We start from the raw sequence: 111,383 nt of genomic DNA on the forward strand, positions 1-111,383 counted from the left end.
ACACCAAAGTCTTTTAAAATTAGTATTTTCAAGGGGTTATAAAATAGGTATTATTTTACCCCACGATTAAGCCCCTTTACCCCTGCCCCGCCTCGCCCGCTATACTGAATAAGCAAGTCGACTCAAGGAGCGTGAATACTATGGAGTGGCAACAAACCATCACTGACTACGGCGCATCCTGGCAAGAGACGGACCCGGATAAACGCCTTGTGCTTTTGACAAAGTGCTTTGCTGAAAACGGCCGCTATGTCGACCCGACCGCCGAAGTGAATGGCCGCGCGAACCTGTGCGATCATATTGGCGACGTTTTACAAAGTTCTGGTGGACGTGTTGAACTGACAAGCGAACCGTCCAACCATCACGATGTTGTCCATTTCACTTGGCACATGATTGATCCAGAAGGCGGTATCCTTGTGTCTGGTCACGATTTCATTCGTTTGGATGCCGAGGGAAAGATCGCCTATTTGGCCGGCTTCTTTGGTGATCCAGTGCCGCTGCATTGAGCAATCAAACACTGATCTGTTCCGGCGGATTGTCCAGCAGACGCCGCAACCTGTGCATCGCATCCTCAAACCGCTCAAGTGACACATGCCCGTTCATGGCTATACGAACCGCATTTGGGGCCCGTCCGTCCCGCAGGGCGAACTCATCGGCAGACCGGAGCTGTATCCCCTCTCGTTCAGCCGCACGGCTGAAGGCTGCGGCGCGCCAACCCGAAGGCAAGTTCAGCCACACAAAAGGCACATCCGGCGCCCAGTTTAAATCGAACCCACCCAAAGCGTTCACTGCAACGCGAACATATTCGCCCATTCGAACCCGCACGTCCCTTGCAATCCGCGGCGTACGAGGATCAGACAACAGCAACCTGGTCAATTCCGCCAACGGCTGCGCCAAACCAAAGTACCCGTATTCCGCCGAACGCCGCAGGTCCACGCTCCGCTCGCGCGGCGCAATGGCAAACCCAACGCGCAGCGCAGGCGTCAGAGTTTTCGAAATCGAAGACACATGCCATCCCCTTTCAGGTGCCAAAGCACGAAAGCTGGGTTCACGAGCGTCGCCCATGCGATAGCAATCATCTTCGATGATCTGAAGGTCAAAACGCCGGGCCACTTCGACAATTTCTTTCCGACGTTCAAGCGGTGTGTGCGCGCCCGTTGGGTTCTGCACTTCGGGCGAAACGCAGATAGCTTGTGCTGGTGTCTGGCGCAGGACATGTTCCATTGCGGACGGATCGACGCCCCACTTATCCATTTTCACGCCAACCACATCAGCGCGCATCAATTCTCCGGCCCGACGGAACCCTGCATAGGAAAGGTCTTCGACCAAAACGACCGGCTTTGGCCCCCGCAGGATTGTTTGAAACACAAGGCACAATCCATTTTGCCCCCCATGAGTCAGCACAATATCATCATGGGACAATGCACCCAAAGGCAGGTCGGAAAGCCACTCCACCACGGCTTGCCGCATGGGCTGATAGGCGTCGCGGGTCGGGTAGTTCAAAAACAGGCCTGGATCAGCCTGGGCCACTTTTTGCAGGCACTCCCGGATTAGCGAGACCTGCCCAACATCCGCCAATCGTGGGCTGAACAGACTGACATTGGCGTTGTACTTGTTGTCTTGCAAATGTAGCTGGCGGGCCCAGACGTCGTCCAGAATTGGCGATTTGGGCGGGGCGACAAATGTACCACGTCCGACCTCGGCGTGTAACAATCCTTCATCCGTAAGAATCGTATAAGCCCGCGCGACTGTGCCAGGCGTGATTTGTAACCGGTACGCCAATTCACGCACTGGGGGTAGCTTTGTTCCGACCTCCAGCAACTTGTTATCAATCGCTTTTCTGATTGTATCAGCGACCAGAGTATATTTCGGCCCCTTGGATTTTGGCAGCGATTCCGGCCAAATTGTATCCATTACAATTCTTCCTTTGATTTTGACACAATCCTGAATGTATCAAACACATATACCGAACACTTTAACTTTGTGTCAATACAATTTGAAAGGATACCCCGATGACACGTTCGATGCACAACCCCGCCCTCTTGCTGCTGAACGACAGCCCTCGGCTGCCGCTGATCGCCGCGCTGGCCGTGCGGTTTGCGGCGACGGTCACGAAATGGGAACGTCAACGCCGTAGCCGGCTCAATCTGTCCAAGCTGGATGACAGGCTTTTGAAAGACGTCGGTCTGACAAGATATCAGGCACGTCAGGAATTCACCCGCCCATTCTGGCAGGGTTGAGTTTTCCCCAGTCCCTTGACGGGACCTCTTCCTGGCCGGGCTTAGCCCGGCCTTTTTTATCCGAAGGCAGCCGCGGCCGATCCCTCGGGTGGCAGTGAATATGTCATTGTGGCGCGCGCGACGGGCTTCTCCGACCCTTCGGAAAACATCAGCACATCCCCAACGGCCAGGTTACGGCCCAATTTCAACAATCGGCACCGGGCAATCATATCCTTGCCACCTTCGGGTTTTCGCAGAAAATCCAAGGAGCTGTTCGTGGTAACGGCCAGAGATTGCCGCCCTTTGCGCGCGAGAATCATCGCATAAACGCTGACATCGGCCAGCCCGAACATGGATGGCCCTGAAACTGTACCGCCAGGACGCAGATGGCGATCTTCGACAACCAAACGCATCTCGATCGAGTCCTCATCCAGCTTTTCCACGACGAAATCCCGATGTACCTGTGGGAAGATTTGCCGCAGGTATTCCATCAGGTCTTCCCGGCTCATGGCCAATGACATGCTTCCCCTCCTCAGTTTGCCGACCTAGAGTTGGCCCAACATCGCAACGGAGGGCAAGATGGCAATTTTGGAACGTAACGACACAGGTGCAGTCGCCACACTGACAATGAATGCGCCCGATCGTCTGAACGCCCTGAGCGACGAGATGCTGGCTGCCCTGCAATCCGAGTTCGACAGCCTGCGCGACGACAGCGCGATTCGGGCGGTTATCCTGCGCGGTGAAGGCAAAGCGTTCTGTGCGGGTCATGATCTGAAACAGATGACAGCCGGACGTCAGGCCGAGGACGGTGGAAAAGCCTATTTCAAGGACCTTTTTGCCAGATGCACCCAGATGATGCTGTCAATCCGGTCCCTGCCCCAACCAGTTATCGCACAGGTCCACGGTATCGCCACCGCTGCAGGATGCCAGCTGGTTGCCACCTGCGATCTGGCCGTCGCAGCCGAAGGTACGCGGTTTGGGGTGAACGGTGTGAATATCGGTTTGTTCTGCTCGACACCGATGGTTGCCCTCAGCCGGAACATCCCGCGCAAGCGCGCGTTCGAGATGCTGACGACTGGCGACTTTATCTCGGCCGAAACCGCAGCCGAGCAGGGTTTGATCAATCGCGTCGTGCCCGAAATGCTGTTGGAGCATGAAACCGTGTCGCTTGCCGATCAGCTTGCGGCCAAATTGGGTTCGGCTGTGAAAATCGGCAAACAGGCCTTTTACAAGCAGCTGGAAATGCCTCTTGAGCAGGCCTATGACTATACCGGAGACGTAATGGCGCAGAATATGCTACATCGCGATACCGAAGAAGGCATATCCGCATTTATCGAAAAAAGGCCGCCGAACTGGCACCAATAAAGCGATTATTGTCAACAATTTTTACGATTGTTCGTAATTTTGCACTTCCCAAAAGGGCGACACTGTGGCAATGCTGGGACAGGGCTATGGCTCTTGATACACTTTTTGGGTCGCCGTGGGCGGAAGGTCCCTCCAAGCTGGTTTCTCTCACCGGCGTCGACATTCCCGCAGCGGCGACCCCAAAATTCCCTTAAATTCTTAATCTAAGCGGCCTGTGTTGCGTTGCACGGTTCACTGTCCTATGTGGCAGCGCATGACACAAAAACTGCATATCGTGGGCGGCGGCATGGCCGGGTCCGAGGCCGCCTGGCAAGCGGCAGAAATGGGCGTAGATGTGGTGATCCACGAAATGCGACCCAAAGTTGGCACTTTTGCGCACCAAACCGGCAATCTGGCCGAGATGGTGTGTTCGAACTCTTTTCGCTCAGACGATGATGAACAGAACGCTGTTGGCTTGCTGCATTGGGAAATGCGCGCCGCGAACGGCCTGATCATGACAACGGCGGACGCGCACCGGTTGCCCGCAGGTGGTGCGTTGGCCGTGGACCGCGATCCTTTTGCCGAGGCGGTAACCGCCAAACTGCAGTCCCATCCGCGTATTGAGGTTACAGGGGAAGAGATCACCGCTCTGCCCGATGATGGCCACTGGATCTTTGCCACCGGCCCTCTGACATCGGCAACACTGGGCGAATCCATCCGCACCGAAACAGGTGCCGAGTCGCTGGCCTTTTTCGACGCCATCGCCCCGATCGTCTATGCCGACAGCATCGATATGAGCAAAGCCTGGATGCAATCGCGCTATGACAAAGGCGAAACCGAGGAAGAGCGCACCGCCTATCTGAACTGTCCGATGGACCGCGATCAGTATGAGGCCTTTATCGACGCCCTGCTGGCCGCTGACAAAACCGAGTTTCACGAAGGCGAAACGGCGGGGTATTTCGATGGCTGTCTGCCGATCGAGGTGATGTCAGAACGCGGGCGCGAAACACTGCGCCATGGCCCGATGAAGCCGGTCGGTCTGACCAATCCCCATCAGCCAGACGTCAAACCGCATGCGGTGGTGCAATTGCGCCGCGACAATGCGCTTGGCACGCTGTTCAATATCGTCGGCTTTCAAACCAAAATGAAATACGGCGCGCAGACCGAAGTGTTTCGGATGATCCCCGGTTTGGAAAACGCCAGCTTTGCGCGGTTGGGGGGCATTCACCGCAATACGTTTATTAACTCTCCTACATTGCTGGATGCGCAGATGCGGTTGAAATCGAAACCGAATATCCGCTTTGCCGGGCAGATTACCGGGGTTGAGGGCTATGTCGAAAGCGCGGCGATGGGGCTTTTGGCCGGTCGTCTGGCTGCAGCAGAGATCCAGGGTCGCACCCTACCCGAGGTCCCGCAGGACAGCGCCATGGGCGCTCTGATCCACCATATTACCGGCGGGGCCGAGGCGAAAACCTTCCAACCCATGAACGTCAATTTCGGCCTGTTCCGGCCTGTCGACGGGTTAAAGGGCGGTCGGCGTGGCCGCAAGGATCGCTACAAGGCCTATACGGACCGCGCCAAGGCCGAGTGGACCAACTGGCTGGAGCAGTGTTGACTGGACGCTATTGGCACATGCAGCGTAGTATCAGTTTATGAGCGATAAGTACCTCAAAGACGTCTATAATCTGGACACCCCGCAAGAGACGCATGCGCACTATCAGAAATGGGCGTCGTCCTACGATGCCGAAGTTGGCGCGCATGGCTATGCGACCCCTGGACGGGTGGCCGAGGCGTTATGGTCAAAACTGCCCGAGCCGCAAACGCCTGTCTTGGACTATGGGTGTGGCACCGGATTGTCCGGTGTAGCCTTGCGTGCGGCGGGTTTCGAAGTGATTGACGGCGTTGATCCAACCCCGAAGATGCTAGAGGGCGCTCTGGCCAAAGGGGTCTACCGAAATCTTTCAACCTTTGAGATCACCAATCCCGATCCTTTGGATCAAGGAGCCTACAAGGCGATCACCGCAATCGGTGTCATCGGGGTCGGCGCAGCACCTCCTGAGGTTTTTGATATGTTGATGCGTGCACTTCCCGAAGGTGGTCTGCTTGGCTTTTCCTTTAATGATCATGCGCTTGAGAACGTCTCTTACACCTCGCGTTTGAATGATTGGCTTGATATGGGGGCTGCTCGGTTGCTGTTTCGGGAATACGGCCCTCACCTCCCAGGAATGGACCTTAAGTCGGACGTATATATCGTTGAAAAAGCGTGATATTTAAAACTCGATTTGCCCCATCTCCAACTGGTCCGTTACATCTGGGGCATGCTTATTCGGCAATGCTGGCCCATGATATTGCCGCTTCTGAAAGGGGCCAATTCCTGCTGAGGATCGAGGACATAGACCGGTCTCGATCACGGTCACATTGGGAAGACCAAATTTATGACGACCTGCGGTGGCTTGGGCTGAACTGGCCTGAACCTGTCATGCGTCAGTCCGACCGGTTGGCGGAGTATGACAAAGCGCTGGACGACCTGTGGGCGCGCGGCCTGCTTTACCCCTGCATCTGCAATCGAAAAGACATCGCCGCTGCGGCCAGTGCCCCACAAGAAGGTGCGCCGCTGCACGGTCCAGACGGGATCATTTACCCCGGAACGTGCCGTGATAAACGTCGAGACACGCCGCGTCCCACGGACACTCCTTTGAGATTGGATATGGCCAAGTCTGCCCGCAAGCTTTCGGGCTCGGACCAACCCGATGCAAAAGTCGGCGCTTTTAACGAATCTGGCGCGGGACCAAATGGAGAGACGGGCATCATCCCGTTTTCTTTGGGCGAGCTTACAGACACAATCGGCGACGTTGTTCTGTCGCGGCGCGATATGGGAACGTCTTATCACTTGTCAGTGGTCTTGGACGACGCCGCACAGGGTGTTACACACGTTGTACGCGGCCAGGACCTGTTCGAAGCGACCCGTATTCATGTTGTGCTGCAAGCCTTGCTGGGTTTACCGACACCGCAGTATTTACATCACCGGTTGATCCGCGACGATGTAGGAAAACGTCTGGCCAAGCGTGACGATGCGCGGGCGATCTCAAAATACCGGGCCGAGGGGGCGTCGCCAGCAGAAATCCGGGCGATGATCGGACTGTGATCCCTTCACTCCATGGGTGACATCAGCTCGACCTCGTCGCCGTCTCGTACCGCGGTATAGAAACAGGTCCGGCGATTTGTATGGCACGCAGCGCCGGTTTGGCGCACTAGAACCAGCAAACAATCGCGGTCGCAATCAAAGCGGAAATCCACCAATTCCTGCACATGGCCCGAGGTTTCGCCCTTGATCCAGAACGACTGACGCGACCGCGACCAATAAGTGACGCGCCCAGTTTCCAACGTCTTCTCAATGGCTTGAACATTCATCCAGGCCATCATCAACACCTCGCCCGAGCTAGCATCCTGGGCGATAGCAGGGATCAGCCCGGCCTCATTAAACTTCAGCGAGGACGGATCAAACGCGACGGTGGCAGACATGAGAAAAACCTTTTGCATCCCGGTAGATGCTCACTATGTATGGGGAACAGACAACGAGGGAAAGCCATGTCCGGCGAGAACGACCTGATAAAGCTCTATTCCGGCCGCATTCTGGCGCTGGCTGCTGACATTCCGCATCTGGACCGGCTTGAGAATCCTGATGCCACGGTGAAAAAACGCTCACCACTGTGCGGGTCGACGGTGACCGTGGATGTGAAGATGCAGGACGGCAAGATCTCGGAGTTCGGACAGGACGTCAAAGCCTGCGCCTTGGGCCAAGCTTCAGCCTCGGTCGTGGGCAGCGCCATCATCGGGGCGACACGGGCTCAGGTGGAAACTGCGCGCGATCAATTGGCCGCCATGTTGAAGAAAGACGGGCCCGCACCTGATGCACCTTTTGATGGGCTCGAAGTTTTGATCCCTGCGCGGGACTACAAGAACCGCCACGCATCGATCCTGTTGGCCCTCGAGGCCACCGCCGAAGCGATGCGGCAAGCTGAACAGGCAAATTGCGCATAACATTGGAATTTTTGCGGGCAATCCGGTTTAATCACCCCGCATGATGTCGGGGGGATTGGATTGGAAAAATTACTTGAGCACTTTGTTACGCTTTGGGTCGTAATTGATCCGATCGGCACAATCCCTGTTTTCATAGCAGTCACTGCGGGCTTGACTGCAGCGGCTCGCCGTAAAACCGCTCTGCTCGCCGCGTTGGTCAGCGCCGGTGTGCTTCTGTTCTTTCTGATTTTCGGCCAATTGCTGATCGAGGCTCTGGATATCGGATTGAATTCATTTCAGGTCGCAGGTGGTATCATCTTGTTCCTTTTCGCGCTGACGATGATCTTTGGCGAAAGCAAACAAGTCGTCGAACAGCATGAAGCCGAAGAGGAAATGGAAATTTCCGCCAACAAACCTAATCCGGCGATTTTCCCGTTGGCAGTGCCATCCCTGGCGTCACCCGGTGCTATGCTGGCAATTGTCATTCTGACCGACAATAACCGTTACAGCGCCGCGGATCAGGGTATTACGGCGCTGGTCATGCTGTCCGTTATTATGATTTCGTTTGTTCTGATGCTGCTGGCGGACCCGATAATCCGGGTCATCCGTTCTTCGGGTGCTGCGATTATCAGCCGGGTGATGGGCATGATCTTGGCTTCGGTCGCAGTGAATTCCGTTCTGTCGGCGCTTCTTGAGATCCTGAAAACCGGGCAGTTATAAAAAAACCGCCGCACCTTCCGGGCGGAAAGGGCGGCGGCAGGTTATGCGTGTCTCGCGTGGGGTCCGGATAGCCGCGCGGGGCCGAGGCTGGCCCCTCAAGGGAAATGGGACAGGCAGGTCACCCTTGACTGAAATGGGGATGACAGCGCGGTATGATCGGCACGAGATCGCAGGCAGAAAGGCTTAGAACGCTCCGGGCAGGTGTAGGGCAACCATCAGCATGACCACCAAAGACACGGCCCCCACAGCATCCTGCAAAATCGTCGATTGCGAGCGGCTTAGGGCGGTCTTGATCTGGGTCAGCATGGTCTCACCTCCGGTCGAGATTTAATCCTTTGTTGACCTTTTGTTCTCATATTTTGATGAGTCGGTAAAGAACTTTTTGAGAACATTTGTGAACTTACTAGAACATAATTCCTAACCCACTGAAATCAAACGGATTGCCTGATCCTGTTTCATAAGCCAAAGCAGAACACGTGCCGCCTGCCCCCGGTCAGATTTCAATTGGGGATCAGCAGACAGCAACGCACGGGCATCAGTTTGCGCTGTTGCCATCAACCCAGCCTGACGTTCCAGATCCGCAATCCGGAATTTCGGCAACCCGGATTGCGCTGTCCCGATCAAATCACCCGCGCCCCGCATCTGTAGATCAGTTTCCGAAATGCGAAACCCGTCTTCGGTTTCACGCAGCACTTCTAATCGTTTGCGCCCTCCTTCACTGAGCGGAGGCTGATACATCAGCAGGCAGGTTGAATCCGCCTCGCCTCGCCCAACACGGCCGCGCAACTGATGTAGTTGCGCCAGCCCGAAAATCTCGGCCCGTTCAATAACCATGATCGAAGCGTTGGGCACGTTGACCCCAACCTCGATCACGGTCGTGGCGACAAGTACCTTGGTTTGCCCGTCCTGAAAGGCCTTCATGGCGGCATCTTTATCGACCGATGGCATCTGGCCATGCACCAACCCGACCACTCCTTCGCCCAGAATGGCGCGCAAGCGTTTGAAACGCTCTTCGGCCGCCGTCAGGTCCGAGACTTCGGATTCGTCGACCAACGGACAGACCCAGTAACACTGACGTCCTTCATCAATCGCACGGCGTAGGTGCGAAACGACTTCGTCCATACGATCTGTGCTGATGATGGCCGTCTTGATGGGTTTTCGTCCGGGCGGCTTTTCATCCAGCACCGACACGTCCATATCGCCATATTGCGCAAGCGCCAAACTGCGAGGGATCGGGGTGGCCGTCATCACCAGAACATCCGCGCCCTGCCCTTTTTCCGACAGCTCCATTCGTTGTCGAACACCAAACCGGTGCTGCTCATCGACAATCGCCAGCCGGAGCGCCCTGAATTCAACATCGCTTTGAAAAACCGCGTGGGTTCCGACCAAGATTTGAATATCGCCGTTTTTCAACGCCGCTAGTTTTGCCCGCCGTTCCGCGCCCTTATCCCGGCCAGTGAGGATTTCCAGCACGACCCCGGCCTCTTCGGCCAATGGGCGCAATCCCTCCAGATGTTGCCGGGCCAATATTTCAGTCGGCGCCATCATGACGCCCTGACCTTTGGCCTCGACCGCGATGAGCAAGGCCATAAAGGCCACCAATGTCTTGCCGGCACCCACGTCGCCCTGCAACAACCGGTTCATACGCGCGTCCGAGGCCATATCGCCCCCGATGTCGTCAATGGCCCGCAGCTGCGCTTTGGTAGGTTGGTATGGTAAGCTAGCAAGGACCTTGGCCTGCAAAGCCCCCGTTCCGACACTGACCAGTCCCCGCGCTTTCCGCTCTCGCTGACGGGCCAAGGCCAACGTCAACTGATGCGCAAACAGTTCATCATAGGCCAGACGTTCCCGTGCCGGAGCATGAGCAGCCACATCATCTGCGCCTTGCGGGTTATGCGCAGCTGTAATTGCAGTGGCCCAGGTTGACCACCCTTGCTTAGCCACCAGGGCGGGATCGATCCATTCAGCCAAATCCGGGGCCCGCGCCAGCGCGCTGCTGGCAGCCTTATAGGCCGTTTTCTGTGTGATCCCCTGTGTCAGGTGATACACCGGTTCGAAATCCGGAATATCCTGCGCCTCTTGCACAGGCAGCATGTGATCCGGGTGGACCATTTGCGCCATGCCATCGAACAGTTCGAGCTTGCCCGAGATTACCCGTCGGGAACCTTCCGGCAAAATACGCTTCAGGTAGTCACCGCGCGCGTGAAAGAACACCAACTGGAAATCTGCCTGGCTGTCCTCGACATGCACCCGATAAGCTCCGCCCTTGTTGCGGGCGGGCCGGTGCGTACCAACAGTCACTTTAACTGTCAGAGTGGTCGGCAGGTCAACACCCTGAATCGTATCGCGCCGACGGCGGTCAATGACGGCATATGGCAGGCTGAACAGCACATCGCGCGGCGACTCCGTCCCCGCTTGGGTCAAGACCTGAGCCGTCTTCGGCCCGACCCCATCCAACGTTTCCAACCCTGCAAACAGCGGAAATAGGCTTTCTGGGCGCCCGCTCATGCGGTTCCGATCAGCTGCAACCAGCCATCTTCATCTAATGTTTCAATACCCAGTTCGGCGGCTTTCTTTGCTTTGGAGCCGGCACCGGGACCGGCCACCAGAATGTCGGTTTTCTTGCTGACCGATCCCGAGACTTTAGCCCCCAATGCCTCGGCGCGGGCCTTGGCCTCGGCGCGGGTCATCTTTTCCAGCGTGCCCGTGAAGACAACCGTTTTGCCCGCGACCGGACTGCCGGCTGTGTCGGGGCGTTTCGCCTCTTGTATGTCCAACTGTGCGACCAGCGCATCAATGCTGGCGCGCTCGGCCTTTTGTGCGAAAGCTGAAATGAGGGCGCGGGCCATAACCTCACCGACGCCATCCACGCCCAACAAGTCGTCCCATTCGGGACCTTCGAACCCTTTCGCGGCGGTAATGGCGCGTTCAAAGTCATCCCAGTTTCCATAATGTGTTGCGATCAGGTTCGACGCGGCCTCACCCAAATGGCGGATGCCCAGTGCAAACAGTAGTCGACCAAAGGGGATTTGTCGTTTCTCGTCGATGGCCTCCCACAGATTACCCGCACTTTGCGCCCCCCAGCCTTTGCGATTGGCCAGTTTGTTCAGGTTTGCCGCATCGCGTGTCTGCAGGGTGAAAATTTCGACCGGCGTTCTGACTGGCAGATCCGGGTCATCGTAAAACATCTCGATCTGCTTGGCGCCCAAACCTTCGATATCAAAGGCCTTCCGAGAGACGAAGTGCTTCAGCTTTTCAACGGCCTGTGCGGGACAAATTACACCCCCAATACAGCGGCGCACCGCGTCGCCTTCTTCGCGGACCGCGTCGCTGTTGCATTGGGGACAGGTCTTGGGGAACTGAAACGGCTCTGCCCCTTCGGGTCGTTTCGAGATATCGACGTCGGCCAGTTTCGGGATCACATCACCGGCACGGTAAACCTGCACCCAATCACCGACCCGAATATCCTTGCCGTCGCGGATAGTACCACCTTTGGCGTCACGGCCCGCGATATAATCTTCGTTGTGCAAGGTGGCATTCGATACGACCACACCGCCCACCGTGACCGGATGCAACCGGGCAACCGGGCTGAGCGCTCCGGTGCGGCCAACCTGAATGTCGATCGCTTCAAGTCGGGTCCAGGCCAGTTCTGCAGGAAACTTGTGCGCAATCGCCCAGCGGGGGGTTGTGGATCGGAACCCCAGACGCCCCTGCAAGGACAGATCGTTCACTTTGTAGACGACGCCGTCGATATCATAACCCAAGGTGGATCGCTGGGCCTCGATTTCGCGGTAATGTGCCAGCATCTGATCCGTCGTTTCACACATCTGGGTCAGGGAATTGGTGGCAAAACCAAGACCGCGCAGCCGGTCGATTGCCTTCATTTGGGTTTCTGCCAACGGTTCAGACAACTCGCCCCAGGCATAGGCAAAAAACCGCAACGGACGGGATCGCGTGACGGACGAATCCAATTGCCGCAAGGAACCCGCTGCTGCGTTTCGTGGGTTGGCGAAAGGTTTTTCTCCTGCCTCGTCCTGCCGCGCGTTCAGCTTTTCGAAGTCTTCATGCGACATGTAGACCTCGCCCCGAACTTCCAAAACGTCCGGCGCATTTTCTAAGGTTTGGGGAATATCTGAAATCGTCCGAGCATTTGCCGTGACATTTTCACCAACTTCGCCATCCCCGCGGGTGGCCGCCTGAATGAGTTTGCCCTTCTCATACCGCAAGGAAAGCGACAGACCGTCAATCTTAGGTTCAGCCGTGTAAGACAAAGGTTTAGATGCTTCTAGCCCGAGGTATTTTCGGATCGAGCGGTCAAAATCCTGCACGTCTTCGTCATCAAACGCATTGCCAAGTGACATCATGCGAACGGCATGGGTGACTTTCGAAAAACCGTCAGACGGGCGAGCGCCGACTTGATCCGAGGGGCTGTCGGCGCGCTTTAAATGCGGAAACCGCGTTTCGATTTCAGCATTTCGATGCTTGAGCGCATCATAATCGGCGTCCGAAATCTCGGGGGCGTCTTCGCCGTGATATAGCGTGTTTGCCCGCGCCAACTGTTCAGCCAATTGCGCCAATTCAACGCGCGCGGCCTCTTCAGTCAGGTCAGATACCGGAATCAATTTGCTCATGGCCTCGCCCTGTCACCTAGTCTTGGACCTCAGTGATAGGGCGAGCTCATGGTCAGGTCCAGACGTGCTGTTCAGTGAGTGTGGACGGTCGCCCCGGACCACGGACGACCATGTTCAAATCAGGCCCCAACTGCCATCCGCGTTTCGTCAACACTGTTGCTTTGCGGATCACGCAGGACATAGCCCCTGCCCCAAACTGTCTCGATGTAATTTTCACCATTGGTGGCGTTGCTGAGTTTCTTACGCAGCTTGCAGATGAAAACGTCAATGATTTTCAGCTCGGGCTCGTCCATGCCGCCATAGAGATGGTTCAGGAACATCTCTTTGGTCAGCGTGGTGCCCTTGCGTAGGCTCAGCAGCTCAAGCATCTGATATTCCTTACCGGTCAGATGAACCGCCTTGCCTTCCACTTCGACCGTTTTGGCATCAAGGTTCACCGCAACGCGACCGGTCTGGATGATGGATTGCGAATGCCCTTTTGAGCGGCGGATGATGGCATGGATTCGGGCCACCAACTCCTCTCGATGGAAGGGCTTGGTCATATAATCGTCGGCACCGAACCCAAAACCTTTGATTTTGCTTTCCGTGTCGTCTGCGCCTGACAGGATCAGGATCGGTGTTTCCACCCGAGCGATGCGCAGTTGCCGCAGGACTTCATGACCATTCATGTCCGGCAAATTCAGGTCCAGCAGGATCAGATCATAGTCATAAAGCTTTGCAAGATCGATACCTTCCTCACCCAGATCCGTTGCATAGACGTTAAGGTTTGCGTGCGTCAGCATCAATTCAATGCTTTTGGACGTAGTCGGATCATCCTCGACAAGAAGTATACGCATTTACTGCTCCAATTCGGGTCAATTTACCAATTCAAAATGAGCCTGCTCAAAAATGGTTAATCTGACGTTACCGTTGAATCATTTATTCCTTTTCATCCATAGGTTGTCGATATTTTTTTAACGCGGTCACCTTTAAAGCGTCCGTGCCGTGTTCTGCGACGGCCGTAACCCATGCGTTAAACTCCTCATCACTGAGGCCGTATCGCTTTTTGGCGTCTGACAGTGTGATCAGCCCATAAACCACCCCCCGTACGACGATTGCCTTGCGCGATGCGACCCATCGTGTCGTATCTTTTGGCGGCAGATCGGCGCGCGATAAAACCGTTCCATCCGGCAGGGTTATGGATCTTGGACCCTCAACTTTGTGCAAAAACATTTTATGACCCTCTTCGTGCTGCGACAAAGCTGACACCACCCTACTTAATGCAGAGTGAAACCGCCCCTTGAGAGTGTGTAGAATTTTCCTATATTCTGCCGGTCTTTCTTAACCCGCACTGGAATCACTATGGCCCTCGCTGCCGAGACCCAACTCAATTCGCTTGGCTTTGCCAAATCGCCCTCGGAAACGCGGGTGGTTGTTGCCATGTCTGGCGGTGTAGACAGTTCCGTAGTCGCCGCCCATCTGGCAGATCAGGGCTATGACGTGGTCGGCGTGACGTTGCAGCTTTACGATCACGGCGCGGCGTTGGCCAAAAAAGGTGCCTGCTGTGCCGGGATCGATATCCATGACGCACGCCGTGTGGCCGAGGAACGTGGTTTTCCGCACTATGTTCTGGATTACGAGAATATTTTCAAAGACGCGGTGATCGACGAGTTTGCCGACAGCTATCTGGCCGGAGCAACGCCTGTGCCCTGCATCCGCTGCAACGAACGGGTGAAGTTCAAGGACCTGCTGGAAACGGCCAAGGACCTTGAGGCCGACTGTATGGCCACCGGCCACTATATCCAGCGCAAGATGGGCCCGAGGGGGCCGGAATTGCACAGTGCCGAGGACGCGAACCGGGACCAATCCTATTTCCTGTTCTCGACCACGCCAGAGCAGTTGGATTTCCTGCGCTTCCCTCTGGGTCACCTGCCCTCGAAGGACGCCACCCGCGAGATGGCCGCGCAATACGGGCTGGCCGTGGCGGACAAGCCGGACAGTCAAGACATCTGCTTTGTGCCCAACGGCAATTATGCCAGCGTCATCGAAAAACTGCGCCCCGGTGCGGCAGAACCCGGTGAGATCGTGCATGCCGACGGGCGCGTGTTGGCGCAGCATAACGGCGTGATCCACTATACCATCGGACAACGCCGCGGTCTGGGCATCGGTGGCCTTAGCGAGCCGTTATACGTCGTGAAACTGGACGTGGACGCGAAGCAAGTCGTTGTCGGCCCCAAAGAAATGTTGGCCACTCGCACCATTCCGGTGCGTGAAATCAACTGGCTGGGGGATGAGCCCTTCACCTCTCGCGGTGAATGGAATGTTCTGGTCAAGGTCCGCTCGACCCGCCCCCCGCGCGAGGCGATCATAAGACCTTTGTCCGATACCACGGCAGAGGTTGAGCTGTTGACGCCCGAAGAAGGCGTCTCGCCTGGTCAAGCATGCGTGTTCTACGCGTCGGAAGGCAGCCGTATCTTTGGCGGTGGCTGGATCTGGCGCGGGTATTAAATCGCGTCCGTCCAAGAGTTACTAAGGATATAGAGCCCGGCGCAAATCATCACATAAGGAACCAACCGTTCCAATCGCCGGGCCAATGTACCGCTCATGAACGGTGCTTTTGCCCCTAACAGCGCAACAGTAGCCAGACCAAGTGCCGCCAACACGGCCCCGATAACACCAGCCGTTCTGAACGTGGGGGCCGAGTCGGCCAGCAGAGGCGCAAGGACCGCAAACGTATCCATCGACAGGCTGATGAACAACAGCGTGACCATGATCACCGACGCCCCGGTATCCAGATTTGCGTGCGTTTCACTCTCGGTTCCCCGCCTTTGCCGGATCAAGGCTAAGATGCCCAGACCCAAAGGTATCAGCCCCAGATACCCAGCCCAATGCGGCACCACATCTTCGACCCCCAGCGCCAGCAAAAGCGCTGCGCTGATCACAACCCCCTGCGCAAGCAAAAAGCCAAAGACTGCGCGTTTGGCCCCCGACACCATCGACAGCGCCAGCAGCGCCGCCAGATTGTCCAGATTGGTCAGAATCTGAGCCATAAAGGCAGACAGGCCGAACAGTACGAAATCCAGCATTACGGAGTCATCCGATCAAGAACGGCTCGGGCGGCCCTCAAACCGGGGGCCTCACCACCGCGCCCCAGACGTTCCATCGTGAGGGTCATGGCATCGCGCTGTGCATCGGGTGCAGCCGTGACCTGTTTCAACGCTTCTGCAATCTGTTCAGGTTGGCAATCATCCAGCAAACACTCGGGGACCGTTCGGGTCTCGGACACCAGATTGACGAGCGTTACAGTATCCAGCTTAACCATCCGCTCGGCGATCAGGGTGGTCAGCCAGTTCAGATTATAGGCTATCACCATAGGCGTCGATTGCGCGGCCAGTTCCAACGAAACCGTCCCCGAAGCGGCCAGCGACAACTCTGCCGCCGCAAACGCGGCCCGTTTCTGTGCTTGTGCCTGATCCGAAGGCATCTTACGCGGATCGACGACGACAGGGTTTCCGGGCCAGCTCTGCATATGCTCGGTGACGGTATCCACCATATGCGCAACCGCGGGCACCACAATGCGTGTGTCCGGCCTGTCGTTCAGATAAAGGCGCAGCGCCTCACCAAAGATCGAAGCCAGACGCTCAATCTCACCCCCGCGCGAGCCAGGAAGCGCCAGAATGATCGGCGCGTCGCCCAGATCGTAGGTCGCGCGAAAATCCTGGATATCCTGATCCGTAGAAATCGGTTCGCTGGCCACCGGATGGCCAACGAAATCGCACTCCATCCCCGCGCGTTCCATATAGGGTGGCTCGAACGGCAACAGTGCCAGAACGTGGTCGATTACCTTGGCCATCTTGTCCGCGCGCCCCGGGCGCCACGCCCAGACACTGGGGGCGACGTAATGCACCGTTCTGATATCGCTCTGCGCTTTTACCTGCTTGGCGACGCGCAGAGAAAAATCCGGGCTGTCAATGGTGATCAAGACATCGGGCTGCGTATCCAGAACGGCCTGAGCTGTCTCGGCAATCCGACGTTTCAGGTGGAAGAACTTGGGCAAAACCTCAACCAGCCCCATCACCGACAGTTCGGCCATTGGAAAGCGGCTGTCCAAACCCTGCGCCTGCATCAGCGGTCCGCCAACGCCATCGAACTGGATATCGGGTACAAGGCTGCGCAACCCTTCCATCAAGGCGCCGCCCAAACGGTCGCCCGAAGGTTCACCGGCGACCAGGAAGACTCGCATCAGATCGCCCGCTCACGCACATACAGAAACAGGCCCAGTCGGTTACATTCGTCGATGACCCGATCCTGCTGCAACACGATCACACCACCTTTTTCGATGACAATACCGGCCAGCCCGGCGGCCACCGCACCAGAAACGGTTCCCGGGCCAATGGTCGGCAAATCAGCGCGTCGATCCTGATCGGGTTTTGGTGCCTTGAACAAAACGCCCCCCCCTGCATCCGGTCGTTGGGTCAGGGATTGCAGCATCCAATCTGTGCCAAAGATGCTTTCGACTGCAAGCGCCTGCCCTTTGGACACCGCACAAGCCTGACCGATATCCGCAGTCCCCAAGGCCCGCAGAATACCAGCTGCCCTGTCTGCATCGGACAGATCAGCCTCGGATGGCTGCGTTTCGGTAAGGCACCCGAGTTCCGGCAGTAACGCCGGGGCAATTTGGTGCGCGGCACGAACAGTCAGCCCGGTATCTTCAAATATGCCGATCACGGCGCGCAATGCCCCATCATCCCCGGACATCATCGCCTGCTGTAACACCGGAACCAGAGGCATCGTGGCCGCATCGATGCGCGATGGATCAATGGCAGGACGACGCACCGCGCCAGCCATGCAAATCTGGGTCACACCGCGCGCCTTCAAATCCGCAAGGAAGCTTCCCAACTGTTCTAACGGAAAGACGATATCCGCAGTCAAAGTGTCCGGTGTGAACCCTTCCATCGCACAAATCAGAGGGCGATCGGAAAGTTGGTCAACCACTTCGCCCGGCAATGCGCCTGTTCCAGCAATCAATGCCAGCATCGACCTATTTCCTCGGCGTCAGGAACGAGCGATCGGATTGCCCGGTCACGAAATCCACGATCCGCTGCACATATTCGCTTTCGTTGTCTGCACCCACCCGGTGCGCACGCTCCATGAAAGTACCATCGCCGGTCGACAATTCGCGGAAGGCTGCGCGCAGGGCCGAGATATCCTCACGCGAGACGCCACGCCGTTTCAGGCCAACCAGGTTCAGCCCGTCCAACTCGCCCCGAGGCGCCTGAACCAGGCCGTAGGGGATCACATCATTGGCCACCATGGTCAGCGCGCCGATGATTGCACCACGGCCTACGCGAACCCACTGATGCAGGCCGGAAATCCCGCCCACAATCACGTCATCCTCGATGACACAGTGGCCCGCCGCACCGGCATGGTTCACCATGATTACACGGTTGCCGATCTGAACGTCATGCGCCACGTGCACACCCGCCATCAGCAAACAATCGTCGCCGATCCGGGTGACACCGCCGCCGCCTTCAGTTCCGGTATTCACCGTCACATGCTCGCGAATGCGGTTGCGTTTGCCAATCTCGAGCCGCGTATCTTCGCCCCCGAACTTCAGGTCCTGAGGAATTTCTCCGATCACCGAGAAATTGAAGATCACGGTCTCATCACCGATCTGGGTATCACCGGTGACGACAACATGTGATTTCAATTCGACCCGGTCGCCCAGTTTGACCTGACTGCCGACAAAACAGAACGGCCCGATTGTGCAGCCTTCACCGATCTGCGCACCGTCTTCGATGATTGCGCTTGGGTGAATGCCGCTCATGTTGTCTTTTCCATGTCCCAGTCGACATAGGCCGAAAATTCGGCTTCGGCTGCGACTTCGCCATCAACCGTTGCCCGGCCGCTGAACTTGAAGATCTTGCCACCCTTCTTACCGCGCACGGTTTCCACATGCATTTCGAGCACATCGCCAGGGATCACTTTGCGGCGGAATTTGCACTTATCGATGTTCATGAAGTAGATCAGCAGTTCGCTGTCGATCACGTCCATACCGACGCCCAGCATCACGCCTGCAGTTTGTGCCATCGCCTCGACAATGGTCACGCCGGGCATGATCGGCGTTCCGGGAAAGTGGCCCTGAAAATGCGGCTCGTTCATGGTGACATTCTTGATGCCAACAGCCGACTGATAGCCCGAGATATCAACCACCTTGTCGACCAGCAGAAACGGATAGCGATGCGGCAAGATCCGTTGGATCAACTGGATATCGGCGCTTTTGGTTTCCGTGCTCATGGTGTCGCAGTCCCATTCTGGATTTCTGTTTGCGGCGTGGTTAGCAATACCGCGCCCTAAGGGCAAGCAAACCTATTCACTGGCCCCATTTTCAGCGGCGCTGCCGTCGCCGATCGCCGCATTGATCCGCGCAATGGCGGCATCGGTGATATCGGTTCGATCCGAGCTGAGGAAAACACTGGATCGCTCGATGATTATCGAAGCGCCGGATTCTCGCAGCAGGTCGATCAAAACCGGCCGCGCAAGTTCCAGAAACGTCTGTCGAGCCTCTTCACTACGCCGTGCCAGTACGTCCAATTTTGCGCGCTGTCCTTCCCGATGCGATTGAACTTTTTCGTCAAAAGCATCAGCCAGAGGGCGGAATTCTTCGGCCGTCATGGTCGCGCGCTGTTCCGTCAGAACTTTTTCCTCTTGACTCAGCTCGGCCACGATCCGTTCGTTTTCTTCCCCTAAAAGAACGCCTTCGGCCTCGATCTCTCGAAGGACACGCTGACCAAAGGCAGATTCAGCGAACAAACGCTCGCTGGACAACGTCACCACGCTGCTTTGCGGAACCCCCAATTGCTGAGCCACCGCAGGTCCCGAATAGACAAGGGTCAGAAAAACGCACAGGGCCCGTAAAGGGCCCTGCAGATTCATGAACACAGTTTTCAACATTCAGGGTCAGAACCGGGCCTGAACCGTCAGGTCAAAGTTCTGCTCTTTGTCAAAGTCTTCCTTTTTCAACGCTTTCGAGAAGTTGAAACGCAGCGGACCAAACGGCGTTTCCCACAGAACCGACACACCAATTACGTGGCGGATCGCGCCGTCTTCGCCGACGATGTCAGCACCGGCCGTGTTGACGTCGTTAAGGTTGTACAGGTTGCCAAAGTCGTAGAACACTCCGCCGCGCAGACCGAATTCTTCAGGCAATCCCAGCGGAAAGTCCGATTCCAAACGTGCAACCCAATAGTAGTTGCCCCCGATTGCGTCATCCTGCCCGTTGGACAAGTCGCGCGGACCAAGACCCGCGGGCTCAAACCCGCGGAAGATGCTGGGCCCCAAAACAAAGCGGTCGATAGTGCGGCTGAAATCATCACCTCTCCAGTGCAGCGCACCAACCTCCATCGACGCACGCAGAACAACTTCCTCGTTCCAAACCCGTGTTTGGGCGACACCACGGGCCGTCGTCTTGAAGTATTCGTTATCTCCACCCAATCCTGCGGCATCGATACCGGCCTCAAACAGGACGCCTGCATTTGGGTTCAGGCCTCCGATCCGGCTGTCATAAACGTATGACACACCAAGAGAGCTGGTCGTGCGCTCACCCTGATCGATTTCCGAAGAAATGACCGCGCCGTTAACCTCATCACCTTGCTGGGTCATTTCGCTGTTCTGCCATCCATAGCGCAGACGCAGGGATGACAACTCGCCAATCGCATAGCTCAACTGAGGCCGGAAGAAGAGCGTTTCGGTGTCATAGCTGGCAAAGCTTGAATTGGTCGTCGACAGGCCCAATCCCAGGTCAAACCGAAGTTTGCGCCCCAACAGATAAGGTTCCGAGAAGTTCAACGTGTACTGTTCGGCATCCTGTGCAGTCGACAAGTTGACGCCAATTGTTTGCCCGCGCCCCAGAAAGTTAGACTCCTGAAGCCCAATCGCGACCCCAAAACCATCAGACACCGAGTAGCTACCACCCAAGCTCAGCGAGCCTGTCGGTTGCTCCTCGACATCAACATCCACAATCACTTGGCTGGGTGAGGATCCTTCGCGCGGCTCGACATCGGCCGCGGCAAAGAAGCCCAAGGCCCGGATACGTTCAGCGGCCTGACGGATCTCACGCGGGTTAAAGGGGTCGCCCTCCACAGTGTCAAACTGACGACGGATCACACGGTCAAGCGTGGTTGTGTTGCCTTCGATATCGATCCGTTCGACAAATATCCTTGGGCCTTTGGTCAGAACAAACTGCACATCCAGCGTCAGGTCGCGCGCATTGCGCGTCACGCGCGGTTCAACGCGCAGGAAATCGACGCCCTGCTTGATGCCCAGACGTTCCATCCGCGCAATCGAGTTTTCGATCAGCATCGGAGTATAAGTCACTCCCGGTCGAATTTTCAGCGCATCCTGATACGGAGCAGGATCCACGCCCGGAATTTCGCTGACAGTGCTGATCTGCCCAAATGAGAATCTTTGACCTTCGGTGATATTCATCACTAGGAAGAAAGCGTCGCGCTCGCGAGTGAATTCCACATTTGCGCTGTTCACGCGGAAATCGACATAGCCGCGGGACAGGTAGAAATCCCGAATGACCTGTTTGTCGAATTCGATCCGGTCAGCAATGAATGTGTCGCTGCTGACAAACGTCCGCAGGATATTCGCCTGTTTCGATTCCAGAACCCTACGCAGGCGCCGATCAGAATAAGCTCGGTTGCCGACAAAACTAACACGCTCGACTTCGATAGTGGTCCCTTCTGCGACTTCGAATACCAGATCGACACGGTTGTCACTGCGGCGAATGATACGGGGAATGACCGTTGCAGACACGCGCCCCTGAGACGAATAGATCTCGGCGATGAGGTCAGCGTCAGCCTCTGCGACTTGCGGTGTAAAGACGCGGCGTGGCTCTGACGAGATCGCTTCAAGCAGCACGTCATCTTTTACGCGGCTGTTACCTTCAACGCTGATCTGGTTGATTGTCGGATATTCTTCAACTTCGATCACCAGCGTGCTGCCACGCGGCGTCAATTCGACTGTCTCAAAAACACCACTGTCAAGCAAACGCTGATAGGCATCGTTCAATTCACCCGCTGTGACCGACTGGCCCGGCTCGATTCCTGTGCGTTCAATAATGGTCGAGGTTTCGATACGTCTGTTGCCTTCGACATCGAACGAATTAATGACGAAATTTTGCGCCCACGCGGCCTGCGGCAAAGGTACAAAACCTACCAATGTAAGAAGGAATATTAACGTTAGTGACCGCCACAAAATCTTGTTTTTCGGCTTCTGCCCACCGCAGGATGTGCCCGCGCCTCGCCTATCAGTCATATTTTTCACTACCCAATATTTTTGGACTTTAAAGCTGATTAGCGAGAATATTTAGCCTTGTCAAAAGACCAAAACAGAAAGCGGCCCGTGGGCCGCCTTGTGTAGTTTCAATAACAGGTCTTAAGAATCACATAGTGATCAAATAGGCCCAACCGCCCATTGCCACGGCAGTCACACCGAAGAACAGCAATGTATCCCAGTTCAACACGAACAGGCACCCAAAGCTTTTGGCGGATTTACGCAGGGCCTTTGTCATAACTACCTCTGGCACGGTTCAATTACCGGTCATCAACCTAAGCTGGAATTGAGGCGGAATTGGGGCATTTTCTTGCGATCGATGCCACAATCAGCAGAACAAATCGTTCGTAACCGAAAAGACCATAAGCCCCAGGATCAACGATACACCAACCCCCATCAGCACGCGCAGCACACCGTCGCTGGGTGGTTTGCCTGCAATGGCTTCATACGCGTAGAAAACCAGATGGCCCCCATCCAATGCCGGAATGGGAAACAGGTTCAGCAAGCCTACGGCAGTCGACAGAACGGCAATAAAGAAAATGAAATTCTGGGCACCCTGGCTGGCCATCGCACCCGAAGTTTCCGCAATGCCGATAGGACCGGAAATGTTGCAGGTACTGATCGCCCCCGTCACCATATGCCAGACGCCCGACAGAGAGCCGTCGACGATGCGAATGGTCTGTTGCACACCGCCGGAAAGCGATGCCAGAAGGCCCGCAGGTTCCGTCGCAGGTTCCAAAGCCATTCCACCCACAATGCCAATACGCCAATGGGTTACAAAGCCACCTTCGGGCTGCGGCTCATCCGTGCGACGTGGGGCCAGGGCAAATTCAAGCTCGGCCCCGTCCCGCCAAACGTTCAGCAACAAAACCTTACCGTCCGACCCCTCTACATGTTCTTTGAGCTGCTCAAAGGCAAAGATTGGATCGCCGTTGACGGCTGTAATGACGTCGCCGGACTTCAGATCGATATCCATGGCTGCACTGCGCGGAACAACCTGTTGGATCAGCGCTGGGAACAACCAGGGGCCGGATACATCCAGTGTCTGCCCATCGCGGATCACCGTGTAATCCAATTCCGGTTCAACCGGGAGTGCATCCGTAAAATCAGACCAAGCCCCCTGCTGATCAAAATCAGGAACGGGAAGACCCGCTATGGCGACGATTTCATCACCGTCCTGCAATTCCTGAGCTGTTCCAGGCAACGAACGCAATTCGCCGACTGTCAAAGGTTCGCGCGTAACGCCCTGAGACATAAAGATCAGGCCAAACACCACAATGGACATCACAAAGTTGAACACGGGCCCAGCGGCAACAGTAGCTGCCCGCGCCCACAACGGCGCGCCGTGCATGGTGCGGCGCAGTTCTTCGGGGGTTTGCTCGGTAATTTCCTGCATCGCGCCTTCGTCCTTGCCGGATGCGGCGTTGGCATCCCCCAGGAATTTGACATACCCACCGAAAGGCAAGGCTGCGATCTGCCAACGGGTTCCGCGTTTGTCGATACGGCTCCACAATACCGGGCCAAACCCGACCGAGAACACCTCGGCATGGATGCCGGACCAACGCCCAACGATATAATGGCCGTATTCATGTACCGCGACGATGACGGACAGGGCGATCACAAAGGCAACGATGGTATAAAGCAAGTTGCCGAATTGAGGGATCAGAGAGAGTACGTCCAAGTTTCTATCCTGCTTTCTGCATCACGGCTTCTTCTGCCCACTTACGTGCCAGATGGTCCGTTTGCAGTACGTTATCAAGGGTTAAAGAGGCATCAAGAAGGCCGTCTGACGACTCAAATCTGTCCAAAACACTTTCAACGATCTGGGCCATCTCGGGAAAACTGACCCGGCGTGCGATGAACAGGTCCAGAGCCCGCTCTTTCGCGGCGTTGAACACCGCACCTGACAGACCGCCGCGCTGCATCACGTTACGAGCTAGGCGCAGCGCCGGATAGCGGGCCTCATCCGGGTCCTGAAAGCGCAACTGACCCAGTTTCGCCAGGTTCAGACGTTCGACCGGTAGCTCACGCCGATCCGGCCAGTGCAGCGCATAGCCGATTGCATGGCGCATATCCGGTGCGCCCATATGCGCCATGACCGCGCCATCGTTGAACCCAACCAGCGAATGCACGATGGATTCAGGGTGCACCAGCACTTCGATCTGATTCGGAGAAACACCAAAGAATTCCCATGTTTCAATCACTTCCAACGCCTTATTGAACATCGAAGCGCTGTCTATAGTGATCCGCTGCCCCATATCCCAATTCGGATGGCTCGAGGCTTGCTCGACCGTGGCATTGACCAGATCGCTCAACGGCCAATCGCGGAACGCGCCGCCGCTGGCGGTGATAATGATCCGCTCAACGGCATCCATTTCCTCGCCCACCAGCGCCTGGAACACGGCAGAGTGTTCGCTGTCCACCGGCAATAGTCGGGCATTGTGTTTTCGCGCCGTTTCCAGCACCAACGGTCCCGCACAAACCAGCGTTTCCTTGTTTGCCAGGGCCAGCGTCGCACCTTGTTTCAGTGCCTCAAGACCCGGTAGCAATCCGGCTGCACCGACGATGGCCGACATGACCCAATCCGCGGGCCTGGCTGCCGCTTCGGTCAACGCGGCCCGCCCGGCCGCAGCTTCGACACCGCTGCCGGATAGTGCAGCGCGCAGGTCCTCAAGCCGATCCTCATGCGCGGTCACGGCCAGATCAGCCTTCAGTCGGCGTGCATCGTCGGCCAGCTTTTCGATATTTGCCCCGCCGGTCAGTGCCACCACGTCATAGGCCGATGGGTTCCGGTCAATCAGGTCGATTGTGTTCTGCCCGACCGATCCGGTCGCGCCGAAAATGGAAACTCTGCGCATTACATGCCCCCGGGGGAGTAAATCAAACCCGCGATCAGAACGAACAAGGCCGCCCCCATCATCCCGTCAAATCGGTCGAGAAACCCGCCATGTCCCGGGATCAGGTTCGAGCTGTCCTTGACCTCGAACTTCCGTTTGGTCGCACTTTCGACGATATCTCCGGCCTGACTGGCCATCGAGGCCAAAACCGAGATCACAACAAACATGAACCCAAATCCCGCATAGATCGCAAAAACGGCCCCCACGATGGCTGCTGCGGCCCAGCCTCCGGCAGTGCCCGACCATGTTTTCTTGGGGCTGACCTTGGGCCAGAATTTAGGGCCACCAAAGGTTTTGCCAACAAAATACCCGGCCACATCCGTCGCCACGACCACCGAGATCAGCCAAACCATCCAGCCAAAGCCCATCGTCTCGCGGATCGAGATGAAGCCCAGACCAGATGCGGCAATCCAGACGGCGAACAGCGCATAGATCATTTTCGAACGACCGACCTGCCCTGCCCCGACCAATGCCGGAGCCAGCAGAACCGGAAGCTTAAAAAGCGGCGGCACATGATAGCTGATCAAAACGACCACTCCGGTCAGAATACCAAGCTGAACGCGCACGCCGACCTTGTCCGGGTCGATCATCCGCACCAGCTCCCAGGTCATCAAACCGCAGGCAATTGCGATGAATGCTTCGAACCAAAGGCCGCCCAACCAAACCTCGACCGAGCCGATGGCAATCAAAACGGCGGCGGACAGAACCCGGGCGCTTAGGTCAGACCATCGGCCGTCGCTCATACTCGCACTGCCCCAAACCGGCGCTCGCGAGAGCCAAAGTTGCGGCACAGCCGTTCAAGCTCGGCCGCGGTGAAATCCGGCCAGAGCGTGTCGATGAATTCATATTCGGAATAAGCCGATTGCCATAGTAGGAAATTCGATATCCGCGCTTCACCACTGGTCCGGATAACCAGATCGGGATCGGGAAGAACGTGCGTGTCCAGATACTTGGGCAGAGTTTCTTCATCAACATCTTCGGGGCGCAACCGTCCTTCGGCTACGTCCAAAGCGAGGCGCCTGGTGGCCCGCGCAACCTCATCCCGACCGCCGTAATTCAAGGCGACTGTCAGGTGAACCAGATCGTTATTTTTGGTTTCTTCCTCCAGCGCGTCCATCAGGGCAATCAGTTTGGCGTCCAATCGAACGCGATCCCCAATGAACCGAACCCGGACACCATTCTCCTTCAGAGTCCGGGTTTCTTTGATAATGTAGCGCCGAAACAGGCTCATCAGCCCGGCAACCTCGGCCTGCGTGCGTTTCCAATTCTCGGTGGAAAAGGCAAAAACCGTCAGGTATTTGATTCCAAGTTCCGGGCAGGCCTCAACCACCTCGCGCACGCGCCGCGCCCCGGCGTGGTGTCCGAACAGCCTTGGCCGACCACGCGCCTGCGCCCAGCGACCATTTCCGTCCATGATAATAGCGACATGGCGCGGCCCAAGCGCGGGCGAAGTATGAGGGGTGTTGAGCATTCCCTGTCTCAGACCTGCATGATCTCGGCCTGCTTGGTCTCAAGCGCGGCGTCTACAGATTTGATCATCTCATCGGTCAGGTCCTGAACCTCGGATTCCCAGAATTTCTGATCATCCTCGGACATACCGTCCGCCTTGGCTTTTTTGACTTGATCCATCCCGTCGCGGCGCACATTCCGGATCGAGACACGGGCGTGTTCAGCATATTGCCCGGCAACTTTGCCCAATTCGCGGCGGCGTTCTTCGTTCAGTTCCGGGATTGGCAGCATGATGATCGTGCCGTTCAGCTGCGGATTGATCCCCAGCCCACTTTCGCGGATCGCCTTTTCGACTTTACCCACCAGCCCCTTGTCCCAAACATTGACTGTCACCATGCGCGGTTCGGGTACATTCACCGTCCCAACCTGATTGATCGGAGTCATCGAGCCATAGGCATCTACCATCACCGGCTCTAGCATCGAGGCCGACGCCCGCCCGGTCCGAAGCGAGGCGAATTCGGTTCTGAGGTTGGCCATGGCGCCATCCATGCGCCGTTTCAGATCATCGGTATCTAGTTCGAAATCGTCAGACATGCTGCTCACTCCCCGTATTCAGGTGCTGTTTGCATGGCTTCTAAGCCATCGCAATTGGGATGTATAGCAATGATGATGTGGAAATGCGCCAATGACCAGAGGTGTCTTCAGCATTTTTTCGGTTGTTTAAATACCAAACAGACCGGACGACATCCTAGTCGACCGGTCTGAAGGAAGCTTTTCCGATCAGGCGTTTACGTCAACGACGACGCGACCTTTGACCTGACCTTTCAGAATATCAGCGCCCAGTTGCGGCAGATCGTTAAGGGTTGCTGGCTGAACCATCGCTTCCAGCTTGTCCATCGGCAGATCGGTGGCGATACGCCGCCACGCCCGGACGCGATTTTCATAAGGCTGCATCACGCTGTCGATACCCAGCAGATTTACGCCGCGCAGAAGGAAGGGAATGACCGTCGCAGGCAAAGCAGCACCACCCGCCAACCCCACAGCCGCGACCGAGGCACCGTATTTCATCTGCCCCAGGACGCGCGCCAGCATCTCTCCTCCGACCGCATCAACGCAGCCAGCCCAGCTTTCGCTTTCCAGGGGCCGTTTGGTGGTTTCGTTCAGCTCTTCCCGCGGGACGATTGTGCTGGCCCCCAGGGATTTCAGATAATCCCCCGCTTCTGGCCGACCGGTAACTGCTGCCACTTCATAGCCAAGATTGGACAGAATGGCCGTGGCCACCGATCCGACACCGCCTGCGGCCCCGGTCACCAGAACTGGCCCGTGATCGGGTGTCATCCCGTGATCTTCAAGCGCCATAACGGCCAGCATCGCGGTAAACCCGGCCGTGCCCACGGCCATCGCCTGGCGCGCATCCAAGCCATCGGGCAAGGGCACCAGCCAATCGGCCAGCGCATTGGCTTTCTGCGAATACCCGCCCCAGTGCGCCTCACCCACGCGCCAGCCGGTCAAAACCACCTTGTCACCTGGCTTAAAGCGGTCATCTGATGACGCTTCGACTGTCCCGGCATAGTCAATGCCCGGTACATGTGGGTAGTTTCGCACCAGCCCGCCGCCTTTTGGCGACGTGCACAAACCATCCTTGTAATTCACTGTCGAATACTCGACCGCCACGGTCACGTCGCCATTTGGCAAATCATCCAGAGACAACTGCTTGACCGAGGGGCTGGCCAGACCGCTTTCGTCATCCTTTTCCATCACCAATGCATTGAACATCCAACATTCCTTTCGTTTTTCCAAAGCCAGCCTTTGTACTTCACCTGGCCAAAATACCTCGGGGGAGTCGCACAGCGACGGGGGCAGAGCCCCCAATCCACCTTTAAATCCAGAACCTTTCCTGCACTGTTGCGCGGCGCATTCCGTCTGGCGTTTCAACCTCGATAACAGTCCCTGCGTCCCAGTGGCTCAACCGCAGCATGCCGATAGAAACATTCGTCCCGAAATCCGGGGACCACGCGGCCGATGTCACCTGCCCCACACGCCTTCCACCTGAGAACACAGACCACGGCCGGTCGCAGGGCGGCACTGCGTCGCCCTCAATCGCAATTGGACGAATCTGCTGCACCGGCCCTTCCTTGGCCACACGCAACAATGCATCCCGACCGATACACCCAATCGCGGTATGAGTGTTACAGAACTTGCCCAAACCACATTCGTGCGGCGTGTTGTCGTCGGTCATGTCATTGCCATAAGACAGCAAACCACCTTCGATCCGCTCGATCAGGTTGGGACAACCCGCCCGCGCCTGCAGGTCCTCACCCGCCGCAAAAAGGGCGTTCCACAATGGCATGCCTATTTCAGTGCCTTCGACATAGATCTCGAACCCACCCTGTTTCGAATAGCCCGACCGAGCAACGGCCAGGTCACGCCCTTCGAATTCGAACATATCGAACTTGAAAAACCGGATATCCCGCACGCGATCGCCGAACACACGCGCCATCAGGTCATCCGCCTTGGGCCCCTGAACCGCCAAGGGCGACACGTCGGGTTCATCCACCAGAACATCCAGCCGATACCCGTTGGCGACCCCTTTGACCCAAAAAAGCAAGTCACTGTCCGCAATGGAAATCCACCAACGATCATCGGACAATTTCACCGCCACAGGATCATTTAGCATCCCACCGGTTTCATCGACGATGGGCACGTAATAACACTGCCCTGGCAACATCCCCCGCAGATCGCGCGGCGTCAGCATTTGCATCAAACGACCCGCGTCCGGGCCGCGCAGTTCAACCTGCCGTTCACAGGAAACATCCCAGACCTGAACGTGGGCTTTCAGATGCCTGTAGTCTGCCTCGACGCTTTCGAAAACTGTGGGCAATAGCATGCGGTTATATACCGTAAACGCTTTGACACCCGCTGCCTCGACACCGTCTGAGAAGGGCGTGCGCCGCAACCGGCGGGATAAGGAAATCTGCGGCATTCAAACCTCCGTGGGCATAAACACCAAATCGCTGACAGGTGCGGCTGATCCAGTCTCGGTCAGCATTTGATGCAATTGCCCGCGATGATGGGTCTGGTGGTTGAACATATGGATGACGCATTGCGCGTAAGGCAATGTAACGTCAGCTTCTTTTGCCGCCGAGAACCATGTGAATTCACCGGTCAGTAGGTCCTCTTCCAGCGATCCAGCCCAATTGGAAATGCGGGCATCAACTGTTTTGCACAGCGGCAGCCACTCGGCCAGATCAGCGCACAAAGACACACTTTCGGGAATGCCGCCACCTGGACCATCGCCCTGATCAAAGCGCGAAATCCAAATCCAGTTACCCCACAAAAGATGGTTAGCAGTCCCCATGATCGAGCCAAAAAAAGCGCCTCGATCTTTCGCTAGCTCCTCGGGCGTCAGATCTTGAAGAAAAGCGGATAACTGGCTGTTCTGCCAGTGATTATACCGCGCCATTTCCTGCGCATAGGCCCCGGTGATCATTATTTTGGTCCATGCCAGTCAATGGGGCAAATCTCGGCTGATTTACCACCGAAATCCCAGACGCGGCCATAGTCACGCACCTTGGATTTGGTGCCGCGCGCCACGATGATGTCCGGCCCCATCCAGTATTTCGAATTCGAAACCATCACCGGATGCTCGGGATCTTTACCCGCCAGCATCTCAATCTCGCCCTGAATCTTTCGACCGATCACGATGCGGCGTTTGTTACCATCGCGTTCAATTTGGACTGGTGCACGCTCAGCACCGATGATCTCGCTAACGAGCATGGTGAACAGACCGGTGGTCCCGCCCGCCTGTCCGCTAAAGATTTGCAGCAGACCGTTATAGGCCTTACCGCTAGCGCGTTCATCGACGTAGGCCGCAACTTTCCACTGGCCCTCACCCATGCGACCGGGGATATCAACCAGCAGACCAACGTTCAAACCCGACAGGTCCTCGCCCTCGTAATGGCCTTCGTCGATGATGACCCCCATCCAAGCGTGGCAATGCCCTTCGGTCGGAGGATGCGCCCCAAGCGATACTACGCAGGGGCAAAACACATCGCACGAGCAGTTCAGGATCAATTCGCCTTTGATTGCCCATTCCGTCGGGCTCATCTCGCGCCGCTTGGGATTGGGCATACGGCTATCAATGCGCTGGCTGATCGGCAGCCTGTCGGCTTCAGATTTTCTGTTTTTAGCCATATACTTATCCTCCGAAAATAAAGGGATAGATCAGCAGGAGAATTCCCCCTGCAACAAGAACAAACCCCATTGGCCGTGTCACTGCGTGTCCGATCTGAGGCAATTTTTCCAATACCATGAACAGCGTCGCAAGACCCATCCAAAGCAAACTCATAACACCACCAACGAACCCCAGCGCCATAAAGCCCCAACAGCAGCCGACGCAGAAGGCACCCAGCCCAAAACCCATGCGCAGGCCGCCAGAGAAACCGGTTTTCCAGTGGCCCAAAAAATAAGTCATCGGCGCGTGACACACACCGTGACAGACTTCCTTAGCTTTAGTGAACTGAAAAGCCCCAACTGCGATCATCAAACCACCGGCAACAACGCCCGATTTGGCAATTCCCAGCATGTCAACGACGCCACCGAACAGCAAAATCAGCTGAACCCCCGTGATCAGCGCCGCGAACCCGACCCAGACGATGAAATACCCCGCCAGAACGCCCAGCCAACCAGCACGCGTGCCGTCGGCGCTGTGGATCAGGTCGTCATAGCTGCGCAAGGTCGGCACTAGGGTCGGCAGCATCATTGCGGCCATCATGATGGCCCACATCCAGAACAACGGACCGAATTCGGCCATCGGCATGTACATATCCATGCGAGGGTCCATGGCGGCCATCGCCTGCCCCATTGGGCCTGGGCGCCCGATCCAGTCCAGATCCATGCCGCGGCTCATGGTGAACATCATCCACCACGCCCACAGGATCAGACCGTAAAAACCCAGCCATAAACCGCTGCGTAGAACTGCGCGACTCATGCGTCCCTCCCGACTCAGTCCTTGCATTTCAAATGTCAGACTTTTAAATGTCAGACAAATAAAATCTCACCAACGGTCCCCGGAATATGAAAATCGACCCTCGAAAACCCGCCGATTTGTCAGCGCAAATCGCGCAGGCCATTCGTGATGCCATCATCTCGGGTGAATTGATCGTGGACGAGCGTTTGCCATCCGAGGCTGAACTGTCTGACCAGTTTCAGGTCTCACGGCCTACTGTACGCGAGGCCTTGAAGCGGCTAGCTGCACAATCCCTGATCCGGACGCAGCGTGGCGCCAGCGGGGGTGCTTTTGTCAACCGGATCAGTTTTGAGGACGCGTATTCGCAGCAAATCACAACCTCAACACTGTTGTTGTCGATGAATGCGGTCAGTTTTGATACTGCCTGCGAGGCCCGATTTGCGCTGGAACGCGCCTGCGCGTCATTGTCTGCGCAACGCCGTACTTCGGATCAACTGGCCACTATGCGGGCCGAGATTTTCCGTCAGGCACAGCCTGGGCTTTCGGATGAGGCCTTTTGCGCATCAGACGTTGCGTTTCACCGGGCCCTGGTCGATGGGGCAGACAACCCGGTGCTTTCCTATCAGTTGGCCGGAGCTGTCGAAGCCATGCAGCCCCTGATGAACATGATCACCTTCACCGCCAGATCGCGTGAGGAAATCATCGCGTTGCACAATCAGATTGCCGATGCGCTGGAACAAAGGGATGCGGCAAAGGTGGATGCAAAACTAGTTGAGCTAGAAGAATACACCCGTAAGCTGGCCCAGGATGTCGCCCAGCAACATCGTAAACCTGCGTGATGAGGGACAGATGACAACAGCGTTGAACGTAATTGCCGCCCTTCTGACCATAGGTTTTGGCCTCTTCGGATTTCTGGCGCCCGCGTTCACCGCAGCTTCGCTGGATTTGACACCAACCGACAGCAACATGGGGCTTAGCGAGATGCGTGCATCAGTCGGTGGGCTTTTTGTCGTAACCGGCGCGGTGGTGCTGTGGCTTAACAATCCTATGGCTTATGCTATGTTGGGCGTTGTTTATGCGGGCGCGGCGCTTGGGCGGTTTGTCTCGGTAATTCTCGATAACCCGCCGCTGATCAAAGCGATGACATTCGGTGGAATCGAATTAGCCCTGGCGCTGTGGTTGATCTTTGCGAACATCAATAGGGCCGCGTAAGCGTCTGTTTTTAAAACAAGCGTAGATTAGAATTCCCGGTTTGCATCCACGCGCGTGCTCACCTATATAGGATATGTCTTTCGGGACTATGGACATAAACGCGCTCGTAATAAGCGGATCGGACCCGGGGGCGGTACCCGGCGGCTCCACCAACCATCCTTCGTTTGAGGATTTTGGGGCCGAAATAGGATCGACGAACGTCTAAAGGGGTTAGCTTTGTCTCGGCTGTCTGCCACCGTTACCGGCGAAAATAGTACAATTGCAAACGACAATCGTGCTCCGGTTGCAGTTGCTGCGTAAGCAGTAACAAGACCGAAACTTAAGTCCTTGCGCCTAGCCGCGTAAGGCGGGGTTCGCAGGTACCTGGCAACAGAAACCTGCATTTTCCCACTAATGTCTGCGGTTTAACCCTGATCTTGTTCACGTTCAGAGTTTATTCACCCTTTGGTCTCATGCTGACCCCGACAGAAAAAGGAGAGTCGGGATGTCCCATACAGATGTCGTCAAAGGATGGTATTCCGAGGTTTGGGAAAACGGGAACCTTGATGCGATAGATCAGTATTTTAGCTCGGATACCATGGCCGAAGGGTTGATTCCCGAAATGCAGGTCGGCGCGGATGATTTCCGCGATCTGGTCATGGCATTTCGTCACGTTCTTGGGGACATCAAGGTCGAAATTCCAAAGATCCTCGAAGATGGTGACTGGGTGTCAGCCATTTTGCATGTCAGCACGACGCGCGCCGACAATGGCGCCCCGCTAAAGGCCACTGGCAGCGTGTTCGCGCGGGTCAAGGATGGTCGTATGGTCGAGGCTTATAACCAATTCGACTTCATCTCTTTGTTCGAACAACTCGGGCAGTTTCCGCAAGACACCTTACCTGTCTGCATGACAGGTCAAAGGCTCGATTGGGCGTAACACGTTCAGGCAATCTTGACCCGTTTGGCGCTTAGCCGTAAGCAAAGGTCATGGGGTAAGATTGCGAACGCCCCGTGAGGCGCCAGCCCAAGTTTCGCATGTATCCGCCCAAACCAGGAGACATGCCATGCCTGCGCCCAATTCAATTACACCTAAACAGCTGATGCGCCTGATAGGAACGCCACAGGCTCCGGTTCTGGTCGACATTTGTCTGGATGAGGATTTCACAGCTGACCCCTATCTAATCCCCGGCTCATTGCGTCTTCCCGCCAAAGATATCGACGGGATCGCCGAAAGGGTTGGCGACCGTGCGGCAGTCATCATTTGCCAAAAGGGCAAAAAGCTCAGCCAAGGGGTTGTCTCTTGGCTGCGCAGCAAAGGTTGTGTGGCGGAATACCTGGAAGGTGGTATGTTTGGCTGGCGGGAAATGCCCGACGCGCCGCGGGTTCCAGCCTCGGCGGTACCATGGCACGAGGGTGGTCGATCCTTCTGGGTCACGCGTCACCGGCCCAAAATCGATCGGATCGCATGCCCCTGGCTGATCCGCCGTTTCGTGGACCCAGACGCGCAGTTTCTATTTGTGGCACCGACTGAGGTACAAGCCACCGCCGAGGCCTTTGACGCAACCCCGTTCGATATCGAGGATACGTTTTGGTCCCACAGACAGGATCGCTGTACTTTTGACACCATGCTGGACGAGTTTCAGCTGCGCATGCCCACGCTTGACCGATTAGCCACGGTCGTTCGGGCCGCCGACACCAATCGCCATGATCTCGCCCCGGAGGCTGCCGGACTATTGGCAATCTCGGTCGGCCTGTCACGTCAATACCGCGATGATCACCAGAACCTCGAGGCTGGGCTGCATTTATATGACGCGCTGTACCGCTGGGCGCGGGACGCGTTTGACGAGGGTCACGACTGGCCAACGGATCGCAAATCATGACGCCATCCCTATCAGAACTTGTCCGGGTGTTTGGCCGCATCGGGTTGCTGTCGTTCGGAGGGCCGGCCGCGCAAATTTCCCTGATGCACCAGGAACTGGTCGAGCGACGCCCGTGGCTGGACGAACAGGCCTATCTGCGCGCCTTGTCCCTGTGCATGCTGCTGCCCGGCCCCGAGGCCATGCAACTGGCCACTTATGCCGGTTGGCGTCTGCGCGGCGTGACCGGCGGGTTGATCGCTGGTGCCCTGTTTGTGCTGCCAGGGGCGTTTGTCATCGCCGTTCTTGTTGGGCTCTATGCTGCGTTTGGCGACCTGCCATTGGTACAGGCTGGTTTTTTGGGTGTGAAAGCGACGGTGATTGTCATCGTTCTTCAGGCTCTAAGGAACCTGTCACGCAAAGCTCTGACCGACACACAGCATCGGGCGATCGCTGGGCTGGGTTTTCTTGCAATATTCGCGCTAAACCTTCCCTTTCCTCTGATCATCCTGGCGGCAGCACTCTGGGGCTATGTCACCTATAACGGAGAGGTCAATACCGCAAATGCACCCCCTGCCCCAAAGGCCAAAGGCATGCTCGGTACCGCCGCAATTTGGCTGGTTCTGTGGCTGGGGCCACTGTTGGCACTGACCTTGACGGGACAAAAACTGTTGAGCGATCTGGGCTGGTTCTTTGCTCGCCTTGCCGTTGTCACGTTTGGCGGGGCCTATGCAGTGCTGGCCTATATGACCCAGACTGTGGTGGAAAAATATCAATGGGTCAGCACAGATCAGATGATCGACGCGCTGGGGCTGGCCGAAACGACCCCGGGACCGCTGATTCTGGTGACCCAGTTTGTCGCCATGTTGACCGGTCAAATCAACGGCGGTGCGTCGCTTGCAATAGCGGCCGGAGTCGTCGCCCTTTGGGCCACATTTGTACCGTGTTTTTTGTGGATTTTCATGGCCGCCCCCTATCTGGACCAATTGGCGACCCGTCCAAGGTTGTCCGCCGCGCTGCACGGGATTACTGCCGCTGTAGTAGGTGTGATTCTTAACCTGTCGGTGTGGTTCAGTCTGAACGTTCTGTTTCAGACTATTCCCCAACAGTCGTGGGGTCCGGTGACCATCCCTAGGCCCGATCCAGCTAGCCTGGATCCTGCCGCTCTGATCCTGACACTATTGGCTGGGCTATTGATTTTTAAGTTTAAATTTGGGATGGCAACGACTCTGGCCATCATGGCCGTGATTGGAACGGGAATTCACTTCCTTTGAACAATCCTCGCATACCCGGTCTTTCGTTTCCGTCGAAATCCCCTATGCTGAGGGTAACCACTTTTGAGGATGACACATGTCGCAAGACATCGATTATGGAAACTTGATGCACACCGCGATGCGCGGGCTCATCAAATCCGTTCTGAACAGCGTTGCCGATAATGGCCTGCCTGGGGCGCATCATTTCTTTATCACCTTTGATACGCGTCAGGATGGCGTTGAGCTGGCGGATTGGCTGCGCGAGCGGTACCCTGAAGAGATGACAATTGTCATGCAGCACTGGTTCGAAAATCTAGAGGTCGGCGACGAAGGCTTTGCCATCACGCTGAACTTTGGCGACGCACCGGAACCGCTGTACATCCCTTATGCGGCGATCAAAACCTTCGTCGACCCATCCGTCGAATTCGGCTTGCGGTTTGAAAGCCCCGATGACGAGGAAGAAGCCGACCCCATCGTCGAGGAATCAATCGAGGTTGAGGAAGAGGCAGATCAACAAGACGCTGAGGTCGTCTCGCTGGATAGTTTCCGTAAATAACTGCTCAATAGACTATTGTTTTTTAAGAAAAGTCTCGACCGAACGGGACTTTTCCCCATTGCGGAACCGTGAAAACGACAGGTCCAGACCACCCTCTGCCAGAGTTCGGTCGAATTGCTGCAACTCGTAGTCGCCGGTTTCGCCGATAAACAGCGAAAATACTGTCAGGGTATCACCTTGAATTCGACCCCAGACAAAAGGTTCGCCCTGCATCGGGTCAAGCGGTACTTCGTGCCCGAACACATTGCGTTTCATCGCAGCAGAAAAAACATCTGCCCGGTCTGACTGTTTGAAATCAATCGAGAATTTCTGTTCTTTGATACGACCATCTGCCTTGTAGGTCGTTGTGGTCCAACTGATGTTGAACCCGTTCTTCATCTCATGAATCGACACGCTCATGTCGCGTGGTGTTTCAGTACCGTCATCATGGACGACATTTGCAGAGCCAACATAATCGCCAACAAAAGGCGAAATATCCGCCGCTTGGACCGGACTGCCGGATAATGCGGTCAACAACAGGATGCCCAGCGAAAAGACTATATATTTCAAGGAATAAGTCTGAACCGATTTGCCCACCGGAGCCTCCAATATGGTGATCCTATTATTGTAGCGGACACGTAAGCACGCACAATGCGATTCACAAGAAATTTCACCGCCCCTTCCACCTATACCTCTGGCACCCTTAAGTTTATGGTGCGCGCAACTGGCCGATTGCTCTGCAACTTTGTTGCGGGTAATTGGCATGCGAACGTATACACTACGGAGTGACAGATGTCTCAGACCCGCACCGAATCCGACAGCTTTGGCCCGTTGGAGGTTCCTTCTGACAAGTATTGGGGTGCCCAAACGCAGCGATCGATCATGAATTTCCCGATCGGTTGGGAAAAGCAGCCCGTTGCCATCGTTCGCGCGCTGGGCGTGATCAAAAAAGCTTGTGCGATGGAAAACAAGGCCATTGGCAAGCTGGACGCAAAGATTGCGGACGCCGTCATTCAGGCCGCTGGCGAAGTGATCGAAGGCAAGTTTGACGACAATTTCCCTCTGGTCGTCTGGCAGACCGGTTCGGGTACGCAGTCGAACATGAACTCGAACGAGGTAATCGCCAACCGCGCGATCGAAATCCTGGGCGGCGTTATCGGTTCGAAAGAGCCAGTTCACCCCAACGATCACTGCAATATGGGTCAATCGTCGAACGACACCTTCCCCACCGCCATGCATATCGCCACCGCGATGAGCGTGCGCGATGTGCTATTGCCGGGTCTTGAAAAATTTGCCTCGGCGCTGGAGGCCAAAGCAAAAGAATTTGCAGGCATCATCAAGATCGGCCGGACCCATACACAGGATGCCACGCCGCTGACGCTGGAACAGGAATTTGGCGGCTATGCACACCAAATCCGCCAGGGTATCGCCCGTGTCCACGCGTCGATGCCCGGAATTTATGAGCTGGCGCAAGGTGGTACGGCTGTTGGCACCGGTCTGAACACCCATAACGGTTGGGATGAGGCTGTGGCGAAGAACATGGCAGACATCACCGGCCTGCCCTTCGTTACCGCACCGAATAAGTTTGAGGCGCTTGCAGCCCATGATGCCATGGTGTTCCTGTCGGGCGCATTGGCGACTATCGCGGGCTCTTGCTACAAGATCGCTAACGATATTCGTCTGCTGGGTTCCGGCCCACGCTCGGGTCTCGGTGAGTTGATCTTGCCGGAAAACGAACCCGGTTCGTCGATCATGCCTGGTAAGGTGAACCCAACACAGGCTGAGGCGCTTACCCAGGTGGCCGCGCATGTTATGGGCAATGACGCAGCGATGAAGTTTGCCGGTTCGCAAGGTCACTTCCAGCTGAACGTCTATAACCCGATGATGTCCTATAACCTGCTGCAATCGATTCAACTGCTGGGCGACGCAACCGACAGCTTTACCGAGCGGATGCTGCTGGGCATCAAGGCTAATGAGCCGCGCATCGACAAGCTGATGAAGGAATCGCTGATGCTGGTGACCGCTCTGGCCCCGACGATTGGCTATGACAACGCCACAAAGGTTGCCAAAACCGCGCATAAGAACGGAACCACCCTCAAGGAAGAGGCCATCGCGCTGGGCTTTGTGGATGAAGAGACCTTTGACGCCGTTGTCCGCCCCGAACATATGATCGGCCCGAAAGATTGATGGGTAAGCCGGTCAATCTGAACCGGTACAGAAAAGAAAAGGCCCGGGCCGAGAAAAAGGCCCGCGCCGACCAGAACGCTGTCAAATTCGGGCGCAGCAAGGCCGAAAGGGTCGAGGCCAAGTTCGAACAGGACAAACAGCGCCGCGACGTGGATAATCACGAGTTGGATGAATGAGCGGTCGCCCGGTAAAACGCTCACTGACATTGAAAGGTCACCGTACTTCGGTGTCTCTTGAGGATGAGTTCTGGCAGGCCTTTCGCGACATTTCTAAAGAAAAAGAAATGGCAATCAATGCCTTGGCGACTGAGATTGACGTCGAACGTGACCCTGAGATTGGCCTGGCGTCGGCCATTCGCGTCTATATTCTGAATTGGTATCGCACCCGCGATTGATGCTTGTCAGCCTGTTTCTTTTGCATGTAACCTGATCGAGAACAAAAGGGGTACATTTCATGAGCAAGACTGTAACCGGACCTGATGGACAACCGCGTTGCGCCTGGTGTCAGGCCGCCCCGGAGTTCTTTGAGTATCACGATCAGGAATGGGGCTATCCGGTCGCGGACGATCAGCGGTTGTTCGAAAAACTATGCCTTGAAAGCTTTCAGTCCGGTCTCAGCTGGCGCACAATCCTGAACAAGCGTGAAAACTTCCGCAAAGCGTTTAATCAATTCGATTTCAACGCTGTATCTGCATTTACTAATGCAGACATCGAACGTCTCTTACAGAACGAAGGCATCATACGTCATCGCGGCAAGATCGAGGCCGTGATCAACAACGCCCGCCGCGTACAGGAACTTATTGCCGTCGAGGGATCACTGGCCGCCTATGTGTGGCGATATGAGGCCGACAACCCACCCACGCCGCAATCTGCATCAACGTCGGCCGAGTCCATTGCAATGTCGAAGGATTTGAAGAAACGGGGCTGGAAGTTTGTTGGGCCAACCACGGTGTTTGCCTTCATGCAAGCCATGGGGCTGGTCAACGATCACGCCATTGGGTGTTCTATGCGTGAAAAAGCGGCGCAGATGCGCCGCGAATTCATCAAGCCGGAATAGCGTCTCTTAGACCGAGGCGCGGAAAATCTTGTCGATATTGCCGCCCAGAGCTGCATTGAACTCAGCGTCTGATTGCTGTTTGGACAGCCCTTCGGTCAACGCACGCGAGAACGACGCAATCATCTTGCCGTTCTGGTTCAGCAGATCACAGGCTTGCTCGGTCGAGTAACCGCCAGACAGGGCCACGACGCGAACAACGCGTGGGTGATCGGCTACTTCGTCAAACAAGTTAGCTTTGGTGGGCAGCGTCAGCTTCAGCATGATGTCCTGCCCCTCGTCCAATTGATCAAGGTTCTTCAGGATTTCGGTCTTCAGAATATCCTCGGCCTCGGCCTTGGAGGCAGAGTTGATGTTTACTTCGGGTTCGACGATCGGAACCATACCCGCGGCAACAACCTCGCGTGCGACATCGAATTGCTGTGCAACCACAGCTGCGATGCCTTGCGCGTTGGCCTCGTGGATAACCGAGCGTTCCTTGGTGCCAAACACGCCATCCGCCTTGGTCAACGTTTCCGCCAAACCGGGGATCGGTTTCATCATCTGAACGCCATTTGCCTGATCTTCCAGACCCTTGTCGATTTTCAGGAACGGCACGATGCCTTTCTGCGACCACAGGTAATCGGCAACTTTGCGGCCGTCGATTTCCTCACCCAGAGTGCGTTCGAACAGGATCGCACCGATCACCTTGTCCTTGGTAAAGTCGTTGGCCAGAATGATCCGCGCACGCATCTTCTGGATCTCTCCGAACATTTCCTCGTCCGAGCTATAGTCCGAGGCATCAACCCCATAAAGTGCCAGCGCCTTGGGCGTCGACCCGCCGCTTTGATCCAGGGCTGCAATGAAACCCGCGCCGTTGGACATCTGCTCGCGCTGTTCTGCTTTGGACATAAGACTTTCCCGTTTAACAATGATTCCGCATTTTGCACCCGCATACAGCAAGGCGGCGGGTGATGGTAGCGTGTTAGCGCTCAACCACGCGCAGCCAGATACCATCTTTGGACCGTACCGTCAGATGCGCCACTGGCACTGGTGTGCGACCTTCAACCAGTTCGAACCGATAGTTTCGCAACAACATCGACAATAGCAAGGGCCCTTCGACCATGGCGAACCCAGCCCCGGTACACACGCGAGGGCCGGCGGAAAACGGGATGTATGCGTGACGCTGGCAGATTTTCCCGTTTTCAGTAGACCATCGAGTAGGATCGAAATCATCGGGTCGATCCCACAAACGCTCTTGCCGATGCAGGTGCCAGGGGCTGATTACGATCTGCGCGCCCTTGGGAATGTCCCGCCCCCGGAATTGTTCGGGGCACTTCGCCTCGCGCACCATCATCGGGACCGGAGGGTACAGGCGCAACGCCTCGCGAAATACATCGCGGCTGAGCTTCAATCTGGACACTGCGCTAAAGCTGGGATCATTCAAAATATCCGCCTCAGCGCATAGTTTTTCCTGCCATTCGGGGTAAAGCGCCATCAAATACAGCGTCCAGGCCAGCGCTGATGCACTGGTTTCATGCCCAGCCAAGAAAAAGATGGCGACCTGATCCACCATCTCTTGCGTGTCGAAACAATGACCGGTTTCCGGATCAGGTGTGGTCATGATCTTGGTTGCCAAGTCCTCCGGCGCTTGACCCGTTGCGATCAGATCGGCGCGCTCAGCCGTTAGACGCGAAATCAAAGCCCGGATATCTTGTGCGCTTCTGCGTGTATTGCGCGCATGCAACCGGGGCACCCACCGTGGTACCGGAATAAAGGCCGCCAAGTTCAACAAAGGTTGTTGCCGCTGATAGGCCCGGAATTTTTCGAACACCTGCGCGGCTACTTCATGTTCAATCGGAACTGAGAACAGCGTTCGGAAAATCACGTCCGCCGCGGCGTGGCTCGTTAGCTCCTCGCATTCAATCACCTGCCCCGCCTGCCCTTTCAACCGCGTGACACAGGCTTGCGCGGATTCCAGCATAGCTGGGAACGTGTCTTTCAACCGCCCGCCTTCAAAGGCCGGGTCGATGATACGGCGCTGCCGTTTCCAGATCTCACCATTGGTCAGAAAGACCGAGTCGCCCAATAGCGGTCGCAACCCCTCGCTGATGCGGCCGGATTTCGGGAAATCGTCGGGGCGCTGTTTAAGGACCGTTTCTACAAGCTCGGGCTGGTTGATCATGTAAGACCGAAAGAACGGCGTTCGGAACTCGGCCATCCAAGCCCGGTACAGGCGCTGTGGCTGGGCCGATAACAGGTCCTTGCGGAACAGTTTCAGATAGCGCCACAGAGAAACCTTATCCGGGCGGGATGTTGGTTTGGGCGGCTTCACGGAAGAACCGATCTGTATTTCGAAACCGGCTGGTCGATGCGCGATTTTGACGGATCACGCCCTTGAAACCTTTGCGCCAAGGACAGCGACCCTGCCGTAATGCGAAAATAGTCATAGACGCCGGGGCGATCAAACGCGCAGAGATACTGAAAATGCAGCCGAAAAAACCGCCAGCGCAGCTCTTGCCAACGTTCTGGCGACAGGGTCTGTGTAAAGGCCGCAGACAGCACCAGCGGCCAACGTTTTTGATCGGGGGCAACACCACTGACGCCCACCGGGTCGCATAGGGCAAAGGCACACCCATCCCCCGGGGCAGACACGTCAATCCAGGTGAGTTCACTTCGGGTCGACAGAAATTGCAGATCGGTGCGCAAATCCCTGGCGTCCGGCAAGAATGAGACCATGGGCACCACCTGCCCAAGGCTCAGAAAGGACAGGATCGGGCCGTCACTGGGAAGGTTTTGCGAACGGATTAGATCAGCCAGTACCATCACCCCCAGATGCGCACCCGATGAATGACCGACGACCAGCACCTCATCCACATCCGTTTCAAGTGCGCGCTGAATTTGCTTGGTAAATTCGGTCAGACGCGACTTTAATTCAGGTGGCGTGGCGCCATTCAACGCAGCCGAATAGGCATAGTCATGCATCAGGTAGTAAGCAAACAAACGGTTATCGATCTTGCGAAACCAAAGCAGCAAAGCATAAGCGGCAGCTATTGCCGGCACAAAGGCCACCCACCCAGCAACAGACCATAGCAACGCCGCAGATATCCACAGCACGCCTAGCGACAGGGCCAATTGCGCAATCAGCATGCCGACAGGATAAAGCGCAGCGATCACTGGTCCTTTGCGCAAGCGCATAAGGCGCCATAATGCCCCTGATCCAATGTAAATCCAGGCTGTTCGCACAAGCTGAAAGTAGGTCGCGGGGATCGAATTCGACATGCTGTCGCGGACGATGTCCGACCAGACCAAAACCTCGATATCCGCCTCGACATCGATGCCATCCTGATGCGACCGGACATGCCAGCCGTACGGCCCGTCACCTGATTTGGGCGACAGTGAGATCTCATAGCCTGAAATTTCCGCCTGCTTCCGACCTTCCTTGCGATACAGTTCTCGGTACCGCCGAGGGTGAATCGGATCATAGCCGGGTATGTAGAAAACCCGACGCCGTCTTACCTGAGGCTGATTTGTGTGACTGCTCATGGCCTTACCTTCTGCGGCGCAGGTTAACGCAGCCTTGCCGCCAAGGTAAGTCAGATCATCCGAAATTGGCGAGTGCGGGGAAGGTTTCCAGCAACCACCAGCTGAACTCGGTGAACAGGCCAGTGATCAGCATGATGCCGACGAACAGCAGCAGACCCCCCATGACCTTTTCTATCGTACCCATATAAGGCTTGATCCGGTTCATCACCGACATTGACCGGTTCAGGAACATCGCGGCCAGCAGGAACGGAATACCCAGACCTGCCGCATAAACACCCAGCAACAACGTACCCCGCGCCACCGAGGACTCGGACGCTGCCAGCGACAGGATCGCACCCAGTTGCGGCCCGATGCAAGGAGTCCAGCCGAACGCAAAGGCCAGACCCAGGATATAGGCACCAAAGACCGAGCCCCCGGAATCTCCCGTCTCAATGCGCGCCTCACGGTCCAGAAACGGAATGCGGAAAACGTTCAGAAAATGTAGACCAAAGACAATGACCACCGCGCCGGAGAGTTTGGCGAAGAGCACCTGATTCTGCAGCACGAACACCCCAAAGGCCGAAGCTGTGAACCCCAACAGCAAGAAAACCGTGGACAGACCCAGCACAAAGAACAGCGCAGACATCGTCGCCTTACGCCGCGCACGCGCTTCGTCCTGCATCTCGTTGATGGTCACACCGCTCATATACGCCAGATAAGGCGGCACGATGGGCAGCACGCACGGCGACAGGAAGCTGATTAGCCCGCCCAGCATCGCGATGAACATGGCGGGCAGTAGGCCCGCGTCTATGATATCAATTCCGAACATAAATCAGCACATATGGTATCAACCCCGCCACGTCACGGGGCCATTCGGTCACATCCCCGTGCTTGGACGCTGGACACTGCGTCAACTTGGAAATATCTGCACATTATGTCTAGCCCCACTGAAACGCTGGATGCGCTGGGTCTTTTGTGCCCATTGCCCGTCCTGAAAGCCAGAAAACGCCTTAAATCTATGCCCTCGGGGGCGATTTTGCGCGTGTTGGCCGATGATCCTGCCGCCATCATCGATGTTCCGCATTTTTGCGCCGAAAGCGGGCACCAGCTGGTGTCACAAGAGGATGCGGACGGACATCAGATCTACCTGATACAAAAATCGGGCTGAGGTGGAAACACACCCGGTTCAAGAAAAAGGCGGGCTCAAAGCCCGCCTTTCTTGTTTATTGCCCCAAGGACCACCAACCGCGCCGTTTCGGTTTGGGCGGTTCGCTGGGTTGCTCAGGCTCTTCGGAAACAACTTCCAGAACAGGCTCAGGCGTCTCTGCGACCGGCTCTTCCGTCGCCACTTCGACCTCAGCAATCTGGACTGTCTCGGTAACCACTTCTGTCTCGGTCACCTCATCCGCTGCCGGCGCATCGGCTTCCGCTGAAACCGGTTCGGTCACGACCTCAGCAGCTTCAAGCTGTTCAACGGCTTGTTCCGGCGCAGGTTCCTCGGCCTTCTCAGCGGCTGTTTCTTCGGTCTTTTCAACAGGTGCATCTTCAGATTCCGAGGCGCTTTCTTCAGCCACTTCAACCGCTTCTACGTCCTTCTTACTGCGGCGCGGCGCACGGCGACGTTTCGGTTTTTCAGCCTTTTCTTCCGCTGCGGGTTCCTCAGCTTCGGCTTCAGCAGGTGCTTCTTTCGTTGCTTCGGCCGCCATCTCACCGTCTTCGGCACTAGTTTCAGGTGTATCCCCCGAACCGTTGCTTTTCTTGCGACGACGGCGGCGGCGTTTGCGCTTGGGCTTGGTCTCTTCTTCTGCCTGAACCGGTGCTTCTTCTTCGCCGGTTTCGTCCTCGTCCGCATCCACCAGATCCATCAGCGTTGCGTCCACGGATACAACCGGCGCTGTCGCCTCGGGCACGATGCGGCTGGCGGTCTTGAACTTCTCCATCGAGAAATCGGGACTGACCAGATGCACGTCGCCTTCGATACGAACCGACAGACCATAACGCGCTTCGATCTGCGCAATATGTTCCCGCTTTTGGTTCATCAGGAAATTGGAAATGCTGACCGGGCAGCGCACCAATACCTCGCGCGAGCGGCGGCGAGTGCCCTCCTCTTCGATCTGACGCAGAATGGTCAAAGCCATATTGTCGTCCGAGCGGATCAACCCAGTGCCATGACAAGACGGGCACGGCTGTGTTGTCGCCTCCAGCATGCCGGGGCGCAGACGCTGCCGGCTCATCTCCATCAGGCCAAAGCCGGATATCCGACCGACCTGAATACGCGCGCGGTCTGTCTTGAGCTTGTCTTTCAGACGCTTTTCAACGGCCGAGTTGTTCTTACGCTCGTCCATGTCGATAAAGTCGATGACAATCAGGCCAGCCAAATCGCGTAGACGCAACTGGCGCGCCACTTCTTCAGCGGCCTCAAGGTTGGTCTTAAGCGCGGTTTCCTCGATCGAGCCTTCCTTGGTCGCTCGGCCTGAGTTCACGTCGATCGCCACCAGCGCTTCGGTCACACCGATCACGATATATCCGCCGGACTTCAGCTGTACCGTCGGGTTGAACATACCCGTCAGATAGCTTTCGACCTGATAGCGTGCAAACAGAGGCAGCGCATCTTGGTATTGTTTCACGTTCTTGGCGTGGGACGGCATGATCATTTTCATGAAGTCCTTGGCGATGCGGTAACCGCCTTCGCCCTCGACCAGAACCTCGTCAATCTCGCGGTTATAGAGATCGCGGATCGACCGTTTGATCAGGTCGCCCTCTTCATAGATCTTGGCAGGCGCGATGGACTTCAGCGTCAGCTCGCGGATCTGCTCCCACATGCGTTGCAGATACTCATAGTCGCGCTTGATTTCGGACTTGGTGCGCTTGGCCCCCGCAGTCCGAATGATCAGACCGGCTCCAGTTGGCACATCAATCTCAGCCGCGATTTCCTTCAGTTTCTTGCGATCCGGGGCGTTGGTGATCTTGCGGCTGATGCCACCGCCACGCGCGGTGTTGGGCATCAGAACGCAATAGCGACCCGCCAGCGACAGGTATGTGGTCAGCGCAGCACCCTTGTTGCCACGCTCTTCCTTGACGACTTGCACCAGTAGAACCTGGCGCACTTTGATCACTTCTTGGATCTTGTACCGGCGCGGACGTGGCTTGCGCGGCGGACGAATGTCCTCACTGTCATCCTCATCAGCCACTGATTCAATGCTGTCATCCTTGGCGGATGCGTCCGAGCGAGGCTGTTCTTCGGTCTCGCCTTCGTCTTCAGCGTCGGTTTTGGTGTCTTCAGCAACAGAAGCGTCTTCTGCGTTTTCGTCCGCAGCGCTTTCTACTTCAGCCTCCCCTTCGGGAGAGGTATCTTTCGCCTCAACGTCTGCAGTTTCTTCTACAGACTCCGCAGATACCTCTTCCGTGGCGGCTTCTTCAGCCTCGGCAGCAGGTTCCTCCGCGGTCGCGGGCTCTTCTGCCTCAGCGGCAGGTGCCTCAACTTCATCCGAGGCTTCTGCGTCATCGCTGGGTTCCTCAACCGGCGTGTCAGCGACATGATCCATCGGAGAGGTACCTTCAGGTACCGACAGATCAGCCCCTTCTTCGCCCTCATCCAGATCAATCGTTTCCATGCCCGTTGGCTCAGACGAAACCTCGATGGATTCGACTGCGTCGTCGGATTTCACATCCGCCGCTTTGGTCCGCGACCGGGACCGCCGCTTTTTGGGCTTGGCTTCTTCAGCCTCGTCCCGCGCCTTCATCGCCTCGGCATAGGCGCGCTCTTCTTCCATCAGCGCTTCGCGGTCGGCGACCGGAATCTGATAGTAATCCGGGTGAATTTCCGAGAACGCGAGGAACCCATGCCGGTTCCCGCCGTAATCCACAAAGGCCGCCTGAAGGGACGGTTCTACTCGCGTAACTTTTGCTAGATAGATATTGCCAGCAAGCTGACGTTTGTTTTCGGACTCAAAATCGAACTCCTCGACCTTGTTTCCGTCGACCACCACAACGCGGGTTTCTTCCGCGTGGGTGGCATCGATAAGCATTTTCTTAGCCATGTGTCCTTGATGCACCGCGCCAAACGCGTTGTCCTTACCCGTCCGGGGGGACAGGCGCTTTTGGGGTGGTGTCTTGTCAGGGCGATATCGGACGGCGCGCGGCAGGGTCTGGCGCTGTGGCCCCCTGCCCGTACACTCGATCGTTGCGCGCGCGTCATCGCGGTTCTTCTCCGACAGGCGCGGAATGCCGCGTCCTGCCCATTTTTTCCTTTCGCCCGCTCAGGCGGGCTCAGGCGTTCAACTGCCCGGTTAAGGGCATAATCGGTCTGCTTTGCCTCGTGGGGATCATCACCATCCGCGGCAGAGCAGCGAAACTCAAAGCTTGGGGTTTAAGAGCGCAAAAAGGCCCGGCCCGTTCCGCCACCATAAAGGTAGTCCTGTGGAAAAGACAATGGGCAAACTGCACGGTTCACTCTGAACACGGGCCAGGATCGCTTCATCTGGCCAAAAATACCTCGGGGGAGTGAATTGGCCCAAAGGGCTAAGAGAGGGGGCTGGCCCCCTCCCTGGTGTTTACAGGTAATCCGAACGCTGCAGGCTGTATTTGGCCATTTTCTCGTTCAGCGTCCGTCGCGGCAGGCATAGCTCTTCCATCACGGACGCAATCGAGCCCTTGTGACGGCGCATCGTGTTGTCGATCAGCATCCGTTCGAACGCCTCGACATATTCCTTCAGCGGCTTGCCCTCAGTCGTCATAACCGGCTGCATTTCTTCGTGATCCGACATCAGCAACGAGGCAATCGTCCCGGAACCCCGGCGAGATTGCAGCACGGCGCGTTCGGCGATGTTGATCAGCTGACGCACATTGCCCGGCCACGGGGCCTGCAGCAACTGCGCGGCCTCCTGCGCACTGACCTGCGGGGCATCACAGCCATATTCTTCTGCAAATTGCTCACTCAGACGGGTGAACAGCGTCAGGATATCTTCGCCGCGCTGGCGCAAGGGCGGCATGGTGATCCGCAACGCCGCCAAGCGATAAAACAGGTCCGGACGCAGTACATCTTCGCTTGTCTTACCTGCCTCTTGCAGGTTCGAAATTGCCACGATCCTGGTCTCGGCCGGTGTGCCCTGATCGTTCATGACGCTCAGCAGTCGGGCCTGCAGCGTGTCACTGAGCGCCTCGACATCCTCCAGCACCAACGTACCACCGCGCGCCTCTTCAATCGCGGGCAGTTGCGCGTCTTCGGGCATCATCGGACCAAATAGACGTTTCGACAGCGCCTCTTCCTCAAGCGCTGCGCACGAAACCAGAACGAATTTCTTGCCCGCCCGGCTGCCAACAGCATGCAGAGCATGCGCAACCAGGGTTTTACCCGTGCCGGTCTCACCGTCGATCAGAACATGGCCGTCCGCCTGCCCCAAATCCAGGATATCCTCTCGCAGGCGTTCCATCACCGGGCTGGCCCCGATCAGCTTGTTCATGATCTGAGTGCCGCCGGACAGCTCGCGCCGCAAGGCCCGGTTGTCCAATGTCAGACGGCGAGCATTGCTGGCGCGTTTCGCCAGTTCCGACATGCGATCCGGGTTGAAGGGCTTTTCAAGAAAGTCGAACGCGCCCACACGCATCGCCTCGACCGCCATCGGAACATCGCCGTGACCGGTGATCATGATGACCGGCAACGTGCTGTCGGCCCCCATCAGCTTTTTCAGCAGTTGAATGCCATCCATTCCCGGCATCTTGATGTCCGAGATCACAATGCCCGGATATTCCGGCCCCAATACCTTCAGCGCGTCTTCGGCGCTCGAGAACGTTTCAGTGTCATATCCCGACAGTGCCAGCCATTGGCTGATCGACTGGCGCATGTCCTGTTCGTCGTCCACAATGGCGATTTTCATGGCCTGTGCCATAGTCATTCCTTTGTTATTCAGCGGCCTCCAGGCCGTCGCTTCCTAGTATCGGCAATTGCATCTCAAACACCGCGCCGCCGTGCTGGCCGTTGCGCGCAGTCAACCGTCCCCCATGGTCGTTCACGATACCCGACGAGATGGCAAGCCCCAAACCGACCCCATCGCCGGGCTGCTTGGTGGTGTAGAAGGGCTCGAACAGATTCTCGATATTCTCGATCCCGTGACCATTGTCGCGGACGGTCAGCACCGCCATGTCACCAGCTGCCAGGATAATTTCAACATCCGGCTCTGATACAGATTTGGTGGCGTCCAACGCATTGCGCAAGAGGTTCACCATCACTTGTTCGATCCGCATCCGGTCCCCCATCACTATAACGGGTTCTTCGGGCAGGATCTGCGTTATTTTTACGTGCCGCTGTCGCAGCTGCGGCTCCATCATCGAAAGGCTGGAAGCCAGCGCTTCGCCAAGGTTTACGGGCGAAAACGCATCCGCGCCCTTGCGCGCATAGGATTTAAGCTGTCGGGTGATCGCCCCCATCCGTTCAATCAGACCATCGATGCGACCAAAGCTGGCCAGCGCCTCTTCGGGGCGGTTTCTGCGCAGCAACAGACGCGCGCCTGCCAGATAGGTCTTCATTGCAGCCAGCGGTTGATTCAGCTCGTGGCTGACAGCGGCCGACATCTCACCCAAGGCTGCAAGTTTCGAACTTTGCGCCAGCGTTTGCTCGGCAACTTCCAGTGTCTTTTCAACTCGTTCACGCTCAGCAATTTCCCGCTGTAGCCGCATGTTCAATGCGCGAAGCTCTGCCGACTCGCGCTGGAACAACGCCATCCGCAACGTCGCCCGGCGGCTCAGCGCGTAAAAGGCCAGCGCCAGCAGAATCGCGAATCCCATGATTTCGAGCGCCAGAACGCTGTTCACCTTTTCCCGGATCGAGGCATAAGTGGTGAATGACGTCATTTGCCAACCGCGGAATGGTATGCGCGTCTCCATGCGCATCACGGCCTCACCCTGCAGATAGGCATCGGGCGGCAAAGCGGTCCAATCGGTCGTGGCCCGGATTGCACGCTGGATGGCCCCTTCGGGCGGTTGGCGCAGCATCGCCTCGCCCTCTTGCAAACCGCGCCACTGTGGTTCGGTCGACAAGATGATCGTACCTGTACTGTCCGCCACCATCACCGCGTCCGAAATCCCCGCCCAGGCCAGTTCGAACTTGTGCAGATCGACCTCAACCACAATGACGCCAAGGATTTCGGCGTTGGCCTCCATACGGCGCGAATAGACAAAGCTATAGCCGCCGGATTCCTTCGGGATTACCGTAAAGATCGTGGCGTTCGAGCGCACAGCATCAATGAAATAAGGCAAACTCCTGTGTGCCTCACCCAAACGGTTGCGGTCAGTGGAGGCGACAGAGCGCCCGTCCCCATCCAACAACATCAGCGAGGCAGCACCAATTTCTTCCACAAATGAGATCAGGCGCTGGGTCGACAAAGAATAATCGCTGGACTGAAGCGCCGAAATCAGCGTGGGGTCCCGCGAAAGCAGCTGCGGCACAATCGCATTTCTGCGCAGTTCGCTCAGCAGGTTCCCGGAATACAGGGCCAGACGCAGCTCGGCCCGATTTCGGGTGGACTCGGTAAATCTGTCCGTCAGCAGCCGGTTCGTGATCCAGATCGTCGCAACAGCCACCACCAGCAGGGTAATGACAGCCAAACGCAGGCGCCACCCAAGGGGCGCGCCGCGAAAAGGTTTTGTCAGAATGGACCAGCCAGAGCGAACATCAGAACTCATCCCGGGAAATTACGCGGGCTTGATCGCAACCTCAAGTCACGCAGGTGCGAGGACCCCCGACAATGCGCGGAACAATGCCGTTCCGTCAGTGCCGCCGTGACCGTCATCCGCCGCCCGTTCAGGGTGTGGCATCATACCCAGCACCCGGCGGTTTTCCGACAGGATACCGGCAATATCGCCGACCGAACCGTTTGGATTCTCGGTATAGGTGAATGCGATCCGATCCTGATCCCGCAACGCAGCCAGAGTGGTGTCATCCGCGAAATAATTGCCGTCATGGTGTGCAATCGGAATACCGATCACATCACCGGCGTTGTAACCTTGGGTAAAGGCGCTGTCGCTGGTTTCCACCTTCAGACCGACGGTTTTGCAGATGTATTTCAGACCCGCATTGCGCAGCAGCGCACCCGGCAGAACGCCAGTCTCTGTCAGAATCTGGAAGCCATTACAGACACCCACGGCATAGCCACCACGGTTGGCATGTTCGACAACCGCCTTGCAGATCGGTGATTGCGCGGCAATCGCGCCGCAACGCAAATAGTCACCATAGGAAAACCCGCCGGGAACGCCCACGATGTCGATGCCCTCCGGCAGCGCGGCATCCTTGTGCCAGACCATGTCGACCTGAAACCCCGCCTGTTCAAAAGCGACGGCAAGGTCCCGGTCACAATTGGACCCAGGGAATACGATAACAGCAGCGCGCATGGCGGGGCCTCCGGGGTAAAGGGTCAGACCAGTTCGATTTCGTAGCGTTCGATGACCGTGTTGGCCAACAGCTTTTCGCACATCTCGGTGATGTCGGCCTCGGTCGCGCCTGCAGCCAGCTCTAGGTCGATCACCTTGCCTTGTCGCACACCTTCAACCTGATCGAAGCCCATGGCGCCCAATGCGTGCCGCACTGCTTCACCCTGCGGGTCAAGGACCCCGTTCTTGAGCATCACATGCACCCGTGCTTTCATTCCTGCAACTCCAGCTGAGGGCCATGGTTCCGGGCCCGTTCCGTTGCGCGGGGGGATAACCCGACAAACCGCGTTCGACAACCCTTGTCCGCACACAGTTTGCCGCAGGTGTGACGCTCAGCCACTGCCGGTTAACCCGGGGTAACGCGCATCAATGGCGTTAAACGTTCCGGTCAGCACCATCTCAACCGCCACAGCCACAAGAATAATTGCCATAACGCGGGTGATCACGTTGATCATGGTTGGCCCAAAAAACCGCGAGATTGGGTCGGCGAACAGCAACCCCAGCCCGACGATGGCGCAGGCGATCAGTACGGCTGAGCCCAATGTCACGATCTCGGCCCCATCCGAAAGTGTATGAGCAAACACGATTGTTGTAGCAATCGTCCCCGGTCCGATGGTCAGCGGTATTGCCAACGGCACGACGGCAATGTTGCTTTTCTTCCTTGCACCCTCTTCTACCGCCCTTTGATCACCTTTTGGCGGGTCCGATGCGTTCAACATTGACATGCCAACCCCCAGAATGATCAGCCCACCGGCAATGCGGAAGGACGGGATGTCGATGCCGAAGACCGCCAAAATCTCTTCGCCGACCAATACCGCGATCAGGGCCACGACAACCACTGTTCCGGTTACGACCAATGCCACGCGCTTGCGTTCGGGGCCCGAGTAACCTTCGGTCATGCTCAGAAAGATCGGGATGCCGTAAAGTGGATTGAAGATCGCCAGCAATGCCGCGAGGAATTTCAGAAAAACCGCCTGATCGAACAATTCGGCCATGTCGGGACCATCCTTAATTGTATCCGCCCCGACAATGCGAAGGTGCGGACCGTCTGTCAAACCACCAGAGCAAAAGAAAAAAGCGCCGTCTTAGCAAACGGCGCTTTTGACAGAATTCGACACCGAAAACCGGCTTAGTTGATCAGCGTGGGTTTCGTCACGTTGGTTTTTGGCAGAACACCAAGACGTCGTGCGACTTCGGAATAGGCATCGGTCAGATTGCCCAGATCGCGGCGGAACACATCCTTGTCCAGTTTCTGACCGGTCTCGATATCCCACAGGCGGCAGCTATCCGGGCTGATCTCGTCCGCGATAATCAGACGCTGATAGTCGCCGTCATAAACGCGGCCGATCTCGATCTTGAAATCAACCAGACGGATGCCCACAGCCAGCATCACACCGCTCAGGAAATCATTCACGCGCAGTGCCAGGCTAAGGATATCTTCCATATCCTGCTGGCTGGCCCAACCAAAGGCGGCAATGTGTTCCTCGGTCACCAGAGGATCACCCAGTGCATCATCCTTATAGCAATACTCTACAATCGGGCGCGGCAACTGCGTGCCCTCGGCGATGCCCAGACGTTTCGACATCGTCCCAGCGGCATAGTTGCGCACGATCACTTCCAGCGGCACGATTTCGCAGCTGCGCACCAACTGTTCGCGCATGTTCAGGCGGCGGATAAAGTGGGTCGGCACGCCAATCTGGGTCAGGCCGTTCATGAAGAACTCGCTCAGGCGGTTATTCAGCACGCCCTTACCGTCGATCACGTCCTTTTTCTCGGCATTGAACGCGGTGGCATCATCCTTGAAATATTGCACGATGGTGCCCGGCTCTGGGCCTTCATACAGAATCTTTGCTTTACCTTCGTAGATTTTCTTGCGACGCGCCATAAGCGACCCTTCCAGTCTGGTAAGAGGGAATGAGTCCCCTCACGTTGGCGTCCTCATAGTGCAAGCCCCCCTTTCCCGCAAGTTCGCACACAAGAAAGACTTTGATACAACGCAAATCCCTTGCACGCGGCGTTCTGTATGGTCATATCAACATCAACGATATGTTACTCGAAGAGGTCCCCAACCTATGACGACGTTTGACGAACGCGAATACGCATTTGAAGCCAAGTTTGCGCATGATGAAGAGATGCAGTTCAAGGCACAGGCCCGCTGCAACAAACTGCTTGGTCTATGGGCCGCGGAAAAGCTGGGCAAAACCGGTGACGAAGCGGAAGAATACGCCAAAGCCGTCGTAAAATCCGATTTTGAAGAAGCTGGTCACGAAGACGTCGTGCGCAAGGTTTCGGGCGATTTGGGGACGTTGTCCTCGGACGATGAAATTCGCGCCAAGATGGCCGAGCTTCTGCCCGAAGCCAAGTCGCAGATTCTTAGCGAGACTGACTAAGGGCTTTAGCCCCACCTCATGATCTTCATGAGATTTATGAATTTGATTTGGCGTCCCGGTCGTGAGACACGGGGCGCCTCTGTTATTATCAGGCCAATTGCGCCTTTTTCCGGATAACCCCAATGACAAATGCATTGATCGAACTTCTCAAGACCAAAGATGCCATTTTGGCAGACGGTGCAACTGGGACCAACCTGTTCAACATGGGTTTGCAATCGGGTGATGCGCCCGAGTTGTGGAACGTGGATGCGCCGGACAAGATCCGCGCGCTGTATCAAAGCTCGGTGGATGCGGGCAGTGATCTTTTCCTGACCAACACTTTTGGGGGCACTTCAGCCCGTCTAAAGCTGCACGACGCGCAAAACCGCGTGGCCGAGTTGAACCGAATCGGTGCCGAGTTGGGACGTGAGGTTGCAGACAAAGCCGGACGCCCGATCGTTGTGGCCGGATCGGTTGGCCCAACCGGCGAGATTCTGGTGCCCGTTGGCAGCCTGACCCATGCCGACGCCGTCGAAATGTTCCATGAACAGGCCGATGCGCTTAAGGCTGGTGGTGCCGATGTTGTGTGGCTGGAAACCATAAGCGCCCCTGAAGAATTCCGCGCTGCCGCTGAGGCGTTCGCCTTGGCCGATATACCCTGGTGCGGCACCATGAGCTTTGACACCGCAGGGCGCACCATGATGGGTGTCACTTCGGCCGATCTGGCGCAGTTGGTCGAAACCCTGCCTAACCCGCCGATTGCATTTGGGGCCAACTGCGGCACCGGCGCGTCTGATATCCTGCGCACTGTTCTGGGCTTTGCAGCACAAGGCACCGAGCGTCCCGTGATCTCGAAAGGAAATGCCGGTATCCCGAAATACGTGGACGGTCACATCCACTATGACGGCACGCCCGAACTGATGGGTGAATACGCCGCCATGGCGCGGGATGCCGGGGCCACAATCATCGGCGGTTGCTGCGGCACCATGCCCGATCACCTGCGCAAGATGCGCGAAGCGTTGGACACAAAACCGCGCGGTTCGCGCCCAACACTGGATCAGATCACCGATGCCCTGGGGCCGTTTACTTCGGCCTCGGATGGTACCGGCGACGATGCCGCCGCGCCCGAGCGACGCACGCGCCGCCGCCGTCGCGCCTGAGCGCTTTAGCGCCCCTCGAATTTCGGGGGGCGTTTTTCCATGAAGGCCACGACACCTTCGGCAAAGTCACGGCTGCGCCCGCATTCCCCCTGCAAATGCGCCTCTGACGCCAATTGCTGTGGCAGGGTGTTTTCATAAGTGCTGCGGATGGCCTGTTTGATCGCGCCAAACCCGGCTGTGGGACCATTTGCCAGATAGGCTGCACGTTTGCGCCAATGGGCGTCGAATTCGGCGTCAGGAACAGCCTCCCAGATCAGACCCCATTCATCAGCCTGTCGTGCGCTGATCTTGTCCGCGAACAAGGCGGCTCCCATCGCTTTGGCGAACCCCATCTGACGCGGCATGAACCATGTACCGCCCGCATCCGGCAACAACCCGATCCGGGCGAACGCCTGCAGGAAGTATGCGCTTTCGGTAGCGATCACCACATCAGCACACAGCGCAAGGTTCGCCCCTGCCCCGGCTGCCGGTCCGTTCACAGCTGCAATGGTGGGCACTGGGCAGTCGTAAATGGTTTCCAGCATGGGTTCATATTCATCGCGCAGCGTGCGTTCTAAATCGACCTTGCCGGTGCTGGACGCATCCCCCAGATCCTGTCCTGAACAAAAGGCGCTCCCCGCTCCGGTCAGAACGTTTGCCCTTGCATGGCGCGCGGCATATTTCATTGCATGAGTGACTTCGGCCCGCATCTGCGCTGTCATCGCGTTCATCTTGTCGGGCCGGTTTAGGGTGACAACCGCCAAATCGTCTGTGATGTCCAACAGGATTGTTTCGTATTCCATGAACCTTCCCCCAATTCCAAACTTTTCGGAACCCTGACCGAAATGGAGGGGAAGGAAAAGATGAACGCGGGGTCAGTCTTCAAGAATCTGGCGCAAACGCTCTTTTTCAGCGTCGCTGAGCGTATCCTTTTCGCCTGCGACCTGCACCTGAGACCGTTTGCGCAGAAAGCTCCACCCCATGACGGCTGCGATCAACAACATGATCGGGCCCGCAAGCCACAGCATCAGATTCGATCCCGAAGTGGTTGGTTTCAGCAGGACATATTCGCCGTAACGGTCGACGATGAAAGCGATTGCCTCGTCATCCGTGTCCCCGGCCACCAAACGCTCGCGCAACAACAAGCGCAGGTCGCGGGCCAGTTCGGCGTTGCTTTCATCGATGCTTTCATTGCGGCAAACCAGACAGCGCAGACCGGTGCTGAGGTCGCGCGCCCGCTGTTCCAGCGCCGGGTCGTCCAGCACTTCGTCCGGCTGTACGGCAAACAAGGGCGACGCGATGAGGGACAGGATCAGGATCAGACGTTTCATTCCGCAGGTACCCCGCCTGTTGGGGTCTTGCGCGCACCTGCCGCCACACGGAACCGGCGGTCCGACAGGCTGATCAAGCCGCCCAGAGCCATCAGGATACATCCACCCCAGATCCAGTTGGCCAGCGGCTTGATGTAGGTCCGCATGACCCAGCCTCCATCCGCCTGCTGATCGCCGATAACCACGTAGAGATCCCCCAGGAACCGGTAATCAATTGCAGCTTCGGTCGTGGGCATCCGTGCCACTGGGTAATCGCGCTTTTCAGGATGCAGCGTGCCCATAGGCCGTCCATTCTTTTCGATCCGAACGTCAGCAGTGGTCGAAAAATAGTTTGGCCCTTCAACAAGCCGGACGCCTTCCAAGGTCAGAGTAAACTGTCCCACCTCGAACGGTTGACCGGGTTGTGCAACGCGAATGTCCTCAACCTCCCACGCGGTTAGTCCGGCGATGGCGAACATGGTCACGCCCATACCTGTATGAGCCACGGCCTTGCCCCAATCGGCACCCGGCAAGCGGAAAAGACGTTTCAGATTGCCATTGCGGCCCGTACGGCTCCACAAATCAACTGCCGCGCCGAAGGTGATCCAAGCGCCCAGGAACAGGCCAACCGGACCCAGCGCACTGCGCCCTGTTTGCATTGCCCAGACCAGCAATGACAGTGCAACAGCCAGAACAAAGGCATACCGCAGCGAATAGGCAGTTTTGCCAAGTTTGCCGCGTTTCCAGGGCAACATCGCGCCCACAGGCAAGGCGATCCCTAACGCCACCATGAAGGGCGTAAAGGCGGAATTGAAAAACGGCGCCCCGACCGAGAGTTTGCGATCAAAGGCCATCTCAGCCACCATCGGCCACATTGTTCCGACGAATACGACGAAACAGCTGACCGCAAGCAGGATATTGTTCAGTATCAGCGCGCTTTCACGGCTGACCATACCAAAGACACCCTTGGCCTCCATCGCCTGGGCCCGCGCGGCAAACAGGGTCAGCGCGCCGCCGATGAAAATCACGAGGATAATCAGGATGAACACGCCACGTTCTGGGTCATTGGCAAACGCATGGACCGAGGTCAGCAGACCCGAACGCACAATGAAAGTACCGATCAAAGAGAAGCCAAAGGCAATGATCGCCAGCAAGATCGTCCAGCTTTTCAACGACTCGCGTTTTTCCACGACGATGGCCGAATGCAACAGCGCAGCGGCCAGCAGCCATGGCATGAACGACGCATTTTCGACCGGATCCCAGAACCAGAACCCGCCCCAGCCAAGCTCATAATAGGCCCACCAGGACCCCAGCGCGATGCCGATGGTCAGAAACACCCAAGCCGCCAATGTCCACGGTCGCACCCAGCGACCCCACGCGGCATCTACGCGCCCTTCGATCAGGGCGGCAACGGCAAAGCTGAACGCCATGCTCAACCCCACATAACCAAGGTACAAAAACGGCGGATGGAAGGCCAAACCGGGGTCTTGCAACAGCGGGTTCAGATCGCGCCCGTCAAAGGGGGCCACGATCAGCCGGTCAAACGGGTTCGAGGTGAATAGGATAAACGCGAAAAACGCGACCCCAATTGCCCCTTGCACCGCCAACACCCGCGCCTTCAACGTCGGCGGCAAACCGCCCCCAAAAAACGCAGCCATCGCGCCAAACAAGGACACGATAAGAACCCACAACAGCATCGAGCCTTCGTGGTTACCCCAGGTTCCGCTGATCTTGTACAGCATTGGTTTCGCCGAGTGGCTGTTTTCGACTACGATCCTCAGCGAGAAATCGGACGTCACAAAGGCCCAAACCAACGCCCCGAACGAAAAGGCAACCATCGTAAATTGAATGATCGCCGCCGGTTCAGCGAAGTTCATCCAGCTGGGCCAGCGTTTCGCAGCGCCTATCAGTGGAACCACCGATTGCACGATGGCAACCAGAAATGCGAGGATCAGGGCAAAGTGGCCAAGTTCGGTAATCATGGCCCGGGTATATTCCTGTTCCGAGGCAATCACCAATCACTTTCGCCCCTTAGGGGCGAACATAGTGTCGCGGGTCAGGCCATGCGTTTGCGCCGCCAATCCTCAAGCGCCGGGTTCGCGTCCGGACGACCTGCCTTTTCCGCCAAGGCGGCGTCCGTTCCAGGATTTGCTGCGCCGACAGCGTCGCTGCGCATTGCCTTCAGAGCCTGCAGGTTTTCCAGAACCTGAGGCGTGCGTTGCATCGTGGCAGTGATCTCTCGCTGCAGATCCTGCACTTTGGCCTGATGACGCGCGCCGAAATAGAAGGACACAATCACCCCCAGCAGCCACCACAGGGGTTCCGGTACCAGGGCAATCCCCTGCATTCGGGCTGCAAACCACAGCGGATCGACCATCGCCGCGACAAACAAACCCAAAGTACCAAGTGCCATTGCCGGGCGCGGCAGACGGTTGAGCCCATCCATGAACCGATCAAACGCGCCCTTATTCGGGGCCTCAAATTCACCGCCGAACTGAACCATCGCCTGCTGTTGCAAAGCCAGACCACGCTCTGCCCCGTTTTCAGTATTTTCCCTAAATACCTCAGCAGTTTCCCGCACGACATTGCGGCCACCACCAAACAGAAACGTCAACACGTCCGAGATCAAACCCATCCTGAAACCCTCGTTTGAAACTCTGCGTCACTTAGGTGGTAAGTCGGCGAAACAAATTCCTCGGCCCGGCGAATCCAGCCGCCCTTGCGACCTGCCCGTGTGCGGGCATATTTGCGTGACGCAGGCCGGTGATCTGCAAGACGGAAATAGTAGTTTCGCCGGGCCACGCCATACGCATCCCTGAGTACAACCGGTTCCGGATCAGCCGCATCCCGGCAGGCCTGCGCGGTTTTGGACCCAATTTCCCCGTCAACCACGATTTCAAACCCCATATCACGCAGCAGACGTTGCAGGATTTTGACCGCGTGACTGCCAGCGTTGACATACATGTCAAAAACCGAAGCCCGCAATTCTTGTGGCAAAAGGTCTAGCCGCGGCTGCTCAAAATAGTGCTGTACGAAAATATCAACGGCCTGAGATTTGCTGAGCATCCGAACATCGATGCGGTTGATTATCCCGTCACCTGAAAGATCAAGCCCGAGACGCCGCATCGTGTGAATGGTCACCCCGTATTTCGTCGCGCCGCCGGGATCGTCCGAATCTTCCACGAAGCCACCTTCTCGCGCCACGATCTCAGTTGCAATCTGTCGCACCGTCTGCATTGCACCCTCCGCCTGTCGGTGACCAAACGCTGAGGCAAACCGGTTAATTAGGCGCAATGAAAAAGGGCGCTGCATGCGCAACGCCCATCAATTCTTGCTTGTTAGCTAAGGTAGATCAGCTTTCACCAGCCTCTTTGTAAACACCTTGCTCTTTCAAGGCATCCACCACCTCTTTCGGCATGTATGTTTCGTCGTGTTTTGCAAGTATTTCAGTAGCTTCAAACACGCCATTAACGTAGGAACCCGTACCTACCATGCCCTGGTTTTCCGAAAACAAATCAGGCAGCACACCGGTAAATGCCACCGGTACGCTTTCGCCACCATCGGTCACGACAAAACGCACCGTCTCGCCCTGCCCGCGAATGATCGAGCCTTCCTCGACCAGGCCACCGATACGAAACACTTCGGTCGGTTTCGGGGGCTCAGCAATCACCTGACTGGGTGAGCGGAAAAAGTTGATACCATCACGCATCGCAAACCCAATCAACCCCGTCGCCAAAGCCAAAGCCACGACGGCCAAAAGAATGACTTGTACTCGACGACGTTTCTTGAGCGTTTTCATACCGTCCTCACGGGAATAGCGGGGCCATCATCAGCCCCCGGGTTTCATTCTCACCTAACATCAGGTTGGCATTCTGCAAGGCTTGGCCACTGCTACCTTTTGTCAGGTTATCCAATGCGCCAATCACGATGGCGCGGCGTTCGATCCGGTCGCCGACAACACCGATATGGCAGAAGTTCGAACCGCGCACATGGTGGGTTGAAGGCGTTTCGTCGAACGGCAACATCTGAATAAAGGGTTCATCTTCATAGGCTTTGGCAAGTGTCTCATACACACTTGCCGGGTCCCCTTTGACGTAAGTCGTCGCAAGAATTCCCCGGTTGGCGGGGATCAGGTGCGGCGTGAACTGCACATGCACCCTACGCCCCGCCAGTGCCGAGAATTCCTGATCGAACTCACCTAGATGCCGGTGCGTACCGCCAACGGCATACGCATTGTAGCCTTCGCTGAGTTCCGCATGCAGCAGATTTTCCTTCAGCGACCGGCCCGCGCCCGAAACGGCGCATTTCAGATCCAGCACGATATCATCCAAATCGATAACACCTGCAGAAATCAACGGACGCAGCACATACTGACCCGTCGCTGCATTACACCCGGTTCCCGCTACCAACCGTGCGTTGCGGATGTCATCCCGATAGAACTCGGTCAGGCCGTAGACCGCTTCTTCCTGCTGTTGCAGCGCGGCGTGCGAGTTTCCGTACCACTTTTTGTATTCATCCGGGTCACGCAGACGGAAATCCGCGGACAGATCAACGATCTTGAGGTTTTTGGGCAGGTCACGAATGACCTCTTGGCTTGTCTTGTGCGGCAAGGCGCAAAAACACAGATCGATCTGCGAAAAGTCGATCTCAGAGATTTTGCACAGGTCTGGCAAATCCATGTGGCGCAGATGCGGAAAGACCTGGGCCATTGACTTGCCTGCTTTCCGCTCGGCGGCCAGGGCGGTAATTTCCATATTCGGGTGCTCGGCGATCAGCCGCACCAGTTCGGCGCCGGTATAGCCGGATGCGCCCAAAATTGCGATTTTATGGGTCATGTCAGACCTCTTGTTCCAGTGTGTCACATATCACGACCGCCGATGTGACGGTCTTCGAATAAAGGAAAGTGCGCAGCAGCGTCCTTGACCTAAGTCAGGCGGCCTCGAACGAAATTTGTCGTCGGAGGAACTGCGTCGCCCGGTCGCTGACAAAATCCGGCCTTCCAGTCGTCAAGAAACCGCCCTTTCCCTCACCCTGCATGTTCGGGTGGCGATTAAGGTAATCCCCAAGGCTTTCAGCAACCAAGGCGCCTTGACTGTATACCTGAACATCCGGGCCCAAAGCGGCCTGAAAGGTTTCCGCCATCAATGGGTAATGTGTACAGCCCAGAATGGCTGCCTGTGGTTCAGGCATTTTCCGTTTCAGCGCATCCACATGGCTGCGTACAAGTGCCTCGGCCAAGATCATGTCGCCGTCTTCGATGGCATCGACCACGCCGCCACAGGCTTGCGCCTCGACGTCAACGCCGATGGCTCGGAACGCCAGTTCTCGCTGGAAGGCACGACTGGACACCGTTGCGGGCGTGGCAAACAAAGCAACGTGCTTTACGGCGACCTCACGCGGAGGGCTGTTGTCGCCCCACTGCCGTTCGGTCAATGCCTCGATCAAGGGCACAAAGACGCCTAGAACACGCTTGCCGGCAGGCACACCCTCTTCCTGCATCCGACGCAGCGCGGCGGCGCTGGCGGTGTTACAGGCCAGAATCACCAGATCACAGCCACGGTCCCACAGGTCGTAAACAGCGTGCCGTGTCAGATCATAGATATTCTCGGCGTCCCGCACGCCATATGGCGCATGCGCACTGTCCGCATAATACAGGAAATCCACGTCCGGCAGACGTTTCTGCGCGGCGTCAAGAACGGTTAAACCGCCCAAACCAGAATCAAAAATGCCTACTGCCATTAGCCTCTTTAGGCGCGATGCCGTTCCTCGAATTCATAGCCGTAATCATAAGATTTCAACGGCGTCGGGGACAGCTCATACGTGGCTTTGCGCAAGAAATCCATCATCTTGCGCGTATCCGTGGCCAATGGGTCCAGAACGTCGCGCCCGATGGGCTCTCCGATCACAACTTTGACAGGCGTATCCACGCGTTTTTTGAACTCTTTGATCAGCAGTCCCATACGCAAAGTATTGTGCAAATGACTGGCGATCTGGAACAAGCGCGACGTGTGACCGTCAAAGAAGACCGGCACTACAGTGGCGTTCGATTTGGCCACCATTCTTGCCGTGAACCCACGCCAGCCCGGATCCATCGGGTGTGAAAAGGGTTTGAGCCCGGTGCTGACCGTACCGCCCGGAAATATCCCGATGGCTCCGCCCTCGCCCAAATAATTCAACGCCGACTTGCGCGTCTCAAGGTTCTGTTTCATCGCCTCTTTGGTTTCGTCGAACGAGATCGGCAGGACGATCTTGTTCAGATCCTCGGCCTTGCGAAACACGTGATTGGCCAAAATTCGGAAATCGCCACGTGTCTGTGACAGGATGTGGCCCATCATCAACCCATCCAGAATACCGTAGGGATGATTGGCAATCAGAATCAGTGGCCCGGTCGTCGGGATATTCGTCAACGAACCGCCGACAATATCCAGGGACAGACCATAGCGACCCACCATGACCGACCAAAAGTCGCGCCCTTTGGCGACCTCTTTCTCATACCCATCTGCGCGCTTGATCAGGCGCAAACGCCCTGTGGTGTTCTCCATCAGCTTGATCACCATCCGCCCGCCTTTGGTTGCGGCGGAATAGGCGTAGGATATGTCACGAGCGATATGGCGGCGCGAGGGCATACGACTCTCCGAGGTTTGCGGCCTGCAAGATAAGTATAAGCGGCAATTTTGCCTAGGTTTCGTGACAATCCCGTTACGGTTTATTCGGCGGCTGCACGCAGGTCTGTCCCTCCGTTCCGTATCGTGGCCAGCAATTCCTCGCGTCGTTTGGCCGTCTTGGCCTCGTTGGCCTGCAACACCGGCCCGAACCCGCGAATGTCCAGCGACAATAGCGCCAGCGCAATCACCGAGTCGCGGGTCTGAGGTGTAATAAAAGGTATTATCTCATTGATATCATTCTCATATTGCTTGATCAGCGCACGTTCCATCCGCCGTTCAGCACTGTAACCGAAAATGTCCAGAGGTGTTCCCCTCAGAGATTTCAACCGCTTGAGCAGTTTCATCGGCTTCAAAATCCACTCACCGAAGGAACGTTTGCGCGGACGTCCGTCAGCACCAGTTCCGCCAAGGATGGGCGGGGCCAGATGAAAGGTCATTTTGAAATCCCCGTCAAACTCAGCCACAGCTTTTTCGCGGCTTTCCAACATCAACCGGGCAACCTCATATTCGTCCTTGTAAGACAACAGCTTATGATAGCCTTTTGCCACGGCCTCGCGGATGGCTTCATCGTCAAACATGTCCACCAGTTTGCGATAGCGTTTGGCCAACCTAACGCTTTGATACGCAGTCAAATGCTGCGCACGGTAGTCGATCTTTTGCTCCAGAGATTTTGGTCTATCTGACACGTTAGGCTCTAGAATGCCCGCGACCTCCTGCGGGTGCAGAACCGCCCAACGCCCGATGTCAAAAGCACGCTTGTTGCGCTCGACTGCAGTTCCATTCAGTTCGATGGCCTGCACAACAGCGTCGTGGCTGATGGGCAGCAAGCCCTTCTGCCAGGCTGCACCAAAAACCATCATGTTGGAATAGATCGAGTCGCCCATCACAGCCCGCGCCAGATCGGTCGCGTCAAACAGTGAGACGTCGTCCTTCAACCGCGCCTGCAGGGCCAGTTCAAGCCGGTCACCCGGAATACAGAAATCGGTATCGCGGGTGAAATCACCGGTCACCGTCTCATGATTGTTGATGACGGCCCCGGTTTGACCTGCGCGCGTCAGACCCAGCGTCTTGGCCCCGGCAGATACCACCAGATCGCCACCGATCAGTGCGTGCGCCTCACCTGTGGCAACGCGAATGGCGCTGATATCCTCAGGCCGATTGGCCAGACGACAATGGATGTGCACGGCACCGCCTTTTTGCGCGAGCCCGGCCATCTCCATCATTCCGGCCCCTTTGCCGTCGATCTGTGCCGCCTGTGCCAGGATCGCACCCAACGTTACCACCCCGGTGCCACCAACGCCGGTGATCACCACGTTATGTGTCCCTTTGATTTCGGGCAGCACTGGTTCAGGTAGTTCCGGTAGATCGATTTCGGTGGTTGCTTCCTTGCGGATTTTTGCACCTTCCAAGGTTACGAACGACGGGCAAAACCCGTTGACGCAAGAGAAATCCTTGTTGCAGCTTGATTGATCAATCGCCCGTTTGCGGCCTAGTTCCGTCTCTTTCGGCACAATCGAGACGCAGTTTGACTGCACCCCGCAATCGCCGCATCCCTCGCAAATATCGGTGTTGATGAATACGCGCTTATCCGGGTCGGGAAATTCACCCCGTTTGCGCCGACGCCGTTTTTCGGCCGCACAGGTTTGGATGTAGACAATGACCGAAACACCCTCGATCTCGCGGAACCTCTCCTGAACCCGCATCAAATCCGCCCGTTCAAAGGTTTCCACACCAGCAGGCATCGCCTTAAAATTCACATCTTCTTTTTCGTCATAGACCACGGCCACGTTCTGCACGCCCATGGCTTTGACCTCGGCCACGATCCGTTCCGCCGACAATCCGCCCTCGTTTTCCTGCCCGCCGGTCATGGCCACAGCGTCGTTGAACAGGATTTTGAAGGTGATGTTGGTGCCCGCAGCCAACGCCGCCCGGATCGCCTGCACGCCCGAGTGGTTATACGTCCCGTCGCCAAGGTTCTGGAATACGTGTTTGGTGGTTGAAAACGGTGCTTCGCCGATCCAGTTCGCTCCTTCACCACCCATCTGAGTGAAACCAGTAGTATCGCGGTCCATCCATTGCACCATGTAGTGACAGCCAATACCCGCATAGGCGCGACTGCCGTCGGGCAACCGGGTGGAACTGTTGTGCGGACAGCCCGAGCAGAAATACGGCAGACGAGTCGCGATTTCTTCGGCGTTATCGGCCCGGCGGGCCTCGGACAGTTTGGCCAGACCGGCACGGACGCCTTCTGTGTCGTGGCCCTCTTCGATCAGAATCTCGCCCAGTTTTTCGGCGATCATGTTGGGGTCAAGCGCGCCGCGGGTTGGAAACAGTTCCTCGCGATGCAGAGTCCCGGCCCCACCCTTGTACCAGCCATAAACCCGGCGACCGCGACGGTCGTCAAAGATGGTCTCTTTGACCTGAACCTCGATCAGCTTTCTCTTTTCTTCAACGATAACAATCAGGTCCAACCCTTCGGCCCAATCGTGAAACCCGGTCATATCCAATGGGAAAGTCTGGCCGATCTTGTAGGTTGTGATCCCCAACCGTTCAGCCTCCTCCGCGTCGATGTTCAGCAGAGACATGGCATGTGACAGATCCAGCCAGTTCTTGCCGGCCGCGACAAACCCGATCTTGGCGCCGGGTTTGCCCCACACACGCTTGTCCATCTTGTTGGCGTGCGAAAACATTTCGGCCGCGAAACGTTTGTGGTCGATGATCCGCCCTTCTTGCAGGTGCGGCGTGTCACCCAGACGTATGTTCAATCCGCCCTCGGGCATGTCGAACTCGGGCACGACAAGCTTCATCCGGTCAGCACTACCGTCGACGACTGACGTGACTTCAATCGTGTCTTTCATTGTCTTAAGGCCGACCCAAAGCCCCGAAAATCGGCTGAGCGCGAAACCGTAAACGCCATAGTCCAAAATCTCCTGCACACCCGCAGGGCTGACAATTGGCATGTACATATCGACCAAAGACCATTCCGACTGATGCAAAACGGTCGAGCTTTCGCCGGTATGGTCATCACCCATCGCCACCAGCACGCCACCGTGCTTGGCCGTACCCGCCATATTGGCGTGACGCATAACATCGCCGGACCGATCCACGCCGGGCCCTTTGCCGTACCAGAGGCCAAACACGCCATCGAACCGCCCGTCGCCGCGCAGCCCAGCTTGCTGGCTGCCCCATAGCGCCGTGGCGGCCAAATCTTCGTTCAAACCGTACTGAAAAGTGATGTCGCTTTCGGTCAGCTGTTTCTGCGCCCGTGTCATCTGCAAATCCACCGCACCCAACGGTGACCCACGATATCCGGTCACTAGGCCCGCTGTGTTCAGCCCCGCCCGCGTATCCCTCGCCTTCTGCATCAGCATCAGGCGCACCAACGCTTGCGTGCCATTCAACAGAATTGGGTTTTTATCCAGATCGAACCGATCATTCAGCGATATTTGTGGCTGACTCATCAAACGCCTCCCCACGTCAGATCAGTGTGCTATACATTTCCACATTTTAGGTCATAATTTCTGACCCGTATATAGTTTATCCCCTGAAACCTAAGGATTTCACCGTTTGAATGTAGAAGTTGCTACCTATTTCATATAGGCAGTTTGAAAGATAACGAAAGTTGCGGCGATGGATTGGGACAAGCTTAGAATATTTCACGCAGTTGCGGATGCAGGCAGCCTGACTCATGCAGGTGACAAGCTGAACTTGTCGCAATCGGCCGTCAGCCGACAGATCCGAGCGTTGGAAGAGTCGCTTGATTCGACCTTGTTCCACCGCCATGCGCGTGGGCTGATCCTGACGGAACAGGGCGAGTTGCTGTTTGACGCAACCTCGGCCATGACAAAACGCCTGGACGCTGCTGCTGCGCGCATTCGCGACAGCGAAGAAGAAGTGTTCGGCGTTCTGCGCGTCACAACTACTTACGGCTTTGGCACGCTTTGGTTGGCCCCACGCCTGCCGAAACTCTATGATCAGTTCCCTGATCTCAATATCGACCTGATGCTGGAAGAGCGCGTGCTAGACCTGCCCATGCGCGAGGCTGACGTAGCCATCCGTATGAAAGAGCCCAGCCAGGCTGATCTGGTCCGCAAACGCCTGATGACCGTGCAGATGCAGCTGTATGCGACGCAGGAATACATCGATACCCATGGCGGTATGCTGAAATCCTTGGACGAAATTAAAAATCACCGACTGATCTGTCAGACACCTTCGGCACCGCAGGTTGGCGCGGGCGCTGCGATGGTGCGCCATCTGATGACGTACAATCCGGGATCGTTGCTGACCGTGAACAATTATTTTGGTGTTCTTCAGGGGGTGCTGCATAACTTGGGTATCGGCGTCCTGCCGGATTACGTTACCCAAGGGCTTCCCAATGTTGCGCCGATCCTGTCGGATATCGAAAGCGCGGATGTTCCCGTATACCTCGCCTATCCCGAGGAATTGCGCCATTCCAAGCGCGTCGCGGCCTTCCGTGACTTTGTTCAGGATGAGATCATAACACAACGCAAACAATTGAAGCAGATGGGAAAACTCTAGCTATGCACCACTGGCATAGCGGGGTTGATCAGCAATCAATCTGAAATCTCTTGATCGTTCACAAAGTGATCCCTAAATGAACTCTCGAAGGCGGTGATGCTGAAACGCTCATCATCTTCATACCTCCCTGTTGGACTATGGCCGAGCTTAGTGCTCGGCCTTTTTTTTGGCCATTCGGCAACGCGCGCTGTGTTCAGATGGCAAAACATCTGGGAAACTCGGGCACTTAGACCTATGATCACGAAAAATTCACGAAGACTTGTGTTCGAGGACAGATTCGATGTTTCAGCCCCTTCGCCTTATGTTGGCGATACTTTCCGTAATTTGCCTTTCGGGGCCGGTTCTTGCGCAGGATAGCGGATCGGCCGGTTCCTCAACCACTATCAGCATTCCTGATGATCTGACGCCTGAACAGGTGGACGATCTGGTTGCGCGCATGTCTGATGACCAAGTCCGGGCCATATTGTTGGAGCGTTTGGACGCGGTCGCTGAACAAAAGGCCGCCGAGGCAGAAGAACGCGAAGACCCAATCACGGAAATAAATGAAATATGGGCTGAGATGGTGGCGTCATGGACGCATGTCGCGGTTACTGTTCCAAACCTTTTCAGCGCTCAAGCACATGCGGTCGAAAATTTTGTCGGCACCTTCGGGACAACGGGCAGCTTCAGCTTGATGGGGCTGATCCTCAGCGTGCTGATCGTCGGATTCATTGCAGAAAAACTGTTCGGTCTGCTCACCCGCAAATGGCACAACCATACTGAACCCGCAGATGAAAACGATTTGTGGGGCGCAGTAAGCTATCTGTTCCGCCGCTTCTGCCACGAAATCGCTGGACTGGTGGTGTTTTACGTTGTCATACGCGCCCTTGGACGTGGCCTTCTAACGCCCGAGCAGCTGACTTATGCAGCGCCCTTCGTTTTTTATCTGATCTGGATTCCCCGTTTGGGCGCGGCGACCTCGCGGTTCATTCTGGCACCGAACAAGCCACACTTCCGTCTGGTCAATATTGACGATCACTGGGCAAAGTACCTGCACCGCAATCTGATCGGCCTTCTGATCCTGATCGGATTTACCCTGTTCATTATCCATTTCAACGAGTTGAACGGGATTAGCGCTGGCGAAACCCGCATCGGGTTCTGGCTGAACGCTGCAATTCACATCTATATCGGCGTGATTGCATGGAAAGCCCGTGAAGGTTTGTCTCAGATGATGCTGGGTACGGACCCCGATCACACAAAGTTCGACGAAGAAGTGGCCTATTATTATCCCTACTTCGCCATCGGCGTGTCGGCGGTAACCTGGTTGCTGGTCGAATTTCTTGTCGCGCAGCGCAACCCAATGCTGTTGAACCTGTTGGTACAGGGCGCGCATTTCACAACCATGTTCTGGCTGTTGATCGCGCCGGCCTTAGACACCTTGATCCGTGGGTTGGTGCGTCATCTGCAGCCACCGATGCAGGGCGGAGGCGCAGTGGCCGAAAAGGCATACAAATCGACCAAGCGCAGCTATATCCGCATCGGACGGGTATTGGCTGGCATTCTGATCATCCTGATGATTGCCAATGCCTGGGACCTCGATCTTCGGGAAATCGCGGGCGGAGGTGATGAATCCGGCAGCAAACTGATCCAGTTCTTTATCATTATCGCGGTTGGCTACATCCTTAACGAACTCGTGTCGCTTTGGATCAACCGTCGTCTGGCCAAAGAGCAAGCAGCCGATCAAAGCCCGGATGAAGAGGCCGGTGAAGGTGGCGGTGCTGGCGGATCCCGTCTGGCCACGGTCCTGCCTTTGCTGCGTGTGACCGCTCAGGTCGCTATCGCGGTCATCTTTGTGCTGCTGGCGCTTGGGGCGCTGGGGATCAACATCACCCCCCTGCTGGCCGGTGCCGGTGTTCTGGGTCTGGCTATCGGTTTTGGCGCACAAAAGCTGGTGGCCGATATCGTCGGCGGCATCTTCTTCCTGGTCGATGACGCCTTCCGCGTTGGCGAATACGTGGATGTCGGCGGCACCACTGGGACGGTCGAAAAAATCTCGATCCGTTCGATGCAGCTGCGCCACCACCGCGGGCCAGTCCACACTATTCCCTACGGTGAGATTCAAAAGCTGACCAACTACAGCCGTGACTGGGTCATCATGAAGCTGAAATTCACCGTGCCCTTCGACACCGACCCCAACAAGGTCAAGAAGATCTTTAAGAAGATCGGTGCCGAGATGATGGAGGACGAAACCCACAAGGATGGTTTCCTGCAGCCCTTCAAGTCGCAAGGCGTGTTCGACTTTGATGATGTCGGCATGATCATCCGCGGTAAGTTCATGGCCAAGCCGGGCAAGCAGTTCACTCTGCGCAAGGAAATCTTCAACCGTGTGAAGGCCGCGTTCAAGGAGAACGGCATCGACTTTGCCCGCCGCGAGGTGCGCGTTGCGATCCCCGGTTTGGATGACGCGGACAACCTGAACGAGGAGCAGAAGGCAGCTATCGGCGCAGCAGCCGGAGAAGCAGCCAACCAGCAAGCGGAACAGCAAGGTCAAAAATCGGGTTCCGAACACGGTGCGCCAAAATAACGACCTTACACTACAAGCAACGCAAAGGCCGCCCTTGAGGCGGCCTTTTTTTATCGGATTGCCACAGGAAACCATCAGACCCCGGTCTTAACCCTTTCCACCGACGCGCCCTTGCCCTAAAAGGCGCGCAATCTCGGCCACCTTGAGAACAGGACAGACGATGCAAGAGCCCGCCATCACACCGGATCTGATTGCCGCCCACGGATTGAAGCCCGACGAATTCGACATGATCCTTGAAATCATCGGCCGCGAGCCGACCTTCACCGAGCTGGGCATCTTTTCCGCCATGTGGAATGAGCATTGCTCGTACAAATCCTCGAAAAAATGGCTGCGCACCCTGCCCACTTCGGGCCCGCAGGTGATCTGTGGACCGGGTGAGAACGCCGGTGTCGTTGATATTGGCGACGGGCAAGCGGTTGTTTTCAAGATGGAAAGCCACAACCACCCGTCTTACATCGAACCCTACCAGGGTGCAGCAACCGGAGTTGGCGGCATTCTGCGCGACGTTTTCACCATGGGTGCGCGCCCGATTGCGTCAATGAACGCTCTGTCATTTGGGGAACCTGGCCATCACAAGACCCGCCAGTTGGTCAACGGCGTGGTAGAAGGCATTGGCGGATATGGCAACTGCTTCGGCGTGCCTTGCGTAGGTGGCGAAGTGCGATTCCACCCCGCCTATAACGGCAACTGCCTAGTAAACGCGTTTGCCGCAGGTCTGGCCGACAGCGACAAGATTTTCTACTCGGCGGCTTCAGGCGTTGGCATGCCTGTCGTCTATCTGGGCGCCAAAACCGGCCGCGATGGCGTTGGCGGTGCGACCATGGCCTCGGCCGAATTTGACGACACAATCGAAGAAAAGCGCCCCACCGTTCAGGTCGGTGACCCCTTCACCGAAAAGCGCTTGATGGAGGCGACGCTGGAATTGATGCGGACTGGCGCTGTGATTTCGATTCAGGACATGGGTGCAGCAGGTTTGACTTGTTCCGCCGTTGAAATGGGCGACAAAGGTGGTCTGGGCGTGCGCCTCGATCTGGAAAACGTACCCCAGCGCGAAGAGGACATGACCGCATACGAGATGATGCTGTCAGAATCGCAGGAACGGATGCTGATGGTCCTCAAGCCCGAGCTTGAGGCCGAAGCCCGCGCTGTGTTCGAAAAATGGGACCTGGACTTTGCCATCGTCGGCGAGACCATTGCCGAAGACCGCTTCCTGATTGTCCATAACGGAGAGGTCAAAGCCGATCTGGTGCTGTCGAAACTGTCCTCGACCGCGCCGGAATATGACCGCCCGTGGGTGGCGACACCTGAAGCTGAAGGCTTGGCCGAAGTCCCTCAGATTGACCCGATCGACGGTCTGCGCGCCCTGCTCGCTTCGCCGAACTATGCGGGCAAACAATGGGTTTACGAACAATATGACACGATGGTCATGGCTGACACCGCCCGCACGCCGGGTCTGGGTGCGGGGATGGTCCGCGTGCATGGCACTGACAAGGCACTGGCATTCACCAGCGATGTTACGCCTCGCTATGTCCGCGCCAACCCGATTGAAGGCGGCAAGCAGGCTGTGGCCGAAGCTTACCGCAACCTGACCGCCGTGGGTGCCAAACCACTGGCCACCACCGACAACCTGAATTTCGGCAACCCCGAAAAGCCCGAGATCATGGGCCAGTTCGTTGGCGCAATTCAGGGCATCGGTGCCGCAGTCGCCGCGCTGGACATGCCCATCGTGTCAGGCAACGTGTCGCTTTATAATGAGACCGACGGTCAGGCGATCTTGCCCACCCCGACCATTGGCGCGGTTGGCCTGTTGGACCACACCGACGAAATCATCGGTAACGAGGTCCGCGAAGGTCACGTCGCGCTGGTCATCGGCGAAACCAATGGGCATCTGGGCCAATCGGCTTTGCTGGCCGAAGTGTTCAACCGCGAAGACGGCGATGCCCCGCATGTCGATTTGGACGCCGAAAAGCGCAATGGTGAGTTTATCCGCGCCAATCGCGAGATGATCAAGGCCTGCACCGATCTGGGTGATGGTGGGCTGGCGCTTGCGGCTTTCGAACTGGCCGAAGCCGCAGGTGTCGGCGTTCACCTCGACGAAGCCTCGACCGGGTTTTTGTTTGGCGAAGATCAGGCCCGTTACCTGGTCGCCTGCAACTTTGACCAGGCCGAGGCGCTGATGATCGCCGCAGGTCAGGCCGGTGTTCCACTGGTCTCGGTCGGTCGCTTTACTGGTGACGCCGTCAAGGTCGGCAATTCCGAGGCCCCTCTGGCCGAGTTGACGGACACATTCCGCGATAGCTTTGCCGCCGCTGTGGCCTAATCATAGCTTGGAACTTATTCGCAAAACCTGTGCCCACACCGGCGCAGGTTTTGTCGTTTCAAGCCAACCATCACACCCTTGCACGCCCCGCCCCGGCGCTCTACATCTTGGGAAAGACCTTCAGGAGTTACCTACATGCCGATGAGCACCCACGAAATCGAACACTTGCTTCGCGAAGCCTTTCCGGATGCGGAAATTCAGGTCGGCGGGCATGACGGCGTGCATATGTCCGCCATGGTCGTGGACGAAAGCTTTCGCGGGAAAAACCGGGTTCAACAGCAACGCGCTGTCTATGCAGCGTTGAAAGGCAAAATGGACGGCCCGGATGGAGAGTTACACGCGCTGGCGTTGACGACGAAAGTGCCTGAGTAATGGATCTTGCGATTGGCATTGCTGGCATTTTGGCAGTAGTAATGCTTGTTGCTTTTCTAGCGCGTAGTCGCGAGAAGCTCGACCAAAAACCAAAACGCGGTATTCATCCGGGTAGAGGTGATCAGATGATCAATGCCAGCTACGATTCAGGTGGACCCGGTGGCGGCCATGGAACGATCGTTCGTGTTCCCAAGGACCCTCAAGAATACACCAAAGCAATGTCCCCCAAAAAATGAGTGGCTGGCTGTTCTGGATAAGTTTAATCGCAGCATTGATAGTTGCCGCCGCGCTGATCGAAGCCTATGTGAAGCGCAACCGAAAACGTAACCTCGCCGATATGCGTCCCGACCCAGACAAAATCAGCAAGGTCGGCGGCATTGAAAGATACGGGCTGGACCCGCTGGCCCTGGCGCAAGCCGAACACCGGCGGTTAGAGGAAGAAGGATGGGACCCCGACCCGTCACAGAACGAAACGACGGCCCCGGATGCGGGCAAAGAGGACAAGCAAGATGACCGACGTTAAGACCCAGATCGACGACACAGTCAAAGCCAACGACGTGGTGCTGTACATGAAAGGCACCAAAGAGATGCCGCAATGCGGGTTCTCGTCCCGTGTGGCCGGTGTGCTGAATTATATGGGTGTGGACTACACCGATGTGAACGTTCTGGCCGATGACGAAGTGCGTCAGGGCATCAAGGACTATTCTGACTGGCCGACCGTTCCACAGCTGTATGTCAAAGGCGAGTTCGTTGGCGGCTGCGACATCATCACCGAGATGACCCTGTCGGGCGAGTTGGACACGCTGTTTGACGATAACGGTGTCGGCTACAACAAAGAAGCAGCCGACAAGATCCGCGAAGCAAACGCTTAATCAGCGGCTGACGCAATTATCCAGAATGACCTGCTCACTGGCGGCATCCGATCCTGTCGCCAGAAAGCTCACCGTTGCGTCCCATCCTTTTGAGCGCAGGATGTATGTCCCTGTCCCTCCCTCGGATTCGTAGCGTATGCCGGAACCGCTCTGGACCTGGCGCAAAGTGACAAGTTGATTGTCTACCATCATTGCTGCTGCACTGGACCCATCCTGCGCATTGAAATAGGCCACTTCCAATGGCACGCCATCCTGGCATGTGAATGTCACTGGCAGAATGTCGATCTCAGCCCAAGCAAAACCACCGGGCAAAGCAAATGCCGCGGCGCAAGCGACCGTCTTTACAGAGTTCATCCCGCTGACTTCTCCTCGATCACGGATGCCAAGGCTTCGGCACGCGCGGCTATTTCCGCCAGCGTGTCCGTCACTGACGGAGGTACCACGGCCACCTCGATACGCTCAGGCTCGGGTTGCGGCATGTTTCTGAGGGTTCGAAGCTCGGTCTCAACCTCGGCCAGCTTTGCCTCGAGCGCCTTGATCTTGTCATCGGTTCCGGCGGCCTTGTCGGCCAGCATCAGCCCAGCCATCAGCAGCATTCGCGATTCTGGCATGCGCCCGATCTGATCAGACAGAACTTGCGCCTCGTCATCTAGTAATTTGGCAGCCGAATGCAGAAACGTCTCTTCCCCCTCCTGGCACGAGACATCAAAGCCGCGGCCACCGATTTGAATGGTCAATTCGGGCATTATTCAACCTCTCCTTCCGCCAGTTTCGCCTTCGAAAGCAGCGGCTCTAATCGCGCCAGAACTGCGTGCGCTTCGGCAGCGTCGGTTGCTTGTGCGGCGCGCGTCGCCTCAAGTTCGGCCACTGTTGCACGGTTAAGCAGATCAGCATCCGGCACGCCGTCTTCGGCGGCGGCGCGCAGTTCATCCACCGATTGCCGCAACTGTTCATTCGCCTTGCGCATCCGCTGCAAATCGTCATCCAGACGGGACATCGCCGCCCCATGACTGGACCGCTCAGCGCGCAACATATCCAACTCAGCGCTCAACTCAGCGACGCGTTCGCTGTCGGCCAGTTCAGACCGCAGGCGCGCGTTTTCGGCTTCGACACTCTGCGTCGCAGCAGCGGCGGCCTTAAGCTGCGCATTTTCGGCTTTTAGCACCTCAACCTCATCCTGGTTTTCCAGCGCAGCCTTGGCCGCAGCCAACTCGGCGCGGGCGGCCTCGACCGAGGCCAGTTTTGCCTGCGCCTCTGCCAATTGCTCGCGCAATGCTCCGTTTTCCGGACTTTCAACGGGCGTGGTTCGCAGCCTTTCCATGTCCGAACGCATGGCGTCTACTTCTTGTTCGTGGCGCTCCTTCAGCGATTTCAGACGCTCTTCCAACTGCGCATTGGCGACACGTTCATCATCCAATGCCGTCCGCAGGGCGTCATCTGCACCACCGCTGATCGGAGACGTGTCCCGCAGCGTATCGACGCCGGTCCCTATCCGATCCATTGCAGCAACAATACGGCGATGTAATTCTTCGATCTGGCTCATGCCCCTGCCACCTCTTAACCAAGGTTCCTTGTATCGCGGATAGTCCGAATCAACATCATCCACGTCTTGCCCTAGTCTAACCTAACGGGGCGGAAAATACCCACTGTTTGCTTTCAACAACTTGGGCTGCTTTCTTGAAGCACTACCTCATCAGAAATTCCAGTTCTACTTGCACTTTGGAGGGTGGATGGTATTGAGCGCCACATCTGCCTGTAATCCAAAGGAACAACGCCCGTGGACCTGACTGCGCTGCGCAATGCAAACCCCGAACACTGGGACAAAGCTGCGGCCATCCGCACCCTGACCCTCGACGCCGTCGCCGCCGCCAATTCCGGCCATTCCGGTATGCCAATGGGCATGGCCGACGTTGCGACCGTGCTGTTCGAAAAGCACCTGAAATTCGACGCCTCCGCCCCGAATTGGCCTGACCGCGACCGGTTTATCCTGTCGGCCGGCCACGGTTCGATGCTGATCTATTCGCTGTTGTTTTTGACCGGCCACGGCGACGTGACCCTTGAGGAAATCAAGAACTTCCGCCAGTTGGGTGCAAAGACAGCCGGTCACCCGGAGAACTTTCTGGTTGATGGCATCGAAACCACGACCGGTCCTCTGGGCCAAGGCATCTCGAACGCTGTGGGCTTTGCCATGGCCGAAGAAATCCAGCGCGCGCATTACGGCAAGAAGGTTGTGGATCACTATACCTATGTGATCGCCGGCGATGGCTGCCTGATGGAAGGCGTCAGCCAAGAGGCAATCACCCTGGCCGGTCGTCATGAGCTGAGCAAGCTGATCGTCTTCTGGGACAACAACAACATCACAATCGACGGCACCGTCGATATGGCTGACCGCACCGATCAGGTGCGCCGTTTCGCAGCCTCGGGCTGGCACGTGATCGAGATTGACGGGCATGATCCGCAAGCCATCGACACAGCCATCGTACAGGCGAAAAAGTCGAACAAGCCGACCATGATTGCCTGCGAAAGCCACATCGCGTTGGGCCACGCGGCGCAGGATACCTCGAAAGGTCACGGCGCGCTGACCGATCAGGACCAACTGAAGGCAGCGAAAGAAGGCTATGGCTGGCCGCACGACGCATTCCATGTTCCCGCCGAAGTAAAATCCGCATGGGAGGCCATCGGTTCCCGCGGTGTTGCCGAACGCACGGCTTGGGAAGAACGTTTCGCGCAGCTGTCCGAACGTAAACAAGCCGAATTCAACCGCGCCTATGCGTTTGAAGCGCCCAAAAAGCTAGCCGGTGCGATCCGCGCGTTCAAAAAGCAGATCTCGGAAGATCAGCCGAAACTGGCCACCCGCGCCTCGTCCGAGAAGGTTCTGAACGTCGTGAACCCGATCATGACCGAAACCGTGGGCGGTTCGGCGGACCTGACCGGTTCGAACAACACCAAATCGGCTGATATGGGTGTCTTCCTGCCCGAAAACCGCAAGGGACGCTACATCCACTACGGTATCCGCGAACACGGCATGGCCGCAGCTATGAACGGTATGGCACTGCACGGCGGCATTCGCCCTTATGGCGGCACATTTATGGCCTTCACCGACTATGCCCGCCCGTCAATGCGTCTGGCAGCGCTGATGAAAGTGCCTTCGGTCTTCGTGATGACCCACGACTCAATCGGTCTGGGCGAAGACGGCCCGACCCACCAGCCGGTCGAGCATCTGGCAATCTCGCGCGCGACCCCGAACACCTATGTGTTCCGCCCCGCAGATTCTGTGGAAACCGCCGAAGCGTGGGAGTTGGCGCTGACGTTCAAGGACAGCCCCTCGGTTCTGTCGCTGACCCGTCAGGGCGTTCCGACCGTACGCACGGAACACAAAGCCAAGAACCTGACCGCGCAAGGTGCATATGTGTTGGCTGATTCCGAAGGCAAACGTCAGGCCATCCTGATCGCCACGGGGTCCGAGGTTTCTTTGGCGATGGAAGCCAAAGCGATGCTTGAGGCCGAAGGCATCGGTACTCGCGTTGTATCTATGCCCTGTATGGAGTTGTTCGCACAGCAGGACGAAGCCTACCGCAAACGCGTCCTTCCTGGTGGTCCGGTCCGCGTCGGGATCGAAGCCGCCGTACGCGCTGGTGGCTGGGATCGCTGGTTGCTGGGTGAACGTGGCCGCGAAGCAAAGGCTGGTTTCATAGGTATGTCCGGCTTTGGCGCGTCCGCTCCGGCGAATGAGCTGTACAAGCATTTTGGCATCACCGCCGAGGCAACCGTTGCCAAAGTCAAGGAATTGCTGGGCCTGTAATCCAGTACACTAAGAGTAAAGCAAAGGGCGGCTTTGGCCGCCCTTTCCAATTTGATTTCAGTGCGTTGTGGCTTTTTTTGAGAGCAATGGTCCAATCACCTTGGTTGCCACAGGGATCAGAACAAAGCCCCACGCCAGACCAAACACTCCATCCATGGCCGCTTTGGAAATCCATTCGACGGCCCCTACCCAGCCCTCTGACACGGAATGCCCAATCGCATAGGCCCAGTCGTGGATGTGATGGCCCAACCAGCCAAAACCCAGAACTTCCATCCCGTGAATGATGATCGACCCGCCGACCCACAGCATCGCCGCGGTCCCAACAGTAGACAGGGTCTTCATCACACCCGGCATCGCCTTGACCAACCCGCGCCCCAGCCCGCGCCCGACTGGCGTCGGGGCGTTGTTTGCCAGAAACAACCCGACATCATCCATCTTGACGATCAACGCGACCGAGCCATAGACGGCCACCGTCACCCCGATGCCCACAACCGCCAGAGTCGCCGCCTGCATCCACAGATTCGGCGCCTCGATCGCGGCCAGTGCGATGGTCATGATTTCGGCGGACAGGATGAAATCCGTTTTGATCGCACCTTTGACTTTCTGCTCCTCTAGATGACCAGGGTCGCGCACGTTCATGTCTTCATCAATGGCATGGCTGCCATGTGGAAACAGAACATGAAATATCTTTTCAGCCCCCTCGAAGCATAAGTAAGACCCACCGATCATAAGCAGCGGCGTAATAAGCCAGGGCGCAAAATTAGCCAGCAACAGGGCCACAGGCAGCAACAGCACGATCTTGTTGAATACCGATCCACGCGCAATCCGCCAGATGATTGGCAACTCGCGCGCAGGCGCAAAACCCTGAACGTATTTCGGAGTGACGGCTGCATCGTCAATAATCACCCCTGCCGTCTTGGCCCCGGCCTTTCCCGCCGCCGCAACCACGTCGTCCACCGACGCCGCCGCAACCTTGGCGATCCCCGCCACGTCATCCAAAAGAGCCAAAAGACCGCTCATTGCGCTACCTTTCCTGTCACCTGCCGCATCTGGAACCTACCCAATCCTACAGCCAGTGCAAGCGTTAGCGCAATCGTGCGAAGTTTGCGCTAACACATTAAAAATATGCCGCTTTTGCTCTTTTGAGATTCACCAATCACGGCTATATGGCCTGCAAGGCAAGCGCATTTGGAGACGTCACATGACCATCAAGGTCGGCATCAATGGTTTTGGCCGCATCGGCCGCTGTACCCTGTCGCATATCGCAGCGTCAGGCCGGAACGATATCGAAGTCATCAAGGTCAACGCGACCGGACCGCTGGAAACTTCGGCGCATCTGCTGAAATATGACAGCATCCACGGAAGGTTCCCACGCGACATCGCCATCAACGGCAATACCTTGGATCTGGGCCGTGGCCCGATGGAGATGTTCTCGACCTACGACATGAACGAACTGGACTGGGACGGCTGCGATGTGGTTCTGGAATGCACCGGAAAATTCAATGACGGCACCAAGGCAAAAACCCACCTCGAGCGCGGCGCCGGCAAAGTTCTGCTGTCCGCACCGGGCAAGAACGTCGACAAAACCATCGTGTTTGGTGTGAACCACAACACGCTGACCGCCAACGACAACATGATCTCGAATGGCTCTTGCACCACAAACTGCCTTGCTCCGCTTGCCAAGGTTTTGGACGAAGGTGTCGGCATCGAAAATGGTATCATGACCACGATCCACGCCTATACCGGCGACCAGCCGACCCTGGATCGTCGTCACAGCGATCTGTATCGCGCCCGTGCCGCTGCCATGTCGATGATCCCGACATCGACCGGTGCTGCGAAAGCGCTGGGTGAGGTTCTGCCGAATCTGAAAGGCCGTCTGGACGGTTCCGCCATCCGCGTACCTACCCCGAACGTGTCGGCGGTGGACCTGACTTTCCGCGCCTCGCGCGAAGTGTCTGTCGAAGAAGTTAATGAAATCGTCCGCGAAGCCGCGCTTGGCCCGATGCAGCGCGTTCTGGGTTATGAACCCGCGCCGCTGGTTTCGACCGATTTCAACCACACCGAAGAAAGCTCGATCTTTGCGCCGGAACAAACCCGAGTTGTAGACGGTCGCTTGGTTCGTGTTCTGGCCTGGTACGACAACGAATGGGGCTTCTCGGTTCGCATGGCCGATGTCGCCGTTGCCATGGGTCGGCTTAACTAAGACCGGTTTGAAATCTTGAACATATTTGCCCGCTCAGGTTATCTGGGCGGGCATTTTTGTTCGGGGCCGCTATGACCAACCAAATCGCTATCTGGCTTGGCCTCTTGATCCTTGGCGGGTTGATTCTGGACTACGCCATCTTTGGACCCGAACATTTGGTTTTCCTCGGGAAAAAGCTTTACGCCTTTCTGGATTGGCTGGCTTTCTGGCGCTGACAGAGGTTTTGCTTGACTTTTCCGCTCATCTGGCTTTGTTAGCGCTAACTTATATAAGATCCCTATTCGGACGGAGCGGAACATGACACTCAAGCTGGCAATCAACGGATTTGGTCGGATCGGACGCGGAGTTCTGCGTGCCGTGATGGAATCGGGACGTACAGACGTGGAAATTGTCGCCATCAATGACTTGGCCAAACCCGAGATGAACGCGCATTTGTTCGAGTTCGACAGCGTACACGGCCGTTATCCCAACAAGGTGACGTTGACCGACGAAGGCCTGGACGTCGGCGCGGGCCCCATCCGTCTGTCCAGCGAACGCGACCCCGAGGCGCTGGATTGGTCAGATATCGACGTGGTTCTGGAATGCACGGGCGTCTTCCGCACCCGCGAGGCTGCTGAACGTCACCTGAAAAACGGTGCCAAGAAAGTCCTGATCTCTGCACCTGCGCGGGGCGAAGGTGCTGTAAAAACAATAGTCTATGGTGTGAATGAGCGCGACCTGACAGCCGGAGATACAGTGGTCTCGAACGCCTCGTGTACCACCAATTGCTTGTCGCCAGTTGCCGCCGCGCTGGATGCCGGGCTTGGCATCGTCCATGGCAACATGACCACGGTCCATGCGTATACCGCCAGTCAGCCAGTCCACGATACCGCAGGCAAAGATCCATATCTGTCACGTGCTGCGGCTTTGTCGATGATCCCGACCACCACGGGTGCCGCAGCGGCTGTCGGTCTTGTACTGCCGCAATTGGCAGGCAAGCTGACCGGTCAGGCCATCCGCGTTCCGACGCCTAACGTGTCTGTTGTCGATCTGGTGGCCGAAGTATCGCGCCCCACCACCGAAGACGAGGTCAACGCGCTGTTCACCGAGGCCGCTGCCAGGATTCCCGGTGTGTTGGCTGCCGAAACCCGCCCATTGGTGTCGATGGATTTCAACCACGATTCCCACAGCTCGACCGTGTCATTGGCCGAGACCAAAGTCACCGACGGCACATTGGTGCGCGTTCTGGCCTGGTATGACAATGAGTGGGGCTTTTCGAACCGGATGCTGGACACAGCCGCCGCGATGGGCGCGTTAGCCTAACCTTTCGCGCAATGCAGTATTAACGCGGGGCGTCACGAATTTCGACACGTCCCCGTTCAGGCGCGCAATCTCTTTCACCAGTTTTGATGCAATGGCCTGGTGCCGGGCTTCGGCCATCAGAAATACGGTTTCGATTGAATCGTCCAAAGCGCGATTCATACCAACCATCTGGAATTCATACTCAAAATCCGCAACGGCCCGCAGCCCGCGAATGATGATTTGGGCACCCACATCGCGGGCGCAGTCGATCAGCAGGTTTTCGAATGGATGAGCGACAATTTCAGTTCCGGTTTGTTCAGACAAAAGCGCACATTCCGCCTCAATCATGGCCACGCGTTCTTCCAGTGAAAACAACGGTCCCTTGTCGCGGTTGATCGCTACACCGATCACCAGCTTGTCGACCAAAGCCGAGGCGCGCCGGATAATGTCAATATGGCCCAGAGTAATCGGGTCAAAGGTTCCAGGGTATAGACCAACCCGCATCACGCTCTCCTGCGTTCTGGAAATTCTGCGTCAGCAAACATAACTTTGCTGTCGGCGCAAGAGGTTGCTATCGCAACCAGCCCCGTCAGTGACCCATAATCATCCCTTGAAGGGCGTCTTTTTCCATCGCCAGTTCGGCCAGTTGCGCCTTGACCACGTCGCCCAAGGTCACAATGCCTATCAACTTGCCTTCTTCGACCACGGGCATGTGACGAAAACGGCCTTCGGTCATGCGGGCCATAATATCTTGAACAGTGGCCTGTCGTGTCGTGGTGATCAGATCCTTTGTCATGTAAGAGCTGACCGGTTGCGTCAAGCATCCGCTGCCACTGGCAGCCAGTTCACGAACGATATCGCGTTCAGACAGAATGCCGACTGCCGTCTGACCACCATCTTCGGAAACGATGACGGTACCAATGCGCTTTTCCGCAAGGATCTTCGCAGCCTCCGACACAGTCATCGAAGGCTCGACCGTCACGACGCTGTCTGTCGCCTTGGATTTCAGAATGCCCTGAACGAGCATGAAAACACCTCCGGAATAATGAATTTATCCAAAGCGTTGCGCGATTGTGTCGACCTGTCAAGCGTTGGCATCGGCTTCAAGCCGCGCAACTTCGTCGCGTATCCCACGCGTCAAGGCCTCGGCAAAGCGGTTTAACCGTTCGTTGCGCTGATCGCCCTGATGCCGGACGAGATAGAAACTTCGCATTAAACCCACTTGATCCGTCAATATTTTTCGCAGGTTTGGATGGAAAGGCAGTGTAAAATCATGGGCAACGCACACTCCGGTACCAAGGGCCACCTGGCGCAACTGAACCGAGACCGAATTCGATGCAAGTGCGACACGGTCAACGCCTATATCGTTGAGATAGTCCAGCTCTCGGTCAAATATCATATCCGGGATGTAGCCAATCAAACGATGCCCTCTTAGATCGTCGACTGAACCAATAGGCGCGTGGCGATCCAGATAATCCTGCGTCGCCACCATATGCAGCTTATAGTCGCTGATCTTCTTAACCAGCAATCTGCCTGCTGTCGGCGCACTAACGGTTACGGCCATGTCGGCCTCACGCCGGGATAGGTTAATGATCCTTGGCAGGGCCAGAATCTGGATGTCCAAATCAGGGTTAGCGTCACTGATTTTCGCACAAACCTGTGGCAACAGATAATTGGCGCTGCCATCGGGCGCCCCAATTCGTATCTGCCCGCTAAGGGATTTGGTCGACCCAGTAACAACGCCCGCGGCCGCGCGCATCGCCTCTTCCGCTTGTAAACCGTGATCCAACAAGCGTTCACCAGCAGCGGTCAGGATGTAACCCTGCTGCGATTTCGTAAACAACTGCGCATCCAATGTGGCCTCAAGCCGCGCAATACGCCGCCCTACCGTAGCAGGGTCAATTTTGAGGATTCGGCCCGCTGACGACAGGCTTTCCTCGCGCGCGACGGACAGAAAAACCCGCATATCATCCCAATTCGGAGTCATGTTTCACCTTTTGCATTTTTGCAAAGCTCTTTTGAAACATTGCCTCTGTTCACCGAATTTCTGCAAGTCTATTTTGCCGGCAGATCTACCCGGAGGAATTTGTCATGCAGAACCTGACTCACTATATCAACGGCGAAAATGTAGAAGGTACATCAGGCCGTTTCGCCGACGTATTCAACCCCGCCACCGGCGAGGTTCAGGCCCATTGTCCAATGGCCAGCGTTGCCGAAACCGAAGCTGCGATTGCCGATGCTGCTGCTGCACAGCCTAAATGGGGAGCAACCAACCCCCAAAAACGTGCCCGTGTCATGATGGCGATGGTTGGCCTGATGAACCGCGACATGGACAAGCTGGCCGAAGCGTTGAGCCGCGAGCACGGCAAAACCATTCCCGACGCCAAGGGCGATCTCCAGCGTGGCCTGGAAGTGATCGAATACTGCATCGGCGCCCCACAGATGCTGAAGGGTGAATTTACCGACAGCGCAGGCCCAGGTATTGACATGTATTCGATGCGTCAGCCTCTCGGTGTTGTTGCGTCGATCATGCCGTTCAACTTCCCCGCCATGATGCCTCTGTGGCATGTCGGTCCGGCCTTGGCCTGTGGTAATGCTGTCGTACTGAAACCGTCCGAGCGCGATCCTTCCGTGCCGCTGATGCTGGCTGAACTGTTCGTCGAAGCTGGCCTTCCCAAAGGCGTATTCCAGGTCGTCAACGGCGATAAAGAGGCTGTAGACACCCTGCTGGACAGCGAGATCATTCAAGGCGTTAGCTTTGTCGGATCGACTCCGATTGCGCACTACATTTACTCCCGCGCAACAGCGAACGGGAAGCGTGCACAGTGTTTTGGCGGCGCAAAAAACCACATGATCATCATGCCGGATGCAGATCTGGACCAAGCCGCCGACGCGCTGGTCGGAGCTGGTTTCGGGGCTGCTGGCGAACGCTGCATGGCAATTTCGGTTGCAGTACCCGTCGGCGAAGAGACCGCCGACGCGTTGATCGAGAAACTTATCCCGCGTGTCGAGAAACTGAAGGTTGGCCCCTACACCGCCGGAGACGATGTTGATATGGGACCGGTCGTAACCGGTGCCGCCAAAGAGCGTATTCTTGGCCTGATTAACTCGGGTGTTGAACAAGGTGCAAAGCTGGTCGTCGACAACCGCGATTTCAGCTTGCAGGGATATGAAGACGGCTTCTTTGTTGGCCCGCACCTCTTCGACAATGTCACTCCCGACATGGACATCTACACCCAGGAAATCTTTGGCCCAGTTCTGTCCACCGTTCGCGCAGGTTCGTACGAAGAAGCGCTGAAGCTGGCGATGGACCATGAATATGGCAATGGCACCGCGATCTACACCCGCGATGGCGATACCGCACGTGACTTTGCGAGCCGCGTCAACATCGGCATGGTCGGTGTCAATGTTCCGATCCCGGTTCCTCTGGCCTATCACACCTTTGGTGGTTGGAAAAAGTCCATGTTTGGTGACCTGAACCAGCACGGCCCGGACAGCTTCAAGTTCTACACCCGCACCAAAACCGTGACCTCGCGCTGGCCGTCGGGCATCAAAGAAGGTGGCGAGTTCAACTTCAAAGCGATGGACTGATCTGGATCCGCAAAACTGCCTATCACCAATACCGGCCCCCATCGGGTCGGTATTTTTTGGCGAAGTATTGCCACAGTGGATAAGAAAATCCGGGTTTCACGATAAATTCACAGCTCTGCCACTGGAAAAGCAGCTAAGACGACAATAGTTTGTTGCCAATTTCCTAGTTTCGAGCAGTACGAATACCGGAGGCCGCTTTGTCAAATCCGTACATGACCCGCCGCTCTGCCCTGTTGGGCGCAGCTTCTCTTTTGGCGACACCAGCGTTGGTGCGCGCACAAAGCATTGATGCATTCCCGACGGATGAAGAAGCCATCAGCACGCAATTGCCGGTACGTCGCAATGTGTCGTCGTTTTCACAGCAGAACTGGCAAGACCACTTCGATGAGCTGGGTGTCGGCTGCCTGCTGGCCGATATCACCAGCCGAGCAGTTCATTACTGGGGACCGGACGGAACGTATAAGCTGTACCCCAGCTCAGTTCCGATGAGCGAAGAGCTTACCAAGCGCGGCTATACCGAGGTCAAGCGCAAGACTGAAAATCCAAGCTGGACTCCAACCGCGTCTATGCGTGAACGTGATCCGTCCCTGCCCGTACGCATGGAAGGTGGCGATCCCGGCAACCCGTTGGGGACACGCGCTATGTATCTGGGCTGGCCCGCCTATCTGGTACATGGCACCCATGACACGCGCAAGATTGGCCGCCAAAGCTCGTCAGGGTGTATCGGCCTTTACAACCAGCACGTTGAGGAACTGTACCCTCTGGTCCAGGTTGGAACTCAGGTCAGATTAGTTTGACAAAAAAGCCCCGGCCAACAGGACCGGGGCTTTCTACTTAGCGGGGTCATTATTCCGGCAAGATCACCGCATCGATCACATGGATCACGCCATTGCTGGCTTCGATGTCGGCCTGCACAACCTTGGCATCATTGACCTTGACGCCATTTTTGGCGTTCACGCTCAGCTGGTCGCCCTGAACGGTGCGAACCTTCGCGCGTTTACCGGCAATATCACCTGACATCACCTTGGCCGGGACCACGTGATAAGTCAGAATCTCGACCAGTTGGTCCTTGTTTTCAGGCAACAGCAGCGTTTCCACCGTTCCCTCGGGCAGCGCGGCAAACGCTTCGTCTGTGGGTGCGAAAACGGTGAACGGACCATCACCTTTCAACGTGTCAACCAGATCTGCGGCCTGAACAGCAGCGACCAGGGTGTTGAACGATCCGGCTGATACGGCGGTGTCCACGATGTCAGCAGCTTGTGCCTTGACGGGCAGTGCAAGTGCAAATGCGGCGGCGGCGCCCATGAAAGTACGGCGAAACATGGCTGTTGTCTCCTCTCCAGCTTGTTATGGAAAGGGGTACGGAGGGTCCGCCAGCCCGGATCACTTTTCCTTCACCTGGACCCAGATACTCTGCGCGCGCCCGTCCTTCAGAAACGGCAATGCCTCGGCGGCATCGGGGCGATCCATCTGCAGGAAATACCCCGGCCAAAGCATTGAATACGCACCAGATTGCAGCAATACGTGCAGGATGTACTGCTCTCCCCAACCAGGGCAATCATAAAAGAACCGCTTGGGGTATTCGTAGGGCAAAAAAACATCATGCACGTGAATCACCACACCCGGCTTTAGCGCAGGAATGACGCGGCAGAACAGATGCGCCACGTCGTTGCTCATCCGAACGACGTGGCTGGAATCAATGAACAGGATGTCACCTGATTCAAGCTGATCGAACAGCGCCGGATCGACCTCTTCCAGCCGCTTCTGTTCAAAGTGATCGACGACATGCGCGATATCCGCCCGTGGATACGGATCAATCGCAGTGATCTGTGTATCCAGACCGCCGTCGATGATGGCCTGCCGGGTGACGCGGGTTGAATTGCCGCAACCGACCTCAATCACGCGTTTGGGCGCAAACCGCCGGATCATCAGGTACAACGCGTCAGCATCCGGGCTGTCGTAATATCCATTGCCCAGGCGATAGCTGGTTTGATTGCGCGCAGGGTCTTTCAACGCCTCCAGTGCGGCAGCGTGCTGACCATATTCGGCAACCAGCTCGCTGATATCAAACCCCTCCATCCCCGGCGACAAGGCATAGGCCGGGCGGGTCAACCCACCTGCCCGTTCAAACGCCTCAAGCCGTGCACGCTCGTCCAGTTCCGTGACCTTATCGACCAGCTTCACCCCCAACTCATTGAGGGCTGCGTTGATCTGCGGGAATTTTCTGGGTTTCACGGGCGGCTCCACTTGGCGGTTCGTGTGTTCCATACCTTTGCAGGCCGGGCTTGTGCAAGATGAGCCGCTCCAAACGCTTGGCAAAACAGAAATTTCCGTATTCACTGGTCAGAATAGTAGTACGAGGGTTGCCATGCAGCAGGAATTTACGCTGGGCATAGAAGAAGAGTATCTGCTGGTCGATCGCGACAGCTTGCAACTTGCCCAAGCGCCCACGGCACTGATGGAGGCCTGTCAGGCGGATTTCGAAGGACAGGTTAGCCCCGAATTCCTGCAATGCCAGATTGAGGTCGGCACCCGGCCCCATTCGACGATCAAATCGGCCCGAGAAGATTTGAAACGCCTGCGCTCATGCGTTGCGGATCGGGCGGCTGAATACAACCTCGCGCCAATTGCCGTGTCTTGCCACCCGTTTGCCGACTGGAAGAAACAGCACCACACCCGCAAGGATCGCTACGACGCGCTGCAACATGCCCTTGGTGGCGTTGCCCGACGCATGTTGATCTGCGGGATGCACGTTCATGTCGGTGTCGAAGACCCTGCCCTGCGGGCCGACCTGATGCCTCAGCTATCCTACTTCCTGCCACATCTGTTGGCCCTGTCGACCTCGTCCCCCTATTGGAACGGAGAGGATACGGGACTTTCCTCCTACCGCCTGACCGTGTTTGATAACCTGCCACGCACAGGGTTGCCGCCGGTTCTGGCCAGTTGGTCGGATTATGAACGCACCACCGGCATTCTGGTCGAGTTGGGCGTGATTGAGGACACGACAAAGATCTGGTGGGACCTGCGCCCGTCACACCGTTTTCCAACTCTGGAAACACGGATCATGGACGTGCAACCTCGGTTGGAACACACATTGTCGCTGGCCGCCCTGGCCCAGGCGTTGACCCGCATGCTGTGCCGCCTGAAGGATCGCAATCTGCGCTGGCGGCATTACGATCAGTTCCTGATCAGCGAAAACCGTTGGCGCGCACAAAGGTATGGCGTAGGCGAAGGTCTGATCGACTTTGGCGACCGTTCCATCAAACCCATGCCCGAGTTAATGGGCGAACTGATGGGAATGCTGGCTGAAGACGCAGAAGCACTGGGCACCATGACCGAGTTGGCGCGCCTGCAGCAAATCGCACAGTCCGGCACTTCGGCTACCCGACAGCGCCGCGTCCATGCCGAAGCTGCAGCACGCGGCGATGATCCCGGGAAAGCCGTCGTGCAGCACCTGATCGAAGAATTTCATCACGATCTTTAATGCCCCTGACGATTGCTGGCCGTGCAAAATTTCTGTAAGAATTCGGAAATAAACAGTCGTTCAATTCATTCGGAAGCGTGGGAGGCAAGCCTTGGATTTTGCACTGACAGAAGAGCAAACCGCAATCTTCGACATGGCGTATGATTTCGGGCAAGACAACATCGCCCCGAACGCCCGCAAATGGGAGGCTGACGGAACCATCCCCAAAGACCTTTGGCCGCAAATTGGCGAGTTGGGATTCGGCGGGCTTTATGTCTCGGAAGACAGCGGCGGGTCCGGCCTTACCCGTCTGGACGCGACATTGGTGTTCGAAGCGCTATCAATGGCCTGCCCTTCCGTCGCGGCCTTTCTGTCGATCCACAACATGTGCGCCAAAATGCTGGACAGTTTTGGAAGCGACGAACTGAAATCCCGCATCATGCCTGATGTACTAAGCCTGAACACCATCCTCAGCTATTGCTTGACGGAACCCGGATCAGGATCGGACGCGGCTGCGCTCAAAACCCGCGCCGACCGCACGAATGAGGGTTATACGCTGAACGGCACCAAGGCGTTCATCTCGGGCGGCGGTTATTCTGACGCCTATGTCTGCATGGTGCGCACCGGTCGGGATGGGCCCAAGGGCATTTCAACGGTTTATGTCGAGGACGGCACGCCGGGCCTCAGCTTTGGCGCGCTGGAACAGAAGATGGGCTGGAAAAGCCAGCCGACAGCGCAGGTGCAATTCGATGACTGCCACATCCCGGCTGGAAATCTGGTCGGCACCGAAGGGGATGGGTTCAAATATGCGATGAAGGGTCTGGATGGCGGGCGGCTCAATATCGCCTCTTGTTCCCTGGGCGCTGCCCAGTCCGGGCTGAACATGACGTTGCAATACATGTCCGAGCGCAAGGCTTTCGGTCAGTCGATCGACCAATTTCAAGCGTTGCAGTTCCGTCTCGCCGATATGGAGATTGAACTGCAAGCCGCTCGAACCTTTCTGCGGCAGGCTGCCTGGAAGCTAGATCAGGGCACGCCCGACGCCACTAAGTTTTGCGCCATGGCCAAGAAATTTGTGACCGAGACCGGATCGAAAGTTGTCGACCAATGCCTGCAATTGCATGGTGGCTATGGGTATCTGGCCGATTATGGCATCGAAAAACTGGTGCGCGATCTCCGCGTTCACCAGATTCTGGAAGGCACCAATGAAATCATGCGGGTCATCGTCGCCCGCCAAATGCTTGCCGAACACTGAGGAACACATGCCAGACATCGACATCCGCATAACAGGCCGCGCCGGGCGCATCACCCTGACTCGGCCAAAAGCGTTGAACGCGATGACCTATGACATGTGCATGGCCGTCGACACGGCGCTGCGCAACTGGCGCGAAGATGATGCCGTGGATCTGGTCATCATGGACGCCGAAGGCGACAAGGCCTTTTGTGCGGGCGGCGATATCGCCGACCTTTACGCGACAGGCAGCAAGGGGGATTTCGATTATGGACGTACCTTCTGGCGCGATGAATACCGGCTGAATGCGCTTATCTTCGAATACCCCAAGCCAGTCATCAGCTTTCTTCAGGGTTTCACCATGGGCGGTGGCGTTGGCATTGGATGCCATGGCAGCCACCGGATCGTTGGGGAAAGCTCGAAAATTGCTCTGCCGGAATGTTCGATTGGGCTGTTGCCGGATGTGGGCAGCACATTGATGCTGGCGCTGGCCCCCGGTCGTTTAGGCGAATACCTGGGCACAACCGGTCATCGGATGGGCCCAGGAGATGCTGTCTTTGCGGGATTTGCCGACCACTTCATCCCGATTTCGGATTGGTCCGCCATAATCGAGATGCTCGAGGCCTCGGGAGATGCCGAACTGATCGAACGACACACCACGACGCCGCCCGACAGCGCGCTAGAACAACAGCACTCCGTTATCGAAACCCTATTCGCCGGGGAAAGCCTGGGCGATATCCTGAACGCCCTGATCCATTCCAGCCACGCGATGGCGGCGGACGCGCTCAAACTGATGCGTCGCAATTCGCCGCTGTCGATGGCTTGCACGGTCGAAGCGCTGCATCGCCTACGAGGGCCCAGCCTGACGCTGCGCAAGGCGTTGGAACTGGAATACCGATATACGTTCCGCGCGATGGAACATGGCGATTTTCTGGAAGGCATTCGCGCTCAGATCATCGACAAGGACCGTAATCCACAATGGCGGTTTGCCGACCAATCCGTACCAGCGGTGGCGGTGTCGAAAATGCTGCAGCCACTGGGCAAAAACATGCTGACATTTGAGGAGGTTTGAGAGATGAAAATCGGGTTTATCGGTCTGGGCAACATGGGCAATCCAATGGCCGCCAATCTGGCAAAGGCCGGGCATGAGGTGACTGGTTTTGACATGGCCGAGGTCAGTGTCGCTGGTGTCGCCATGACCGGTTCGGGGGCCGAAGCTGCCGCAAACGCCGATATCGTCATCACCATGCTGCCAAACGGGAAAATCTTGCGCGCTGTCGGGGATGAGATCATCCCTGCAATGCAATCCGGGTCTGTGTGGATCGATTGTTCAACCGTCGATGTCGACAGCGCCCGCGCTGTCGCGGATCAGGCAAAACAGGCTGGAATTCTGGCGGTAGATGCCCCTGTTTCGGGTGGAATCGGCGGCGCAGCGGCTGGCACTTTGACTTTCATGGCAGGTGGCAGCGATACCGCATTTGCGAAAGCAGCGCCGCTGTTCGATATCATGGGTCAAAAAGCCGTTCATTGCGGTGAATCCGGCGCCGGTCAGGCTGCCAAGATCTGCAATAACATGATCCTCGGTGTCACCATGATTGCCACGTGCGAAGCTTTTGCGCTGGCAGATAAACTGGGCCTGGACAGGCAAAAGATGTTTGATGTGGTCAGCACATCCTCAGGCTATAGCTGGACGATGAATGCCTACTGCCCTGCCCCTGGCGTGGGTCCGGAAAGCCCGGCGGACAATAACTATCAACCCGGTTTCGCTGCTGAATTGATGCTAAAAGACCTGCGTCTTAGCCAACAGGCCGCCGAAAGTTCGGATGCGGATACGCCGATGGGTCAAGCCGCAACCGCACTGTATGAACAATTCGTTGAGTCCGAGGGCGGATTGGGCATGGATTTCTCTGCAATGCTTCCACGGTTCGAAAAACGCGGACGAGGCTAGGCGACCGGCGTGGGCGGCTTGTTGCCCACTGGGTTGACCAAACAGTGAACTACAGCCATCTGTCTTTAACTACGACGTTCTTGCGGAGGGAAGTTAGATGTCGCGTGTGTTAACCATTTCCACGACAATTCTGGCGCTCGCGCTGAGTTCTGGCATCGCCATCGCCGGGAACGGCAAAGGAAAGGCCGGGCATTGCCCTCCGGGGCTGGCTAAAAAGGCTGTACCATGCGTGCCGCCTGGCCAGGTTAAAAACCTGTATCGCTCGGGTGATTACATCAACCACGACTATCGCTGGATCAATGATCCGTATCGCTATGGTCTGAACCGTGGCAGCTACATTCGTGCCGGCGACTACGTCTATCGCGTCGATCCAGATACGCGAAAAGTGCTGAACCTGATCGGTGCGGTGGCTGACATCCTCAACTGAGGATCAAACCCTTATTCCGCAGCAACCCGTGCGCCCTCAAGCATCTGCTTCAGATACCGTCCAGTATGGCTGCATTCCACTGCAGCCACATCCTCGGGCGTCCCGGTCGCCACGATTTCACCACCGCCATCGCCACCTTCGGGACCGATATCAATAATATGGTCGGCAGTTTTCACAACGTCCAGGTTGTGTTCGATCACCACAACCGTATTACCCTGGTCGACCAGTTCGTGCAGCACTTCCAACAACTTACGGACGTCTTCAAAGTGAAGACCGGTGGTCGGCTCGTCCAGAATATACAAGGTCCGCCCGGTCGAACGCTTGGACAACTCCTTTGACAGCTTCACCCGCTGTGCCTCACCACCAGACAGCGTAGTCGCCTGCTGACCGACCTTGATATAGCCAAGCCCGACCCGTGCCAGCGCATCCATCTTGTCGCGGATCGACGGTACGGCCTTAAAGAACTCCTGCGCGTCTTCCACTGTCATATCAAGAACATCGGCGATGGACTTGCCCTTAAACTTGATCTCAAGCGTTTCGCGGTTGTAGCGCGCGCCCTTGCAGGTTTCACAGGTGACGTAGACATCGGGCAAAAAGTGCATCTCGATCTTAATGACGCCATCACCCTGACAGGCTTCGCACCGACCTCCCTTGACGTTGAAGCTAAACCGACCCGGCTTATAGCCACGCGCCTTGGCTTCGGGCAAACCGGCAAACCAGTCTCGGATCGGGGTGAAGGCCCCCGTGTAAGTTGCTGGATTTGAACGCGGAGTCCGCCCAATCGGCCGCTGGTCGATATCGATGACCTTATCCAGATGTTCCAACCCCTTGATCGTCTCGCAAGGTGCCGGAGTCTGGCGCGCGCCGTTCAGACGCATCGAGGCGGTTTTGAACAGAGTCTCAATCGTCAATGTCGACTTGCCGCCACCAGACACACCCGTCACGCAGACAAACTTGCCCAGCGGGAAATCGGCCGTGACGTTCTTCAGGTTGTTGCCCGTCGCCTTAACCACCGAGACCTTCTTCTTGTTTCCCTTGCGCCGTTCTGTTGGAACGGCAATTTCCCGTGTGCCTGCCAAATACTGACCAGTCATCGAGGCTGCATCTGAAGCGATCTGTTCAGGTGTGCCCTTACTGACCACCTGCCCACCATGCACACCGGCACCCGGGCCGATATCGAACACATAGTCGGCCTCGCGGATCGCCTCTTCGTCATGTTCGACGACGATCACCGTGTTGCCCTGATCACGCAGGTTCTTGAGCGTGCCCAGAAGCCGGTCATTGTCCCGCTGGTGCAGCCCGATTGAGGGCTCGTCCAGCACGTACAGAACGCCGGTCAGGCCGGAACCGATCTGGCTGGCCAGACGAATCCGCTGACTTTCGCCCCCGGACAGTGTTCCACTTGAACGAGACAACGTAAGATATTCCAATCCAACGTTATTCAGGAATCCCAGACGTTCACGAATCTCTTTGAGGATCGCCCGTGCGATCTCATTCTTCTGTGCACTCAAATGGTTCGGAGCATCCTCGACCCAGGCCAGAGCCTCTTTGATCGACATCTGCACGACCTGCCCCACATGCAGGCCGGCGATCTTGACAGCCAACGCTTCGGGACGCAGGCGATAGCCGTGGCATGCACCGCACGGCCGGTTGTTCTGGTACCGCTCAAACTCTTCACGTATCCAAGCGCTGTCGGTTTCGCGATAGCGGCGTTCCATATTGGGGATCACGCCCTCAAAACTGCGGGTAACCTGATAGACTCGCCCGCCTTCGTCATAGCGGAATTGGATTTCCTCATCGCCGGAACCGCGCAGGAACACCTGCTGCACCTTTGCTGGTAGATTTTTCCACGGAGTGTTTTTGTCGAATTCGTAGTGGCGAGCGATGGCCTCGATCGTCTGCAGGAAATAGGGCGACTTGCCCTTGCGCCACGGGGCCAGTGCCCCATCGTAAAGCTTCAGCGTCTGATCCGGAACCACCAGACGTTCGTCAAAAAACAGTTCGACCCCCAGGCCATCGCAATCGGGGCAGGCACCAAAAGGCGCATTGAATGAGAACAGGCGCGGTTCAATCTCGGGGATCGTGAAGCCACTAACCGGGCAAGCAAAGTTTTCACTGAATGTAATGCGTTCTGGATCACCTTCGCGCGGGGCGGTTTCCAGAATCGCGATCCCATCCGCCAGATCCAGCGCGGTACGCAGACTGTCGGCCAGCCGCGTTTCCATCCCTTCGCGCACGACCAGACGGTCGACCACGACGTCAATGTCATGGCGGAATTTCTTGTCCAACGTGGGCGGCTCGTCCAATTCGTAGAACTCGCCATCCACCTTGACGCGCTGAAATCCCTGTTTGCGCAGCTCGAGGAATTCCTTTTTGTATTCCCCCTTTCGGTCCCGCACGATGGGGGCCAGCAGATAGCCGCGCGTACCCTCCTCCATCGTCATGATGCGGTCGACCATGTCCTGCACCTGCTGTGCTTCGATGGGCTGTCCAGTAGCCGGGCTATAAGGCGTCCCCGCGCGGGCAAATAACAGACGCATATAATCGTAAATCTCGGTCACCGTCCCAACGGTCGAACGCGGGTTTTTCGATGTAGTTTTCTGTTCAATCGAAATCGCCGGGGACAGGCCGCTGATATGGTCCACATCCGGCTTTTCCATCATATCCAGGAACTGACGCGCATAAGCCGACAAGCTTTCGACATAGCGACGCTGACCTTCGGCATAAATGGTATCAAACGCCAAAGACGACTTGCCAGAACCCGACAACCCGGTGATCACCACCAGCTGATCGCGCGGAATATCTACGTCGATACCCTTGAGGTTATGCTCGCGCGCGCCGCGCACCTCGATATTTTTCAGCTCAGCCATTTTGGCCCCCAACACATAAGTGTCCTAGAAATAGGCGAGCGGCTCCGAGTCTCCAACAGAAAAGTTAGAACAAAGTGTGAACGACCGGATTATTGCCGACATCTCCTGACAGTATGACCCCGATCCGATGTGCGCCCCGGAAGGGGTTGATTGAATATTCGGTATTTCGGGAAAATGGCGCGGTTGACGGGGCTCGAACCCGCGACCCCCGGCGTGACAGGCCGGTACTCTAACCAACTGAGCTACAACCGCGCATTTAGGGTCTATGTGCGATCCATTAACCCGGATCTAAGGCTGGCAGCGGTGGCGCGGTTGACGGGGCTCGAACCCGCGACCCCCGGCGTGACAGGCCGGTACTCTAACCAACTGAGCTACAACCGCCCGCTGCCCGTTCGTTGCTGAACGTTGGGGTGTATTATGGCCACGCCCCGGCATCGTCAAGCGGGGTTTTGAAGTTTTTTTGAAGAAGGCGGAAATTGTTTCCCGGCATCACGTCCCAGCTTCCTTGGAACCGAACCTTTCCCAACCTACTGCAAGATCCCAAACACCCTTTGGCTAAGATGATTCCTTTTATTGGAAATGCCAAGGTATCCAAGGATTTATACTTTCAAACGATTCCATCGAAGCACACGCATAAGATGTATGATTTCTGAAAAACCGAACATAATCCTCGATATATCTGAACCTAACGCCACGGCCTTTTGCGAGGCTTGGCACCCCTGCCATTATTCAGTCACAATGCGTGTGCAAGAGGCGACACCGCCCTCACAAAATCAAAAAAACGTGCCAGCAAACTTGCGCTGGCAAGTCTCGAAGTGAAGTATCCGAGCGGATAACAAAATCTCGGCTTACGAGATCGGAAGGAAGCTTAACGCAATCAAAAGTCATGATTTGTGATGACCTATGGTTTGCGTTGTAATTATGGAAATAGCGGAATGTCAGTTGCAAACCAAAATTACCCGGGCGCCAGCCCAACTGGTCATGAGTATGTTGACGGATTGATTTGGGGGACCTCTTGGAACCTCGGCACGAATAACGGAGGACCAGCTGGCACGATTACATATTCATTCGGGGACTCGTCGGTTCAGGGTTTCGTAGATTTTTTCCCCCATGAAAAACAAGCGTTCCGCCAAGCCTTGGCCGTGATCGAGCAATACATCCCAATTGATTTTGTCGAGGTCAATTTCCTCTCACCCCAAGGGACGCCCTATTACGAAAACATCTCGTGGGGGCTTGTTACAACCCAATCCCTGGACGGGAGCCTCGGTGCACACCAAGTGCCCGGAAGCGACCCCATTCTAGAGGGATTTGGTATCAACACTCTGTTTGGCTGGTTCGCATACGATACTCCTCTGTTCAGCCAATCTGCGCTGGCAAAGGGCGGCGAAGGATTTGCAACCATTGTGCATGAGATCATGCATGGCCTCGGGCTGGCACATCCGCATGACAACGGTGGGCAATCAACCGTCTTTGACGGTGTGACACAACCATTCGATGACTACGGAACCGATGGTCAGAACCAAGCCGTCTATACGATCATGTCGTACAACTCAGGGTACCCGCAGGTTGTGCCGCTACCTTCGTTCAACTATGGCGGCGTGGCCTCGCCGATGGCACTGGACATTGCCGCGCTTCAAGCGATTTATGGAACCACGTCAAACAATACCGGCAACAACGTCTATTCTTTGAAAGGCTCCAATGCTCCCGGCACCTATTGGGAAGCGATCTGGGATACGGGCGGCACGGATACGATTTCAGCCAGTGGATTGTGGAGAAGTGTAAGGATCAGCCTGAAGGCGGCTGATCTAGAAGGCCACGATGCAGGCGGAACCCCCTCGCACGCGGCAGGGGTCAGTGGTGGCTTCACGATCGCCAATGGGGTTGTCATTGAAAACGCCGCCGGCGGGCACGCCGGTGACTTCCTTTATGGCAATGATGTTGCGAACCTCATGGTCGGCAATGGTGGCAATGACCTGATTGCTGGCGGAAACGGCAACGATACCATCAAAGGTGGCCAAGGAAATGATTTCCTGATCGGTGGTCAAGGCAACGACACCCTGACCGGCGGCAACGGTTTGGACAACTTCATCATCAAAGACAGTGATGGCGACGACACCATCACAGGTGGCGTTGGGGTTGATACCCTTTCGTTCAACGGCTCAACCGCCGCGACCTTAGATCTGTCGGTTACGACCGCTCAGGATACCGGATACGGCATGGATACGATCACCTTGGTCGAAAACGCCGTGGGTACCGCTCAGGACGATCAGCTTACTGGTGATGATCAGGCAAACACCTTTATCGGCAACGATGGAAACGACACGCTTGACGGCCAGAGAGGCGCGGACCTGCTTCAGGGCGGCATTGGCAAAGATACGATTTCCGGTGGCAACGGCTGGGATACACTGCGTGGGGGCAACGGCTCTGACATCATTGACGGTGGTCTAGGCAATGATGCGATCTTCGGCGGCAAAGGAATCGACACGATTGTCGGCGGTGCCGGTGTGGATACGATGACCGGCGGCATCGGAACGGATACGTTTGTTTTCAATGACATCACCGACAGTGGTACCAAAGGATCTCTGGCCGACAAGATCACGGATTTCACGCAAGGCGAAGACAAGATCGATCTGAGTGCAATCGACGCCAGTACGGTTTTGGTTGGCGATGATGCTTTCGTCTTCAACGGCACGACCCCAATCGGATCGTCCGACGAAGGTGAGATCTATTTCATCAAGCAGGACAACGCAGGTACGGCATCCGATCAGACCATAGTTTACGTCGACACAGACAATGACAGTGATCCTGAGATGGTCATCAAGCTATCCGGTCTGCATGACCTGACAGCGAACGACTTCATCCTGTAAGGCTGTAAGTGAAAACAACAGGCAGCGGTTTATGCTGCCTGTTTTTTTGTGCCCGTAGTATAGAAATTTTGCACTTCGCGTACCCTTGCAAGCCTGCGGGACACTCTGTATTAAGCGCGCTTATGGGTGATTAGCTCAGTGGTAGAGCGCTTCGTTCACATCGAAGATGTCAGGAGTTCAAATCTCTTATCACCCACCATTCCCCTCTTTGGTAGGCACCATCCAAATTTCCGTGTCTTGACGGAGGCTTGCCAGATTTCTCCTGGGCTGCGTATCCTGTTTTGAATAGCCGCGGGATTTTGCGGCGCTTTGGGATGGAGTAATAACGTGGCCGGATTGAAGCGCGATATCGGCCTCGTTGGTCTGACCTTCATTTCGGTTGGTGGCATCATTGGGTCCGGATGGTTGTTCGGGCCGCTTCTGGCGGTGCAACATGCAGGGCCTGCTGCTATCATTTCATGGATCATTGGTGCCGCGGCCATGTTCATTCTGGCAATCACCTTCGCCGAAATATCGGCCATGCTGCCGATTCCGGGTGGCATCGCGCGGGTGCCGCAGTTTTCTCACGGCAATATCGTCTCGATGGCGATGGGTTGGACCGCCTGGATTGGGTACAATACCACCGCCCCGATCGAGGTCGAGGCGATGCTGAAGTACCTGGCCCCCTATGCCCCGTGGCTCCACACAGCAGACACAGGTGACTTGACGGGTGCGGGCATCACCGTCGCCCTGTTTTTCATGCTGCTGTTCGTTGCGGTCAATGCGTTGGGCGTCAAGTTCTTCACCCAAGTGAACGCGACGCTGACTTGGGCCAAGATCGCGATTCCAATTGTATTAGCCGGCTTGCTCATCGCCAATCGGTTCGACACTCAGAACTTCACTCAACCGGATGGATTCGCACCCTATGAACTGCAAGGCATCATGGCCGCAGTGTCGACCGGTGGCGTTATCTTTTCCTTCATTGGATTTCGTCATGTGGTTGATATGGCCGGTGAGGTTCGAAATCCCAAATTCGCCATCCCTGCCGCGCTGATTCTGTCCATCGTGCTTTGCGCGTTGATCTATGTGGGCTTGCAAATCGCCTTTATCGGCGCGCTCGACTCGAAAATGCTGAGCAACGGTTGGGCCAGCCTGAGTTTCGGCGGTCAGGGCCCGTTGGATGGCGTCATCATATCGGTCGGGTTTGTCTGGTTCTTGAGCGTACTGAACATCGGATCGGTTATCGGGCCGTTCGGCAATGGCCTAGTCTCGACCGGATCGAATGCGCGGATCGCTATGGCTCTGGCAAAAAACGGGTTTTTGCCTTCGCGCCTAATGATGCTGTCGTCGTTCGGAGTGCCCCTTTGGGCACTGGCACTGAATTTCCTGATCGGTACCCTGTTCCTGCTGACGGTTCCCTTTACCACTGTCATCGCCTTGAACGGCGCCGCCATCGTGCTGTCTTTTGCAGTCGGCCCTATCGCCGTCGTGTGCCTGCGCCATCTGATGCCGGATCGCCCCAGATCCATCCGCATCCCCGCCGTGAAACTGGTTGCGGTCTCGGCCTTCGCCATCGCCACCCTTGTTGTTTATTGGAGCGGTTGGGACACGGTCTGGCGTCTGGGTATCGCCCTTGCCATCGGGATGGCCCTGCTGCTGGTACGGTTCCGCAACCGGCTGGATGAAATGGACGTGACCGAAGCGTTGTGGCTGCTCCCTTATCTGGTGGGCGTCGGCCTGATCTCATATCTCGGGCAATTCGGAGATGGTGCGCTGAAGCAAATCCCGTTTGGGTGGGATATCATGCTTTGCTTGTTGTTCTCTGCGGTAATCTTTGGGTTGGCAGTTCGTTCTGCCCTGCCCCAGGAAAAGTTCCAGGAATACATCGACGAAGAAGAGATACTGGACCCGAAAAAACCTATCATCGGGTTGTAAAAAGGCGGGGTCTCCCCCGCCTTTGATCAGCTTAATGCGCTGTTGCCGATGGGCTGGCACCTTCGGCCGCCTTGGCGGCTGCTGCTGCGGCCTCTTCTGCGGCTTCATCCCATTCGACAGGCTCAGGCTCGCGGATCAGCGCGTGTTTCAAAACCTCCGAGACATGCGTGACCGGGATGATTTCCAACCCTTCTTTCACGTTGTCCGGAATTTCTGCCAGATCCTTTTCGTTTTCTTCCGGGATCAGAACGGTCTTGATACCACCGCGCAGTGCCGCCAGCAGTTTTTCCTTCAAACCACCGATTGGCATCGCGTTACCACGAAGTGAAACCTCACCCGTCATCGCGATATCCTTGCGGACCGGAATACCGGTCAGCACGGACACGATCGAGGTCACCATCGCCAGACCGGCGCTTGGGCCATCCTTGGGCGTGGCACCATCCGGCACGTGGACGTGAATATCCAGCGTATCGAATTTCGGTGGCTTCACCCCGATCTGGGGCGAGATAGACCGCACATAGGACGAGGCCGCGTCGATGGATTCCTTCATCACATCGCCCAGCTTACCGGTGGTCTTCATCCGACCCTTACCCGGCAGTTTCAGCGCCTCGATATGCAGCAAGTCGCCACCTACGGACGTCCACGCCAGACCGGTGACCACACCGACCTGATCATCCTGTTCGGCCAGACCGTAACGGAATTTTGGCACCCCCAGGAATTCATCCAGATTGTCAGGCGTAACAATGACTTCTTCCGCCTCATTCTTGATGATCTTGGTCAGCGATTTCCGCGCCACCTTGGCGATCTCACGCTCAAGGTTCCGCACACCAGCCTCACGGGTATAGGTGCGGATCATCTTTTGAAGCGCCTCATCTGTCAGCTCAAACTCCTTGGCTTTCAGACCATGGTTTTTCACTTGTTTGCTGATCAGGTGCTGCTTGGCTATCTCGCTCTTTTCCTCTTCGGTGTAACCGGCCAGCGGGATGATCTCCATCCGGTCCAGCAGAGGCCCTGGCATGTTGTAGCTGTTCGACGTGGTCAGGAACATCACATTGGACAGGTCATATTCGACCTCAAGGTAATGGTCCATGAACGTGCTGTTTTGCTCAGGATCCAACACTTCAAGCATGGCCGAGGCCGGATCGCCACGGAAGTCCTGCCCCATCTTGTCGATCTCGTCGAGCAGGATGAGAGGGTTCGTGGTCTTTGCCTTTTTCAGCGCCTGGATGATCTTGCCCGGCATCGAGCCGATATAAGTCCGACGGTGGCCGCGGATCTCGGATTCGTCGCGCACGCCACCCAGCGAGATGCGAATGAATTCGCGCCCCGTTGCCCGTGCAACCGACTTACCCAAGCTGGTCTTACCAACACCCGGAGGACCGACAAGGCACAGGATCGGACCCTTCAGCTTTTTCGAACGCTGTTGAACCGCCAGATATTCGACGATCCGTTCCTTGACCTTTTCCAAGCCATAGTGATCGGCATCCAGAATGTCCTGCGCCCGGCCCAGATCCTTTTTGACGCGGGATTTGGTGCCCCACGGCAGTGACAGAATCCAGTCCAGATAGTTGCGAACGACGGTGGCTTCAGCCGACATCGGGCTCATGTTGCGCAGCTTTTTCAGCTCGCCCTCGGCCTTTTCACGGGCCTCTTGCGACAGCTTGGTCTCGGCGATCTTGGCTTCCAGTTCGGCGACTTCGTTGCTGCCGTCCTCACCATCGCCAAGTTCCTTCTGAATGGCCTTCATCTGCTCATTCAGATAGTACTCGCGCTGCGTTTTCTCCATTTGGGATTTGACGCGCGTCTTGATCTTCTTCTCGACCTGTAGAACCGACATTTCGCCCTGCATCAGGCCATAGACCTTCTCAAGCCGCTCGCTGACCGAAAGGGTTTCCAGCAGTTCCTGCTTTTGCTCGACCTCGATACCCAGATGACCCGACACAAGGTCAGCCAACTTGGCAGGTTCGGCGGTTTCACCTACGGCGGCTAGGGCTTCTTCGGGGATGTTTTTGCGCACTTTTGCGTAGCGCTCGAACTCGTCCGCAACGGTGCGCAGCAACGCTTCGGTCGTGGTGACATCGCCCGGGATTTCGGTCAGGTATTCGGCGCGAGCCTCGAAAAACTCTTCATTTTCAAGGAACTCGGTGATCTGCACGCGTGCTTGCCCTTCGACCAGCACCTTTACGGTACCATCGGGCAGCTTCAGCAATTGCAGAACGTTGGCCAGAACACCCGAGCGATAAATTCCGTCTTCGGCCGGGTCATCATCACCCGGATCAATCTGGCTGGACAGCAAAATCTGTTTGTCGTCCTGCATCACCTCTTCCAGTGCGCGGACGGATTTTTCCCGACCCACGAACAGCGGCACGATCATATGCGGGAACACCACAATATCGCGCAGCGGAAGTACGGGGTATGAGGAATTAAGGGGCTCTTGCATGCTCAATCCTTATCGTTGGCAAGATGGCTCCGGTCCCTGTTCAGGCAACGCTCGGCCATCTCCTGTCTTGGACGATAAAGGTGGGGCCTCATCGCCCTTTTTCAACCTTACCGCCATGTATCGCGATTCAGAATGGCCCGAGGTTTAGCGGACTGCAAGGCGTCCAACGAACATATCCACGGAATTTAACAAAACATGCCAACAAGGCTTAGAATGCGTGCGCTAGAACACCCTTTGAACTGCACAAGACAGGAAAAATCCGTGCCCGTCCTCATTTTTGCACTCCAAACCCTTTGTCGAGGAATGGCAAACAAATCCGCCAAATTTACCGGTCACACCATATTCGGCCCGATCAAAGCCGTCGCGATGAAGGTTGAGAGGTCGGCACAGCATTTCGACCGGCCCGGTGTTTGCCATGAAGAAATCATGCCCCCAATCGGATTGGCAATCAGACGGGCGCGGCAAGGCTGGATCACCCCGGCGCTCGATGATGGTACAGTAGATATCTGCGGCGTTCAGCTCTTGCCCGACCGAGCATTGGATATTTTCCGACGGAGTTTCAAAAGTCCAGACGTCGGCATAAGCCCCAGTCGCAATCACTGCTAGAACGGATAACAATCCAATTAGGCGAGGCATCGAAACCCCAACGAAAAACAGAAAATTTCTTGGTTAATCAGTCGGTAGATTACCAAAAAATCAGTGTTCTGTCATCAAGGGTTCAATGCTACAGCGGTTCGATATCGCCTTGCGCCCTCTGTGCGTGAAACTCTGCCTGCCATGCCTCGAATGTTCCGGCTGCAATGGCGTCGCGCATGCCCTGCATGATTTCCTGAAAGTAATGCAGGTTGTGCCAGGTCAACAGCATGCCCGAGATCATCTCGTTAGACCGGAACACGTGATGAAGGTATGCCCGCGAATAGTTCGAACAGGCTGGGCAAGAACATGCCTCATCCAGTGGTCGCGGGTCGTCGGCGTGACGAGCGTTTTTGATGTTTACAACGCCGTAACGGGTGAACACCTGTCCGGTGCGCCCAGAACGTGAAGGCAAGACGCAGTCCATCATGTCGATACCACGTGCAACCGCACCGACGATGTCGTCCGGCTTGCCGACCCCCATCAGGTAACGCGGTTTATCGGTGGGCAGGAAATCGGGCGCATAGTCGAGACAGTCGAACATGGCCTCCTGCCCCTCACCCACAGCCAGACCGCCGACAGCGTAGCCTTCGAAACCGATGGATTTCAGAGCTTCGGCGCTTTCCTCGCGCAAGTCCTGTTCCAAACCGCCTTGCATAATACCGAACAACGCATGGCCCGGACGATCCCCGAACGCCACGCGCGAACGGTCTGCCCAACGCATCGACAGGCGCATCGACTCGGCGATGCGGTCGCGATCCGCGGGCAAGGCCGGGCATTCGTCGAAGCACATGACAATGTCAGACCCCAGCAAGCGCTGAATCTCCATCGACCGTTCCGGCGTCAGCTCGTGTTTGGATCCGTCGACATGGGATTTGAACGTCACGCCCTTTTCGGTCAGCTTGCGCAGCCCGGCCAGCGACATGACCTGAAACCCACCCGAGTCGGTCAGAATGGGCCGATCCCAGTTCATGAATTTGTGCAACCCACCCAACCGGTCGATACGTTCCGCCGTGGGGCGCAGCATCAGGTGATATGTATTGCCGAGCAGGATATCCGCTCCGGTCGCCCGCACACTTTCGGGCATCATCGCCTTGACTGTTGCAGCGGTGCCCACGGGCATAAAGGCCGGCGTGCGCACTTCACCCCTCGGCGTGTTGATCACGCCGGTTCTGGCCTTGCCATCGGTGGCTTTCAGGTCAAATGAAAAACGCTCGGTCATGGGGGTGCCTCGGGGTCTCTGAACCGGGCAGCATTTGCCCGATCTGTCGGTCCAATGCAACCCGTCAGGGCAGTGAGGCGACGCGGTCCGTGAACAGATGCACCACCCCTGCCCCATCTACATCCCGACACACACGAACCGGAGGTCGCGAAGGGTCGGGACGAGTCGCGCCAATTTCAGCCCCCTCGGTCATCACGCGCAGCCCTGTTTCGACCATATCGAACATCGGTTCATGGGTGCAGGCAATCACAGCCGTCGAGTCGTGCAACCCACATCCCTCTAGCCCGCCAACCTCTTTGTAGAACTTCAAATAGAACCGAGAGATATCGCGCAGAAACCCACCCATATTGGGTGATCGTTCTGCCAAAGCCTCGAAATCAGCGGTTTCGTACAAGGTTTTCAACGTCACATCCAAACCCACCAAGACCGTTTGCGGTGGTACCGCAAAGACTTCATCCGCAGCCTGGACGTCGTGATAGATGTTGGCTTCGGCGAATTGCGTGACGTTTCCGGGACAGTAAACCGCGCCCCCCATGATCACCAACCGTTTGATATTGAACGCAAACTGCGGATCCAAACGTATAGCAGCGGCGATATTCGTCAGTGGACCAACTGCGCAAACGACCAACTCGTCCTTATGTTTACGCGCCATATCGACCAGGAACTCAGACGCTGGCTGGGCGTGATTAGCTCCAATCTCTGGAATCTCGGTCACATCGCCAAAACCTTCAGGCCCATGAACATGATCCGAGGGGTCATGGCAGCTTTGGCCCACCGCATAAGCCGCACCTTCGGCCACAGGTACTTCCAACCCCAGTTTATCCAGCAAAAACCGCGCATTGCGGCTGGATTGGTGAATGTGTGTGTTGCCGAAAACCGTCGTCAGACCGATCAAGTCAATCTCGGGCGCGGCAGCGGCATAAGCGATGGCCATGGCATCGTCGATGCCGGGATCTGTATCGATGATCAGTTTCATAGCGCCCGATACCGCAAACAGGACGGGATGCAAAGCGGTCACATTCCCGAATTTCCACCCTGCACCCACAGCTTCAAAGATTTGCATCTGCGCCCGTTCATCCCATACCAGAGTTGAAATCGGGCGACTCAATCCCCACATGTATACAATAGTACACAATAAAAGAGGACAGATATGACCGAAGACCAGATTATTGGCTTGCTGACGTCCAATATCATTTACGTACTGGCGGCGGTGTTGATCATTGTCGTCATTTTCAAGGGTATTAAAATCGTTCCACAATCGGAAAAATACGTGGTCGAACGGTTTGGCCGACTGCATTCAGTGCTTGGCCCAGGAATAAATTTTATCGTTCCTTTTCTGGATGTTGCACGTCACAAGATATCAATTCTGGAACGCCAGCTGCCAAATGCGACCCAAGACGCAATTACCAAGGACAATGTTCTTGTGCAGATCGACACTTCGGTGTTTTACCGCATTCTCGAACCGGAAAAGACGGTGTATCGTATTCGTGACGTAGATGGTGCTATTGCGACAACTGTGGCGGGTATCGTGCGGGCGGAAATTGGTAAAATGGATCTGGATGAGGTCCAATCGAACCGCGCTCAACTGATCGAGCGCATACAGGAAAGCGTCGAAACCGCCGTGGATGACTGGGGTATCGAAGTGACACGCGCCGAAATTCTGGACGTGAACCTGGATCAGGCCACCCGCGACGCGATGCTGCAACAGTTGAATGCTGAACGCGCCCGCCGTGCGCAGGTGACCGAGGCTGAAGGTCAGAAACGCTCGGTCGAGCTGAGTGCTGATGCCGAGCTGTATGCCGCCGAACAAACCGCCAAGGCGCGCCGCATTCAGGCCGAAGCCGAAGCTTATGCAACCGGCGTGGTCGCCAAGGCCATTCAGGACAACGGCATCGAGGCCGCCCAGTATCAGGTTGCCCTGAAACAGGTCGAGGCCCTGAATGCTCTGGGCAATGGCACCGGCTCGCAAACTATTGTTGTGCCCGCCAACGCGCTGGAAGCCTTTGGCGACGCGTTCAAAATGCTGAAAGGAGGAAAATAATGGCCGATCCCTTCTGGCTGACCTGGTGGCTTTGGCTGGCCGGAGCGCTGGCCTTGGGTATCCTTGAGATCGTCCTTCCTGGTTTTATCTTTCTGGGCTTTGCGATTGGGGCCGCCGTCACTGGGTTACTGCTGATCATCCCCGGCATCACGCCATCACTGCCAATCCTTTTGCTGATCTTTGCAGCATTGTCCCTGATCGCGTGGCTTGTGTTGCGCCGTGTGTATTCCCTGCCCCACGGTCAGGTAAAAACCTTCCGGCATGACATAAATGACTGAACCTGTCTGGCGCCCCTCAGGGGGCGTCATTGCGCCTCTGGACGCTGCCGTTGGCTTTCCCTATATAATTGCTCAGGTAACAGACCCGAGGCACAAATGACTCATCCGAGTGAACACCTAGAAGGCACACCGCTGATTGCACCTTCGAGCGTTGAGCATCCTTTGTATGACAACGTGGTAGAAGCCTGCCGCTCGGTCTTTGACCCTGAAATCCCGGTGAACATCTACGACCTTGGTCTGATCTACACGATCGACATCACTCAAGAAAACGCGGTGAAAATCATCATGACGCTGACCGCGCCCGGCTGCCCGGTTGCCGGTGAAATGCCTGGTTGGATCGTCGAAGCGGTAGAGCCCGTCGCAGGCATCAAAGAGGTTGATGTCGAGCTGACATGGGAACCGCCCTGGGGCATGGAAATGATGTCCGACGAAGCGCGGCTTGAGCTTGGCTTTATGTAAGCCGGGCAAATAACCACCTGACATAAAAGCTTAATATTTCTGTCATCAACGCGTTGAAAAACCGTTACCAAAAACTGGTGATAGTTTCCGCGTGTCCATGCTTGCATCCCGCCAAGCGCTGGCCGGGCCTGTGCTTGCCCCCCCTTAAAGGCCCGGCCGAACGACCAGAACAATAGACCGCTCTTGCCCGAGAGCGGTCTTTTTCAGGCTAAAGCGCGACTTATTGCACGCCGCATTTGGATTTGATTTCCGCCGCCCGTTCATCCAAGGCTTTTACATAATCGCCTGACAACATGGACAATCTTTTGTTTTCAGTTCCTGTTATTAGACCCAAAAGCGCCCCAGCGGGCAGAATTGATACCACACTTTCCACCTGCTGATCCTGCGCATGCTTCTTCTCGGCTGCAATTGCGCGCAAGTCGCCTTCGGCAGTTGCACAATTAACGGGATGCCTTTTTAGCTTTGCCTCAGCCAAGGCCGCGCTTGAAATTAACGGAGACATGGCAACAATCAACGCCAACGCAATGCTTTTGCAGGTAAAATTTATCTTTCCCATTTTGCTTCACCCTGTATCAAACTGCCAGAAAATACCTGTGCTCAGCTAAGGTCAGCTTGTTTCAAAACGCAAGTACATTCACTAAAGCTCCGAATTGTTAGGTAAGAATGGCTGCTATGCCTTGAGCCATTGCCCGGTCGGTACTAAATTGAAGGCTACGCGCGACAACGGAGATCACAATGTTCGGCATTCCCGGCAAACAGGCCGTGACCATTACGCCTAAGGCGGCAGAGCAGATTGCCCGCCTGATGGATACTGGCGGCCATGCGGGCCTGCGCATCGGCATCAAAAAAGGTGGCTGCGCCGGCATGGAATACACGATGGACTATGTCGATCAGCCGGAGACGAACGACGAGGTCGTAGAACAGGATGGCGCGCGGATCATGATTGCACCGATGGCGCAGATGTTCCTGTTCGGAACCGAGATCGACTATGAGGTCTCGCTGCTGGAATCCGGATTCAAGTTCCGCAATCCAAATGTCGTTGACGCGTGCGGCTGCGGCGAATCGATCAAGTTCGACGAAAAACTGTCTTCTCAATCTTAAAACACCGTAAAGCACAGGTTTCCCACCTTTGATTGCGGTAGGCGCTGCCGTTTTTATGGCTGCGCTGGAACCGCAATTGTCAGCCCGGGCTGGCGATGCTATCCGGTTCCAGAATTTACGAATTTCAAGGAGATCGGGATATGCGGCGCAAGCTGGCGGCTGGGAATTGGAAGATGAACGGAACCACAGCAGCGCTGAGTGAGCTGGATGCTCTGGCCCGCGCCTTTCCTTCGCCGACGGTCGACATTCTGATCTGCCCGCCTACTACACTGCTGCACCGAGCGGCTGAAACTGTACGCGGGGCCGGTGTCGCCGTTGGAGGACAGGACTGTCACGCTGCGCCCTCGGGCGCGCATACGGGTGATGTCAGCGCGGATATGCTGGTCGATGCCGGAGCCAATGCCGTCATTCTGGGCCATTCCGAACGTCGCGAAGATCACGGTGAACAGAATGAAGCCGTCCGCGCCAAGGCGCGCGCAGCCATGGACGCCGGGTTGAAGGCGATCATTTGCGTCGGCGAAAGTCTGGAACAGCGTGAGGCCGCCAATACGCTTGATATCATCGGCGGCCAACTGTCGGGTTCGATCCCGGATCAGTCGACCGGTGAGAACCTGATCGTTGCCTATGAACCGATCTGGGCCATTGGTACTGGAAAGGTGCCGACGCTGGATGAAATCGGAGAGGTCCACGACTTCATCCGCAACCGTCTGGAGCGGCGCTTCGGCGAAGGCGTCGGCCGGTCTGTACGCCTGCTTTATGGTGGATCGGTCAAACCGTCTAATGCTGCCGACATATTTGCCGTGTCGAATGTGGACGGCGCACTTGTCGGCGGGGCCAGCCTGAAAGCACAGGACTTCTCCGGTATTATTAACGCGCTGCAAAAGGCCTGAGTTACTGCTCAGGCCAGTTTCATTGTCACCAGACCCGTCACGATCAAAGCCGCCGCGATGATACGCGCGGCATTTACCGTCTCGCCCAACAGCATGATGCCCACCAGAAACGCGCCGACCGCGCCGATGCCTGTCCAAATGACATAGGCCGTGCCCAAGGGCAACGTACGCATCGCCATGGCCAGTAAACCGAACGAGCCGATCATGGACACCCCCATGATCACGGTCGGCCAAAGCCGCGTGAAGCCTGCAGATTGCTTCATGGCGACGGCCCAAACGATTTCAAGCAGGCCAGCAAATAACAGATATATCCAGGACATAAAGACACCTCGAAACTCTTCGGGTCGTCCCGAATGATCACCCGCAATGGGGAGGTCGTCCTCTGCCACCGATGTGGGAAGGCTGGCCACAACTTCAAGTGGCTGGCAAAGAAAAAGGCCGGGCAGATCGCGCTGCCCGGCCTGAACGAAGGGTTATCTTCGCTAGTTCGTTATGATTTCCGGCCCCATGAAGGTATTGGGCAGGAAGGTCGATATCCACGGGATATACGTCACCATGATCAGGAAGACGAACAGTACAGCCAGGAACGGCAGCGCCGCCTTCACCACACCCATCATTGGCATTCCCGCTACACCCGAGGTCACGAACAGGTTCAACCCGACTGGGGGCGTGATCATCCCGATCTCCATGTTCACCACCATGATGATGCCCAGATGGATCGGGTCGATGCCCAGCTCAATCGCAATCGGAAAGACCAGAGGCGCCACGATGACCAGCAGGCCCGAGGGCTCCATGAACTGACCACCGATCAGCAGGATCACGTTAACCACGATCAAGAAGGTTACCGGCCCCAGACCCGCCGACAGCATGGCGCTGGCGATATGCTGTGGCACCTGTTCGTCCGTCAAAACGTGCTTCAGGATCAGGGCGTTGGCAATGACGAACAGCAGCGTGACGGTCAGTTTACCGGCCTCGAACAACGTATGTTTGGTGTCCGGATGGAAGACAGCCGTGATCAGCGCATAGGGTTTCTTGATCAGCGGCAGGTTCGCCTGACCCTCTTCTGTGCTAAGTGGCCCCATATCCTTGTAGACAAAGCTAGCAATCAGGAACGCATAGACGGCTGCCACAGCCGCAGCTTCGGTTGGGGTAAAGATACCGCCATAGATTCCGCCAAGGATGATGACGATCAGGAACAGGCCCCAACCGGCTTCGCGCGCCGAGGTAAAGACCTCGCCCCACCCTTTCCATTCACCTTTCGGCAGGTTCTTGACCTTTGCCATGACATAGATGGTGATCATCAGCATCAGACCGGCCATCAGGCCCGGAATGACACCGGCAAGGAACATGCGCCCGACCGAGACTTCAACGGCAGCGGCATACACAACCATCACAATCGACGGTGGGATCAGAATGCCCAGTGTACCCGCGTTACAGATCACTCCGGCGGCAAATTCCTTGGAATAACCCACTTGGCGCATCCCTGCGATTACAATCGAACCGATGGCCACGACGGTCGCCGGCGACGACCCGGACAGCGCCGCGAACAACATACAGGCAAACACGCCCGCAATTGCAAGACCACCCGGCAAATGGCCCACACAGGCAATCGAAAACCGGATGATCCGCCGCGCTACTCCGCCTGTCGTCATGAACGATGACGCGAGGATAAAGAACGGGATCGCCAGCAGGGTAAAGTGCCCCTCAAACGCCTCGAACAACGTACCGGCGACTGACGCCAGCGAACTGTCGGAATACATCAGCAGGAACAGGGTTGAGCTGAGGCCCAGAGCTACCGCAATCGGAACCCCGATCAACAGCAGGCCAATGACCATCGAGAAAAGAAATACAACGTCCATCAGTCATGCTCTCCTTGCTGAGCGCGCACTTCTTCGATCTCGTCTTCAACCTCATGGCTGGCGACAATGCGGTCGGCCTCGCCCCGCCAAATCTGAACGGCGGCCTGCGTAAAGCGGACCACCAGCAGCAGCATCGACAACGGCAGGATGAAATACGGTACGACTTTAGGCAGCTTCTCGTAGGCCTCGTCGTAGTTGATCATCGCTTCCAGGAATCGCAGCGGCGCGACCATGGGGATATCGTCCACCTCATAGAAACTCTGACTGCGGGCGTCGAAATTGAAACCCGTTGGGAACCAACGGCCCGATGTGGGCGGCAAATCTGCAAACACGGCCCAATAGTCGTACGCGCCTTTGAGCATCAGCAGCGAAAACACCAGACAGCAGCCCACTGCAATTAACGCCAGAACGCGACGCGGCGCCGGGGCCAGCATATTCAGGATGGCATCCACACCCAGATGCGCGTGCTTTTTCACCGCATATGACGCCCCCAGCAGCACCAGCCAGCCAAAGGTGAACACCGTCAGCTCCAGCGCCCACAGTATGTTGGAATTGAACACGAACCGCGCGATCACATTGGCAAAGGTCACGGCCGTCATCAGGCCCAGCAACAACGCAATCAGGGTTTCTTCGATATGGTCGACCAGCCCGCCTTGGCCGGGTTTCGCACCAGACATCTCTTTAGTCCCCGCAAATTTTTTGTGATGAGAGTGATAGCGGGCGGGCCTATTTTATCGGCCCGCCCGGCCTGCGCGTCAGCAACTCCCCAGCCCTCTGACGCACGGCATGGACCGGGATCAGAACCCGGCGTTGATAGCCTGAGCAGCGTCGATCTTGTCCTGACCCACATCGTCGGCGAACTTGTCCCAAACCGGTTTCATCGCATCGACCCAGGCCTGACGCTGTTCGGGATTCAGATCACGAATGATACCGCCCGCATCCGTGATCGAGGCCTTGGCGGCTTCGTTGACAGAAAAGGCTTCTTTGTTCCGGGCCTCGGTAACCTCACCCAGAATGGTCAGGAATTGATCGCGTACTTCTGGATCAAGGCTGTCCAGCCAATCCACCGAGGTCACGACAAGATAGTCGATGATGCCGTGGTTGGTCTCGGTGATGCCGTCCTGCACCTCAAAGAACTTCTTGCCAT

General features: G+C 56.6%; 114 protein-coding genes, 3 tRNA genes and 1 other RNA gene (1 of these 118 running past the window's edge). 49 read left to right on the forward strand and 69 right to left on the reverse strand.

Annotation, left to right across the window (positions count from 1 at the left end; all coding sequences use genetic code 11):
- The first annotated feature begins 140 nt into the window (after positions 1–140).
- A complete protein-coding gene (locus tag AB1A64_RS07130) occupies positions 141–503 on the forward strand; it encodes a nuclear transport factor 2 family protein (RefSeq protein WP_366550774.1) in 363 nt (120 codons plus the stop codon).
- Between the two features lie 4 nt (positions 504–507).
- On the opposite strand, the gene AB1A64_RS07135 is transcribed toward AB1A64_RS07130, so the two are convergent.
- Complete coding sequence (locus AB1A64_RS07135; RefSeq protein ID WP_366550775.1) at positions 508–1,911, reverse strand: PLP-dependent aminotransferase family protein; 1,404 nt, start codon at positions 1,909–1,911, stop codon at positions 508–510.
- A 98-nt stretch (positions 1,912–2,009) separates the two neighbouring features.
- Between AB1A64_RS07135 and AB1A64_RS07140 the strand changes: the two genes are divergently transcribed.
- Entirely contained in the window at positions 2,010–2,237 is a 228-nt protein-coding gene (locus tag AB1A64_RS07140; protein ID WP_170348662.1) for a DUF1127 domain-containing protein, read from the forward strand.
- A 56-nt stretch (positions 2,238–2,293) separates the two neighbouring features.
- On the opposite strand, the gene AB1A64_RS07145 is transcribed toward AB1A64_RS07140, so the two are convergent.
- Complete coding sequence (locus AB1A64_RS07145) at positions 2,294–2,737, reverse strand: PaaI family thioesterase (RefSeq protein WP_366550776.1); 444 nt, start codon at positions 2,735–2,737, stop codon at positions 2,294–2,296.
- A gap of 58 nt (positions 2,738–2,795) precedes the next feature.
- Between AB1A64_RS07145 and AB1A64_RS07150 the strand changes: the two genes are divergently transcribed.
- The 4 genes from AB1A64_RS07150 (at position 2,796) to gluQRS (ending at position 6,705) form a co-directional block, all read left to right on the forward strand.
- Positions 2,796–3,581: an enoyl-CoA hydratase gene (locus AB1A64_RS07150; RefSeq protein WP_366550777.1), complete on the forward strand. Its 786-nt coding sequence runs from the start codon at positions 2,796–2,798 to the stop codon at positions 3,579–3,581.
- A gap of 253 nt (positions 3,582–3,834) precedes the next feature.
- Positions 3,835–5,175, forward strand: a complete 1,341-nt coding sequence (trmFO, locus tag AB1A64_RS07155; protein ID WP_366550778.1) for a methylenetetrahydrofolate--tRNA-(uracil(54)-C(5))-methyltransferase (FADH(2)-oxidizing) TrmFO — start codon at positions 3,835–3,837, stop codon at positions 5,173–5,175.
- A 37-nt stretch (positions 5,176–5,212) separates the two neighbouring features.
- A complete protein-coding gene (locus AB1A64_RS07160; RefSeq protein WP_366550779.1) occupies positions 5,213–5,827 on the forward strand; it encodes a methyltransferase domain-containing protein in 615 nt (204 codons plus the stop codon).
- Positions 5,824–6,705 (forward strand): tRNA glutamyl-Q(34) synthetase GluQRS, encoded by an 882-nt coding sequence (gluQRS, locus tag AB1A64_RS07165; protein ID WP_366550780.1) that lies wholly within the window; start codon positions 5,824–5,826, stop codon positions 6,703–6,705. The genes AB1A64_RS07160 and gluQRS overlap by 4 nt, the downstream gene beginning before the upstream one ends.
- A gap of 5 nt (positions 6,706–6,710) precedes the next feature.
- Here gluQRS and hisI read toward each other — a convergent pair whose 3' ends face one another.
- Positions 6,711–7,100 (reverse strand): phosphoribosyl-AMP cyclohydrolase, encoded by a 390-nt coding sequence (hisI, locus tag AB1A64_RS07170; RefSeq protein ID WP_366550781.1) that lies wholly within the window; start codon positions 7,098–7,100, stop codon positions 6,711–6,713.
- Between the two features lie 48 nt (positions 7,101–7,148).
- On the opposite strand from hisI, the gene AB1A64_RS07175 reads away from it, so the two are divergent.
- Both AB1A64_RS07175 and AB1A64_RS07180 read left to right on the forward strand, forming a co-directional pair.
- Entirely contained in the window at positions 7,149–7,601 is a 453-nt protein-coding gene (locus tag AB1A64_RS07175; protein ID WP_366550782.1) for an iron-sulfur cluster assembly scaffold protein, read from the forward strand.
- A 60-nt stretch (positions 7,602–7,661) separates the two neighbouring features.
- A complete protein-coding gene (locus AB1A64_RS07180) occupies positions 7,662–8,300 on the forward strand; it encodes a MarC family protein (protein ID WP_366550783.1) in 639 nt (212 codons plus the stop codon).
- 183 nt (positions 8,301–8,483) lie between these two features.
- On the opposite strand, the gene AB1A64_RS07185 is transcribed toward AB1A64_RS07180, so the two are convergent.
- From AB1A64_RS07185 to AB1A64_RS07205, 5 genes are all read right to left on the reverse strand, one after another.
- Positions 8,484–8,606: a hypothetical protein gene (locus tag AB1A64_RS07185; protein WP_264187059.1), complete on the reverse strand. Its 123-nt coding sequence runs from the start codon at positions 8,604–8,606 to the stop codon at positions 8,484–8,486.
- A gap of 111 nt (positions 8,607–8,717) precedes the next feature.
- Entirely contained in the window at positions 8,718–10,808 is a 2,091-nt protein-coding gene (gene recG / locus AB1A64_RS07190; protein WP_366550784.1) for an ATP-dependent DNA helicase RecG, read from the reverse strand.
- Entirely contained in the window at positions 10,805–12,931 is a 2,127-nt protein-coding gene (ligA, locus tag AB1A64_RS07195) for an NAD-dependent DNA ligase LigA (RefSeq protein WP_366550785.1), read from the reverse strand. The genes recG and ligA overlap by 4 nt, the downstream gene beginning before the upstream one ends.
- Positions 12,932–13,050: 119 nt before the next feature.
- Positions 13,051–13,767 (reverse strand): response regulator transcription factor CtrA, encoded by a 717-nt coding sequence (gene ctrA, locus AB1A64_RS07200; protein WP_366550786.1) that lies wholly within the window; start codon positions 13,765–13,767, stop codon positions 13,051–13,053.
- Positions 13,768–13,849: 82 nt separating this feature from the next.
- Entirely contained in the window at positions 13,850–14,143 is a 294-nt protein-coding gene (locus tag AB1A64_RS07205; protein ID WP_366550787.1) for a DUF1153 domain-containing protein, read from the reverse strand.
- Positions 14,144–14,272: 129 nt separating this feature from the next.
- Here AB1A64_RS07205 and mnmA point away from each other — a divergent pair, with 129 nt between their 5' ends.
- Positions 14,273–15,418, forward strand: a complete 1,146-nt coding sequence (gene mnmA / locus AB1A64_RS07210) for a tRNA 2-thiouridine(34) synthase MnmA (RefSeq protein ID WP_366550788.1) — start codon at positions 14,273–14,275, stop codon at positions 15,416–15,418.
- Here the strand turns inward: mnmA and AB1A64_RS07215 are convergent.
- The 18 genes from AB1A64_RS07215 to AB1A64_RS07300 all read right to left on the reverse strand — a co-directional run bounded on the left by AB1A64_RS07215 (position 15,415) and on the right by AB1A64_RS07300 (position 31,585).
- Complete coding sequence (locus tag AB1A64_RS07215; protein ID WP_366550789.1) at positions 15,415–15,996, reverse strand: cadmium resistance transporter; 582 nt, start codon at positions 15,994–15,996, stop codon at positions 15,415–15,417. The genes mnmA and AB1A64_RS07215 overlap by 4 nt on opposite strands.
- Complete coding sequence (gene lpxB, locus AB1A64_RS07220; RefSeq protein WP_366550790.1) at positions 15,996–17,153, reverse strand: lipid-A-disaccharide synthase; 1,158 nt, start codon at positions 17,151–17,153, stop codon at positions 15,996–15,998. The genes AB1A64_RS07215 and lpxB overlap by 1 nt, the downstream gene beginning before the upstream one ends.
- On the reverse strand, positions 17,153–17,947 hold the full coding sequence (gene lpxI / locus AB1A64_RS07225) for a UDP-2,3-diacylglucosamine diphosphatase LpxI (protein ID WP_366550791.1): 795 nt from the start codon (positions 17,945–17,947) through the stop codon (positions 17,153–17,155). The genes lpxB and lpxI overlap by 1 nt, the downstream gene beginning before the upstream one ends.
- A gap of 4 nt (positions 17,948–17,951) precedes the next feature.
- Positions 17,952–18,737: an acyl-ACP--UDP-N-acetylglucosamine O-acyltransferase gene (gene lpxA / locus AB1A64_RS07230; RefSeq protein WP_366550792.1), complete on the reverse strand. Its 786-nt coding sequence runs from the start codon at positions 18,735–18,737 to the stop codon at positions 17,952–17,954.
- Positions 18,734–19,207, reverse strand: a complete 474-nt coding sequence (gene fabZ, locus AB1A64_RS07235) for a 3-hydroxyacyl-ACP dehydratase FabZ (RefSeq protein ID WP_170358383.1) — start codon at positions 19,205–19,207, stop codon at positions 18,734–18,736. The genes lpxA and fabZ overlap by 4 nt, the downstream gene beginning before the upstream one ends.
- A 72-nt stretch (positions 19,208–19,279) precedes the next feature.
- Positions 19,280–19,864: an OmpH family outer membrane protein gene (locus AB1A64_RS07240; protein WP_366550793.1), complete on the reverse strand. Its 585-nt coding sequence runs from the start codon at positions 19,862–19,864 to the stop codon at positions 19,280–19,282.
- A gap of 6 nt (positions 19,865–19,870) precedes the next feature.
- The gene (gene bamA / locus AB1A64_RS07245) at positions 19,871–22,231 is read right to left on the reverse strand and encodes an outer membrane protein assembly factor BamA (RefSeq protein ID WP_366550794.1); all 2,361 of its coding nucleotides are present in this window, start codon (positions 22,229–22,231) and stop codon (positions 19,871–19,873) included.
- Positions 22,232–22,358: 127 nt separating this feature from the next.
- Positions 22,359–22,487 (reverse strand): hypothetical protein, encoded by a 129-nt coding sequence (locus tag AB1A64_RS07250; protein WP_264187062.1) that lies wholly within the window; start codon positions 22,485–22,487, stop codon positions 22,359–22,361.
- A 90-nt stretch (positions 22,488–22,577) separates the two neighbouring features.
- Positions 22,578–23,930: an RIP metalloprotease RseP gene (rseP, locus tag AB1A64_RS07255; protein WP_366550795.1), complete on the reverse strand. Its 1,353-nt coding sequence runs from the start codon at positions 23,928–23,930 to the stop codon at positions 22,578–22,580.
- Between the two features lie 4 nt (positions 23,931–23,934).
- On the reverse strand, positions 23,935–25,107 hold the full coding sequence (gene dxr, locus AB1A64_RS07260) for a 1-deoxy-D-xylulose-5-phosphate reductoisomerase (RefSeq protein ID WP_366550796.1): 1,173 nt from the start codon (positions 25,105–25,107) through the stop codon (positions 23,935–23,937).
- A complete protein-coding gene (locus AB1A64_RS07265) occupies positions 25,107–25,889 on the reverse strand; it encodes a phosphatidate cytidylyltransferase (protein WP_366550797.1) in 783 nt (260 codons plus the stop codon). The genes dxr and AB1A64_RS07265 overlap by 1 nt, the downstream gene beginning before the upstream one ends.
- Positions 25,886–26,617, reverse strand: a complete 732-nt coding sequence (locus AB1A64_RS07270; RefSeq protein ID WP_366550798.1) for an isoprenyl transferase — start codon at positions 26,615–26,617, stop codon at positions 25,886–25,888. Before AB1A64_RS07270 ends, AB1A64_RS07265 begins: the two co-directional genes overlap by 4 nt.
- An 8-nt stretch (positions 26,618–26,625) precedes the next feature.
- On the reverse strand, positions 26,626–27,189 hold the full coding sequence (frr, locus tag AB1A64_RS07275; RefSeq protein WP_366550799.1) for a ribosome recycling factor: 564 nt from the start codon (positions 27,187–27,189) through the stop codon (positions 26,626–26,628).
- 186 nt (positions 27,190–27,375) lie between these two features.
- Positions 27,376–28,371, reverse strand: coding sequence for an acryloyl-CoA reductase (acuI, locus tag AB1A64_RS07280; protein WP_366550800.1), 996 nt, complete (start codon positions 28,369–28,371; stop codon positions 27,376–27,378).
- Positions 28,372–28,474: 103 nt separating this feature from the next.
- Complete coding sequence (locus tag AB1A64_RS07285) at positions 28,475–29,578, reverse strand: dimethylsulfoniopropionate demethylase (protein WP_366550801.1); 1,104 nt, start codon at positions 29,576–29,578, stop codon at positions 28,475–28,477.
- On the reverse strand, positions 29,579–30,085 hold the full coding sequence (locus AB1A64_RS07290; RefSeq protein WP_366550802.1) for a DinB family protein: 507 nt from the start codon (positions 30,083–30,085) through the stop codon (positions 29,579–29,581). It abuts the gene before it with no gap.
- Positions 30,085–30,789 (reverse strand): DUF1326 domain-containing protein, encoded by a 705-nt coding sequence (locus AB1A64_RS07295; RefSeq protein WP_366550803.1) that lies wholly within the window; start codon positions 30,787–30,789, stop codon positions 30,085–30,087. The genes AB1A64_RS07290 and AB1A64_RS07295 overlap by 1 nt, the downstream gene beginning before the upstream one ends.
- A 4-nt stretch (positions 30,790–30,793) precedes the next feature.
- Entirely contained in the window at positions 30,794–31,585 is a 792-nt protein-coding gene (locus tag AB1A64_RS07300; protein ID WP_366550804.1) for a DUF2182 domain-containing protein, read from the reverse strand.
- 86 nt (positions 31,586–31,671) lie between these two features.
- Here AB1A64_RS07300 and AB1A64_RS07305 point away from each other — a divergent pair, with 86 nt between their 5' ends.
- The 7 genes from AB1A64_RS07305 (at position 31,672) to AB1A64_RS07335 (ending at position 36,420) form a co-directional block, all read left to right on the forward strand.
- Entirely contained in the window at positions 31,672–32,403 is a 732-nt protein-coding gene (locus tag AB1A64_RS07305; RefSeq protein WP_366550805.1) for a GntR family transcriptional regulator, read from the forward strand.
- Positions 32,404–32,413: 10 nt separating this feature from the next.
- Complete coding sequence (locus tag AB1A64_RS07310) at positions 32,414–32,776, forward strand: DUF4345 family protein (RefSeq protein ID WP_366550806.1); 363 nt, start codon at positions 32,414–32,416, stop codon at positions 32,774–32,776.
- A gap of 36 nt (positions 32,777–32,812) precedes the next feature.
- Positions 32,813–33,160: a transfer-messenger RNA gene (ssrA, locus tag AB1A64_RS07315) on the forward strand.
- Between the two features lie 100 nt (positions 33,161–33,260).
- Positions 33,261–33,692, forward strand: a complete 432-nt coding sequence (locus AB1A64_RS07320) for an ester cyclase (protein WP_366550807.1) — start codon at positions 33,261–33,263, stop codon at positions 33,690–33,692.
- 127 nt (positions 33,693–33,819) lie between these two features.
- Positions 33,820–34,635, forward strand: coding sequence for a sulfurtransferase/chromate resistance protein (locus tag AB1A64_RS07325; RefSeq protein ID WP_366550808.1), 816 nt, complete (start codon positions 33,820–33,822; stop codon positions 34,633–34,635).
- Positions 34,632–35,885 carry a chromate efflux transporter gene (gene chrA / locus AB1A64_RS07330; protein ID WP_366550809.1) on the forward strand — a complete coding sequence of 418 codons (1,254 nt, stop codon included), beginning with the start codon at positions 34,632–34,634 and terminating at the stop codon, positions 35,883–35,885. Before AB1A64_RS07325 ends, chrA begins: the two co-directional genes overlap by 4 nt.
- Before the next feature lie 76 nt (positions 35,886–35,961).
- A complete protein-coding gene (locus AB1A64_RS07335; protein ID WP_170375216.1) occupies positions 35,962–36,420 on the forward strand; it encodes a ClpXP protease specificity-enhancing factor SspB in 459 nt (152 codons plus the stop codon).
- 12 nt (positions 36,421–36,432) lie between these two features.
- Here AB1A64_RS07335 and AB1A64_RS07340 read toward each other — a convergent pair whose 3' ends face one another.
- Complete coding sequence (locus AB1A64_RS07340) at positions 36,433–37,164, reverse strand: hypothetical protein (RefSeq protein ID WP_366550810.1); 732 nt, start codon at positions 37,162–37,164, stop codon at positions 36,433–36,435.
- A gap of 27 nt (positions 37,165–37,191) precedes the next feature.
- Here AB1A64_RS07340 and fumC point away from each other — a divergent pair, with 27 nt between their 5' ends.
- Genes fumC through AB1A64_RS07360 form a run of 4 tightly spaced genes read left to right on the forward strand, consistent with a single transcriptional unit; the run spans position 37,192 to position 39,642 of the window.
- The gene (fumC, locus tag AB1A64_RS07345; RefSeq protein ID WP_366550811.1) at positions 37,192–38,586 is read left to right on the forward strand and encodes a class II fumarate hydratase; all 1,395 of its coding nucleotides are present in this window, start codon (positions 37,192–37,194) and stop codon (positions 38,584–38,586) included.
- Entirely contained in the window at positions 38,586–38,762 is a 177-nt protein-coding gene (locus AB1A64_RS07350) for a DUF4169 family protein (RefSeq protein WP_366550812.1), read from the forward strand. The genes fumC and AB1A64_RS07350 overlap by 1 nt, the downstream gene beginning before the upstream one ends.
- On the forward strand, positions 38,759–38,980 hold the full coding sequence (locus tag AB1A64_RS07355) for a ribbon-helix-helix domain-containing protein (RefSeq protein WP_366550813.1): 222 nt from the start codon (positions 38,759–38,761) through the stop codon (positions 38,978–38,980). The genes AB1A64_RS07350 and AB1A64_RS07355 overlap by 4 nt, the downstream gene beginning before the upstream one ends.
- 59 nt (positions 38,981–39,039) lie before the next feature.
- Entirely contained in the window at positions 39,040–39,642 is a 603-nt protein-coding gene (locus tag AB1A64_RS07360) for a DNA-3-methyladenine glycosylase I (protein ID WP_366550814.1), read from the forward strand.
- A 6-nt stretch (positions 39,643–39,648) separates the two neighbouring features.
- Here AB1A64_RS07360 and AB1A64_RS07365 read toward each other — a convergent pair whose 3' ends face one another.
- From AB1A64_RS07365 to AB1A64_RS07380, 4 genes are all read right to left on the reverse strand, one after another.
- A complete protein-coding gene (locus AB1A64_RS07365) occupies positions 39,649–40,530 on the reverse strand; it encodes a fructose bisphosphate aldolase (protein ID WP_366550815.1) in 882 nt (293 codons plus the stop codon).
- A gap of 73 nt (positions 40,531–40,603) precedes the next feature.
- Complete coding sequence (locus AB1A64_RS07370; RefSeq protein ID WP_366550816.1) at positions 40,604–41,953, reverse strand: cytochrome P450; 1,350 nt, start codon at positions 41,951–41,953, stop codon at positions 40,604–40,606.
- A complete protein-coding gene (locus AB1A64_RS07375) occupies positions 41,950–43,164 on the reverse strand; it encodes a hypothetical protein (RefSeq protein ID WP_366550817.1) in 1,215 nt (404 codons plus the stop codon). The genes AB1A64_RS07370 and AB1A64_RS07375 overlap by 4 nt, the downstream gene beginning before the upstream one ends.
- A gap of 55 nt (positions 43,165–43,219) precedes the next feature.
- Positions 43,220–43,972: a cytochrome c biogenesis protein CcdA gene (locus AB1A64_RS07380; protein WP_170348618.1), complete on the reverse strand. Its 753-nt coding sequence runs from the start codon at positions 43,970–43,972 to the stop codon at positions 43,220–43,222.
- A gap of 105 nt (positions 43,973–44,077) precedes the next feature.
- Between AB1A64_RS07380 and AB1A64_RS07385 the strand changes: the two genes are divergently transcribed.
- A complete protein-coding gene (locus AB1A64_RS07385) occupies positions 44,078–44,311 on the forward strand; it encodes a sulfurtransferase TusA family protein (RefSeq protein ID WP_366550818.1) in 234 nt (77 codons plus the stop codon).
- Between the two features lie 55 nt (positions 44,312–44,366).
- Here AB1A64_RS07385 and AB1A64_RS07390 read toward each other — a convergent pair whose 3' ends face one another.
- The 7 genes from AB1A64_RS07390 to purC all read right to left on the reverse strand — a co-directional run bounded on the left by AB1A64_RS07390 (position 44,367) and on the right by purC (position 53,452).
- The gene (locus AB1A64_RS07390) at positions 44,367–47,183 is read right to left on the reverse strand and encodes an Rne/Rng family ribonuclease (RefSeq protein WP_366550819.1); all 2,817 of its coding nucleotides are present in this window, start codon (positions 47,181–47,183) and stop codon (positions 44,367–44,369) included.
- A 513-nt stretch (positions 47,184–47,696) separates the two neighbouring features.
- Positions 47,697–49,031, reverse strand: coding sequence for a sigma-54 dependent transcriptional regulator (locus AB1A64_RS07395; RefSeq protein ID WP_170358340.1), 1,335 nt, complete (start codon positions 49,029–49,031; stop codon positions 47,697–47,699).
- 13 nt (positions 49,032–49,044) lie between these two features.
- Positions 49,045–50,823, reverse strand: coding sequence for an ATP-binding protein (locus AB1A64_RS07400; RefSeq protein ID WP_366550820.1), 1,779 nt, complete (start codon positions 50,821–50,823; stop codon positions 49,045–49,047).
- A 36-nt stretch (positions 50,824–50,859) separates the two neighbouring features.
- Entirely contained in the window at positions 50,860–51,528 is a 669-nt protein-coding gene (purQ, locus tag AB1A64_RS07405) for a phosphoribosylformylglycinamidine synthase subunit PurQ (protein WP_366550821.1), read from the reverse strand.
- Between the two features lie 23 nt (positions 51,529–51,551).
- Positions 51,552–51,782, reverse strand: a complete 231-nt coding sequence (gene purS / locus AB1A64_RS07410) for a phosphoribosylformylglycinamidine synthase subunit PurS (protein ID WP_170348612.1) — start codon at positions 51,780–51,782, stop codon at positions 51,552–51,554.
- Between the two features lie 117 nt (positions 51,783–51,899).
- Complete coding sequence (locus tag AB1A64_RS07415) at positions 51,900–52,562, reverse strand: MarC family protein (protein WP_366550822.1); 663 nt, start codon at positions 52,560–52,562, stop codon at positions 51,900–51,902.
- A gap of 134 nt (positions 52,563–52,696) precedes the next feature.
- Positions 52,697–53,452 carry a phosphoribosylaminoimidazolesuccinocarboxamide synthase gene (purC, locus tag AB1A64_RS07420; RefSeq protein WP_366550823.1) on the reverse strand — a complete coding sequence of 252 codons (756 nt, stop codon included), beginning with the start codon at positions 53,450–53,452 and terminating at the stop codon, positions 52,697–52,699.
- Positions 53,453–53,639: 187 nt separating this feature from the next.
- Here purC and AB1A64_RS07425 point away from each other — a divergent pair, with 187 nt between their 5' ends.
- Entirely contained in the window at positions 53,640–53,957 is a 318-nt protein-coding gene (locus AB1A64_RS07425; protein ID WP_170393940.1) for a DUF1476 domain-containing protein, read from the forward strand.
- Positions 53,958–54,079: 122 nt separating this feature from the next.
- Positions 54,080–55,096, forward strand: coding sequence for a betaine--homocysteine S-methyltransferase (bmt, locus tag AB1A64_RS07430; protein ID WP_366550824.1), 1,017 nt, complete (start codon positions 54,080–54,082; stop codon positions 55,094–55,096).
- Positions 55,097–55,101: 5 nt separating this feature from the next.
- On the opposite strand, the gene AB1A64_RS07435 is transcribed toward bmt, so the two are convergent.
- The 10 genes from AB1A64_RS07435 to AB1A64_RS07480 form a co-directional block, all read right to left on the reverse strand.
- Positions 55,102–55,878 (reverse strand): enoyl-CoA hydratase-related protein, encoded by a 777-nt coding sequence (locus tag AB1A64_RS07435; protein WP_366550825.1) that lies wholly within the window; start codon positions 55,876–55,878, stop codon positions 55,102–55,104.
- A 72-nt stretch (positions 55,879–55,950) separates the two neighbouring features.
- Positions 55,951–56,406 (reverse strand): cytochrome c-type biogenesis protein, encoded by a 456-nt coding sequence (locus AB1A64_RS07440; protein ID WP_366550826.1) that lies wholly within the window; start codon positions 56,404–56,406, stop codon positions 55,951–55,953.
- A complete protein-coding gene (locus AB1A64_RS07445; RefSeq protein ID WP_366550827.1) occupies positions 56,403–58,367 on the reverse strand; it encodes a heme lyase CcmF/NrfE family subunit in 1,965 nt (654 codons plus the stop codon). Before AB1A64_RS07445 ends, AB1A64_RS07440 begins: the two co-directional genes overlap by 4 nt.
- A gap of 74 nt (positions 58,368–58,441) precedes the next feature.
- Positions 58,442–59,020 (reverse strand): holin family protein, encoded by a 579-nt coding sequence (locus AB1A64_RS07450; protein ID WP_366550828.1) that lies wholly within the window; start codon positions 59,018–59,020, stop codon positions 58,442–58,444.
- Positions 59,011–59,622: a holin-associated N-acetylmuramidase gene (locus AB1A64_RS07455; protein WP_366550829.1), complete on the reverse strand. Its 612-nt coding sequence runs from the start codon at positions 59,620–59,622 to the stop codon at positions 59,011–59,013. Before AB1A64_RS07455 ends, AB1A64_RS07450 begins: the two co-directional genes overlap by 10 nt.
- A gap of 115 nt (positions 59,623–59,737) precedes the next feature.
- Positions 59,738–60,184 (reverse strand): cytochrome c maturation protein CcmE, encoded by a 447-nt coding sequence (ccmE, locus tag AB1A64_RS07460; protein WP_366550830.1) that lies wholly within the window; start codon positions 60,182–60,184, stop codon positions 59,738–59,740.
- A 7-nt stretch (positions 60,185–60,191) separates the two neighbouring features.
- Positions 60,192–61,220, reverse strand: coding sequence for an N-acetyl-gamma-glutamyl-phosphate reductase (gene argC, locus AB1A64_RS07465; protein ID WP_366550831.1), 1,029 nt, complete (start codon positions 61,218–61,220; stop codon positions 60,192–60,194).
- A gap of 94 nt (positions 61,221–61,314) precedes the next feature.
- Positions 61,315–62,124 carry an aspartate/glutamate racemase family protein gene (locus AB1A64_RS07470; protein WP_366550832.1) on the reverse strand — a complete coding sequence of 270 codons (810 nt, stop codon included), beginning with the start codon at positions 62,122–62,124 and terminating at the stop codon, positions 61,315–61,317.
- A gap of 8 nt (positions 62,125–62,132) precedes the next feature.
- On the reverse strand, positions 62,133–63,011 hold the full coding sequence (locus AB1A64_RS07475; RefSeq protein WP_366550833.1) for a lysophospholipid acyltransferase family protein: 879 nt from the start codon (positions 63,009–63,011) through the stop codon (positions 62,133–62,135).
- An 80-nt stretch (positions 63,012–63,091) separates the two neighbouring features.
- A complete protein-coding gene (locus AB1A64_RS07480) occupies positions 63,092–66,511 on the reverse strand; it encodes an indolepyruvate ferredoxin oxidoreductase family protein (protein WP_366550834.1) in 3,420 nt (1,139 codons plus the stop codon).
- A 169-nt stretch (positions 66,512–66,680) separates the two neighbouring features.
- Between AB1A64_RS07480 and AB1A64_RS07485 the strand changes: the two genes are divergently transcribed.
- The 7 genes from AB1A64_RS07485 (at position 66,681) to grxD (ending at position 73,716) form a co-directional block, all read left to right on the forward strand.
- Positions 66,681–67,589, forward strand: coding sequence for a LysR family transcriptional regulator (locus AB1A64_RS07485; protein WP_170348597.1), 909 nt, complete (start codon positions 66,681–66,683; stop codon positions 67,587–67,589).
- A 280-nt stretch (positions 67,590–67,869) separates the two neighbouring features.
- Positions 67,870–70,152 carry a mechanosensitive ion channel family protein gene (locus AB1A64_RS07490; protein WP_366550835.1) on the forward strand — a complete coding sequence of 761 codons (2,283 nt, stop codon included), beginning with the start codon at positions 67,870–67,872 and terminating at the stop codon, positions 70,150–70,152.
- Between the two features lie 160 nt (positions 70,153–70,312).
- Complete coding sequence (gene purL, locus AB1A64_RS07495) at positions 70,313–72,472, forward strand: phosphoribosylformylglycinamidine synthase subunit PurL (protein ID WP_366550836.1); 2,160 nt, start codon at positions 70,313–70,315, stop codon at positions 72,470–72,472.
- A 135-nt stretch (positions 72,473–72,607) separates the two neighbouring features.
- Complete coding sequence (locus tag AB1A64_RS07500) at positions 72,608–72,844, forward strand: BolA/IbaG family iron-sulfur metabolism protein (protein WP_170348594.1); 237 nt, start codon at positions 72,608–72,610, stop codon at positions 72,842–72,844.
- On the forward strand, positions 72,844–73,080 hold the full coding sequence (locus tag AB1A64_RS07505; RefSeq protein ID WP_366550837.1) for a hypothetical protein: 237 nt from the start codon (positions 72,844–72,846) through the stop codon (positions 73,078–73,080). The genes AB1A64_RS07500 and AB1A64_RS07505 overlap by 1 nt, the downstream gene beginning before the upstream one ends.
- Positions 73,077–73,367: a hypothetical protein gene (locus AB1A64_RS07510; protein ID WP_366550838.1), complete on the forward strand. Its 291-nt coding sequence runs from the start codon at positions 73,077–73,079 to the stop codon at positions 73,365–73,367. The genes AB1A64_RS07505 and AB1A64_RS07510 overlap by 4 nt, the downstream gene beginning before the upstream one ends.
- A complete protein-coding gene (gene grxD, locus AB1A64_RS07515; protein WP_170513882.1) occupies positions 73,354–73,716 on the forward strand; it encodes a Grx4 family monothiol glutaredoxin in 363 nt (120 codons plus the stop codon). The genes AB1A64_RS07510 and grxD overlap by 14 nt, the downstream gene beginning before the upstream one ends.
- On the opposite strand, the gene AB1A64_RS07520 is transcribed toward grxD, so the two are convergent.
- Genes AB1A64_RS07520 through AB1A64_RS07530 form a run of 3 tightly spaced genes read right to left on the reverse strand, consistent with a single transcriptional unit; the run spans position 73,717 to position 75,259 of the window.
- Positions 73,717–74,070 carry an MliC family protein gene (locus AB1A64_RS07520; protein WP_366550839.1) on the reverse strand — a complete coding sequence of 118 codons (354 nt, stop codon included), beginning with the start codon at positions 74,068–74,070 and terminating at the stop codon, positions 73,717–73,719.
- The gene (locus tag AB1A64_RS07525) at positions 74,067–74,462 is read right to left on the reverse strand and encodes a cell division protein ZapA (RefSeq protein ID WP_366550840.1); all 396 of its coding nucleotides are present in this window, start codon (positions 74,460–74,462) and stop codon (positions 74,067–74,069) included. The genes AB1A64_RS07520 and AB1A64_RS07525 overlap by 4 nt, the downstream gene beginning before the upstream one ends.
- Positions 74,462–75,259 (reverse strand): hypothetical protein, encoded by a 798-nt coding sequence (locus tag AB1A64_RS07530; protein WP_366550841.1) that lies wholly within the window; start codon positions 75,257–75,259, stop codon positions 74,462–74,464. The genes AB1A64_RS07525 and AB1A64_RS07530 overlap by 1 nt, the downstream gene beginning before the upstream one ends.
- A gap of 234 nt (positions 75,260–75,493) precedes the next feature.
- Between AB1A64_RS07530 and tkt the strand changes: the two genes are divergently transcribed.
- Complete coding sequence (gene tkt / locus AB1A64_RS07535; protein ID WP_366550842.1) at positions 75,494–77,518, forward strand: transketolase; 2,025 nt, start codon at positions 75,494–75,496, stop codon at positions 77,516–77,518.
- A gap of 57 nt (positions 77,519–77,575) precedes the next feature.
- Here tkt and AB1A64_RS07540 read toward each other — a convergent pair whose 3' ends face one another.
- Positions 77,576–78,538, reverse strand: coding sequence for a DUF808 domain-containing protein (locus AB1A64_RS07540; protein ID WP_366550843.1), 963 nt, complete (start codon positions 78,536–78,538; stop codon positions 77,576–77,578).
- A 181-nt stretch (positions 78,539–78,719) separates the two neighbouring features.
- Between AB1A64_RS07540 and gap (AB1A64_RS07545) the strand changes: the two genes are divergently transcribed.
- The 3 genes from gap (AB1A64_RS07545) (at position 78,720) to gap (AB1A64_RS07555) (ending at position 81,023) form a co-directional block, all read left to right on the forward strand.
- A complete protein-coding gene (gene gap, locus AB1A64_RS07545) occupies positions 78,720–79,721 on the forward strand; it encodes a type I glyceraldehyde-3-phosphate dehydrogenase (RefSeq protein ID WP_366550844.1) in 1,002 nt (333 codons plus the stop codon).
- A 71-nt stretch (positions 79,722–79,792) separates the two neighbouring features.
- A complete protein-coding gene (locus AB1A64_RS07550; RefSeq protein ID WP_170348585.1) occupies positions 79,793–79,936 on the forward strand; it encodes a hypothetical protein in 144 nt (47 codons plus the stop codon).
- Between the two features lie 82 nt (positions 79,937–80,018).
- Entirely contained in the window at positions 80,019–81,023 is a 1,005-nt protein-coding gene (gene gap / locus AB1A64_RS07555; protein WP_366550845.1) for a type I glyceraldehyde-3-phosphate dehydrogenase, read from the forward strand.
- Here gap (AB1A64_RS07555) and coaD read toward each other — a convergent pair.
- From coaD to AB1A64_RS07570, 3 genes are all read right to left on the reverse strand, one after another.
- Positions 81,015–81,506, reverse strand: coding sequence for a pantetheine-phosphate adenylyltransferase (gene coaD, locus AB1A64_RS07560; protein WP_366550846.1), 492 nt, complete (start codon positions 81,504–81,506; stop codon positions 81,015–81,017). The two genes, gap (AB1A64_RS07555) and coaD, sit on opposite strands and share 9 nt — an antisense overlap.
- Positions 81,507–81,591: 85 nt before the next feature.
- Positions 81,592–82,029, reverse strand: coding sequence for a CBS domain-containing protein (locus AB1A64_RS07565; protein WP_366550847.1), 438 nt, complete (start codon positions 82,027–82,029; stop codon positions 81,592–81,594).
- 57 nt (positions 82,030–82,086) lie between these two features.
- Positions 82,087–82,989 (reverse strand): LysR family transcriptional regulator, encoded by a 903-nt coding sequence (locus AB1A64_RS07570; RefSeq protein WP_366550848.1) that lies wholly within the window; start codon positions 82,987–82,989, stop codon positions 82,087–82,089.
- A 104-nt stretch (positions 82,990–83,093) separates the two neighbouring features.
- On the opposite strand from AB1A64_RS07570, the gene AB1A64_RS07575 reads away from it, so the two are divergent.
- Together AB1A64_RS07575 and AB1A64_RS07580 are read left to right on the forward strand one after the other, a co-directional pair.
- Complete coding sequence (locus tag AB1A64_RS07575; protein WP_366550849.1) at positions 83,094–84,593, forward strand: CoA-acylating methylmalonate-semialdehyde dehydrogenase; 1,500 nt, start codon at positions 83,094–83,096, stop codon at positions 84,591–84,593.
- Between the two features lie 212 nt (positions 84,594–84,805).
- Positions 84,806–85,390, forward strand: coding sequence for a L,D-transpeptidase (locus AB1A64_RS07580; RefSeq protein ID WP_170514239.1), 585 nt, complete (start codon positions 84,806–84,808; stop codon positions 85,388–85,390).
- Between the two features lie 49 nt (positions 85,391–85,439).
- On the opposite strand, the gene AB1A64_RS07585 is transcribed toward AB1A64_RS07580, so the two are convergent.
- Positions 85,440–85,916: a fasciclin domain-containing protein gene (locus AB1A64_RS07585; RefSeq protein WP_366550850.1), complete on the reverse strand. Its 477-nt coding sequence runs from the start codon at positions 85,914–85,916 to the stop codon at positions 85,440–85,442.
- Positions 85,917–85,976: 60 nt separating this feature from the next.
- Positions 85,977–86,828, reverse strand: a complete 852-nt coding sequence (locus tag AB1A64_RS07590; protein WP_366550851.1) for a class I SAM-dependent methyltransferase — start codon at positions 86,826–86,828, stop codon at positions 85,977–85,979.
- 133 nt (positions 86,829–86,961) lie between these two features.
- Between AB1A64_RS07590 and AB1A64_RS07595 the strand changes: the two genes are divergently transcribed.
- The 5 genes from AB1A64_RS07595 to AB1A64_RS07615 all read left to right on the forward strand — a co-directional run bounded on the left by AB1A64_RS07595 (position 86,962) and on the right by AB1A64_RS07615 (position 91,662).
- A complete protein-coding gene (locus tag AB1A64_RS07595; RefSeq protein ID WP_366550852.1) occupies positions 86,962–88,077 on the forward strand; it encodes a carboxylate-amine ligase in 1,116 nt (371 codons plus the stop codon).
- Positions 88,078–88,168: 91 nt separating this feature from the next.
- The gene (locus AB1A64_RS07600) at positions 88,169–89,311 is read left to right on the forward strand and encodes an acyl-CoA dehydrogenase family protein (protein WP_366550853.1); all 1,143 of its coding nucleotides are present in this window, start codon (positions 88,169–88,171) and stop codon (positions 89,309–89,311) included.
- A 7-nt stretch (positions 89,312–89,318) separates the two neighbouring features.
- Positions 89,319–90,359, forward strand: coding sequence for an enoyl-CoA hydratase/isomerase family protein (locus AB1A64_RS07605; RefSeq protein WP_366550854.1), 1,041 nt, complete (start codon positions 89,319–89,321; stop codon positions 90,357–90,359).
- 3 nt (positions 90,360–90,362) lie between these two features.
- Positions 90,363–91,235 (forward strand): 3-hydroxyisobutyrate dehydrogenase, encoded by an 873-nt coding sequence (mmsB, locus tag AB1A64_RS07610; protein ID WP_366550855.1) that lies wholly within the window; start codon positions 90,363–90,365, stop codon positions 91,233–91,235.
- Positions 91,236–91,332: 97 nt separating this feature from the next.
- A complete protein-coding gene (locus AB1A64_RS07615) occupies positions 91,333–91,662 on the forward strand; it encodes a hypothetical protein (protein ID WP_366550856.1) in 330 nt (109 codons plus the stop codon).
- An 11-nt stretch (positions 91,663–91,673) separates the two neighbouring features.
- Here the strand turns inward: AB1A64_RS07615 and uvrA are convergent, their stop codons facing one another.
- The 3 genes from uvrA to AB1A64_RS07630 form a co-directional block, all read right to left on the reverse strand.
- Positions 91,674–94,532 (reverse strand): excinuclease ABC subunit UvrA, encoded by a 2,859-nt coding sequence (gene uvrA, locus AB1A64_RS07620; protein ID WP_366550857.1) that lies wholly within the window; start codon positions 94,530–94,532, stop codon positions 91,674–91,676.
- 175 nt (positions 94,533–94,707) lie between these two features.
- A tRNA-Asp gene (locus AB1A64_RS07625) sits at positions 94,708–94,784 on the reverse strand.
- Between the two features lie 52 nt (positions 94,785–94,836).
- Positions 94,837–94,913: transfer RNA gene (locus tag AB1A64_RS07630), tRNA-Asp, on the reverse strand.
- A gap of 896 nt (positions 94,914–95,809) precedes the next feature.
- On the opposite strand from AB1A64_RS07630, the gene AB1A64_RS07635 reads away from it, so the two are divergent.
- From AB1A64_RS07635 to AB1A64_RS07645, 3 genes are all read left to right on the forward strand, one after another.
- Positions 95,810–97,399, forward strand: coding sequence for a M10 family metallopeptidase C-terminal domain-containing protein (locus AB1A64_RS07635; RefSeq protein WP_366550858.1), 1,590 nt, complete (start codon positions 95,810–95,812; stop codon positions 97,397–97,399).
- A 124-nt stretch (positions 97,400–97,523) separates the two neighbouring features.
- Positions 97,524–97,598 (forward strand) — tRNA-Val (locus tag AB1A64_RS07640).
- A gap of 128 nt (positions 97,599–97,726) precedes the next feature.
- Positions 97,727–99,313, forward strand: a complete 1,587-nt coding sequence (locus AB1A64_RS07645; RefSeq protein WP_366550859.1) for an APC family permease — start codon at positions 97,727–97,729, stop codon at positions 99,311–99,313.
- 31 nt (positions 99,314–99,344) lie between these two features.
- Here the strand turns inward: AB1A64_RS07645 and lon are convergent, their stop codons facing one another.
- The 4 genes from lon to AB1A64_RS07665 form a co-directional block, all read right to left on the reverse strand.
- Positions 99,345–101,753, reverse strand: a complete 2,409-nt coding sequence (gene lon / locus AB1A64_RS07650; RefSeq protein WP_366550860.1) for an endopeptidase La — start codon at positions 101,751–101,753, stop codon at positions 99,345–99,347.
- A 222-nt stretch (positions 101,754–101,975) separates the two neighbouring features.
- A complete protein-coding gene (locus AB1A64_RS07655) occupies positions 101,976–102,389 on the reverse strand; it encodes a DUF6636 domain-containing protein (RefSeq protein ID WP_366550861.1) in 414 nt (137 codons plus the stop codon).
- Between the two features lie 88 nt (positions 102,390–102,477).
- A complete protein-coding gene (gene tgt / locus AB1A64_RS07660; protein ID WP_366550862.1) occupies positions 102,478–103,608 on the reverse strand; it encodes a tRNA guanosine(34) transglycosylase Tgt in 1,131 nt (376 codons plus the stop codon).
- Positions 103,609–103,672: 64 nt separating this feature from the next.
- Complete coding sequence (locus AB1A64_RS07665; protein WP_366550863.1) at positions 103,673–104,671, reverse strand: nucleoside hydrolase; 999 nt, start codon at positions 104,669–104,671, stop codon at positions 103,673–103,675.
- A gap of 87 nt (positions 104,672–104,758) precedes the next feature.
- Between AB1A64_RS07665 and AB1A64_RS07670 the strand changes: the two genes are divergently transcribed.
- The 3 genes from AB1A64_RS07670 (at position 104,759) to AB1A64_RS07680 (ending at position 106,386) form a co-directional block, all read left to right on the forward strand.
- On the forward strand, positions 104,759–105,649 hold the full coding sequence (locus AB1A64_RS07670; protein ID WP_366550864.1) for an SPFH domain-containing protein: 891 nt from the start codon (positions 104,759–104,761) through the stop codon (positions 105,647–105,649).
- A complete protein-coding gene (locus tag AB1A64_RS07675; RefSeq protein ID WP_366550865.1) occupies positions 105,649–105,927 on the forward strand; it encodes a hypothetical protein in 279 nt (92 codons plus the stop codon). The genes AB1A64_RS07670 and AB1A64_RS07675 overlap by 1 nt, the downstream gene beginning before the upstream one ends.
- Before the next feature lie 96 nt (positions 105,928–106,023).
- Entirely contained in the window at positions 106,024–106,386 is a 363-nt protein-coding gene (locus AB1A64_RS07680) for an SUF system Fe-S cluster assembly protein (RefSeq protein ID WP_170348564.1), read from the forward strand.
- A 220-nt stretch (positions 106,387–106,606) separates the two neighbouring features.
- Here AB1A64_RS07680 and AB1A64_RS07685 read toward each other — a convergent pair whose 3' ends face one another.
- On the reverse strand, positions 106,607–106,942 hold the full coding sequence (locus AB1A64_RS07685) for a hypothetical protein (RefSeq protein WP_366550866.1): 336 nt from the start codon (positions 106,940–106,942) through the stop codon (positions 106,607–106,609).
- Between the two features lie 179 nt (positions 106,943–107,121).
- Between AB1A64_RS07685 and AB1A64_RS07690 the strand changes: the two genes are divergently transcribed.
- Together AB1A64_RS07690 and tpiA are read left to right on the forward strand one after the other, a co-directional pair.
- Positions 107,122–107,487 carry an iron-sulfur cluster assembly accessory protein gene (locus AB1A64_RS07690; RefSeq protein WP_366550867.1) on the forward strand — a complete coding sequence of 122 codons (366 nt, stop codon included), beginning with the start codon at positions 107,122–107,124 and terminating at the stop codon, positions 107,485–107,487.
- 140 nt (positions 107,488–107,627) lie between these two features.
- The gene (tpiA, locus tag AB1A64_RS07695) at positions 107,628–108,377 is read left to right on the forward strand and encodes a triose-phosphate isomerase (protein ID WP_366550868.1); all 750 of its coding nucleotides are present in this window, start codon (positions 107,628–107,630) and stop codon (positions 108,375–108,377) included.
- 8 nt (positions 108,378–108,385) lie between these two features.
- Here tpiA and AB1A64_RS07700 read toward each other — a convergent pair whose 3' ends face one another.
- The 4 genes from AB1A64_RS07700 to AB1A64_RS07715 all read right to left on the reverse strand — a co-directional run.
- Positions 108,386–108,697 carry a multidrug efflux SMR transporter gene (locus AB1A64_RS07700; RefSeq protein WP_366550869.1) on the reverse strand — a complete coding sequence of 104 codons (312 nt, stop codon included), beginning with the start codon at positions 108,695–108,697 and terminating at the stop codon, positions 108,386–108,388.
- A 162-nt stretch (positions 108,698–108,859) separates the two neighbouring features.
- Positions 108,860–110,236 (reverse strand): TRAP transporter large permease, encoded by a 1,377-nt coding sequence (locus AB1A64_RS07705; protein WP_366550870.1) that lies wholly within the window; start codon positions 110,234–110,236, stop codon positions 108,860–108,862.
- Positions 110,236–110,913: a TRAP transporter small permease gene (locus tag AB1A64_RS07710; protein ID WP_366550871.1), complete on the reverse strand. Its 678-nt coding sequence runs from the start codon at positions 110,911–110,913 to the stop codon at positions 110,236–110,238. The genes AB1A64_RS07705 and AB1A64_RS07710 overlap by 1 nt, the downstream gene beginning before the upstream one ends.
- A gap of 120 nt (positions 110,914–111,033) precedes the next feature.
- A protein-coding gene (locus AB1A64_RS07715; RefSeq protein WP_366550872.1) for a DctP family TRAP transporter solute-binding subunit crosses the window boundary here: on the reverse strand, positions 111,034–111,383 show its 3' portion. It continues 652 nt past the right edge of the window; 350 of the gene's 1,002 nt are visible here — the last part of the coding sequence; its start codon lies beyond the right edge, outside the window; it ends in the stop codon at positions 111,034–111,036.

It is taken from the genome of Ruegeria sp. ANG10 (genome assembly GCF_040705255.1).
In the GTDB taxonomy this organism is placed as follows: Bacteria; Pseudomonadota; Alphaproteobacteria; order Rhodobacterales; family Rhodobacteraceae; genus Ruegeria.

What these genes read in the sequence shown, in the direction of transcription:
- AB1A64_RS07450 (WP_366550828.1), bottom strand. Translation starts at nt 59,020, where the DNA reads ATGGGTTTGATCTCGGACGTGTTGACGTTTCTGTTTGGTGGTGGCCGC.
- AB1A64_RS07415 (WP_366550822.1), bottom strand. Translation starts at nt 52,562, where the DNA reads ATGGCCGAATTGTTCGATCAGGCGGTTTTTCTGAAATTCCTCGCGGCA.
- AB1A64_RS07350 (WP_366550812.1), top strand. Translation starts at nt 38,586, where the DNA reads ATGGGTAAGCCGGTCAATCTGAACCGGTACAGAAAAGAAAAGGCCCGG.
- trmFO (WP_366550778.1), top strand. Translation starts at nt 3,835, where the DNA reads ATGACACAAAAACTGCATATCGTGGGCGGCGGCATGGCCGGGTCCGAG.
- lpxI (WP_366550791.1), bottom strand. Translation starts at nt 17,947, where the DNA reads ATGCTGGCATTGATTGCTGGAACAGGCGCATTGCCGGGCGAAGTGGTT.
- AB1A64_RS07425 (WP_170393940.1), top strand. Translation starts at nt 53,640, where the DNA reads ATGACGACGTTTGACGAACGCGAATACGCATTTGAAGCCAAGTTTGCG.
- gap (WP_366550844.1), top strand. Translation starts at nt 78,720, where the DNA reads ATGACCATCAAGGTCGGCATCAATGGTTTTGGCCGCATCGGCCGCTGT.
- frr (WP_366550799.1), bottom strand. Translation starts at nt 27,189, where the DNA reads ATGTCTGACGATTTCGAACTAGATACCGATGATCTGAAACGGCGCATG.
- AB1A64_RS07710 (WP_366550871.1), bottom strand. Translation starts at nt 110,913, where the DNA reads ATGTCTGGTGCGAAACCCGGCCAAGGCGGGCTGGTCGACCATATCGAA.
- AB1A64_RS07205 (WP_366550787.1), bottom strand. Translation starts at nt 14,143, where the DNA reads ATGTTTTTGCACAAAGTTGAGGGTCCAAGATCCATAACCCTGCCGGAT.
- hisI (WP_366550781.1), bottom strand. Translation starts at nt 7,100, where the DNA reads ATGCAAAAGGTTTTTCTCATGTCTGCCACCGTCGCGTTTGATCCGTCC.
- AB1A64_RS07185 (WP_264187059.1), bottom strand. Translation starts at nt 8,606, where the DNA reads ATGCTGACCCAGATCAAGACCGCCCTAAGCCGCTCGCAATCGACGATT.
- coaD (WP_366550846.1), bottom strand. Translation starts at nt 81,506, where the DNA reads ATGCGGGTTGGTCTATACCCTGGAACCTTTGACCCGATTACTCTGGGC.
- purS (WP_170348612.1), bottom strand. Translation starts at nt 51,782, where the DNA reads ATGAAAGCACGGGTGCATGTGATGCTCAAGAACGGGGTCCTTGACCCG.
- ligA (WP_366550785.1), bottom strand. Translation starts at nt 12,931, where the DNA reads ATGAGCAAATTGATTCCGGTATCTGACCTGACTGAAGAGGCCGCGCGC.
- AB1A64_RS07325 (WP_366550808.1), top strand. Translation starts at nt 33,820, where the DNA reads ATGCCTGCGCCCAATTCAATTACACCTAAACAGCTGATGCGCCTGATA.
- fumC (WP_366550811.1), top strand. Translation starts at nt 37,192, where the DNA reads ATGTCTCAGACCCGCACCGAATCCGACAGCTTTGGCCCGTTGGAGGTT.
- AB1A64_RS07320 (WP_366550807.1), top strand. Translation starts at nt 33,261, where the DNA reads ATGTCCCATACAGATGTCGTCAAAGGATGGTATTCCGAGGTTTGGGAA.
- gap (WP_366550845.1), top strand. Translation starts at nt 80,019, where the DNA reads ATGACACTCAAGCTGGCAATCAACGGATTTGGTCGGATCGGACGCGGA.
- AB1A64_RS07335 (WP_170375216.1), top strand. Translation starts at nt 35,962, where the DNA reads ATGTCGCAAGACATCGATTATGGAAACTTGATGCACACCGCGATGCGC.
- AB1A64_RS07340 (WP_366550810.1), bottom strand. Translation starts at nt 37,164, where the DNA reads ATGCCAATTACCCGCAACAAAGTTGCAGAGCAATCGGCCAGTTGCGCG.
- lon (WP_366550860.1), bottom strand. Translation starts at nt 101,753, where the DNA reads ATGCAAGAGCCCCTTAATTCCTCATACCCCGTACTTCCGCTGCGCGAT.
- AB1A64_RS07380 (WP_170348618.1), bottom strand. Translation starts at nt 43,972, where the DNA reads ATGTTCGGAATTGATATCATAGACGCGGGCCTACTGCCCGCCATGTTC.
- AB1A64_RS07540 (WP_366550843.1), bottom strand. Translation starts at nt 78,538, where the DNA reads ATGAGCGGTCTTTTGGCTCTTTTGGATGACGTGGCGGGGATCGCCAAG.
- AB1A64_RS07505 (WP_366550837.1), top strand. Translation starts at nt 72,844, where the DNA reads ATGGATCTTGCGATTGGCATTGCTGGCATTTTGGCAGTAGTAATGCTT.
- mnmA (WP_366550788.1), top strand. Translation starts at nt 14,273, where the DNA reads ATGGCCCTCGCTGCCGAGACCCAACTCAATTCGCTTGGCTTTGCCAAA.
- tgt (WP_366550862.1), bottom strand. Translation starts at nt 103,608, where the DNA reads ATGACCGAGCGTTTTTCATTTGACCTGAAAGCCACCGATGGCAAGGCC.
- AB1A64_RS07305 (WP_366550805.1), top strand. Translation starts at nt 31,672, where the DNA reads ATGAAAATCGACCCTCGAAAACCCGCCGATTTGTCAGCGCAAATCGCG.
- AB1A64_RS07290 (WP_366550802.1), bottom strand. Translation starts at nt 30,085, where the DNA reads ATGATCACCGGGGCCTATGCGCAGGAAATGGCGCGGTATAATCACTGG.
- acuI (WP_366550800.1), bottom strand. Translation starts at nt 28,371, where the DNA reads ATGTTCAATGCATTGGTGATGGAAAAGGATGACGAAAGCGGTCTGGCC.
- AB1A64_RS07440 (WP_366550826.1), bottom strand. Translation starts at nt 56,406, where the DNA reads ATGAAACGTCTGATCCTGATCCTGTCCCTCATCGCGTCGCCCTTGTTT.
- AB1A64_RS07140 (WP_170348662.1), top strand. Translation starts at nt 2,010, where the DNA reads ATGACACGTTCGATGCACAACCCCGCCCTCTTGCTGCTGAACGACAGC.
- lpxA (WP_366550792.1), bottom strand. Translation starts at nt 18,737, where the DNA reads ATGAGCGGCATTCACCCAAGCGCAATCATCGAAGACGGTGCGCAGATC.
- AB1A64_RS07705 (WP_366550870.1), bottom strand. Translation starts at nt 110,236, where the DNA reads ATGGACGTTGTATTTCTTTTCTCGATGGTCATTGGCCTGCTGTTGATC.
- AB1A64_RS07500 (WP_170348594.1), top strand. Translation starts at nt 72,608, where the DNA reads ATGCCGATGAGCACCCACGAAATCGAACACTTGCTTCGCGAAGCCTTT.
- AB1A64_RS07270 (WP_366550798.1), bottom strand. Translation starts at nt 26,617, where the DNA reads ATGCTCAACACCCCTCATACTTCGCCCGCGCTTGGGCCGCGCCATGTC.
- AB1A64_RS07490 (WP_366550835.1), top strand. Translation starts at nt 67,870, where the DNA reads ATGTTTCAGCCCCTTCGCCTTATGTTGGCGATACTTTCCGTAATTTGC.
- dxr (WP_366550796.1), bottom strand. Translation starts at nt 25,107, where the DNA reads ATGCGCAGAGTTTCCATTTTCGGCGCGACCGGATCGGTCGGGCAGAAC.
- AB1A64_RS07135 (WP_366550775.1), bottom strand. Translation starts at nt 1,911, where the DNA reads ATGGATACAATTTGGCCGGAATCGCTGCCAAAATCCAAGGGGCCGAAA.
- lpxB (WP_366550790.1), bottom strand. Translation starts at nt 17,153, where the DNA reads ATGCGAGTCTTCCTGGTCGCCGGTGAACCTTCGGGCGACCGTTTGGGC.
- AB1A64_RS07685 (WP_366550866.1), bottom strand. Translation starts at nt 106,942, where the DNA reads ATGGGAAAGATAAATTTTACCTGCAAAAGCATTGCGTTGGCGTTGATT.
- purL (WP_366550836.1), top strand. Translation starts at nt 70,313, where the DNA reads ATGCAAGAGCCCGCCATCACACCGGATCTGATTGCCGCCCACGGATTG.
- AB1A64_RS07655 (WP_366550861.1), bottom strand. Translation starts at nt 102,389, where the DNA reads ATGCCTCGCCTAATTGGATTGTTATCCGTTCTAGCAGTGATTGCGACT.
- chrA (WP_366550809.1), top strand. Translation starts at nt 34,632, where the DNA reads ATGACGCCATCCCTATCAGAACTTGTCCGGGTGTTTGGCCGCATCGGG.
- AB1A64_RS07250 (WP_264187062.1), bottom strand. Translation starts at nt 22,487, where the DNA reads ATGACAAAGGCCCTGCGTAAATCCGCCAAAAGCTTTGGGTGCCTGTTC.
- AB1A64_RS07670 (WP_366550864.1), top strand. Translation starts at nt 104,759, where the DNA reads ATGACCGAAGACCAGATTATTGGCTTGCTGACGTCCAATATCATTTAC.
- AB1A64_RS07595 (WP_366550852.1), top strand. Translation starts at nt 86,962, where the DNA reads ATGCAGCAGGAATTTACGCTGGGCATAGAAGAAGAGTATCTGCTGGTC.
- AB1A64_RS07665 (WP_366550863.1), bottom strand. Translation starts at nt 104,671, where the DNA reads ATGCAAATCTTTGAAGCTGTGGGTGCAGGGTGGAAATTCGGGAATGTG.
- AB1A64_RS07360 (WP_366550814.1), top strand. Translation starts at nt 39,040, where the DNA reads ATGAGCAAGACTGTAACCGGACCTGATGGACAACCGCGTTGCGCCTGG.
- AB1A64_RS07485 (WP_170348597.1), top strand. Translation starts at nt 66,681, where the DNA reads ATGGATTGGGACAAGCTTAGAATATTTCACGCAGTTGCGGATGCAGGC.
- AB1A64_RS07385 (WP_366550818.1), top strand. Translation starts at nt 44,078, where the DNA reads ATGTCTAGCCCCACTGAAACGCTGGATGCGCTGGGTCTTTTGTGCCCA.
- AB1A64_RS07400 (WP_366550820.1), bottom strand. Translation starts at nt 50,823, where the DNA reads ATGAGTTCTGATGTTCGCTCTGGCTGGTCCATTCTGACAAAACCTTTT.
- AB1A64_RS07150 (WP_366550777.1), top strand. Translation starts at nt 2,796, where the DNA reads ATGGCAATTTTGGAACGTAACGACACAGGTGCAGTCGCCACACTGACA.
- AB1A64_RS07310 (WP_366550806.1), top strand. Translation starts at nt 32,414, where the DNA reads ATGACAACAGCGTTGAACGTAATTGCCGCCCTTCTGACCATAGGTTTT.
- uvrA (WP_366550857.1), bottom strand. Translation starts at nt 94,532, where the DNA reads ATGGCTGAGCTGAAAAATATCGAGGTGCGCGGCGCGCGCGAGCATAAC.
- bamA (WP_366550794.1), bottom strand. Translation starts at nt 22,231, where the DNA reads ATGACTGATAGGCGAGGCGCGGGCACATCCTGCGGTGGGCAGAAGCCG.
- AB1A64_RS07445 (WP_366550827.1), bottom strand. Translation starts at nt 58,367, where the DNA reads ATGATTACCGAACTTGGCCACTTTGCCCTGATCCTCGCATTTCTGGTT.
- AB1A64_RS07295 (WP_366550803.1), bottom strand. Translation starts at nt 30,789, where the DNA reads ATGGCTAAAAACAGAAAATCTGAAGCCGACAGGCTGCCGATCAGCCAG.
- AB1A64_RS07690 (WP_366550867.1), top strand. Translation starts at nt 107,122, where the DNA reads ATGTTCGGCATTCCCGGCAAACAGGCCGTGACCATTACGCCTAAGGCG.
- AB1A64_RS07700 (WP_366550869.1), bottom strand. Translation starts at nt 108,697, where the DNA reads ATGTCCTGGATATATCTGTTATTTGCTGGCCTGCTTGAAATCGTTTGG.
- AB1A64_RS07365 (WP_366550815.1), bottom strand. Translation starts at nt 40,530, where the DNA reads ATGTCCAAAGCAGAACAGCGCGAGCAGATGTCCAACGGCGCGGGTTTC.
- AB1A64_RS07395 (WP_170358340.1), bottom strand. Translation starts at nt 49,031, where the DNA reads ATGGCACAGGCCATGAAAATCGCCATTGTGGACGACGAACAGGACATG.
- AB1A64_RS07300 (WP_366550804.1), bottom strand. Translation starts at nt 31,585, where the DNA reads ATGAGTCGCGCAGTTCTACGCAGCGGTTTATGGCTGGGTTTTTACGGT.
- ccmE (WP_366550830.1), bottom strand. Translation starts at nt 60,184, where the DNA reads ATGAAAACGCTCAAGAAACGTCGTCGAGTACAAGTCATTCTTTTGGCC.
- AB1A64_RS07575 (WP_366550849.1), top strand. Translation starts at nt 83,094, where the DNA reads ATGCAGAACCTGACTCACTATATCAACGGCGAAAATGTAGAAGGTACA.
- AB1A64_RS07390 (WP_366550819.1), bottom strand. Translation starts at nt 47,183, where the DNA reads ATGGCTAAGAAAATGCTTATCGATGCCACCCACGCGGAAGAAACCCGC.
- recG (WP_366550784.1), bottom strand. Translation starts at nt 10,808, where the DNA reads ATGAGCGGGCGCCCAGAAAGCCTATTTCCGCTGTTTGCAGGGTTGGAA.
- AB1A64_RS07675 (WP_366550865.1), top strand. Translation starts at nt 105,649, where the DNA reads ATGGCCGATCCCTTCTGGCTGACCTGGTGGCTTTGGCTGGCCGGAGCG.
- AB1A64_RS07285 (WP_366550801.1), bottom strand. Translation starts at nt 29,578, where the DNA reads ATGCCGCAGATTTCCTTATCCCGCCGGTTGCGGCGCACGCCCTTCTCA.
- AB1A64_RS07375 (WP_366550817.1), bottom strand. Translation starts at nt 43,164, where the DNA reads ATGAGCAGTCACACAAATCAGCCTCAGGTAAGACGGCGTCGGGTTTTC.
- AB1A64_RS07455 (WP_366550829.1), bottom strand. Translation starts at nt 59,622, where the DNA reads ATGCAGACGGTGCGACAGATTGCAACTGAGATCGTGGCGCGAGAAGGT.
- tpiA (WP_366550868.1), top strand. Translation starts at nt 107,628, where the DNA reads ATGCGGCGCAAGCTGGCGGCTGGGAATTGGAAGATGAACGGAACCACA.
- AB1A64_RS07680 (WP_170348564.1), top strand. Translation starts at nt 106,024, where the DNA reads ATGACTCATCCGAGTGAACACCTAGAAGGCACACCGCTGATTGCACCT.
- bmt (WP_366550824.1), top strand. Translation starts at nt 54,080, where the DNA reads ATGACAAATGCATTGATCGAACTTCTCAAGACCAAAGATGCCATTTTG.
- AB1A64_RS07145 (WP_366550776.1), bottom strand. Translation starts at nt 2,737, where the DNA reads ATGTCATTGGCCATGAGCCGGGAAGACCTGATGGAATACCTGCGGCAA.
- mmsB (WP_366550855.1), top strand. Translation starts at nt 90,363, where the DNA reads ATGAAAATCGGGTTTATCGGTCTGGGCAACATGGGCAATCCAATGGCC.
- AB1A64_RS07520 (WP_366550839.1), bottom strand. Translation starts at nt 74,070, where the DNA reads ATGAACTCTGTAAAGACGGTCGCTTGCGCCGCGGCATTTGCTTTGCCC.
- AB1A64_RS07585 (WP_366550850.1), bottom strand. Translation starts at nt 85,916, where the DNA reads ATGTTTCGCCGTACTTTCATGGGCGCCGCCGCCGCATTTGCACTTGCA.
- AB1A64_RS07265 (WP_366550797.1), bottom strand. Translation starts at nt 25,889, where the DNA reads ATGAGCGACGGCCGATGGTCTGACCTAAGCGCCCGGGTTCTGTCCGCC.
- fabZ (WP_170358383.1), bottom strand. Translation starts at nt 19,207, where the DNA reads ATGAGCACGGAAACCAAAAGCGCCGATATCCAGTTGATCCAACGGATC.
- AB1A64_RS07510 (WP_366550838.1), top strand. Translation starts at nt 73,077, where the DNA reads ATGAGTGGCTGGCTGTTCTGGATAAGTTTAATCGCAGCATTGATAGTT.
- AB1A64_RS07530 (WP_366550841.1), bottom strand. Translation starts at nt 75,259, where the DNA reads ATGAGCCAGATCGAAGAATTACATCGCCGTATTGTTGCTGCAATGGAT.
- grxD (WP_170513882.1), top strand. Translation starts at nt 73,354, where the DNA reads ATGACCGACGTTAAGACCCAGATCGACGACACAGTCAAAGCCAACGAC.
- AB1A64_RS07130 (WP_366550774.1), top strand. Translation starts at nt 141, where the DNA reads ATGGAGTGGCAACAAACCATCACTGACTACGGCGCATCCTGGCAAGAG.
- AB1A64_RS07550 (WP_170348585.1), top strand. Translation starts at nt 79,793, where the DNA reads ATGACCAACCAAATCGCTATCTGGCTTGGCCTCTTGATCCTTGGCGGG.
- AB1A64_RS07525 (WP_366550840.1), bottom strand. Translation starts at nt 74,462, where the DNA reads ATGCCCGAATTGACCATTCAAATCGGTGGCCGCGGCTTTGATGTCTCG.
- AB1A64_RS07160 (WP_366550779.1), top strand. Translation starts at nt 5,213, where the DNA reads ATGAGCGATAAGTACCTCAAAGACGTCTATAATCTGGACACCCCGCAA.
- AB1A64_RS07435 (WP_366550825.1), bottom strand. Translation starts at nt 55,878, where the DNA reads ATGGAATACGAAACAATCCTGTTGGACATCACAGACGATTTGGCGGTT.
- AB1A64_RS07355 (WP_366550813.1), top strand. Translation starts at nt 38,759, where the DNA reads ATGAGCGGTCGCCCGGTAAAACGCTCACTGACATTGAAAGGTCACCGT.
- AB1A64_RS07605 (WP_366550854.1), top strand. Translation starts at nt 89,319, where the DNA reads ATGCCAGACATCGACATCCGCATAACAGGCCGCGCCGGGCGCATCACC.
- purQ (WP_366550821.1), bottom strand. Translation starts at nt 51,528, where the DNA reads ATGCGCGCTGCTGTTATCGTATTCCCTGGGTCCAATTGTGACCGGGAC.
- AB1A64_RS07565 (WP_366550847.1), bottom strand. Translation starts at nt 82,029, where the DNA reads ATGCTCGTTCAGGGCATTCTGAAATCCAAGGCGACAGACAGCGTCGTG.
- AB1A64_RS07615 (WP_366550856.1), top strand. Translation starts at nt 91,333, where the DNA reads ATGTCGCGTGTGTTAACCATTTCCACGACAATTCTGGCGCTCGCGCTG.
- AB1A64_RS07215 (WP_366550789.1), bottom strand. Translation starts at nt 15,996, where the DNA reads ATGCTGGATTTCGTACTGTTCGGCCTGTCTGCCTTTATGGCTCAGATT.
- ctrA (WP_366550786.1), bottom strand. Translation starts at nt 13,767, where the DNA reads ATGCGTATACTTCTTGTCGAGGATGATCCGACTACGTCCAAAAGCATT.
- AB1A64_RS07475 (WP_366550833.1), bottom strand. Translation starts at nt 63,011, where the DNA reads ATGCCCTCGCGCCGCCATATCGCTCGTGACATATCCTACGCCTATTCC.
- AB1A64_RS07570 (WP_366550848.1), bottom strand. Translation starts at nt 82,989, where the DNA reads ATGACTCCGAATTGGGATGATATGCGGGTTTTTCTGTCCGTCGCGCGC.
- AB1A64_RS07175 (WP_366550782.1), top strand. Translation starts at nt 7,149, where the DNA reads ATGTCCGGCGAGAACGACCTGATAAAGCTCTATTCCGGCCGCATTCTG.
- AB1A64_RS07480 (WP_366550834.1), bottom strand. Translation starts at nt 66,511, where the DNA reads ATGAGTCAGCCACAAATATCGCTGAATGATCGGTTCGATCTGGATAAA.
- argC (WP_366550831.1), bottom strand. Translation starts at nt 61,220, where the DNA reads ATGACCCATAAAATCGCAATTTTGGGCGCATCCGGCTATACCGGCGCC.
- AB1A64_RS07470 (WP_366550832.1), bottom strand. Translation starts at nt 62,124, where the DNA reads ATGGCAGTAGGCATTTTTGATTCTGGTTTGGGCGGTTTAACCGTTCTT.
- AB1A64_RS07240 (WP_366550793.1), bottom strand. Translation starts at nt 19,864, where the DNA reads ATGTTGAAAACTGTGTTCATGAATCTGCAGGGCCCTTTACGGGCCCTG.
- purC (WP_366550823.1), bottom strand. Translation starts at nt 53,452, where the DNA reads ATGGCGCGTCGCAAGAAAATCTACGAAGGTAAAGCAAAGATTCTGTAT.
- AB1A64_RS07580 (WP_170514239.1), top strand. Translation starts at nt 84,806, where the DNA reads ATGACCCGCCGCTCTGCCCTGTTGGGCGCAGCTTCTCTTTTGGCGACA.